We start from the raw sequence: 112,591 nt of genomic DNA, 5'->3' as shown, positions 1-112,591 counted from the left end.
GCATGTTCGCCTGGCAGTTCGCGAAGATGCAGACCGCCGCCGTGGTCAACGGCTGGACGCCGTTCTCGACCATGCAGGACCAGTACAACCTGCTGAAGCGCGAGGAGGAACGCGAGATGATCCCTCTCTGCGCCGACCTCGGCGTCGGGCTCGTGCCCTACTCGCCGCAGGGCAAGGGGCGGCTGACGCGACCGCGTGGTGCGACCACCGAGCGGTCCGCCGTCGACGAGGTCGCGAAGGCCTTCGACGCCGACGAGGACGGCCCGATCATCGACGCCGTCGAGCAGGTCGCCGCCGAGCACGGGGTGTCGATGGCCCAGGTCGCCGTGGCGTGGGTGCTGCGGAACCCCGTCGTCTCGGCGCCGATCGTCGGCGCGACGAAGCCGCACCACCTCGCCGACGCCGTCGCCGCCCTGGACGTCGAGCTCACCGACGACGACGTCCGCCGCCTCGAGGAGCCCTACCGGCCGCAGTCACCGTTCTGGTGGTGAGGCGCCCCCCTCACGACTGCAGCGCCTCCGTCGGCGGGGTGCGTGCCGCTCGCACGGCCGGCCAGAGCCCGGCCAGAGCCCCGATCACGAGCGTCGCGACGAGCCCGGCGACCAGCACAACGGGCGGTATCGCCGTCGGCCACCCCCGCAGCGCGGCGAACGCCGCGGTCACCGCCGCCCCGAGCAGCACCCCGGCGACCCCGCCGAGCAGCGACAGGACGAGCGCCTCGGCCAGGAACTGCCGACGGATGTGCGACCTCGTCGCCCCGAGCGCCCGCCGCAGCCCGATCTCGCGTCGACGTTCGAGCACCGAGATCACCATCGTGTTCGCCACCCCGATGCCGCCGACCAGCAACGCCACCCCGCCGAGGCCGACCAGCAACCCGGTGAACGCCTGGTCCGCGGCCTGCTGTGCCGCCAGCGCGTCGGACGGCCGCGTCACCTCGACGTCGGACGGGCTCCGCGGCTGGATGGACCGGGCGAGCAGGTCGCGCACCTCCTGCACGTGGGCGGGGTCGGCCCGGACGTGGATCGCCGTCGGGTGGACGGGCGCACCGGCCAGCGCCTCCGCGGCCCGTTCACCGATGAGCGCCGACGAGTCGATCTCGGCCGCCAACGGCACGGGTTCGAGGATGCCCGCCACCACGTACTCGGTGCTGCCGACGATCACGTGGCGCCCCGGCACGGTGATGCCCAACCGGGCCGCCGCCTCGGCCCCGAGGACGACCACGGGGTACCGCGCCATGCCGTCGGTGAGCCAGACGCCCGACGCCACGCGGGCCTCGAGCACCTCCAGCAGCGTCGGCGACGCCGACCGCACCGTGATGCCGTTCGTGTTGCCCGCGGGCACCGCGCTGCTGCGGTAGACGCCGACGTCGGCCACCGTGCCGGTCGTGGCTGCCGACCGGACCCCCTGGGTGTGCCCGGCCGACGCCCCCGCGGTCAGTGGCAGGTCGACCGCCTCGCCGAAGAAGTCCTTCCCCTGGGACGCCGAGAGAAGGTTCGTGCCGAGCTCGTCCAGGGTCGCCGCGAGCTTCGCCTGGCTCGACGTCGAGATGCCGACCACGGCGATCATGGCGGCGATGCCGATCGCGATGCCGAGCGCCGACAGCACGGCCCTGGTGGGTCGGGACGCCAGCCCGGACACGCCCAGTCGCACGACGTCCGACCCGAGGAGGCGCGAGGGCGTCTCCGAGGCGCTCATGCGGTCACCCCCGCGAGGGTCGCGCTGTCGTGCACCAGGTGCCCGTCGCGGATCGTCACCCGCCGGGGCAACCGCTCGGCGAGCTCGACGTCGTGGGTGATGACGACGATCGTGGTGCCCTCGGCGTGCAGCTCGCCGAGCAGCGACACGATGCCCTCGCCGGCCTTCGTGTCGAGGTTGCCGGTGGGTTCGTCGGCCAGCAGCAGCGACGGGCGGTGCACGACGGCCCGCGCGATGGCGACGCGTTGCCGTTCACCGCCCGAGAGCTGGTTCGGTCGGTGGGTCAGGCGGTGCCCCAGTCCGACCCGCTCGAGGGCCTCCCGCGCTCGTGCTCGGCGCTGCCGGAGCGGCACGCCCGCGTAGAGCAGGCCGTTCGCGACGTTGTCGGTCGCGCTGACGCCCTCGCTCAGGTGGAACTGCTGGAAGACGAACCCGATGCGGTGCGCCCGCAGGGCCGACAGCTCACGGTCGTTCTGCTCGGCCACGTCGACGCCGTCGACGAGCACGGTGCCCGAGGTGGGGCGGTCGAGCGTGCCGAGGACGTTCAGCAGGGTCGACTTGCCCGATCCGGACGGGCCGACGATCGCGACGAGCTCGCCGCGGTCGATCCGCAGCGACACCGACGACAACGCGGTCGTCGGGGGGCGGCCGTACTCGCGCGTGACGTCGTGCAGCTCGATCACGGCGCTCATGCGGGCACCACGACCTCGTCGCCGGCCCGGACGTCGCCGGTCACCTCGACCCGGTCGCCGGCGAACAGGCCGGCCTCGACCGGCACGGCCGTCGTCGTGCCGTCCGGCTGGAGCACCTCGACGACGAAGCCGTCGTCGACGGCCGCGCCCAGGGCGAGGACCGGCACGTGCAGCACGTCCTCCTTCACCTCCGAGACGAAGTCGACCTGCACCGACGCGTCGGTCAGGTCGCCGGCCGCCACCGGATCGTCGAGCGACACCGTGACGGGGACCGTCGTCGTGCCCGCGGTCTCGTCGGCCACGGCCGCCCCCACGTCGGACACCCGCCCGGGAACGGTGCCGTGACCGGGCAGTGCGACCGAGACGACCCCGTCGACGGCGGCCAGCGGCGACCCGACGGGCAGGTCGACCGACACGACCTTGTCGTCGCGGGCCGTGTCGTACAGGTCGCCGCCCGAGGCGTCGCCGACGGCCGCCGTCAGGGTGCTGACCGTGAACGACCCCGTGACGAACTGCAGGGCACCCCGGGCGATCGACCCGGTGCGCTCCTGGCCGGTGTCCTTCTGCCAGGCCGAGACGGCGGTCGCGGTGCGCCGGTCGAACCGGTCGTCCGGTGTGCCCGTGAAGTACCCCCAGGCCTTGAGGTTCTCCTCGACCTGCCGGACGTCCGGGCCCTTCGCCATGCCCTGCTCGAACGCCCGCCACTGCGGCAGGGCGCCCTCGAACGCGGTGACCGGTTCGTCGTCGACCCGGAAGAGCTCGCTGCGTGCCGAGAGGGCGTCGCCGACCTTCGGCAGCGAGGTGATGGTGCCGGGTGCGGACCCTGTGACCGTGGGCCCGTCGAGGCGGCTGAGCCTGCCCGCCCTGGTCGTCGTGCCGGTCAGCGTGCCCTGTTCGACCACGGCCGTGGTGGGCCTCGTCGTCGTGCCCGCCGCGACCTGCGCGTCGGCGGCACGGGACGCCCCGGGCGGTCCGACCAGGAACACGGCCGTGACGGCGGCCCCGACCACGGCCACGCCGGCGACGGACGACCAGGCGACGGCTCGGCGCGACGGGCTCACCGGGTCACCGTCGTGGGCATGCTGCCGAACGCGCCGCACTCCTCGAGCACGCCCTCGGGGACGTCGTCCATCGTGTCCGTGCCGCCGGCTCCGTCGAGCTGGTCGGTCACGTCGTATCCCGCGTCACGGACGCACTCGGCGGACTCGCGCAGCCTCGCGTCGAACTCGTCCTGGCTCTCCTTCTCGGACGCGGTCACGGGGCGCTCGCCGAGTTCGTCGGTCGTCGACTCCCGGCACTTCTCCGAGGCGGCCAACAGGGCATCCATGTCCATGTCGTCGCCGCGCGAGATCGCCATGCCTCCGCCGTCGCCCGAGGGGTCGCCGATGTCGACGCCGGCCTCGCGCATGCAGCTCGCGTTCGCGAGATCCCACGCCTGGGCGTCGGCGGCGATCTGCGACTCGGATCCGGCGGGGTCGTCGGCGGCCGTCGAGCAGCCGGCGAGGGCGACGACGAGCAGGGGGAGGGCGGCGAACAGGGCGCTGCGGGTTCTGGGCATGGAAGGACTCCTGGTCTCTTACGGTCACGGGCCGCGACCGGTGGTCACGGCGTCGCCCTCGTCGGGCGACGGGGTCCAGACCACCGCACGGCTCGTTGCCGGCCCGTAAACGGCGGGCTTTACGTTTCGGTGACATCCGACATGTCACTCTGGAGGAGGGCGTCCGCGTCCCGTCCGTCCCGACCCGAACAGGAGCCACCATGCGCGTACTCGTCGCCGAGGACGAGGTCTACCTCGCCGAGGCCGTCCAGAGCGTCCTCGAGCGCCATGCGATGGCCGTCGACGTCGTGCACGACGGCGACGCCGCCCTCGAGGCGATCGCGCTGAACGACTACGACGTCGTGCTGCTCGACCGCGACCTGCCGGGCACGCACGGCGACGACGTCTGCGCCGCGGTGGCGGCGGCCGGCGACGGCCCGGGCATCGTGATGCTGACCGCGGCTGGGCGCACCCGTGACAAGGTCGACGGCTTCGAGCTCGGTGCCGACGACTACCTCGCCAAGCCGTTCGAGTTCCCCGAGCTGATCGCCCGGATGCGCTCGCTCGCCCGGCGCCCGCGTCGGTCGCGCCCGCCGGTCACGGTCCGCGGCGACCTGCGGTACGACGCGTTCCGCCGCGAGGTCTACCGTGACGGCCGATACGTCAAGCTCACCCGGAAGGAGTTCGCGGTGCTCGGCGTGCTGCTCGAGGCCGACGGGGGCGTGGTCAGTGCCGAGCGCCTGCTCGAGAAGGCCTGGGACGAGAACGCCGACCCGTTCACCAACTCGGTGCGGGTCACGATCTCGAACCTCCGGCGACGCCTCGGCGAGCCCTGGGTGATCCACACCGTCCCCGGCAGCGGCTACCGCATCGCCGCCGAGGACGCCGAGGACGCCGAGGTCGTCGCCGACGGGGTCGACCGGTGACCGTCGAGACCCGGTCCTCGGCCGCAGAGCCCAGGAGGCGCGGGCTGCGTCACCGGGGCAGCGCCCGTCTCCGGCTCACCGCCACCGTCAGCGCGGTGCTGACGGTCGTGGGCCTGTCGATCGTGGCGTCCGTGTTCCTGGTGATGCGCTTCGTCCCGGACTACCGGATCACCGCCCTGCACGCGCCGGGCGTCGGCGCGGGCGACCCGGCGTCGCCGACGGCGACGTGGGCGCCCGCGGGCGACGGCGGCGTCGCCACCGCCGGGCCGTCGCCCGTCGCCGAGACCGCCGAGCTGCGCGCGGCGGTCACGATCTCGGGCGAGAACGACCTCCTGCGCGTGCTGCTCACGACCTCGTCGATCGTGTTCGTCGTCGCGCTGGTCGTCGGCGTCTGGTTGAGCTGGGTCGTCGCCGGGCGCCTCCTCCGCCCGGTCGAGCACCTCGCGAGCGCGGCGCGCGAGGCCGAACACGGCGCCGCGGGGTCGTTCCGGCAGCGGCTCGCCGCGCTCGCACCCGGGCGCCCCGACGACGAGTTCGGCCGTCTCGCGACGACGTTCGACGACATGCTCGACCGGCTCGACCGCTCGTACGAGGCCCAACGTCGCTTCGCCGCCAACGCCTCGCACGAGCTCCGCACGCCCCTCGCGACGACGCAGGCGATGCTCGACGCGGCCCTCGCGGCCGGCTCGCCGCCGTCCCTGACGATCCGACGCCTGCGCGAGATGAACACCCGCAGCATCGAGACGGTCGAGGCCTTGCTGACGCTGTCCGACGTGCAGTCCGGTGACGGCGTCGCCGCCGACGCGGTCGACCTCGTCGCCGTGGTCGACGAGGTGGTGGCCGCCTCGGCGTCCGCCGCCGCCCGGGCGCGGGTCGAGGTGCACTGCGTCGCCCGCCCCGCGCAGGTCACGGGCGACCGGGCCCTGCTCTCGGTGCTCGTCGGCAACCTCGTCCGCAACGGCATCGGCCACAACGAACCCGGCGGCCGGCTCGACGTGACGGTCGGCACCGACGGCTCGGGGGCGCCGACCCTGATCGTGTCCAACGGCGGGGCCGTGCTCGACCCGGCCGAGGTCGGGCGACTGACCGAGCCGTTCCACCGGCCGGCGGGTCGGGTCGCCGGCTCCCACGGACTCGGCCTGGCCCTGGTCGCGGCCGTCGCCGAGACGCACGGGGCGACGCTGACCCTCGACGCGCCTCCTTCGGGCGGTCTGGTCGTGCGCGTGGTGTTCGCCGCGCCCGCGACCGGCCGGTGAACCGGCCCGGCGGGCACGCCGTCGCGTCGGTCCGGCCCCTGCGGGGGACACCGCGGTCGGCCAGCCAGCCGACTGTGCGACCGGCTCGTCGCTCCTAGGCTCGGAACGTGCCCGCGAGGCGGGCCGACCGGCCAGGGGCGCCGGCGCCGCGACCGGGGGTGGGACGTTGACCGAGCAGGGTGGCGTCCCCGCGGACCGCCCGACGACGGGCGGCTCCGCGACGGGCCGCCCGACGACGATCATGCGTCCGGGTCAGCCCCTGGGGTTGCGGCTCGACGCCCGGCACGACGAGTTCAGCGACCTGCTGCTCGACTGCTCGCTCGAGGACGTCGGCGCGACCGGTCGGTCGTGGCTGCGCGACCGGTACGCCGAGATCGTGCCGATCGTGCTCGGTCCGGCCCTCGCCGCGGTGGAGCACGGCCGTCCGGTGTCGGCCTCGTGCCTCGACGAGCTGCGTGCCGTCGCCCGCCGCAGTGCGGCCTGCCCCGACGTCGACCTGGCCGTCGTCCTGCGGGGCGCCCTGCCCGCGCTGCGCATCTTCTCGCTCGTCATGCACTCGGCGTCGGGCGGGCAGGCCGGCGCGCTCGTCCTCGCGATGGCGCGCGCCTCGCAGGTCGCCCACGAGCTCGGGACCTGCTGGGCCGAGGAGTGGGCGCGGCACCGGCCCCGTCTCGTCGCCGCCCCGCCGGGCGGGGGACCAGGAGGCGCGGGCGGCCCCCAGCCACCCCCTGCGGCCCCGGGGCCCGACGTCGTGCTCGACCTCGTGGCCGACGCCCCCGACCTCGACGACGTCGAGCGGCAGATGCTCACGCTCACCGCCTACGGCCTCTCGAACGCCGAGATCGCCCGCGAGACGGCCTACAGCCGCCAGGCCGTGGCCTGGCACCTGGCCCGTCTGATGCGGACGTGGAGCGCCCCGAACCGGACGGCGCTCGTCTCGGTCGCGTTCGTCAAGGGCGTCATCCGGTCGCGCATCGTGCGGCGGGGGCGCCGTCGGGACGGCCAGGCGGCGGTCGAGGCGCCGAACCGACCCGCGCCTCCTGCCCTACCGCCGGCCTGACGTCGCACGCGGAACCGCCCCGGCGTCCGGTGAGGACGTCGGGGCGGTTCCGCGGTGCCGCGGCGGGGTCAGCCGCCGTTGATGCTGATGACGTTGTCGGTCTTGACGTTGTTGCCGAGCACGCCCCAGTTCAGGTAGCCGCCGTCACCGTTGTTGGTGACCTTGCCGGGGCCGTCGAACCAGTAGATGACGTAGCTTCCACCCTTGATGTCGATCGGCTGGGCGTCGGCGATCGAGCCCTCGACGGTGATGTCCTGGTTCTTGTTCACGACCGCGACCGTGAGCCGGTCGGGGTTGCCGGCGTTGTAGTAGCCGACGTCCAGGGCGGCCAGCACGGCGCCCGACCGGTCGCCCTGGTCGTTGACGGCGGCGCTGATCGCGCTGACGATGGCCAGCGGGTCGAGGGTGACGCTGCCCGTGATCGGGCTGCCGGTGCTGGACTCCGGCGAGGCGGGGGCGGTGGTCGCCGCCTGTGCGGGTGCGGCGGCGAATCCGCTCAGCCCCGTGACGGCGACGCCGCTCACGGCGACGGCGGCGATGATCGTGGCGGTCTTCGACTTCAGCTTGCTCATTGTTCGTCCTCTTTCGTTGTCGTAGGAGTTCGAGTTGCGGTGCTTCGTGTTGTCGAGTGGAACTGCCTTGCGAGAACGATCCTGTGGCCACCGGCGGCGCGATGCACGCGTTCACGGTCGACGTTGGTCGGGTGACCAACGATGGGCCCCGGTGGCGCGTCACCGGAGTACGACGCCGGCTCGTCGGGCCCGCGCGACCTGCTCAGAGGCTGCCCTCGGCCACCACCCACTGCTGCCGGAGGCGACGGAGGCGTCCCTCCACAGGCGGACGCCTTCCGGCACGCTCGGCGCCCCTCTGTGGAGGAGGCGATGGACGGGCGGTGACGCGTCAGTCCGACCGCGCCGCGACGCCGTCGAACAGCAGGTCCACCGTGGCCTGGAGCGCGGCCGGCCCGGGATCGCGGCGCGTCACGACGTGCAGCAGCACGGTGCCGATCAGCGACTCGACGAGGGCCTCGAGGGGGGCGCCGTCCCGGATCTGCCGCGCGCGCCTCCCGGACTCGAGGCGGGCCAGCAGTGCCGCCCGCGTGACCGAGGTGACCCGCTCCTCGTAGTGCTCGGCGACGGCGGCGTCCTCGGCGGTCGCCGCGATGGACGCGCGGATCAGCCCGCCCGCCGCAGGCGAGGCGAAGGTCGAGAAGGAGGCGCGGAGCCAGTCGAGCACGTCCCGACGGACGTCGCCCGTGTCGGCCACCTCGAGGTGGGGCAGCAGGTGTCCCGTGAGCATGCCCTCGGCCACCAGTGCCGCCTTCGCCGGGTACCAGCGGTAGATCGTCGCCTTGCCGACCCCCGCCGCCGCGGCGATGCGGTCGAGCGAGAGCTTGTCGTAGCCACGCTCGGCCAGCTCGTCGCGGGTCGCGTCGAGGATCGCGAGGCGGGCGGCCTCGCTGCGGGCGCGGCCGGGGCGTGCGGTGGTCACCGGTCCATCCTCCCGCACGCCCGCCGCGGCCCCACCCCTCCTACTGGACCGACCAGCCGCCGTCGCTCGCGAGGATCGCGCCGTTGACGTTCACCGCGTCGTCGCTCAGCAGGAACGTGATCGACGCCGCGAGCTCCTCGGCCGTCGCGATCGTCGGGATCGCCGCCTGGAACGGACGGAGCCGCGCCGACCCCGCCTCGGACACGTTCGCCGGGAACGGGATGCCGGTCGCCACGCCGCCGGGTGCCACCGCGTTGACCCGGATGCCCTGCTTCGCGTACATGAAGGCCGCCGACTTGGTCAGGCCGACGACGCCGTGCTTCGACACCGTGTACGCGTTGCCCGACGCGTTGCCGCGCAGTCCCGCCTCCGAGGCCACGTTGACGACCGAGCCGCGCCCGGCCCCGAGCATCACGGGGATCACGGCGCGCGACAGCTTGAACCCGCCGGTGAGGTTGACGCCGATCACGCGGTCCCACATGGCGTCGCTCGTCTCGTGCAGGGGCGAGAAGTCGTCGTTGATGCCGGCGATGTTGGCCAGGGCGTCGATGCGGTCGCCGGCCGCCGCGACGATCGCGTCGATGTCGTCCTGCTTCGTGATGTCGCCGGCCACGGTGACCACGTCGGCGTCGGGCAGGGAGGCGACCAGTGCCTCCAGCTTGTCGGCGAAGAGGTCGACGGCGACGACTCGACCGCCCTCGCGCGCCACCCGCGACGCCGTCGCCCGGCCGATGCCGGACGCCGCTCCCGTGACGATCACGGTCTTGCCGGCGAAGCGAGCGGGGGTGACGGTCTCGCGCCACGGACCGTCGGCCTCGGCCGCCTCGTCGGGCACGACGCCGCCGTTGACCTGCAGCACCAGGCCGTCGACCAGCTCCTGCGGCACCTGCCCCTGGCTCATCGCGACCAGCTGCTGCAGCGGCAGGCCGCGGACCGGGGCCAGCGCGCCCTCGTCGAACGCGCCTCCCTGCCCGAGGGCGGCACGGAGCGCCGGCCCGCCCTCGGGGTGGTCGAGCCAGGTGCCGATGGTGCGGGAGCCGGTCAGGGGGGCGGTGGCGTCGGACATGTCGTCTCTTCTCTGAGGAGGGGCGGGTCGAGGCGCGGAGACCACGCCCTGAATCGAGACACTTCGTCTCGTAATGCGACGCTACCGCGGCAGGAGGCTCGCGCGGCTGTACGCCTGCCGAGAGAACGCCGACCGCCGACCCGGCCCCGGCGCATCCCGCCTAGCGTCCCCTGCATGACCGTCACCCTGCCTCCCGCCGCCCGCCTCGACGACCGGACCGTGGTCGTCACCGGAGCCAGCTCGGGCATCGGCCGCGCCGCCGCCCGCGAGCTCGCCCGCCTCGGGGCCACCGTCGCCGTCGTCGGCCGCAACCCCGACCGCACCCGCACCGTCGCGCACGAGATCGGCGGCACCGCCTACCTCGCCGACTTCTCCGACCTGTCGACCGTCCGCGACCTGGCCGAGCAGCTGCTCGCCGAGAACCCCCGCATCCACGTGCTCGCCAACAACGCCGGCGCCACGATCCCCGAGCGCTCGCTCACGGTCGACGGCCACGAGACGACGTTCCAGGGCAACCACCTCGCTCCGTTCCTCCTGACCGCGTTGCTGACGCCGCGCCTCCTCGAGACGGCGAAGGAGGCGCCGGCCGGGTCGGTCCGCATCGTCCAGACCTCGAGTGCCGGCAACCTCTTCGGCAAGGTCGACCTGGACGACCTCGACAACGCACGGGGTGCGTGGGCCGGCGGCTTCCGCGCCTACGGCACCTCGAAGCTGCTCAACGTGCTGTTCACCCGTGAGCTGGCCCGACGCCTGCCCCGTGCCGGCGGCGGGGTCGACGCGTTCGCGTTCCACCCCGGGTTCGTCGCCTCGGGCTTCGGTGGCGACGGCGCGTTCATGACCGCGGCCAAGCGCCTGGCCGTCTCGACCGAGGACGGAGCCGAGCCGCTGATCCGCCTCGCGGGGGCGGCGACCGTGCCGGCGCCGAGCGGCAACTACTTCGACCGCCTCAAGGCCCCCGGTCGCGTGGCCCGTCAGGCGGCCGACGCCGACCTCGCCCGACGCCTGTGGGACGAGAGCGCCCGGCTGCTCGACCTCGACGAGACGATCTAGCCCGGCCCGGCCGGGGGTGGCTGTCCGGGCGCCCCGACCCCGACAGGCCCGTCGAGTGGGCAGAAGACGTCCTTCCGCCGCGGGGGACGAACATCTTCTGCCCACTCGATCGAATCGACGAGAAAGTACTTGCTTATCGAGAAAGTACTTTCTAGAGTGGGAGTCCTACGAGAGGACGACCACCATGACCGCTGACCTCACCGGCACGACCGGCACCCCCGACTCCGCCGAGGCCCGGCGCCTGCTCGACCGGGCGGACGCCGTGGGCCGCAGCGCGACGTCGGCGGCGAGCTGGCCCGCCGTCGCCTTCCTGCTCGGCCTGGGCGCCGCCGCGTCGATGGGCACCCTCGCCATGGGGCTCACGACGGGCACCGCCTACTTCGTCGCGATGGGCGGCCTGCTCGTCTGGATCGCCGTCCTGGTCGTGGCGTTCGTCCTGCTGAGGAGGTCGGCCCGCGTCGGCTTCGGTCGACGCTGGATGGCCTACCTGGCCGCGTTCTTCGCCTGCTACGTCGGAGCCATGCTCGTCGTCGGCTTCTCGCAGGGCCAGGACGTCGTCGGCAGTGCCGTCATGGCGACGGTCCTGCTCGCGGTGTCGGTCGCCTGCGCGGCCGTCGAGGTGCGCGAGGCGCGACGATGACCGCCCGACCGCACCCGCGCCTCCGGCTGTCCGAGCTGCTGCACCAGCCCGTCCGCTTCTCGATGATGGCGGCGCTCGCCGCGGCCGAGGGTCTCGACTTCCGTGACCTGCGCGACGCCGTGCAGGTGACCGACTCGACGCTGAGCAAGCAGGTCAGCGCCCTCGAGGCCGCGGGCTACGTCGCGGTGACGAAGGGGTTCGTCGGCAAGCGCCCCCGGACGAGCCTGAAGCTGACCCCGTCCGGTCGCGAGGCCTGGGCCGAGCACCTCGCCACCCTCCGCGAGATCGCCGCGGACTAGCCGCCGGGGCAGGGGGCGTCCCGTGGCCGAGCGCCGGGGGCGCCCCTCCTCGTCCGGTCGGCCGGACGAGGAGGCGCGGGGCGGCGGGGTACGGAGGCCGCGTCCCGGCCGCGCAAGTCCCAGCGACTCCCCAGCCGCTGTGGGTGCACCGAGTGCGTCGCTGCACTTAGTGTAGGCAAGTGACCGTCAAGACCCTGGTGCCCGACCGCCGTGCCGCCCTCAAGGCGAAGCATCGCCAGGCGATCCTCGACGCCGCCGACGCGCTCATCGCCGAGCGCGGGGCGCCCCGCTTCAGCGTCGACGAGCTCGCGGAGCGTGCCGACGTCTCGCGCCGCACGGTCTTCAACCACTTCTCGTCGCTCGACGAGGTCGTCATGACGGCCTGCACCCGCGTGCTCACCGGTGCCGTCGACGAGTTCCGGGCCGCGACCGCCGCGACGCCCGTCGGCGACGGCAGCCGCGCCTCCTTGTTCGCCGAGATCATCCAGGCCATGCAGGGCATCGACCTGCCGGCCGTCGTCTCGTACCTCTGGGGCGTCCTCGGCGACGACGGCGGCGATCCGCGGTCGCACAGCCTGATCCAGGACGTCTTCACCCGCGTCACCGAGCAGCTCTCGATCGAGATGGCCGAGCGCAGCCCGGCCACCGACCCGCTCGAGGCCGAGGTGCTCGTCAGCTCGCTGATGAACGGCATCGCCGTCGTCGCGCGCCACTGGATCACGCGGACCGGCGCCGTGGTCGACGCGGACAGCCGCGACGTCTGGGCCGATCTGCTCGACCGGGTGACGACGAGCATCCGCGCCGGCTACGGGCCGCCGCCGGCGGGTGCCCAGACGCCCGCGGTCGATGCGGCGCCCGCGGCCGCCGAGACCCCCGCGGCCGGCCCGACGGAGCCCGACCCGACCGCCCCCTGACCCGTCGGCCGGCACGCCCGGCCGACCCGCACCTCCTTCTCGACGACGCGACGTGAGGCCCACCCCCGCAACCCGCATCACCCCGCACCACCCCTGGAGGAACAGACACCCATGGCATCCCTGCTCTATCGACTCGGCCGGTTCTCGGCCCGGCGGGCCTGGCTCGTCATCGTGGCCTGGCTGGTCGTGCTCGGCCTCGCCGGCGGCGCCTTCGCGCTGTTCGGCGGCACGCTGACCACCGCCGTCAGCATCCCCGGCACGGCGACCCAGAAGGTCAGCGACGAACTCGCCGAGAAGTTCCCCCAGGCGAGCGGCGGCACCGGAACGGTCGTCTTCACGACCGCCGACGACGCGGCCTTCACCGACCAGCAGAAGTCCGACATCGCGGCCCTGCTGACCGACGCGAAGGAGCTGGACGACGTCAAGGGCACGACCGATCCCTTCGCGACCCAGCAGCAGATCGACGACCAGGGGCAGAAGATCACCGACGGTCGGGCCCAGGTCGCCGCCGGCGAGGCCCAGATCACCTCGGGCCAGGCGCAGATCGACGCCGCGAAGGCCCAGATCACCGCCGGCCAGCAGCAGCTCGACGCCGCGAAGGCCCAGGCGCAGGCCGCCGGCGGGGCCGCACTCGCCGCCGCCACGCCGCAGCTCGAGGCCCAGCAGGCGCAGCTCGACGCGGGGACGCAGCAGATCGCCACGCAGCAGTCCACCCTCGACGCGGGCAAGGCCGAACTCGAGACGCAGAGCACCACGCTCGAGCAGGGTGCGTCGTTGCTCGAATTGACCGACGGCATCCGTCAGGTGTCGACCGACGGCACCACGGCCGTGGCCAGCATCCAGTTCGACAAGGCGCTCAACCTCGTCACGAGCGAGAACAAAGAGGCCGTCGTCGAGGCGATGAACGACGCCGACATCGACGGCGTCCAGGTCGAGGTGTCGAACGACATCGCGGCCAGCATCCCCGAGATCCTCGGCCCGGGCGAGGTGGCCGGCGTGGTCATCGCGGCCATCGTGCTGTTCGTCATGCTGGGCACGCTCATCGGTGCCGGCCTGCCCCTCGTCAACGCCCTGATCGGCGTCGGGGTCGGCGTGCTCGCCTCGCTGTCGCTCTCGGGCGCCGTCGAGATGCTGTCGGTCACGCCCGTGCTGGGCGTGATGCTCGGCCTCGCGGTCGGCATCGACTACTCGCTGTTCATCCTCAACCGGCACCGCACCCAGCTGAAAGAAGGGGTGCCGCTGCACGAGTCGATCGGCCTGGCCAACGGCACGTCCGGCAACGCCGTCGTCTTCGCCGGCTCGACCGTGCTGATCGCCCTGCTCGCGCTCAACCTGACCGGCATCCCCTTCCTCGGTCTGATGGGCACCGTCGGCGCCGTCTGCGTGTTCGTGGCGATCCTGATCGCCATCACGCTCACCCCGGCGCTGCTGCGCCTCGTCGGCCTGCGCATCCTCACCAAGAAGGCCCGGAAGAACGTCGGCAACACGGGTGCCGTCCGCGTGCCGACCAAGCCGATGAGCACCACCCGTGCCGTGCTGACCCTCGTGGCCGGCGTCGCCGTGCTGCTGATCGTCGCCATCCCCGCGCTCTCGATGCGCCTCGGCCTGCCCGCCGGGTCGTCCGAGCCGGTCGACTCGAGCGCCTACAAGGCCTACAAGCTGATCGACGAGAAGTTCGGCGCCGGCGTCAACGGCCCCCTGGTCGTCGTGGCCGACCTGCCGACCGCGATCTCGGACGACGACCTCGTCTCGGAGCAGGTGCGCATCGGCACGATCCTCAAGGACCAGGACGACGTCGCCGCGGTCGCCCCCATCGGCGCCTCGGACGACGACACCCTGCTGGCGTTCCAGGTCGTGCCGAAGGGCGGTCCGACCGCCGAGTCGACCGAGCAGCTCGTCCGCGACCTGCGTGGCCTCGACATCGACGACGTCTCGTCGCTCGGCGTGGCCGGCAACGCCTCGGGCAACATCGACGTCAGCGAGAAGCTGGCCGGTGCCCTGCCGCTCTACCTGCTCGTCGTGGTCGGGCTGTCGTTGATCATCCTGATCTTCGTGTTCCGCTCGATCCTCGTGCCGATCACCGCCACCATCGGCTTCGTGCTGTCGCTGTTCGCCGCGTTCGGCGGCGTCACCGCGGTGTTCCAGTGGGGCTGGCTCGGCCCGGTCTTCGGCGTGCACGACCCGGGGCCGATCCTGAGCTTCCTGCCGATCCTGATGGTCGGCGTGCTGTTCGGGCTCGCGATGGACTACCAGCTGTTCCTGGTCAGCGGCATGCGCGAGGCGTACGCCCACGGCTCGCCGGCCCGCCTGGCCGTGCAGCGCGGCGTCCACGCCGGTCGCACGGTGGTCACGGCCGCGGCGCTGATCATGACGGCGGTCTTCTCGGGCTTCGTGTTCTCGAACTCGGTGATGATCCAGTCGATCGGCCTGGGCCTCGCCCTCGGCGTGTTGGTCGACGCGTTCGTCGTGCGCCTGCTGCTGATCCCGGCCGTGATGCACCTGCTCGGCGACGCCGCGTGGTGGCTGCCGAAGTGGCTCGACCGCATCCTGCCCGACGTCGACGTCGAGGGCGCCTCCCTCGAGCGGTCGAGGCCGCACGCCTCGGCCGGCGACGCGTCGGGCTCGGCCGCGGGCGCGGCCGCGGGCTCGGGTTCGGGTTCGGGTTCGGGTTCCGGTGACGGGCACGTCTCGCACGTCGACCCGACCGCCCCCGTGGACGCCGTCCCCGACGGCAGCGACCCCGACCACCACGGGCGCCACGCGGGCTGACCCCGCACGTCGCACCACCGACTGGACGTCGCACCGCCGAACTCGGCGGTGCGACGTCCCTTTCGTGGTNGTGGTGCGACCCGGCCAGGACGAGGAGGCGCGGGCGCCGTTGCCGAGGAGCGCTCACGGTCGTAGGGTGGCCGGGTGAAGATCCCGTCCGCACCTGCGACGCCCACCGGGCGTGAGGGGGTCGTCGGCGCCGCGTGCGCCGGCTGCAGGTAGTCGCGTCCCCGCCGCGGATCGACCGTCGAGGTCCGACCGCGCACCCGTGCCGCGTGGGCTGGAGCCCCGGCACGATCCCACGAGAACACCCGGGTCGGCCGACGCGTCGACGGCGGGCACCCGCGCGGTCGCCGGTCGCGCGGGTGTGCGCGTCGACGTCACCGTGCCCCGGGCCCGACGACCGGAGAACCACATGATCCCCCTGACAGAGAAGACCGTCCGCGCCTCGTTCGTCAACGCGAGCCGCCGAGAAGCAGCCGACCTGAACCTGCCGCCCGAGTTCGCCGACCTCGACTGGACCGACCTGGAGTACCTCGGTTGGCGAGACCCCAGGCTCGCCCGCCGGGCCTACGTCGTCGTGCCGACGCTCGACGCGGACGGCGAGCCGGGCCCCGCGGTCGCCGGCGTCGTGCTGCGGCAGGCCGAGGCCTCGCCCCGGCAGCGTGCGCAGTGCACCTGGTGCCAGGACGTCCGCCTGCCGGCCGACGTGCTGTTCTACGGCGCCAAGCGTGCCGGCGCGGCCGGACGCAACGGCGACACCGTGGGCACGCTCGTCTGCGGCGGGTTCGAGTGCTCGGCCAACGTGCACGTGCTGCCGCCCGAGGCCTACCTCGGGTTCGACGCCGAGGCGGCCCGACTCGAACGCATCGCGAGCCTGCGCGCGCGGGCCGCGGGCTTCGTCGAGAACGTGCGCCGCGCCTCCTGACGTGCGCCGCGCCTCCTGACCGCCGCCGCGCCTCCTGGTCCGACGAGAACCGGGTGGCACCACGCCCGCGTCGTCGAACCACCCTCGTGCGTGGTTGGACGACGCGGGCGTGGTGCGACCTCGACCGGGCGGGCGCGGAGGCGGCCCGGTCGCCTGACCGCAGGAGGGCGGGTCGCACCGCCGACTGAACGCCGCACCGCCGAAACACGCGGTGCGACGCTCAGTTGGCGGTGCGCTCCGCCCCGAGAGCGCAGGAGTCCCGCCCCGAGAGCGCAGGAGGCGCGGGCCGGCACCGTGGGACCCGCGGGTGGGTGACGGCCCGGCCCGCTCCCCGGGGCTCGGCGGTACCCTGGTGGGCATGTCGTCACCCGCCTGCCCGTCCCGCGCCCCGCGCCGGGCGCGCACGGCGCAGCAGGCGTTCCCGAAGCGGCTCGTGCTGACGAAGCGCACCTGCGGCACGAACGGCTGGATGAGCCTGTGGGGCAGCAACGCCCACGGCGAGATCGCCGGGTGCCCGCCGCCCGTGGCGTAGCACCGCTCCTCGTCGTCGACGGGTCGAGCGGACGCCCCGCCCTGCCCGCCGACGCTCCCGAAGGACGACGACCATGACCGACCGCACGCCCGCCGACCGCACGCCCGCCGACCCCACTCCGGCCGCCCCCGACCCCACGCTCCCCGCCCCCGCCACCGACCCGACCGCCGCCCCTCCTGCCCCCGCCCACGCGCCCCGTGCCGAGGGCCAGGGCGCACGGCTCTCGCGGTTCCTCAGCCGTGACACGACCGGCGGACTGCTGCTGCTCGCGGCGACCGTGCTCGCGCTCGTCCTGGCGAACAGCCCGGCCGGCTCGTTCTACTCGGCCGTGCGCGACGTGTCGTTCGGCCCCGAGGCGCTGCACCTGAACCTCAGCATGGGCAGCTGGGCGGCCGACGGGCTCCTCGCGATCTTCTTCTTCGTGGTCGGCCTCGAGCTGAAGCAGGAGTTCGTCGCCGGCTCGCTGCGCGACCCCCGGGTCGCCGTGCTGCCCATCACCGCGGCGGTCGGCGGGGTCGCCCTGCCGGCGCTGCTCTTCACGCTGATCAACCTCGGAGCCGGCCCCGACGCGCTCCAGGGGTGGGCGATCCCGGCCGCGACCGACATCGCGTTCGCCGTCGCCGTGATCGCCGTCGTCGGCAAGCGGCTGCCCCCGGCCCTGCGCACGTTTCTGTTGACCCTCGCCGTCGTCGACGACCTGATCGCGATCACGATCATCGCGGTGTTCTACACGGCGGGCATCGCCTTCGTCCCCCTGCTGCTGGCGCTGCTGCCGCTCGCCGCGTTCGCCGTGCTCGTCCGTCGTGGCGTGCGGGCGTGGTGGCTGCTGATCCCGCTGGGCGTCCTCGCCTGGGCCCTCGTGCACGCCTCGGGGGTGCACGCCACGATCGCGGGCGTGCTGCTCGGCCTGCTCGTGCCCGCGGTGGCGACGGCCCGGGCCGGCGTCACGCACGTCGGACCCGACGGCCACGAGGTGCGGCACCCGCTGACCCACCACTTCGCCGAGCGCTGGAGCCCGGTCTCGTCGGGCGTGGCAGTGCCCGTCTTCGCGTTCTTCTCGGCAGGCGTGACGGTCGGCGGGTTCGACGGGCTGGTCGAGTCGCTGAGCGACAGCGTCGCGATCGGCATCGTCGTGGCGCTCGTGCTCGGCAAGTCGATCGGCATCACCGGGGCGTCCCTGCTCGTGACGCGACTGCCCGGCATCCGGCTCGATCCGAGCCTGCGCTGGGGCGACGTGCTCGGGCTGTCGTTCGTGGCCGGCATCGGGTTCACCGTGTCGCTCCTGGTCGGCGAACTCGCCTACGGGGCCGGCAGCGAGCAGGACGACGTGGTCAAGGTCGGCGTCCTCGTCGGCTCGCTTCTTTCGGCCCTGGTCGGCGGGGCGATCCTGGCCGTGCGCGGCCGGGCCCGGGACCGCCTCGACGCCTGACGGTCCGCCGACCCGCGCCTCCTGCGGTCGCGTGCCTCGGTCACGGCGGCGCAGGAGGCGCGGGTCAGCTCGCGGGACGCGTCGCGACGATCGCCTCCGCGGCCGCGACCAGCAGGCCCTTCAGGCTGTCCTCATATGTGTTGCTGGTCCTGACCTGCAGCCACGAGCCGTCGGTCAGCACGTTGACGTAGCAACCGCTGCCCTCGTCGTGGATGCAGACGTACTCGGCCTTCTCGGCACCTGCCACGGTGACCGGTGACCGCTCGAGATGCGACATCGAATCCACCGCATCGACGGCCCAGCCGCTACCCGCGGAGAGCGTCACCGTGATGTCGCCGACCTCCGAGATCGGTGCGTCCTCGACGTACGGAAGGGTCCAACGGCATTGCACGGTGCGATCGGAGGCCCGGACGATGCCGCTCGGGTACTCGTTCTGTGGCTCCTCCGGGCCCTCGAGGCGAGGGGAACCCATGATCTGGCCCAGAGGAACGGCCGGGCTCAGCGCTGCACAATCGCCGACCCGGGCCCACGACGAGTCCGGTCGGGTCCACGAGGGGGCCGGTGAGAGACCGTCGAGCCGCGACACCAGGCTCGTCAGAGCCGCGGTGGTGTTCGCGGCGCGCGTCTCGACCGACACGGTCCCGGACGTGGCGTCGACGTCCGACGTCCTGAACTCGACCCACCAGATGCCCGACACGACGGTCGCCTGGCAACCCTGCTCGGTGCAGGTCATGGCCGAGGCGTCACCGGCTTCGGTGCGCTGGGCGCCACCGGCCACGAGGTCGTCGACGGCAGTGAGTCCGGCCTCGCGTCCACTCGCCACCGAGAGGTCCACGCGGGAGTACGGCTGCTCGGTGGAACCCCACTCGCAGCCCAGCACGCCGTACTCGGACAGGCTCGCGTCCGTCGGCAGCAGCAGGTCGGCCCGTCCCTGCAGGGGCGACGGGATGAACAGGTCCATCCGCACGCCGCTCGCGAGCGTCGCGCAGTCGATGGGCAGGGCGGGCACCGGTGCGACCACCGGCGCCACCGTCGGCGTCGGCCGCGGCGTCGCCGTCGGCCGGACCGTCGGCGTCGGGGTGGGCGTGCTCGCCGGCGTGGACGGTGCCGACGCCTGGAACGGCGAGGGCAGCATGCCGAGCGCCAGCGCTCCCGAGCCGCCGCCGATCGCCAGCAGGGCGGCCAGGCCCAGGCCGAGGCCGAGGTTCCGGTTGCGCTTTCGGCGCGGGGACTCCGTGGTGCGTTCGAGGACGTTCTGCTTCATCGTGACGAGCATGCGGTTCAGCTCGTCTCCGGTGGGGGGCTCAGAGTTCATCGTTCATCACCGCCTTCTTCTTCAGTCGCGATCGGGTGCGCGACACGCGTTGGGTGACGGCGCCGATGCTCAGGCCGACCTGGGCGGCGGCCTCGCCGTAGGGGCGCCCCTCGATGAGGCAGAGCTCGACGATCTGCCGGTCGACCGGGCCGAGGGCGTCGATCTCGTCGCGGACCCAGCGCAGCCGGTCGCGCGCCTCCTCGCCGTGGTCCGGGGCGACGAGGTCGTCGGGCAGTTCGTCGGTGGCGGCGCGGGCCTGCTTGCGGCGCAGGTTGGCGGCGTGGTTGCGGCAGACGACCAGCAACCAGGGCAGCAGCGAGTCCTCGGGAAGGTCGATCTGGTCGACCTTCTTCCAGAGGGTCACGAACGTGTCCTGCACGATCTCCTCGACGTCCATCCGGGTGGCGGCCAGCGCCCACGCGTAGCGGGTCACCGTCGCGGCGTGCCGGTCGAACAAGGCCGACAGTGCCCGTTGATCACCCCCGACCGTGCGTCTGACGAGCTCGTCGTCGCCTTCCGTGTCGTGATCCACGTCCACCCCCTTCACTAGAGGAGTGTCGCGGAACCGGCGAACCTGACACGGGACCCCCGACGGATCGGCGGGCGGCGCGTCCCGACGGCACGGGACCCGGCCACCCGGGGTCGGTACGGTGTCCGCATGACCCCGACCCGCGCCTCCGTCCTGTTCGTCTGCCAGAAGAACGGGGGCAAGTCGCAGATGGCCGCCGGGCTGATGCGCGACCTCGCCGGCGACGAGGTCACGGTCGTGTCGGCCGGCACGACGCCCGGCACCGACCTCAACGCGCAGTCGGTCGAGTCGCTCGCCGAGCTCGGCATCGACCTCGGCGACGAGCACCCCAAGGCCCTCACCGAGCAGATGGTGCGCGACGCCGACGTGGTCGTCGTCCTCGGTCGGGAGGCGCGGGTCGACGAGGTCCCCGGCACCCGCTTCGAGACCTGGATCACCGACGAGCCGTCCGAGCGGGGCGTCGAGGGCATGGAGCGCATGCGCCTCGTCCGAGACGACATCCGTTCCCGCGTCGCCGACCTGCACGCCCGCCTCTGACGCCGGGACGAACGAACGGAGGCGGTGGTGACCTCTCAACGTCACCACCGCCTCCCAGGCCGCCGCTGCCACGGCCACGGCCCACCCGCTCCGACCTCCACCGTGAACCGGGGGCCGGGGCGGGAGTCGGACCGGCTACCCCTTGACGCCGCCGGCGCTCAGGCCGGACTGCCAGAAGCGCTGGAGGAACAGGAACGCCACGACCAGCGGCAGGATCGACACGAACGACCCGGTCAGCACGGTCGAGAACAGCACCTGGGCGCCGCCGCCGCCGGTGGCCGCCTGCTGCCACTGCGCCAGGCCGACCGTCGCCGGGAACAGCGACGGGTCGTTCAGCATGATCAGCGGCAGGAAGTAGTTGTTCCAGGTCGAGACCAGGGCGAACAGCAACACCGTGACGATGCCCGGTGCGAGCAGCCGGGACGCGATCGTCAGGAAGATCCGCAGTTCGCCGGCCCCGTCGATGCGGGCCGCCTCGAGCAGGCTGTCGTCGACCGCCTCGCTCGCGTAGACGCGCATCAGGTAGACGCCGAACGGGCTGACCAGCGACGGCAGGATGATCGCCCACGGGGTGTCGACGAGGTTCGCCGCGCTGAACAGCAGGTAGGTCGGGATCGCCAGCGCCGTCAGCGGCACCATGACCGCCCCGAGGATCAGCCCGAAGACGAACGACCTGCCCTTGAAGACGTACTTGGCCAGCGAGTAGCCGCACATCGTGGCGAGCACCGCCGCACCGACCGAGCTGACCACGGCGTAGAGCACCGTGTTGCCCATCCACTGCACGAAGATGCCGTCCTGGAACGTGAACAGCTGCGCCAGGTTGTCGCCCAGCGCGAAGGTGCGGCCGAAGGCCAGGCCGAACGTCGAGAAGATGTCGCCGTTGGTCTTCGTCGCCTGGATCGCCAACCACACCAGCGGCAGCAGGAAGTACGCCAGCGTGATCCAGAGGATCACGGTGAGGATCGGCGTCTTGCGCTTGGACCGCTCGACGCGACGTCGCGGACGGCGATTGCCCGCGCCTCCCGAGCCCTCGAGGCGGCGGACGGGACGGTCGACGGACGTGGCCCCGGCGGTGTCGACGGGGGCGGGTGCGATCGTCACGACAGTCGCTCCTTGCGTGAGGTGGCGAGCTGCACCACGTAGCTGATGATCATGATGAGGAACCCGAGCAGGAACGCGATGGCCGCGGCGTAGTTGACGTCCTGGTTCTTGAACGCGACGTTGTAGGCGTAGAGGTTCGGGGTGAAGTCCGACCCGATCGCGTTGGGCGCGATGCTGTAGAGCAGGTTGGGCTCGTTGAAGAGCTGGAACGACCCGATCACCGAGAAGATCACGGTCAGCAGGATCGCCGAGCGGATCGCCGGGATCTTGATGCTCCACGCCACCCGCCAGGGCCCGGCGCCGTCGATCTCGGCGGCCTCGTACATCTCGGTCGGCACGCTGCGCAGGGCGGCGTACAGCACGATCATGTTGTAGCCGATGAACTCCCAGCTGACGATGTTCATCGTGCTGCCGAGCACGTTCTGCGGCGACAGCAGGTCGGGCGGCGTGAGGCCGACTCCGCTGATCACCTGGGCGATCAGGCCGGACTCGCGGCCGTAGAGGTAGCCCCACATCAGCGTCGCGACGACGCCGGGCACGGCGTACGGCACGAAGATCGCGAGGCGGACGAACTTGCTGCCGGCCACCCGGCCGGTGTCGAGGGCGAGGGCGACGAACAGGGCGATCACGAGCATGATCGGCACCTGCACGAAGAGGAACAGCGCGACCCGCCCGAGGCCGGCCCAGAAGCTCGGGTCGTTCAGTGCGCGGCTGTAGTTGGCGAGGCCCGAGAAGACCTGCCCGCCGACGAGCTGCGAGGTGAAGGTGCTCAGGTAGCCCGCGTAGCCGAGCGGCACGAGGAACATCGCCGCGAAGACGAGCAGGAACGGGATCGCCAGGGCCCAGGCCGCGACGAGCTGCGGTCGGTGCAGCGAGCTCGTGCGCCGCGGGGTGGCGGGCTGACGGGACGAGGAGGCGCGGGTCGCGTCTCGACGAGGGGTGACGGAGGTGGACATGGGGCTCCTTGCCGGGCCGAGGGGGTGCCGCCCGAGGGCGGGCGGCACCCCGTGAGCGCTACTTGACGGTGAAGCCCTGCTGCTTCGCGTAGGCGGTGACGTCGTCCTGCCACGCCGTGAGGGCGGCGGAGAGGTCGGAGTGGTCGGCGATCGCCTTGCCGAGCGTGTCGTTGAAGCTCGAGTAGACGTAGTCCATGAACGGCAGCCACTGGAAGTCGGTGCTGACCGTGTCCGAGACGCCGGCGAAGAGCTCGTTGACCTTCTGGCCGCCGTAGAAGTCCGAGGCGGTGTCGGTGAAGTCGCTGCTCGAGAGGGTGTCGGTCGTCGTCGGGAACAGGAACTGCTCGTTCGCGAAGGCGAGGGTCGACTCGGGGTCGCTGTTCAGGAACTTGCTGAACTCGGCCGCGGCGATCGGGTTCTGCGTGCCCGTGATGACGGCGTCGCTCGATCCGCCCCAGTTGCCCGAGACGTCCTCACCGGCCTTCCACTGCGGGATCTTCGCGGCGGTCCACTTGCCGCTCGTGTTCGCGGCCGTGCCCTGCAGGAAGACGGGGCCCCAGGCGGCGGTCTGCCAGCTGGCGTACTTGCCCGACGAGAAGCCCTGGTACCAGGCGTCGTTGAAGTCGGCGTCGGTCGAGACGAGGTCCTTGTCGATCAGGTCCTGCCAGAACGTGACGACCTTCTGCGTCTCGGTCGAGTCGAGGTCGATGCCGACGGTCTTGTCGCCGTCGTACGAGAACGGCTTGGCGCCGGCCTGCCAGAACAGCCCGACGATCTGGCCGGGGTCGTTGCCGGGCAGGTTCGAGATGTACGAGTCCGTCTTGTCCTTGATCGTCTGCGCGTCGGTCGCGAAGTCGGCCCAGGTCTCGGGCGCCTCCGTCAGCCCCGCCTGCTCGTAGATGTCCGAGCGGTAGAGGTTGCCGAGCGGGCCCGAGTCCTGCGGCACCGACCAGACGCCGGTGTCGTCCGCGACCTGGTTCCAGACCCACGGGACGTACTTCGACTCGAGGTCCGCGCCTCCGTAGGGGGTCAGGTCGACGAGGCTGCCGGTCTGGCGGAAGGACGGGATGTACTGGTACTCGATCTGGGCGACGTCGGGTGCGCCCTTGCCGGCCTTCAGGGCCGTCCGCAGCTTCGGGTACTGCGCGGTGCCGGTGCCCACGTTGACGACGTCGACCTTGATCTTCGGGTACTTGGCCTCGAACAGGTCGACCTCCTTCTGGACGTCGGGCACCCAGGTCCAGAAGGTGAGGGTCGTGTCGGTGTCCATGGCCTTGTCGATGTCGGCCTGCGAGACGGGCGCGGTGTCGCCACCACCACCCGCGCCTCCGCCGGACGGGGCGCAGCCGGTCAGCACGAACGCCGACACGACGGCGAGTGACACGAGCGCCTTTGCTGTGGTCTTTCTCTTCATGGTGGTTCTTCCTCGAGGGGGTGGGGGAGTGGTGCGGGGGATCGGGTGGTGCAGGGGGGACGTGGTGCGGGTCGGTGGGGTGGGGTGGTGCGGGCCGGGTGCTGCGGGGGACGTCGTGCGGGTCGGGCGGCCGGGTCGGGGAGGCCGGGTCGGGCCCCCTACGAGGCGTCGGCGTCGACGAGCTCGTACACGTGGGCCGCGCGCGGGGCGAGGGTCACGGTGGTGCCGGCGGCGACGACCTCCCGGGTCTCGAGGTCGCGCACCGCGGAGGGCGTGGTGACCGTTCCCTCGTGGGCCGACCAGTTCGACACGAACGCGAGCCCGGGGGCTCCGGCCCGTGAACCGGTGGTGACCGTGACCGTCTCGGTCGCCGCCCACGTGCCCGCCGCCGTGGCGGGCACGAGCCACCGGGCGATCGAGCGCGAGAGCTCGGGGTTGGGCACGGTCGCGACGTAGCTGACGCGGCCGGCTCCGGAGGCGCGGGTCGTCAGCATCGCGTCGGCCCCGATCTCGGTCGGCGCGGCCCGCAGCACGACGGTGGCGTCCTCGACGTGCAGGACGTCGGCCCAGCGGGTGCCGGCGGAGCCCGGCTCGAGGACGAAGGGTGCGTCGGCGGGGGCGGCCGGGGCGGTGACGTCCTCGGTGGCCGCGGCCGCGCCTCCTGCGGTCGTGCCGTCGGTGCGCCCGGCGGTGCCGGCGTCCGCGACGTGGACGGCGAGGGGGTGGTCGAGGTTGGTGTACTCCTCGTACCAGACCCCCGCGGGGCCCGAGAGCCGGGCGGGTGCCGGGTCGCGGCGGGCCCGGGCGAGCTCGTCGCCGTAGGCGGTGCGGATGCCGACGACCAGGTGGCCGCCCGCCTCGGCGTACGCGGTGAGCGCGGTGAGCGTCGCGTCGTCGACGACGTACAGCGCCGGCACGACGAGCACGGGGTGCGTCGCGGCCAGCTCGGCCGGGTCTGCGGCGAGGAACTGCGCCACGTGCTGGATGCGCACCTGCACGCCCGCCTCGGCGAGCCCGCGGTAGTGCGCGTCGAACAGGTGGAGGTACGACTCCGGGTCGGGGGTGCCGTCGGGCAGGGCCAGCGGCGGGTACGTCTCGAACGACCACTTGGTCTCGGTCGACCAGAGCATCAGCACGTCGGCGTCGGGCTCGAGGCCGTCGACCGCGCCGCCGACCGCCTTGAGCGTGGCGCCCAGGGCCGAGACCTCGCGGTGGATGCGACCGGGACGCTGGCTGTGCGGCAGCACGCCGCCCCAGTACGTCTCGACGCCGAAGTGCAGCGTGTGCCAGTGCCAGTACTCGACCATGCGGGCACCGCGGGAGACGAGCGCGAGCGCGGCCTGCTTGATCTGCCCGTCGAACGGCGGGTGGTTCTGCCAGGGGCCGCCGATCGACTGCGCGTTGGTCTCGGTGACGAGGAAGGGCGCCTGCGCCGACGAGAACGCCCGGTCGCCCCACTGCTGCAGGGCCCAGACGCCGGTGTGCCACCAGCCGGCCTCGCGGGGCACCTCGACGCCGAGCGTCAGGCCGTCCTGCATCTTGTAGTACGGGTTCCCGGCGGTGACGTCGAGGCTCTCGACGAGCCGCTCGTCGGCGACCTGAGGGCGCGAGTACGAGATGCAGGTGGTGACGAACTGGTCGTCGCGGGCGTACTCGCGGACGACGTCGGCCTGCCAGGCGATCAGCTCGTCGGCCAGCTCGCCCTGGAAGCGCCGCCACTCGAGGTCGTACTGCGGCTGCACGTTGCCGTCGGGACGCCAGAGCTGCGACCACTCGGTCAGCCGGTGCGACCAGTAGACCAGGCCCCACTCCTCGTTGAGGCGCTCGACGGTGCCGTACTTGCGCTGCAGCCAGGCCACGAAGCGGTCGAAGACCTGGTCGTTGCGCGGGCGCTCGTTGCCGGGCTCGTTGTCGACCTGCCAACCGATCACGGCGGGGTGCTGCGCGTAGCGCTCGACGACCTTGCGGACGACGCGCTCGGCGTAGAAGCGGTAGGCGGGGTGGCTCTGGTCCATCTCCTGGCGGGCGCCCCAGCCGGCGCGGACGCCGGTGGTCCGCTCGGCGGCGATCTCAGGGTGGCGCACCTGCAGCCACGGCGGCACCGCGTAGGTCGGGGTGCCGAGCACCACCGCGATGCCGCGGGCGTGGGCGCCGTCGAGCACGGGCTGGAGCCAGTCGAGGTCGAACTCGCCCTCGCGCGGCTCCCACGTCGACCAGACCGACTCGCCCACGCGGATCACCGTGAAGCCCGCCTCGACCATCAGGTCGAGGTCGCGGTCGAGGGTGCCCGCCTGCTGGTACTCGGCGTAGTAGGCGGCTCCGAAGAGGACCCCGGAGTGGCGTGGAGCAGAAGTCATCGTTGACCCGTTCGTGTGTGTCGGCTGCGGTGGCGACCGCCGACGTCGTCCCGCGCGTGCTCGGGACGTCGATCGATGTTCGTTGGATGTTGTCGATAACATCGGCGTCTGCGGAGAACGTAACCCACGAGCCGCCACCCGCGCAAGACCCCGTCGTCGACGGGTCACCGATGGGGGAGGCGCGGGTCGGCCCGCACGGCTCGGCCTGCGCCGGTGGGCCTGCGCCGATGGGCCCGCGCCCGGGGGCGTCAGCCGCGCGCGGGTGCGGTCGAGGCGCGCGCGACGAGGGACGGCACCGGCAGGCGGCTGGCCGTGTCGGGGCTGCGTCCCTCGATGTGGGCGATCAGCGACGTCATCACGTGTGCCCCCTCGAAGCCGAAGTCGAGTGCCACGGTGGAGAGCGACGGCACCATGAACCGCGCCTCGGGAGTGTCGTCGTTGCCGACCACGCTGACCTCGTGCGGCACCGAGACGCCTTCGGCGGCAAGGGCGGCGAGCAGCCCCATCGCCATGGCGTCGTTCGCGACGGCGATGGCGGTGAAGTCGTCCGTCCGGGCGGCCAGTCGCAGCCCGATGTCGTAGCCGGCCGCCGCGGACCAGTCGCCGACGTCGGTGACCGTCACCGCGCCTCCGGACCCGGTCACCGCCTGGCGGAACCCGTCGGCGCGCTCGCGGGCGGCCAGCCACTGGTCCGGCCCGGCGACGTAGGCCACACGGCGGTGGCCGAGGCCCACGAGGTGCTCGGCCGCGACCCGGCCGGCGTGCTCGTTGATCGACTCGGTGGTGCCCTCGACCATCAGCCCGAAGTCACGCGCCACGGGCACCGAGATCGCCCGGCGTTCGAGCGCCGACCGGGCGACGGCGGTCTGCGCGGTCACGACGATGCCGGCGATCTGCTGCCCGAGCATCAGGTCGAGGGCGTCGTCGACCGAGCGCTCGTCGCCGCCGTCCATCGAGACGATGTCGGTGACGTAGCCGAGTGAACGCGCGGCCTCCGTGGCCCCGGCGATCGTGCGGGCGGGCCCCGACTGGTGCATGTTGTCGGCGAGCAGCCCGATGCGGTTCGTCCGCTGCAGGCGCAGGTACCGGGCCGCCGAGTTGGGGCGGTACTCGAGCTCGGCGAGGGCCTGCTCGACCTTCTCGCGGGTGGCGGGACGGATGCCCTCGAACCCCCGCAGGAACCTGCTGACGGTCTGGTGCGAGACGCCCGCGCGCTTCGCCACGTCGTAGATCGTGGCGTCCTTCATGCCCCGAGGGTAGCGGTGCCCGGAGGCCCGTGCCCCGCCCGGGGGCGAGCCCGGGGCGTGGGCGAGCCCGGGGCGTGGACGAGCCCGGGACGTGGACGAGCCCGGGTGTGGACGCGCCCGGCTAGGCGGTGCGCTCGATCTCGCGGGTGATGCCGACGAGCACGCGGCGCATGTACGGCGCCCAGGCGAAGCGCACGATCCCGCGCACGATCGCCCCGCGCCCCGGTCGGGCGAAGAACGAGTAGGTCCAGTCGACCCGCGTGCGCCCGCTCGGGGTCGCCCGGTAGCTCCAGTCCGCGCGGCCGCCCGTCACCAGCCGCCCGAGCAGCCCGGTGAACTCGCTGAGCTCGTAGACGAAGACCCCGTCGGGCTCCACGCGCACGAGGCTCTCGACGACGCTGCTGCCGTCCGACAGCTCGAGCCGACGGGTGCGCCCCACGGCGTCCCACGGGCCGGTCTGGTCGTGGACGGCCACGACGGCCGGGATCACCCCCGCCCGCGGATAGAACCCGACGGGGGTCAGCGGCGTCGCGATGCTCCACGCCCGGTCGAGCGGAGCGGCGGCGACGCGCGCGGTGCTCGCGCTCGCGGTGACGGTCATGCCGGGGGGTTCGGAACGGAGGGCGCGAACGACGGGACGGGTCCTCCCCAGGCGCCCCGCGCCTCCTGACCGTCCCCCCAGGAGGCGCGGGTCGGCTCCCGGGGACGCCGGACGAGAGCAGACTGGCCGCGTGAAGACGACGACGTTACCCACCACCGACCGCCCCGCCTCGACCATCGTCCTCGGGCTCATGCGCATCTCGGGCATGACCGACGACGCGATCCGTGAACTCGTGGCCGAGGCCCGAGACCTCGGCATCGACTTCTTCGACCACGCCGATGTGTACGGCGACCACCCCCACCACTGCGAGCAGCGCTTCGGCGACGCCGTCACCATGACCTCGTCCGAGCGCGACGCGATCCAGCTGCAGAGCAAGGTCGGCATCCGTGACGGCTTCTGGGACTTCTCGACCGAGCACATCCTCGAGTCGGTCGACGCCTCGCTCGCCGCCCTGCACACCGACCGCCTCGACGTGCTGCTGCTGCACCGCCCCGACGCCCTCGTCGAGCCCGACGAGGTGGCCGCCGCCTTCGACCAGCTGCACGCCGCCGGCAAGGTGCGCCACTTCGGCGTCTCGAACCACACGCCCGCCCAGGTCGAGCTGCTCAAGCGCAGCGTGACGCAGCCGCTGATCGTCAACCAGGTGCAGCTCAGCATCACCCACGCCCCGCTGATCGCGGCGGGCGTCGCGGCCAACATGGCGGGGCTCGACCAGTCCGTCGACCGCGACAACGGCATCCTCGACCACAGCCGCCTGAACGACATGACCCTGCAGGCCTGGTCGCCGTTCCAGAAGGGGTTCTTCGACGGCGTGTTCCTCGGCGACCGTGACGGCTACCCCGAGCTCAACGACGTCATCGACGAGCTCGCTGCCAAGTACGACGTCCCGCCGTCGGCGATCCCCGTGGCCTGGATCACCCGGCACCCGGCCCGGATGCAGGTCGTGCTCGGCACCACGAGCGTCGCGCACCTCCGCGACAGCGCCGCGGGGTCGGACGTGCCCCTGACCCGGCCCGAGTGGTACCGGCTCTTCACGGCCGCCGGGCACACGCTGCCGTAGCGAGCTGCGCTGCGCTGCGCTGCGCTGCGCCCGCCGGTCCGCCCCCCATCCCTTTCCTCCCGCTCGCCGCCACGAAGTAAACACACCGCCACCTTTTTGCGTGGCGGGTTGTTTACTTCGTGGCGGGGTGGCGGGGTGGCGGGGTGGCGAGCCGAGCGGGATGAGCGGCGGGGTGGCGGGGTGGCGGGCCGAGCGGCCGAGCGGCGGAGCGGCGGGGCAGCGGGCCGCATGCGGGGTCACACTCCGACCGGCGCGGAGGGAATGTCCTAGGGTCGACAGGGCGTTGGGACGCAGAGATCGGTGCAGAGACCGAGGTGCCTCCCGCGCCCCGTCCGCACCCCGAAGGGACCATCGTGACCCAGCCCAAGATGAACGTCGAGTCGTTCAACCTCGACCACCGCACCGTCGCCGCGCCCTACGTGCGCGTCGCCGACCAGAAGACGTTGCCGCACGGCGACGTCATCACCAAGTTCGACGTCCGGTTCACGCAACCGAACGAGGCTCACCTCGACATGGCGTCGGTCCACTCGCTCGAGCACCTCTTCGCCGAGCACTCCCGCAACCGCTCCGGCGACGTCATCGACTTCTCGCCGATGGGCTGCCAGACCGGCTTCTACCTGATCCTGCAGGGCGACCCCGCGATGGACGACGTCCTGTCGCTGATCGAGGGCACCCTCACCGACATCACCACCGCGACCGAGGTCCCCGCGGCCAACGAGGTCCAGTGCGGCTGGGGTGCCAACCACACGCTCGAGGGTGCCCAGGGCGTCGCCCGCGACTTCCTCGCGGCCCGCGACGAGTGGTCGACCGTCACCCGATGAGCGGAACGCACGCCGCGCCTCCTGCCGACGGGGTCGCGGCGGTCGCCGTCCCCCCGATCATCGTCGTCGTGGCGATGGCCGACGAGGCGGCCCCGTTCGTCTCCCGGGCGTCGCGCGTCGACGAGCCGGTCGCCGTCGGCGGGTCGCTGCAGCGGGTCGTCGAGATCGACGGGGTCGAGCTGCTGCTCGTGCAGAGCGGCATCGGGTTCGTCAACGCGGCCGGAGCGGCCACGTCGGCCATCGTGCGGGCCGGCTCGCTCGAGGGTGTCGTGCCGACCGTGATCAGCGCCGGCACCGCTGCGGGCATGGGCGCCGGCATCGAGATCGGCGACGTCGTCGCGGGCTCTGAGTACGTCAACCTCGACGCCGACGCGCGCGTGTTCGGCTACCGGCTGGGGCAGGTCCCCGGGATGCCGGCCAGCTTCCACGCCGACGAGTCCCTGATGGAGGCGGCGGTCGCGTACGACACGTCCGTCCCGTCCGACACGTCGGCCGGCTCGGGCGAGCCGTCGGCCGGGTCGGACGGCACGTCGGGTGGTCCGTGGGCCGTGCGCCCGGGGTTGATCGCGTCGAGCGACGCGTTCATGACCGCCGAACGCGTGATCGGCGTGCGCAGCGCCTTCGCCGACGTCGTCGACGTGGACGCCGTCGACATGGAGTCGATGGCGATCGCGCAGACCTGCCACGTCCACCACGTGCCGTTCGTCTCGGTGCGCGGCATCAGCGACCTCGCCGGTCCGGACGCCCACGACGTGCACGACGAGAACCTCGCCCTGACGGCGGGGCGATCGGCGGACGTCACGATGCACCTCGTGCGGGCGATCACCGCGCGCTGATCGACGGGCTGCGCTGGCCGCGCTGCGCGGTGCGGCGCCGCGCCGCGCCCGCGTCGCCTGGTGACGGCGCCGGATGCCGCCGCGCTCGTCGGCCGCCAGCCCGCGCCTCCTTCTCGAGGCACCTGGTGTCGAACGATGCACCCCCGTGCTCGTGGATGCATCGTTCGACAGCGGGTGCATCGGCACGAGCGGCACCGAGCGCATCGACCCCGCCGACGACACGAGCCTGAAACACGCGTGCCGTCGCGACGAAACGCGCGTTTCGTACGCTGGCGGCGACCACCCGACATCCCCACGATCAGGAGTCCCGATGTCACAGTCCTCGCCCGAGTCACCCGAGCCGCCCGCTTCCCCGGTCGCGACCGCCGGGCCGCCCGAGACGACACACCCCGTCGACCGCGTCCCCCCGCTGCGGAGGCTCTTCCCACTCGGCCTGCAGCACGTGCTCGCGATGTACGCCGGGGCGGTCGCCGTGCCCCTCATCGTCGGCGGAGCGCTGGTCGGCATGGGCCAGCTCGAGCCCGGCGACATCGCCTACCTGATCAGCGCCGACCTGTTCGTGGCCGGCATCGCGACGATCGTGCAGTCCGTCGGGTTCTGGCGATTCGGGGTGCGGCTGCCCCTGATGCAGGGCTGCACCTTCGCCGCCGTCGGACCGATGATCGTGATCGGTGGCGAGTACGGCATCACGGCCATCTACGGCTCGGTCATCGCGAGCGGCGTCTTCATGATGCTGCTCGCCCCGTTCTTCTCGAAGCTGGTGCGGTTCTTCCCGCCGATCGTCACGGGCACGGTCATCCTGATCATCGGCGTCTCGCTCATGGACGTCGCCGCCGGCTGGGTCGGAGGAGGCGCGGGTTCCGACGACTTCGGACGCCCGCTCGACGTCGCATTCGCCGCGGGCACCCTGCTGCTGATCATCCTGATCGAGCGGTTCGCGCCTCCTGCGCTCCGCCGCCTGTCGATCCTGCTGGGGCTCGTCGTCGGCACCCTCGTCGCCTGGCCGTTCGGGCTGACCGACTGGAGCGGAGTGGGCGAGAGCGCCTGGTTCGGGCTCGCCCTGCCGTTCCACTTCGGGCTGCCGACCTTCCCGGTGAGCGCGATCGTGTCGATGTGCATCGTCGGCCTGGTCATCATGACCGAGACCACCGGCGACATCATCGCGGTGGGCGAGATCGTCGACCGCCCGGTGACGCCGCGACGACTGGCCGACGGGCTGCGGGCCGACGGCCTGTCGACCGTCATCGGCGGCGTCTTCAACACGTTCCCGTACACCGCGTTCGCACAGAACGTCGGCCTGGTCAGCATCACCGGCGTGAAGTCGCGGTACGTGGCGACGCTGGCGGGGGGCATCCTCGTGGTGCTCGGGTTGGTGCCCGCGCTCGGGGCCGTCGTCGAGGGCGTGCCCGTGGCGGTGCTCGGCGGGGCGGGCGTCGCGCTGTTCGGCATGGTCGCGGCGAGCGGCATCCGGACGCTGTCGAAGGTGCGGTTCACGAACTCGAACATCCTGATCGTGGCGGTCGCGCTGGGCTTGAGCCTGCTGCCGACGGTCAGCCCCGAGATCTACGCGCAGTTCCCGACCTGGTTCACGATCGTCTTCGACTCGGGCATCAGCGCCGGCGCGATCGTCGCCGTGCTGCTGAACCTGCTGCTCAACTCGCCGCGGATGCAGGCGCGCGACGAGGGTGCGGACCGTGACGTGTCGGCGCACGACGCCGTGCGCGGGCCCGCGGCACCGGCCGGAGCGACCGAGCGCGAGGGCTGAGCCCCGTCCCGGTCCAGCCCGCGCTCGCGTCGCACCGTCGACTGAACGTCGCACCGCGCATGTCGGCGGTGCGACGTTCGCTCGGTGGTGCGACGCGTGGTCCGGCCCCGGCCCCGGCCCGGCCCGCCCTGCCCGGCTCAGCGACCGCCGGCGAGGCGCCAGAGGCGGTCGCGCGACATCGGCAGTTCGTGGGGCCGCACGCCGAGGGCGTCGCGGATCGCGTTGGCCAGGGCGGGTGCCACCGGGTTGTACGGCGCCTCGCTCATCGACTTGGCGCCGAGCGGACCGAGGTCGTCGTGCGTGGTCGCGAAGTGCACCTCGGTCTGGGGCACGTCCCCGAACTTGGGCATCCGGTAGTTGCGGAACGCCGTCGTCAGCACGCGACCCTCGTCGTCGAGCATCATCTCTTCGTAGAGGGCCGTGCCGATCGCCTGCGCCGTGCCGCCCTCGACCTGCCCCCGCAACTGCTCGGGGTTGAGTACGACCCCGGCGTCCGCCGCCTGCACCGAGCGCAGCAGGCGCACCTCGCCGCTCGCCCGGTCGACGGCGACCTCGAAGCCGTGCACGTTGAACGCCACCGAGCGTGGGGTGCCGTCGTGGGAACCGTCGGCGGTGAGCGGACCGTCGGCCAGCAGCCGTTCGCCGGACACCAGGACGGTCGCGTCGACACCGGGGCCGACCCGCACCACGACGCCGCCCGCGACCACCTCGGGGGCGGTGCCGGTGTCGACGGCGTGACCTGCGCCTCCGGCGATCGCAAGCGCGCGGTCGACCATCGCCGCGCGCAGCTTGTGGGCGGCGGCGAGCAGGGCCTTGCCGGCGACGACGACGCCGGCCGACCCGTACGCACCCGTGTCGTAGCGGGCCACGTCGGTGTCGGACTGCCGGACGACGACCCGGTCGGGCGTGGTGCCGAGCGCCGAGGCGACGAGCTGGGTGTGCACGGTCGTCGTCCCGTTGCCGAACTCGGCCGTGCCGACGCCGATGTCGTAGCGGCCGTCGGGCAGCAGCTCGATCGAGGTGTCGGCGAAGTGACCGCGTGGCGGGATCGTCGCGATCATGGCGAGCGCCATGCCGCGCCCGGTGACCCAGGTCGGGCCGACGGGGGCAGGAGGCGCGCCCTCGGGGGCAGGGGACTCCAGCGCCTGCTCGACCAGGTCGAGGCACTGGTCGAGACCGTAGCTGCCGATCAGCAGATCGCTCTCTTCGTCGGGGTCGGTGACCACCATCGGGTCGCCGGGGACGATCACGTTGCGGCGGCGCAGCTCGAACGGGTCGATGCCGAGCTCGCGGGCCAGTTCGTCCATCGCGGACTCGACGGCGAAGACGACCTGCCCCAGCCCGTACCCGCGGAACGCCCCCGAGGGCAGGTTGTTCGTGTAGACCGACTCGGCGTCCACGCGCTTGTTCGGACAGCGGTAGACGCTCGTCGACTCGTGCACCGAGTGGTACATGACGCCGACGCCGTGGTTGCCGTAGGCGCCCGTGTCCATCAGCTGGTCGACGTGCAGCGCGGTCAGCACCCCGTCGCTCGTCGCTCCCACGCGCACGCGGACGCGCATCGGGTGGCGGGTCGGCGCGATCGTGAACTCGTCCTCGCGGGTGAACTCGTACTGCACGGGTCGACCGGTGCGCAGCACGGCGAGGGCGACGAGGTCTTCGGTGATGAGCTCTTGCTTGCCCCCGAAACCGCCGCCCACGCGGGCGGCGAAGACCCGGACCTGCTCCTGCGGCAGCCCGAAGACGTGGGCCAGCTCGTCCCGCACGAGGAACGGCACCTGGCTCGCCGTGCGGACGACGAGGCGCCCGCCGTCGTCGAGCCAGCCGCGTGAGGCGTGCGTCTCGAGGGCGCCGTGCGAGACGCGCTGTGTGCGCCATGTGCCCTCGACCACCGCGTCCGCCGCCGCCAGACCGGCCTCGACGTCGCCCGTCTCGTCGTGCATGGCGGCCACGGTGTTGCGCTCGGGGAACGCGATCCGCGACGCCTCGACGGTCTTCTCGCCGTGCAGCAGCGGGGCCCCGGGGGAGCGCGCCGTCTCGGGGTCGAACACGGCGGGCAACGGTTCGTACTCGACCACGATCGCGGCCAGGGCGTTCGTCGCCGTGCGGACGTCGTCCGCGACGACCGCGGCGACGCGCTGCCCTCGGAACCGCAGCACGGGGTCGAGGACCAGGCCGTCGTCCGGGTCGTCCTCGCGGTCTTCGTGGCGACCGGTCGAGAACAACGTCGCGGGGGAGTCGCGGTGGGTCAACACCAGGTGCACGCCGGGCAGCGCCTCGGCGGCACTCGTGTCGATCGAGGTGATGCGGGCGTGGGGGTGCGGGCTGCCGAGCACGGCGAGGTGCAGCAGCTTCGTCGTGCTGCGGAAGTCGAGCGTGTACGGCTCGCTGCCGGACGCCACGCGCAGGGCCGCCGGGGCCTTCACCGACCGACCGGCCGCCTCGCCGTCGGCCGGGGCCACCGTGTTCGAGACGCCGCAGATCGCGTCGCCGATCGCCCGGTACCCCGTGCACCGGCACAGGTTGCCCTTCAGGAGGCGCGGGAGGTCGTCCGCGTCGGCCTCGGTGAACATCGAGGCCGTCACCACCATGCCGGCCGTGCAGAAGCCGCACTGGAACCCGGCCGCGTCGGCGAACGCCTGCTGCACGGGGTGGGGGTGCTCGGGGGTGCCGAGACCGGCCGCCGTCGTCACCGCCCGGCCCTCGAGCCGGTGCGCGGGATAGATGCACGAGTGCACGGGTTCGCCGTCGACCAGCACCGAGCACGCGCCGCAGTCGCCCGCGTCGCAGCCCTTCTTGACCGAGTGGACGCCGTGCTCGCGCAGCACCGTCCGCAGCACCTGGCCGGGGTCGACGTCGGCGTCGAGCGGGAGGCCGTCGACCTCGAACGTGACGTGTCTCGGGGTCATCGCGCGCCTCCGGGGGTCGTGGTGGTGGGCGGCGTCCGCCTCGCGCGGGCGGCCGCGCTGCGCGGGTCGTGGGTCGACTCGCGCACGGGTCGCACCGGTGCGTCGGTGGCGGGCCGTCCGAGCTCGACCCGCAGCTCGTCGGCGAAGCGGGCGCTCATCGCGCGGCGCCAGTCGGGGTCGCCGTGGGGGTCGGAGTACCAGCAGTCGATGCGGCCGAGAGCGTCCGCCAGGGCCCGCTCGCCGGGCACCTCGTCGAAGCGCAGCTGGACGGGACGGGTCGTCCCCGCCGTGATCGTGACCACGAACTCGCCGTCGAGGCCGAGCCGGGCCGTGACCAGCGTGCCCGAGCGGCCCAGGGGGCTCAGCGAGATGCGCCGGAACCCGGTGCGGGAGCGCAGGGACCCGAGTGGCACCTCGAGGGCGCGCAGCACCTCACCCGGCTCGAGGGTGTTCTGCACCACTCCGGTGACGAAGGCGGACACGGGCTGGCGGCGTTCGCCGCCGTCGGTCGTCCAGACGACGGCCGTGGCGTCGAGCGTGGCCATGAGCGACGTCATGGCCCCGGCAGGCAGCCCGAGGGCGACGTTGCCGCCGACCGTCGCGACGTTCCAGATCTTGAACGAGGCGAGCAGCGAGTTCGCGCACTGGTCGACGAGCGGGTGGGCGACCCAGTCGGCGTCGGCGGGCAGCCGCAGCAGCTCGGCGATGGTGCAGGTGGCGGCGACGCTGACGACGTCGCGGCCGTCGGCGGCGATGCCGCGCTCGACCGGCGTCCACCCGAGCGAGGTCAGATCGACCAGGCCGGTCAGCCCGGGCTGCCGCTCCGAGAACAGCCACGTGCCGCCGCCGAGGGGCCGCTCGCCGGGCGCGAAGACGATCTCGTCGCGGCGTGACGGGGTGCGGATCTCGCGAACGGTGGTCAGGTCCATGGGAGACCCCACTCTGCACGACGGGCGTTTCGAGCATGTGTCGGCTCGCTCGGCGTCGAACGACCGGCCCCGGCGCGGAGCCGCCGACACCGCAGCCGCGTCGGGGGGAGGGCCGGGACGAGAGCCGGAGCCGCGGCGAGGGCCGGGGACGGGGTCGCACCACCGTCGTGTGGTCGAACCACGCTCGCGGGTGGTTCCACGACGCGCACGTGGTGCGAGCGGCTGCGGACGTGGTGCGAGCGGCTGCGGACGTGGTGCGAGCGGCCGCGGACGTGGTGCGAGCGGCCACCCGCCGGGGCGCGCCTGGGTGCCGCGTCGCCCGACGCCCGGGAGGCGCGGGTCGGCCAGCCGTGCCCGTCGCCTCGGGGCACCGTCGCTAGGGTGTGCGTCATGATCGAGCTCGACGACGCCACCCTGCGTTCGCACCTGCTGGCCGCCCTCGCCGTCGAGCGGTGGGTGGACGACGTCGCGGCGCAGGCGCCGTTCGCCGACTCCGACGCCCTGATCACGGTCGCGGCCGCCGCCGCCACGCCGCTCAGCGCCGCCGAGATCGACGAGGCGATGGCGCACCACCCGCGCATCGGTGAGAAGCCGGTCGGCGACGGTGCCGCCCAGGCGTTCAGCCGGCGCGAGCAGGGTTCGGCGGTCGACGCCGACGACGAGACGCTCGCGCAGCTGCTGGTCGAGGGCAACGCCGCGTACGAGCAGCGCTTCGACCGGGTGTTCCTGATCCGTGCCGCCGGTCGGAGCCGGGCCGAGATCGTGGGTGAGCTGCACCGCCGGCTCGGGCTCGACGACGACACCGAGCTGCGCATCGTCGGAGCCGAGCTGCGCGACATCGCCCTGCTGCGGTTGCAGTCGACCTTCGCCGAGCCGGCACCCTCCGGGTCGGCACCTGCCGGGTCGGCACCCGCCGGCCACGACGAGGCCCGAGCATGAGCCACGTCACGACGCACGTCCTCGACGCCGCACTGGGCCGCCCGGCCGCCGACGTCCCCGTCGCCCTCTACGACGCGCGGGGCACCGAACTCGCCACCGGCGTCACGAACGCCGACGGGCGCGTGCCCGAACTCGGCCCGGACGCCCTGCCCGCCGCCGACTACCGACTGGTCTTCGAGACCGCCGCCTACTTCGCGGCGGCCGGGCGTGACACGTTCTACCCGCGGGTGACCATCGACTTCACCCTCGCCGACGAGTCGAGCCACTACCACGTGCCGGTGCTGCTCAGCCCGTTCGCGTACTCGACCTACCGCGGCAGCTGACCCCCCTCGCACGACGACTCAGTAGTCGGTGCGGTGGTCGTGGCTCGCCCACGCCTCGAACGGCGCCGGCGCGTTCGCCGGGCGCACCTCGTCGACGGGGAGGTCCCAGGTCGACCGGTCGCGCGCGAACAGTTCGTAGAACTCGAGGTCGTCGAAACCGCCTCGCGCGGCGTCGTGCCGGTCCGCGGCGTACACGACCCGGTCGACCCTGGCCCAGAGCGACGCCGAGAGGCACAGCGGGCACGGTTCGCACGAGGTGTAGAGGGTCGTGCCGGCGAGGGAGAAGTCGCCGACCGCCCGGCACGCCGCCCGGATCGCGGTCACCTCGGCGTGTGCCGTGGGGTCGAGGTCGGCCGTCACGCGGTTCCGACCCTCGGCCACGAGTTCGTCGCCCCGCACGATGACGGCCCCGAACGGTCCGCCCCCGTTCATGACGTTCTCGACGGCCAGTTCGATGGTGCGGGCCAGCCAGCGGGCGTCGTCGGCGTCGGTCACGGTGTCTCCTCGGGGTGGGGCGGGGGTGGGGCGGCTGGGCTCGACGAGGCTCATGCGAGACCCGCGGAGGCGCGCCACGCGTCGTGGGCCGGCGGGGCGTCGTCGCGCAGCACGGTCGCCTCGATCAGACCGTACGGGCGATCGGCGGCCCAGAAGACCTCGCCCGGGTTCTCGAGGCCGAAGGGCGACAGGTCGTAGGCGAAGTGGTGCTTGTTCGGTGCCTTCAGGCGCACCTCGACGATCGAGGGGATCGCCTCGAGGACGGCCGTGCCCATGTGCCACAGGGTCTGCTGCAGGGCGAGCGACTGCAGGGTGGCGAACTCGCGGACCATCAGGCGCTTGACCTCGGCGTACGTGGCCTCCCAGTCGACGTCGGTCGTGCCGAAGCGCCACTTCGCGTCGAGCGCCGTCGCCATGACCCGGTCGTGCGTCTCGGGCAGGGTCGTGAACTCGTCGGTCAGGAAGCCGGCGAACTCGGAGCCGGTCGACTTGAGCAGGACCAGGTCTTTCAGCCCGCCCACGACGTACTCGCCGGTGCCGTCGACCGTGACGGCGGCGGTGCGCACCTCTTGACCCGAACGCAGCCAGGTGTGGTCGTGCTCGCTGCCGTCGACCACGGCCCGCTGCCAGTCGTACTGCTCGATCTCGATGCGGGCACCCGTCACGGGTTCGACGTCGTGCACGAAGTGGCGGGCGAGCTCGAGCCCGAAGCGCTCGACGGCTTCGACGCCCTTCGACTTCGCGAACGCGAACGCGGTGTTCTTCTGGGTGTCGGTCGGCAGGACGGCACTCTGGTCGCCGCGGAGGTACGCCGCGTCGAAGGGGCCCCGCAGTGCCGTCGTGACGTTGACGTCGCGGATCTCGTGTCGGGGCCCGTCGCGGTAGAAGCGCACGAGCCGCGACTCCGCCTTGCCGTACTGGTTGTCGCCGAGGATGATCGCCATGCGGCGATGATCACACAACCGTGTGAACGACTTGTTTCACGATCGGCGATTTGTGAACAACTCGTTTCAGAGGGCTTATCGGGACGAGGCGTCCACTCGCTACTGTGCTGGGCATGGCGATCTCCGAGGCGACCCCCGCACCCTCGTCGGGCCCCGTTCCCGCGACCCCGATCCTGCAACCCCTGTCGCCCGGCGACCGTGGCGATGCCCTCCCCTACGTGCCGGCGACACTCGCCACGACCCTGTGGGGGCGCCTGCCCTGCGCCTCCGACGAGCCCGTGCTCACCATCGACCCGGGCACGGCCGTCCTCATCGACACCCTCAGCCACGAGGGCGTGCTCGACGACCAGGGCCGTGATCCTCAGGCCTTCTTCGCCCGCTACGGGGTGCCCCCCGAGCACGTGCTCGACGACGCGGTCGCCCTGGCCGCCGCGAGCGACGACCAGCACGGTCGCGATCCGGGTGCCGACGGCCCGCACGTCGTGACGGGCCCCATCGCGATCCGCGGCGCCCAGCCCGGCGACGTCGTCACGATGACCCTGCTCGACGCGACACCTCGCGTGCCGTACGGCGTCATCTCCAACCGCCACGGTCGCGGGGCCCTCGCCGGCGAGTTCCCGCTCGGCGCCGATCCGGTCAGCGTCTTCGCGGCCGTCGACCACGAACCCGACGGCTCCCTGGTCGGCACGTTGCCGCTCGTGCCCGGTGCCGGCCATACGGTGCGGTTCCCGCTGCACCCGTTCCTCGGCATCATGGGGGTCGCCGTCGCGGGCGACGAGCGACCGCACTCGGTGCCGCCGGGTCCGCACGGGGGCAACGTCGACATCGCCCTGCTGACCGAGGGCGCGTCCCTGCACCTGCCGGTCCAGGTGCCCGGGGCGCTCGCCTACGTGGGTGACCCGCACTTCGCCCAGGGCGACGGCGAGGTCGCGCTCACCGCGATGGAGGCCAGCCTGCGCGTGACCGTCCGGTTCGACCTGGTGCCGCGCGCCGAGGCCGTGGCGCTGTTCGGCGAGATCTCCGGGCCGCTGGCCGAGACCGCCGAGTCGCTGGTGCCGACCGGTCTCGACGAAGACCTCGACGAGGCGGTCCGCGCCTGCGTCCGAGCGGCGATCGACCTGCTCGAGGCCCGCTACGGCATGGACCGCAGCCTCGCCTACGCCTACCTCTCGGCGGCGACCGACTTCGACATCTCGCAGGTCGTCGACCTCGTCAAGGGCGTCCACGCCCGCATCCGCAAGGCGGACTTCGGTGGTTGACGCGACCGGTACACCGCCGGGCCACCCCGAGGAGGCACGGGTCGGCTCGGGCACCGTCCCCACCTCGGTCGACGGCGAGCTGCCCGACGGCCTGCTCGAGGCGTTCGACGCCTACGAGCGCGCACTCGCCGCCGACGACCAGGCCGCGCTCGCCGCGGCCTTCGAACCGACCGCCACCGTCATGCGCGCCGACGCCGGTGGGCTGCTGGTGGGGCACGACGCGATCACGGCCTTCCGGGGGAGGCGCGGGTCCGGCCCTGTGCGACGGGTGGTCGAGTGCCACGTTCGGGTCGTCACCGCCGACGTGGCGACCGTCGTGTCGGTCAACGCCCCGGCCGCCGGGGGTCGTGGTGTCGTCACGCAGCTCTGGCGCCGCGATCCGGATGCGGGCCCGGGGGGTGCCCGCTCCTGGCGGATCGCCTCGGCCCAGGTGCAGGCGTCGCCGCCGGCGATCGACCGCCGGGTCTGGCGGGTCGTGGGCGAGCCGCTCGTCTCGGGAAGCCGAGGGGACGACCCGACCGGCACGGCGCCTCCTGCCCTCTCGGGCGAGACGGTCGCCGTGAAGGACTTGTTAGCGGTCGCAGGCCACGCGATCGGGGCCGGCGTGCCTGCCCGGCTCGCGGGTGCGGCCCCCGAGTCCCGGCACGCGGCCGCGGTGCAGCACCTGCTCGACGCCGGGGCCGACCTGCGCGGCATCGCGCAGACCGACGAGTTCGCGTACAGCATCGCCGGACGCAACTCGGCCTACGGCACCCCTCCCAACCCGGCCGTGCCGGGTGCGATCCCCGGCGGCTCGACCAGTGGCCCGGCGGCGGCCGTGGCCCTCGGGCAGGTGAGCATCGCCCTGGGCACCGACACCGGCGGATCGCTCCGCGTGCCCGCGTCCTACCAGGGGCTCTGGGGCATCCGCACCACCCACGGGGCGGTCGATCGCGCCGGGCTGCTCCCGCTCGCGCCGAGCTTCGACACGGTCGGCTGGCTGACCCGCGAGGTCGACACCCTCCGTCGGGCGGCCCGGGCGTCGCTGCCCCTGGCCGACCAGATGTCGGTCGAGCCGTCGTACGTCGTCGATCCGCGGGTGCTCGCGTCGGTCGAGCCCGGCGTGCGCGCCGAGTTCGTGAGGGCTCTCGACGAGGCGACCGCCGCGGGGCGGGTCGAGCGTCCCGAGGAAGTCGTGCTGGGCGACGTCGCCCACCTCTTCGAGCTGTTCCGCGTGCTGCAGGCCTTCGAGGCCTGGCAGTCCGACGGCGACTGGATCACCGAGCACCCGGGCGAACTCGCCGCCGACGTGTCGGCCCGCTTCGCGTTCGGCGCGACGGTCTCGCCTGGGCAGGCCGAGGAGGCGCGGGTCGCCCTCGGCCACGAACGTCGTCGTCTCGAGGCCCTGCTCGACGGCCGGGTGCTGCTCCTGCCCAGCGCGTCCTCGGCCGCGCCCGCGCTCGGTGCGACCGCTGCCGAGGTGGACGCAGTGCGCTCGGCGACCCTCGGGCTGACCTGCATCGCCGGCGTGCTCGGCGCCCCCGCCGTGTCGGCGCCGGTCCTCGAGGTGCCGCTCGCCTCCGGGCGGAGCGCGCCCGTCGGGCTGTGCCTCGTGGGCCCCCGCGGGGCGGACCTGTCCCTGCTCGATCTCGCAGCGACCTGGGCGACCTGATGCCCGCCTCGGACGGTGCCCGCCGAGTTCACCTGGTTGAAACACGGGTTGCGTAGGGTGGGACGGGTGAAACGCGTCTTCCAGCCGATCGACCCGCCCGCCCGCCTCCTGATGGGCCCCGGCCCGATCAACGCCGATCCCCGGGTGCTCCGCGCGATGTCGGCGCAGCTCGTGGGGCAGTACGACCCGGCCATGACCGCTTACATGGACGAGACCCAGGCGCTCTACCGCGAGGTGTTCCAGACCTCGAACGAGCAGACCCTGCTCGTCGACGGAACCTCGCGCGCCGGCATCGAGGCCTCGCTCGTGTCGCTGATCGAACCGGGCGACAAGGTGCTCGTGCCCGTCTTCGGTCGCTTCGGCCACCTCCTGCGCGAGATCGCGGAGCGCTGCGGGGCCGAGGTCCACGTCATCGAGGTGCCCTGGGGCCAGGTCTTCCCGCTCGAGACCATCGTCGAGGCGATCGAGCGCGTCCAGCCGAAGCTGCTCGCGGTCGTGCACGGCGACACCTCGACGACGGTCGCCCAGCCCCTCGAGGGGCTCGGCGAGGTCTGCGCCCGTCACGGCGTGCTGTTCTACACCGACGTCACGGCGTCGATCGTCGGCAACGCCTTCCGCACCGACGAGCTCGGCCTCGACGCCGTCAGCGCCGGCCTGCAGAAGTGCCTCGGCGGCCCCTCGGGCTCGTCTCCCGTCACCTACGGCGAACGGGCGGTCGAGGTCATCCGGGCCCGCACGTCGATCGAGGCGGGCATCCGCACCGACGGCGACACGACCAGCAGCCGACGCATCGCGTCGAACTACTTCGACCTCGCGATGATCTTCGACTACTGGGGTCCTCAGCGCCTCAACCACCACACCGAGGCGACCACCATGCTCTGGGGCGCCCGCGAGTGCGCCCGCCTCGTCGTCGACGAGGGCGTCGACGCCGTGGTGGCACGACACGAGCTGCACGGCCGCGCGATGCTCGCCGGGGTGCAGGGGCTCGGCCTCGAGACGTTCGGCGACCTCGCGCACAAGATGAACAACGTGGTCGCCGTGGTCATCCCCGACGGGGTCGACGGCGACCGGGTGCGCGGTGCCCTGCTCACCGACTTCGGCATCGAGATCGGCACCTCGTTCGGCCCGCTGCACGGTAAGGTCTGGCGCATCGGCACGATGGGCTACAACGCCCGTCGCGACACCGTGCTCACGACGCTCGCCGCGCTCGAGGCCGTGCTCCGCCGCGAGGGCGCACCGATCACGAGCGGGGGCGGCGTCGGGGCCGCGTACGACGTCTACCTCGACGCCGACCGGGCAGGAGGCGCGGCGTGAGCGACGAGGCCCGCCTCGTCCTCGAACGCTGCGACGCGCTGGCCGCGGTCTCGAGCAGCCCCACCGGCGTCGAGCGCGTGTACCTCTCGCCCGAGCACGCCCGGGTGAACGCGATGGCCGGCGAGTGGATGCGACGGGCCGGCATGACCACCTGGCAGGACGCGGCCGGCAACCAGCGCGGCCGCTACGAGGGCACCGAGCCCGGCCTGCCCGCCCTGCTGCTCGGCTCGCACCTCGACACGGTGCCCGACGCCGGCCGCTACGACGGCATCCTCGGCGTGCTGCTCGGCATCGCCCTCGTCGCGCGGCTCGAGGCGTCCGGCACCCGTCTGCCGTTCGCGATCGAGGTCCTCGCCTTCGGCGACGAAGAGGGCACCCGTTTCGGCACCGCCCTGCTCGGTTCCCGTGCAGTCGCCGGCACCTGGCTGCCCGAGTGGTGGTCCCTGGCCGACGCGTCCGGCACGACGCTGCACGAGGCATTCGTGGCGTTCGGCCTCGACCCGGACCGGGTCGGCGACGCCGCCTACGAACCGGCCGACGTGATCGGCTACCTCGAGACCCACATCGAGCAGGGCCCCTACCTCGAGGAGGCCGACTTGGCGCTCGCCGTCGTCTCGTCGATCGCCGGGGCACGACGTTTCGAACTGACGCTGACCGGGGTCGCCGGTCACGCGGGGGGCGTCCCGTTCCACCGTCGGCACGACGCGCTCGCCGGGGCCAGCGAGATCGTCCTCGCGGTCGAGCGACTGGCCCGAGAGGCCGACTGCATCGCCACGGTGGGTCGCCTCCAGGCGTTCCCCGGCGGCGTCAACGTCATCCCCGGTCTCGTCGAGTTCAGCCTCGACCTCCGCGGCGAACACGACGACCGACGCGACGAGGTCTGGGCCGGCATCCAGGCCGTCGCGGCCGAGGTCGGCGAGCGTCGAGGGCTGACCCTCGCGGTGGACGAGACCCACCGTGCGCCGGCCGTCGTGGCCTCACCGCGCCTCCGGGGGTTCGTCCGCGAGGGCATCGCCGCCACCGGCGACGCCGACCCGATGGTGCTGTTCTCGAAGGCCGGGCACGACGCCATGGCCGTCGCCGAGCTGACCGAGTGGGCCATGCTCTTCGTCCGCTGCGGCAACGGCGGCATCAGCCACCACCCCGACGAGATCGTCACGATCGACGACGTGGCCGTCGCGCTCGACGCCTTCGAGGCCGCCGTGCACGCGGTCGCCGCGGCGCACCCGGTCGCGGCGCGGGCGTCCGCGTGAGCGGCCGCCGCGGAGACGGTGCTCACGGCGACGACACGCACGGCGATGTCGCCGCTGCCACCGCTGCCGCCGGCGCGGACGCGGCCGAGGGTGAAGGAGGCGCGGGCCCGGTCGAGGGGGCGGGCATCCGTGACCGCATCGACTCGGGCTACGGCCGCCTCTCGCCGCAGGAACAGCGAGCGGCCGACTTCATCCTCGACCACCTGGACGATCTCGCCGTCTACACCGCCACCGAGATCGCCGAGCAGAGCGGCGTCTCGAAGGCGACGGTGTCGCGGCTGTTCCGGCGGCTCGGCTTCACCGACGCGCAAGAGGTGCGCGACCAGGCGAGGGCGTCGCGCAGCCGTGGCGTCCCGGTCGGGCCGACCCGCGCCTCCGGTGGGCTCGCCGAGCACGCCGAGGCCGAACGTCACAACCTCGACGTGATGCTCTCGGGGCTCTCCGACGGCCGACTCGAGCGTGCCGCGGCGTTGGTCGCCGGGGCCGAGCGGGTCGTTGTGGCCGGGTTCCGCAACAGCTACCCGGTGGCGCTCCACCTGCGGCAGCAGCTGGTCCAGGCGCGGGACGACGTGCGCGTGGCGCCGCAGCCGGGCCAGTCCATCGGCGAAGAGCTGGTCGGGCTCGGGGCGCGCGACGTCGTCGTCCTGGTGGGGTTCCGTCGTCGGCCGGCCGGGTTCGCCGGCGTGCTGTCGTCCCTGGCTGCGCGCGGCGTGCCCGTGGTGCTCGTGGCCGATCCGTCGCTGCGTGGCGTCGACGTGACGGTGAGGCTCGACTGCCCGGTCGAGACCCCTGCCCCGTTCGACAGCTACGCGAGCGCGATGAGCCTGGCCGCCCTGCTGGCCGGGGCGGTGCTGACCGAGACCGTGCGCGCCGGCCGGCCCGAGGGTGGCCGCAGCCGCGTCGCCGAGATCACCGAGCTGTACGCCGAGCTGTCCGAGCTCGAATGAGCCTGACGTCAGCTCACGGGGCTGACCTCACGACCTCGGCTCGCGTCCAGAGTGGCCTGGGCCGGGTGGGTGGCACGCCGGGCGGCCGGGCGGCGGGGCGGCCTGCTCGGTGCCTCGCGGGTTCGCCCGGGCGCTATGTTGTCGGACGGAAACACCGGTCTCGGCTCGAGCGGTGGGGGTGACGAGAGGCGACGAGATGAACGAGATCGTGACGACGCGGCGGACGATCGGGGCATTGGTGGCCACGGCGGCGCTGACCGCCGTGTTCTGCACGTCGATCCCCGTATCCGCCCGGGCTGCGGAAAGCGACGCGGTCGTCGTCCGTGTCGCCGGCGACGACCGTTTCTCGACGGCCGTCCGCATCAGTCAGAGCGTCTTCTCGGACGACGAGACGCCCGTCGAGCCCGTCGGGCCTGCGATCGACAGGACCCGGGAGGCGCGGGTCGTCTACCTCGCCTCGGGACGCGGTTTCGCGGACGCCCTGAGTGCCGCCCCCGCGGCCGCACACCTCGGCGGGCCGTTGCTCTTGTCCGACACGACTGAGGTGCCGGCGGTCGTCCTCGCCGAGATCGCGCGGCTCGACCCCGAACGCGTCGTCGTGGTCGGTGGCGAGACGTCGCTCTCGCCCCGGGTCGTCGACCAGGTCGAGCGCGTCGTTCCCGGCGCCACCGTCGACCGTGTGTTCGGAGCGGACCGCTTCGCCACGTCGCGCGCCATCTCGATCGACGCGTTCGTGGACGACACCTGGCAGGCGCCGGCCGTCGGGAGGCCGCGAGACGTCATCTCCCTCTACGACCCCGCCGACCACACCGGCTACGACGTCAGCTTCGACGACGGAGCGCTCTTCGTCGCCACGGGTCGATCGTTCCCCGACGCCCTCGCGGCCTCGGCCGCTGCCGGCGCCCACGACATGCCACTCATCCTCGTACCCGGAGAAGCACCGTCACTCGACGAGCCGACCCGAGACCTCATCGCCGCCGTCGATCCGGGCTACCTGTATCCGGTCGGCGGTCCCGCGGTCATGAGCCAGGGCATCGTCGACGACCTGAGACGCGTCGCGCCCGTCGACGGCACGGCCCATGAAGTGGAGAGGCTGTCGGGTGGCGACCGCTACGAGACCTCGCACTGGACAGGGTCGACCGCTTTCTCGACGCACTGGGGACTGCCCTACGGCGTCGACCACTTCACCGAGACGAGCGTCTTCGTGGCGAACGGGGAGAACTTCCCCGACGCCCTGGCCGGTGCTGCCGCTGCGGGGTACCTGCGCCAACCCCTCTTCACGTCGCGCGCCGCGTGCATGCCCAGCGCGACGTACCATGCCGTGGACTTCCAGCAACCCGACGAGGTCGTGCTGCTCGGCGGTCCGTCCGCCCTCGCAGATCGGGTCGCGGACCTCAGCCGGCTCTGCTGACCGGGATCGCGCGCGTCGCCATGACCGGGGCCGGCGGCCGGCACGAGCCGGACGGCCCCGTGCTGTGTCGTCAGCGGCGCAGCACCGGCCCGTGACCCGGCAGCACCACCCGTGCCCCTCGGTCGACCAGCCGCCCGTAGGTGCGGCCCGCCTCGGCGAGGTCGGAGTGGAAGATCGGGTGCAGCATCTGCACGCCGTCGAGCCGTGAGGTCGGGTGGCCGGTGACAAGGGCGTCGCCCGTGATCAGGACGTCGTCGTCGGGTAGCGCGAAGACGGTGTGCCCGGGGGTGTGACCGACCGCGGCCGTCGGCACGACACGGTGACCGCTGAACGTGCGCGACGCCCCGAGGTCGAGCGGCACGACGTCGGTCACCTCCACGTCGCCCAGGCCTCCGGCGCGCACCGCGTGCAGCACCCAGCGGGCGAACCGCGGCTTGTACAGGTGCGGCAGGACGTCGCCGACGGTGACCTGGTGCAGCTGCTCGCGGGTCACGTTCGGCACCTCGGCGTGCGCCGCGAAGACCTCGAAGCCGTGCCGCCGACGCAGGGCCGAGACGGTGCCGATGTGGTCGCTGTGCCCGTGCGTCACGAGCACCGACGTGAGCCGGGCGTCACCGGCGCCCGTCGCCGACGCCACGGCCCGGAGCGACGACTCCACCAGCTCGAGGTCGGCCGGGTAGCCGGCGTCGACCAGCGTCAGGGTGCCGTCGCCCGCGAGGATCGTCCAGTTCGACGCGGGACCCTCGACGAAGTGCACGCCCGGTGCGACCTCGACGGGAGCCGCCGCCTTCGTCGGACTCACGCCGCGACCTCGGCGAAGGCGTCGGTGCCGCCCCTCACGAGGCGACCCCGGTGTCGGGGCGGACGAGCAACCGTGCAGGAGGCGCACTCGGCCCCGCCAATCGGCCGCCCACCCACGTCGCCGCGACCTCGCCGAGCAGGCGTGCGTCGTCGTACGCGGTCACGGGGTTGCGGTGCGAGAGGTCGTCGACGTCGATCGTCACGGGCGTCTCGGGGGCGAAGGCGACGAGGTCGGCGTCGGCGCCGACCGAGATCCGCCCCTTCGTCGGCAGGCCGACGAGCGCCGCCGTGCCCCGGGACATCCATCCGACGACGGCCTCGAGGGGGATGCCGCGCTGCCGTGCCCCGGTCCACACGGCGCGGAAGCTCAGCTCGAGGCCCGAGATGCCGCCCCACGCCACGTCGAAGTCGCCGTGTGCGGCGTCGGGGCCGCCGGCGAACTTGAGCTCGCGGGTCGACGGCGAGTGGTCGCTCGCGACGACGTCGATCGTGCCGTCGACCAGCGCCTGCCAGAGCAGTTCGCGGTTGGCCTCGCCGCGGATCGGCGGGCAGCACTTGAACTGCGTCGCCCCGTCGCCGATGTGCTCGGCGTCGAAGGTCAGGTAGTGCGGGCAGGTCTCGACCGTGAGCCGCAGCCCCTCGGCCTTGGCCGCCCGGATGGTGTCGAGCGCCGTCGCCGACGAGAGGTGCAGCACGTGGGCGCGTCCACCCGTGGCGCGCAGGGCGTCGACCACGTGCTCGATCGCCGTGCGCTCGACCACGTCGGGACGCGAGCGGACGAACGCGTCGTAGGCCGCGCCTCCTGCGGGCGCCCCGGGCGCTGCGGCCGCCTCGGGCGGCGAGGCGGCGGCGGCGTCGAGGCCGTCGGGGTCCTCGGCGTGCACGATCAGCAGACCGTCGAAGACCGCCAGTTCGGCCATCGCCTGGTGCAGCTGCTCGGTCGACAGGTGCGGGAACTCGTCGACCCCCGACGGCGAGAGGAAGGCCTTGAACCCGAAGACGCCGGCCTCGTGCAGCGCCCGCAGGTCGCCCGTGCCGAGGTTCGCCGGGATCGCCCCGCCCCAGAACCCGACGTCGACGACCGACTGGGGGCCCGCGGCGCCGCGCTTCTGCTCGAGGGCCCCGACGGTCGTCGTCGGCGGGATGCTGTTGAGGGGCATGTCGACGATCGTCGTGACGCCCCCGGCGGCGGCGGCACGGGTCGCCGTCGCGAAGCCCTCCCACTCGGTGCGTCCGGGCTCGTTGACGTGAACGTGGCTGTCGACGATGCCGGGCAGCAGCACCTGGTCGTCGGGGAGGGTCACGTCGACGGTGGCGCCGACCTCGTCGGTGAGGCCGCCGATCGCGACGACGCGGCCGTCACGGACGGAGACGCTCGCCTCGCGCCAGACGCCCTCGACCCAGGCGCGACGGGCCCGGACGACCAGGTCGTGCCGCACGGCGTCAGCCACGGGTCGCCCCGGCCGCCGCCGCGGCCGCCTCGGCCTCGCGCGCCTCGAGCTCCCTGCGTCGCTCGCGCAGGAGGTGCCCGGTCAGTGCGACCAGCAGCGTCAGCCCGCCGGCGACGCCCATGCCCACGCCGATGTGCACCTGCAGCAGCAGGGCCCCGACGCCCGCACCGGCGAGGATGAGCACCACGGCGAGCACGCGCCGGGGGAAGTTCTTGCCCGTGCCGCCGGCGAGCTTCGACTCGGACGCGAGCCCGACGATGGTCGACGTGACCACCACGGTCGTGACGTCGGCCACGGCGATCTTGCGCGCGGCGGCGGCCTGCAGCCCCATCGCGGCGCCCAGCAGGCCGGTGATCGTGAAGGCCCACGGCGTGTTCTCTTCGGGCACGACGAAGAAGGTCGAGATGCCGAGGCCGAGCAGCACGCCGCCGGTCACGCCGAACGAGGTCGTGCTGCGGCCCGACCACCCGGCACGGCCGCCGCGCAGCACCCGGCCGCCGATCGCCGCTCCGAGCAGGAACGCGGCGAGGGCCACGATCGGGCCCACGATCGGCAGACCGTCGGCCTGGGCGATGGCCATGCCGAGGATGACCACGTTGCCGGTCATGTTCGCGGTGAACACCCGGTCGAGGCCGAGGTAGCCGACGGCGTCGATGATGCCGGTGGTGAGCGTCAGCGTCAGCATCATGACGAGGTGCATGCGCGCCTGGTTGCGGCGGAACTTCTTCACGGGGGTCCTCAGGTGCTCGGCGCCGGGGCACGGCGGGGCGGGCGACTACGGCGACGTCGGCGCATCGGTTCTGCCGTCGATCGTATTGTCGCGGCTCGCTCGCACGCGAACCCCGGGCCGTGCCCGTGGACGAGCGGCGGCTGGCCTGTGGACGAGAGGGGCCGTGCCCGGGGACGAGAGGAGCCGTTCCTGTGGACGAGAGAGAGGCGCGGGCGAGGGCCCCCAGGAAGGACCGGCTCAGCCGCGGTGGACGACCAGGGTGTCGGCGAGGCCGGCCGTCGCGTCGGCGGCCACCGTGCCGGTGCGGGCGAAGTCGGCCCAGACCTGGCGCACCTTGCGGCCGCGGCGGTCGACGTCCTCCCAGTCGGTGGTGCCGACCAGGCGGGTGTGCGCCCAGGCCTCGCGGCCGCCGAGCAGCAGCGGCAGCTCGGTGATGTGGGCGGCGCCGAACGCCGTGCCCTCGGGCTCCCAGGTGAACTCGAACGTCGAGACGCGTCCGCCCGCGGCGCGGTGCCGCTCGGCGAAGGCCCGACCGGCCCGGTGGTAGACGGCCCTCGTCGTGGCGTCAATCATCAGGCGTCGGATCGCCCGGCCGACCACGGGCAGGCCGAACATCCGCTGCAGCAGGGGGGAGAACTCGGCGAACACCGCGGTCTCGTCGGCCGTCGCGCCGATCAGCAGGTCGATCTCGGGCGCGACCTCGCGCCACGCGGCGTCGGCGGCGGACTCGGTCGGCAGCGGTGCCCGCCCGTACTGCAGCCCGAAGGCCATGCCGCCGCGCAGGCCGAAGCGCTTCGCCGCCCGCTCGGCCACGGACTGCCCGGCGAGCAGCTCGTCGAGCGGAGCGTCCTTGCGGGGCGTGCCCACCGCCTCCGTCATCGCCTTCACCATGCGACTGCGGCCGCGCACGATGCCGAGCGGGGCGCTCTGCACGATGGCCCGGGCGAAGAGCCCCCGGGCGCCCTCGCTGATCATCAGGTGCGCGATCGCGTCGCCGCCGGCGGACTGGCCGAACAGGGTGATGCGGCTCGAGTCGCCCCCGAACGCCTCGATCGTCTCGTGCACCCAGCGGACGGCCGCGAGCTGGTCGAGCAGCCCGAGGTTGGCGGGCACCTCGTCGCCGACGCCGAAGAAACCGAGCATGCCCAGCCGGTAGGTCACGGTGACGACGATCACGCGCTGCTCGGCGACGAGGGCGCGCGGGTCGTAGACGCGCAGGTCGCCCGCCCCCGAGACGTACGAGCCGCCGTGGATCCACACCATGACCGGCACGCGCTCGTCGGCGAGCAGGTCGGCGGGCAGGGTGATCGAGAGGCGCTGGCAGTGCTCGTCGTCGACCATGCCGACGGCGGCGCCCTCGATCAGCGCGTCGAGTCCGGGCGACGCGACCTGCGGTGAGGCGGGGGCGCGGTCGAAGGCGAGCAGCGGGGAGGGCCAGGGTGCGACCGGGCGCGGCGGCTCGAAGCGGTCGGCCTCGGCGTAGGGCACGCCGAGCACCCGCACGACCTCTCCGTCGACCCGACCCACGATGCGGCCCGACGGGGTGTCGAACTCGCGGCGGGCGGCGCGGTCGTCGGTGTCGACGACCGGTTCGCCGGGGGCGGTCGGCGTGCTGGCGGTGGGGCGGGGGGCGTCCTGGGTCACCCGACCATGGTGCCCCTCACCGCCCGGCTAGGCTCGCGGGATGACCGCCGACACCCCTCCCGCCCCCGGGTTCTACCGCCACTTCAAGGGCGGCCGTTACGAGGTGCTCGGCACCGCCCGCCACAGCGAGACCGACGAGCCGCTCGTCGTCTACCGCGCGCTCTACGGCGAGCAGGGCCTCTGGGTGCGGCCCCTCGCGGCCTGGTCCGAGCACGTGCGACGTGACGGGCACGACGGCCCGAGGTTCGCGCCCGAGGGCTGACCGGCCCACCCGGTGGCCGGTGCGCCCACCGTGCGGCCGTCGAGGGCGAGCCGAGGAGGCGCGGGGCGGGCCAGCGAAGTCACAGCCGGTTGATAGCCCCGCGGCCGGACACTCGGCTCATGAAGTTCTCACGTCGCTCCCAGCACCCCCAGGGTGCAGCCACAGACGGGGGCGTCGCGGACGACGCGACCCGCACCGCCGACCCGGCCGCGGCCGCGACGCCCTCGACCGCGCCGCCCTCGGCCGTGCCGCCCGTGGCCACGATGCCCCCGGCCACGCTGCCCCCGGGCATGCTGATCGCGGGGGCCTGGGCCTGGCGCCTGCTCGCGGTCGCCGCCGCGCTGGCCGTGCTCTTCTGGCTGATCGCCACGCTCGAGGAGATCGTCGTGCCGCTGCTGATCGCGATCCTCGTGTCGGCGTTCCTGGTGCCGGTCGCGGGGTTCCTGCACCGGCACCGGTGGCCGCGGTGGCTCGCCATCGTGGCCGCGTTGCTGGCCGGGGTGGTCGTCGTCGGGGGCCTCGTGCTGCTCGCCGTGACGCAGATCCGGGCCGGACTGCCGCAGATCGAGAAGCAGTCCGTGGCGCAGTACGACCAGCTGACGACCCTGCTCCAGGGGCCGCCGTTGAGCCTGACGAACGCCGACGTGACCGGCTACCTCAAGGACGCGCAGAACGCGCTGCAGACCGAGAGCAAGGCGATCCTCAGCGGCGTGCTGTCGATCGGCACCGCGGCCGGGCACCTGCTGGCCGGGGGACTGCTGACCCTGTTCGCCACGATCTTCCTGATGATCGACGGTCGCGGGGTCTGGGCCTGGACCGTCCGCCTCTTCCCGAAGGCGGCGCGCCCCGCCGTCGACGGGGCCGGCCAGGCCGGCTGGCACACGCTGACCTCGTTCGTCCGCGTGCAGATCGTCGTCGCCGCGGTCAACGCCGTCGGCATCGGCCTCATCGCGTTCTTCCTCGGGCTGCCGCTCGCCGTGCCGATCGCGATCCTCGTCTTCCTGGCGTCGTTCATCCCGGTCGTCGGGGCCATCGTGACCGGCGCGCTCGCCGTGATCGTCGCCCTCGTCTTCGCGGGGCCGGTCCAGGCCGTGGTCATGCTGGCCGGAGTGCTCGTCGTGCACCTGCTCGAAGCCCACGTGCTGCAGCCGCTGGTCATGGGCTCGGCCGTCCGCGTGCACCCGCTCGCGGTGGTCTTCGCCGTGGCGGGAGGGTCGTACGTGGCCGGCATCCCGGGCGCGCTCTTCGCCGTGCCGACGGTCGCCGTGCTCAACGTGATGGTCAAGTACGTGGCGACGGGGGCCTGGCGTCGGACCCGCGTCGCGGACGACCTCGTGGCGGCACCCGAGGCGTCGTGATCGGGAGCCGCTGACCTGCCCGGCCCGCGCCTCCTTCGCTCGGATGAGGGAGGCGCGAGCCGATGTCATCCGCTGGGATGATGCGCCGGACTGCCCGGTTCGACAGTGCATTGTGTGGTTCTACTCAGGAAGTCTCTGCATACTCGTCACTTCGCCCGGGCGCGTGCGCCCCTCCCGATCGAGTCCCGACTCGGCAGGGCAGCTGCGGCGGACGAGTCGAGGCCCCACGGCCTCGCGAGACCGACACCGACCTGTCACGGCTTCCCCCGCCTCTGCCGCGGGGTCCCGCCGCCCCGAGCGCCCCGCGCCCGTGCGGCATCGCCGTGTGCGCCCTGCCCGAACGGAGGCGCGGGTCGGCCGAGCACGAGGACCACATGACCCCCGAGAACACCCCTGCCTCCGGCGCGGACGCCGCGACCGCCGCCGAGGCTCCCGCCACGCGCCGCTCGCTCTCCGCCGGACGCCGTCGCACCGCCCGTCGTCGCCTCTCGCTGATCGGTGGCGTCGCCGCGGTCGCCCTCGTCACGGGCACCGGCTTCGCGGTCACCTCGATGTCGGCCGCCGGTGCCGACACCATCTCGGCCGAGCAGCACGCCGCCGACGTCAAGCAGCAGAAGGCGGACATCGCCACCTCGTTGGCCCAGGCCAAGGCGCGCTCGACGATCCAGATCGCGAACCAGGTCGTGGCCTCGACCTCGAGCCGGACCGACGCCAGCGACTTGCAGACCCAGGTCGCCTCCCTGGCCGACTACGAGAAGCTCGACGCCTCGACGCTGAACGACCGCGTCGAGAAGACCGCGCTCTCGGCGCAGACCGTCCAGTCCGCCGCCGCCGAGGCCGACCGACAGGCCGCTGCCGCCGCCGCTGCCGCGCAGGCCGCCGCAGAGGCCCAGGCCGCCGCCGAGGCGAAGGCCGCCGCCGACGCCGCGGCCGCCGCCGAGGCCGCCCGCGCCGCCGCCGACAACTCGGTCGACGGGGCCAAGGCCACGGCCCAGTCCCTCGCGTCGTCCCAGTACGGCTGGGGCAGCGACCAGTTCTCGTGCCTCGTCTCGCTCTGGACGAAGGAGTCGGGCTGGAACTACAAGGCCTACAACCCCAGCGGCGCGACCGGCATCCCGCAGGCGCTGCCCGGCAGCAAGATGGCCTCGGCCGGGAGCGACTGGGCCACGAGCGCCAAGACCCAGATCACCTGGGGGCTCGGCTACATCAAGTCGGTCTACGGCACCCCCTGCGGCGCCTGGTCGCACTCGCAGTCCGTCAACTGGTACTGNGCACCGCGGAGATCCGCGGTGCGACGTTCAGTTCGTGGTGCGATGCGACGCCACGGGGGCGCACTGCCGCGCCACGGGCCTGCACTGCCGCGACACGGGGGCGCACCGCCGCGCCACGGGGGCGCGACCGCTAGTTCTGCGGGGGGATCGTCTGCCGGTCGGTGGGCTTGTCGGTGGTGACCGGTGTGGGACGCGGGCTCGGGCTGGTCGGGCCCGGCGACGGCGTCACGATGCCGTCGGTGGGAGGCGCGGGTGCCGGTGTCGGGCTCTCGGGCGTCGCCGACGGGCTGACGCTCGGGCTGACGGTCACCACGGGGTCGCCGTCGTCGTCGCTGCAGGCCGTCAGCAGCCCCGAGACGAGCAGGACCGTCGCCGCGGCCACCCCCGTGCGAGCAGTGGTCGTGAGCAGCGTCCGCGTCGTCGTCCCCATGTCGGGAGCCTACGCGCGGCGGGTCCCACGCATCGAGGGATGCCGGCCCGACGTCACCCGGGTCAGACCGCGCCCACCAGCGTCCACGCCCCGCCGTCGCGGCGCGTCACGCGTCCCTGGACCACGTCGGCCAGCTCGCCCACGGTCGCCTCGACGACGGCCCCGATGCGGTGTGCGGGCTCGTCGGCGGCACATTCGTAGCGCACCACCAACCGTGGCTCACCGCGCACGAGCGTGACGTCGCTGGCCTCGACGGTCGTCAACCCGGCCGCACTCGCAGCGGCCGCGGGCAGCACCGAATCGGGCCGCACCCCGGGGCGCAGGGTGCCGACGGTGAGCGTGACGCGGTACGAGGGCATGCGCTCATCCAACCCGCCACCACCGACATCGAGCGACGGTCCCAGCAGGGTCGCAGCCGCTTCACGGCGGACCCCGAAACACGTTCGACTCACGACCGTGCCACCCTCTGGTCATGAAGCGCACCGCGTCCGCCCGGCTCGAGTTCGACGTCGACGGCCCCGCCGAGTTCGTCCTGTCGATCGCCGCCTCCCGCGCCTACGCCGCGCCCGACGCGGTGGCGCAGGCAGGCACCGCCCGCATCACCGAGGAGGCGCTGGCCGTCACCCAGCACGGCGCACCCCTCGAGGTCCGCGAGCTGCACGACCACCACGGCACCCTCCTCCACCTGTGCGAGGTCGGGGCCGGCCGGGTCACCGTCGACTACCGGGTCGTCGTCGACGGACGACTCGACGAACCCGCCGTCGACGACCTCGACCTCGTGCGCTACCGGCGCCCCAGCCGCTACTGCGAGTCGGACACGCTCAGCCCGACCGCCCGCGCCGAGTTCGGCGGGCTCGAGGGGCGCGAGCTGCTCGCCGCGGTCGCGACGTGGGTCGGCTCGCACCTCGCCTACGTGCCCGGGGCCAGCGCGCCGACCGACGGCGCGGTGCAGACCCTGCTCGACCGGCAGGGCGTCTGCCGCGACTACGCGCACCTCGTCATCGCCCTGCTGCGGGGGCTCGACGTTCCCGCGCGCCTCGTCAGCGTCTACGCCCCGGGCCTGTCCCCGATGGACTTCCACGCCGTGGCCGAGGCCTTCGTCGACGGTGCCTGGCACGTGGTCGACGCGACCGGGCTGGCCCCGCGTCAGACGCTCCTGCGCATCGCGACCGGACGGGACGCCTCCGACACGGCGTTCCTCTCGAGCCACGGCGGCCGCGTCACGGTCGCGGGCATGCAGGTGGGAGCCGTCGCCGACGAGCTGCCGCGCGACGACGTGAGCACCTTCGTCAGCCTCGGGTGACCGCCCGCCGGCACCGCGCCTCCTGCGCCCGCGCCGCCCCTGCCTGCCGCCCCGCCCTGGGCCCGACCCACCCCGCCACGAAGTAAACACGCCGCCACACAATCGCGTGGCGGATCGTTTACCTCGTGGCGGTGTGCGCGAGGCGGCGTGCGCCTGCCGGGTCCGGCTCAGTCCTCGCGGTGCGCCAGCTTCGCGCCCTCGCGGGCGCGGACGGCGGGCTCGTTCTGGTGGACGCCCGCCGGCCAGGACGTCGGTCCGGCCGACCCCGCCGGGTACTCGTCGATCGCGACCTCGCCGGACTTCCAGGCCTTCACGACGGGGGCGACGATGCGCCACCCCTCCTCCGCCGAGTCGCCGCGCACCGAGAGCGTCGGGTCGTCGTCGAGGATGCCCTCGAGCACCTCGCCGTACGCCGTCAGGTCGGCCGCGCCGAAGTCGGCGTGCAGGGAGGCGCGCGACAGGTCGTACGAGTCGCCCGGCCCGTTGACGTTCAGCTCGAGCGACATCTCGTCGGGTGAGATCGCGATGCGCAGGCGGTCGGGGGTCCCTCCGCCGACGAACTCCTTCGGGACGTGGGTGGGCGGCCGGAACGTGATGACGATCTCGCGGCGACGCGAGGCCAGGGCCTTGCCGGAGCGCAGCAGGATCGGCACGCCGGCCCACCGCCAGTTCGCCACCTCGACGACGACCTCGGCCAGCGTCTCGGTCTCGAGCGACGCGTCCACGCCGTCCTCGTCGACGTAGGCGGGCAGGGTGCGGCCGTCCACCTCGCCCTCGCCGTAGCGGGCACGGCGGGAGTTCGCGACGGCGTCGTCGTCCCAGACGTGGGTCGCGCGCAGCACCAACTCCTTCTCGTCGCGCAGGTCCGCCGCGCCGAGCGTGGCGGGAGCGTTCATCGTCAGCACGGCCATCACCTGCAGCAGGTGGCTCTGGATCATGTCGACCATGGCGCCGGCGTGGTCGTAGTAGCGCGCGCGGTTCTCGAGGCCGAGTTCTTCGTCGTAGACGATCTCGATGCTCTCGACGTGCTGGTTGTTGAGCATGGGCTCGATCAGGCGGTTCGCGAACCGCAGGCCGAGCAGGTTGAGCACGGTCGAGCGGCCCAGGAAGTGGTCGACGCGGTGCACCTGGTCCTCGTGCACGAGCTTCAGCACCTCGCGGTTGAGCTTCTTCGCACTGGCGAGGTCGGTGCCGAACGGCTTCTCGAGGGCGAGCGCCGTACCCTCGGGCAGGTCGACCTCGCGGAGGGCGGCACAGGCCTTCTCGGTGATGGCCGGCGGCAGCGCGAAGTAGATGGACGGAGGCGCGTCACAGGCCTCGAGGAGGCCGCGGAGGCCGTCGGCCCCGGTCACGTCGGCCGTGACGTACGTGGTCGACTCGAGCAACGCGTCGACGGCGGGGCCGCTCGCGTGGACGCTGTCGAACGACGTCTTCACGCGTGCCTTCCACTCGGCATCGGTGTACTCCTCGACGCCGGCGCCGATCAGCTGCACGCGCCGGGGAGGCTCGATCGACAACAGGCCGCCGAGGCCGGGCATCAGGAGGCGCGCGGCGAGGTCCCCGCTCGCGCCCAGGATCAACAGGGTCGCCGGCTCGGGGGCCTTCTTCTCGCTCATGCCGTGAACGGTAGTGGGCCCCGCCCGGCCGCGCCCGGGAGGGGGTGCCACGGACCGCCTCGGAGCACCCGGCGTACCGTCCACGCCATGAGCGACCAGACCTACACCGCCCGCTTCGTCGGCCACGACGAGACCACCACCGAAGAACTCACCCTCATCGACGGACTGCCGCAGAAGAGCGTCACGCGTCCCGGGGCCTCCGACGGCGAGGACCTGATGTGGGAGCTCGACGACGACGCCAGCGAGGGCGGCGAGTACGTCTACCGCTCCCTCGGCGTCTCGGGCCACGACTACAGCTGACCCACCCGCGGTCGGCACCACCCGCGGTCCGCACCACCGGATGGACGTCGCACCGCCGAAGTGGGCGGTGCGATGCTCGTTCGGCGGTGCGACATCCGTCCGGCCCTGCTGCTCGACCCGCGCCTCCTGACCCGGCCGGCGCCGCCAGCGCGCCCGGCGCGGGCCGGGCCGCGGCCGCTCGGGCCCCGGCGGGTCAGGCGCGGCGGGTGGGGCGCACCGAGACGACCTCGGCGGTCGCCCCGTGCGGTAGGTCGACCACGAGCCGCACGGCGTCCGCGACGGACTGCGGTTCGAGGTAGAGCGACGTGTCGTACGTGCCGCCCTCGGCCGTGACCAACTCGTGCTGCATGTCGGTGTCGACGCGGCCCGGGTGCACCGAGCTGACCCGGACGCCGTGCGGACGTTCCTCTTCGCGCAGGGCGTCGGTCAGCGCGCGCAGGGCGAACTTGCTCGCCGCGTAGGTGCTGCCGTCGGGCACTGCCGTGAACCCCGAGCCGCTGTTGATCGACACGACCGTGCCCTGCGCCGCCCGCAGCGCCGGCAGCAGCTGCCGCGTCACCTCGGCGACGGCGAACACGTTCACCTCGAAGACGCGCCGCCAGTCGTCGCGCTCCGTGTCGGCGACGGCGCGCCCGCCGATGACGCCGGCCGCGTGCACCAGCACGTCGAGCCCGTCGAGCGGCGGCACCGTGAGGGCCGGGCCCGAGAGGTCCGCGGCCCACGCCGTCGCGGACGGGAGGTCGGCGGTGATCGCCCGCAGCGCCTCCTCGTCCCGTCCGTGGACGATCACGTGGTGGGTGCGGGCGAGGTCCCGGACGACGGCGAGGCCGATGCCCCGCGAGCCCCCGGTGACGAGTGCGGTCTTCATCGGACCAGTCTGCCGGTCCCGCGGGCCGCCGGTCGGCCCGGTCGGGCCGGTCGCCGGTCAGGCCAGCGGGTCGTGCCCCCAGTTCATGAGCGACCAGCGCCACTTCGTGTCGGTGACGTCGCCCGAGGGGCGCTGCTTCGAGTGGCGCGCGACGTAGCCGTGGACCTTCTCCATGTGCTTCCAGTCGGCGTCGGTCAGGTCGGCCTTCTTCTTCTCGAGGATGCGCACGATGTGCCGGCCGCTCTCGTGCCCGACGGACTCGCCGCCGTCCTTCTGCCCCACCTCGCGCGACTCGTCGGTGTCGAGCCACTCGCGAAGCGTCGAGGCCGTCATGTTCACGTCGTCGTGGAACTCGTCCCAGGTCTGCTGTCGTCCGCCGTCTGCCATGCGACGAGCCAAGCACGCCCCGGACGGCACCGCCCCGCGCCGCACCGCTCCGCCGGATCGACGAAGATGGCACGGTGCGCACCCTGACCGCCGGCACCGCCGCCCTGCTGCTCGCCGCCTCGCTCGCGGTCACGATGTCGTCGTGCTCGGCCGACGGGAACAACCCGACGGTCGCGCCGCAGGCGAAGATCCCGGCAGGGCTCGCGGTCGAGGGCTACGCCATCGCCTCACCTGACGCGACGACGGCCGCCGTCGAGGCGCTCGACCGCAGCGGGTCGGCCATCGACACGGTCGGCGTCTCGGGCGTCGCGATCACGACCGGCGGGGCCGGGGTCGCACCGAGCGACGAGTCCGCCAACTCCCTCCGCGAGGCCGCCCAGTCGGCGGGCGGGAAGGCCGAGCTGCTCGTCGTCAACGCGGGCCAGGACGGCTTCAGCGGTGAGCTCGCGTCGCAACTGCTGTCGAGCCGGGCCAACCGCGAGTTCGTCGTGTCGGGCCTCACGGGAGAAGTCGTCAACGGCGGCTGGGACGGCGTCCAGATCGACTTCGAGTCGCTCTCCGCGGCGGACGCCCCGGGACTGGTGGACTTCGCCGCCGAGCTCCGCGACGCCCTGCCCGACGACGCGAGCATCTCGATGGCCCTGCAGCCCAGCGCCGACCCGGCGGGATACGCGGACCTCGGCTACGACCTCGCCGCCCTGTCCGACTCCGTCGACCGGTTCGTGCTCATGGCCTACGACCAGCACGGCGCCGGGTTCAGCGAACCGGGGCCCGTCGGCGGCCTGCCCTGGGTCGGTGAGGTCCTCGACGCCGCACTCGAGTCCGTCCCGGCCGACCGCCTCGACCTCGGCGTCGCGGGGTACGGCTACCGGTGGACGGGCGACGGCACCGCAGGAGGCGCGCTGACGGTCGCCGAGGCCCGCACCGCTGCGCAGTCCACGGGTTCGTGGGACGCCGACCAGGCCGAGTACACCGCCTCGCCCGGTGACGGCTCGACCCTCTGGTGGTCGGATGGTCGCTCGATCACCGCGCGCGCCGATCTGGCCGAGTCGAAGGGGCTCCACGGCGTCGCGATCTGGCAGCTGACGACGGGGGACCCGATCCGCCGCGGCTGACGTCCGGGCGACGGGCCGCCCTGCGGCCACGGATGCGGCTCGTGCCGGATCGCCGCCGGAGGTGCCGCCTACGGCGTGACGACGCCGATCGGGCCGGTCAGCTGGGGGATGTCCCGGTCGCTCAGCAGCCAGTGTTCGCCGCGGCCGGTGATCAGCAACGCGAGCGGACCCGGACGGCAGACGACGAGCGCGCCGCCTTCTTGGTGCAGCACGCCGTCGAGGGCGCCGCCGAGGTCGCGGTCGTCTTCGGAACCCGACGCCGACAGGACGGCGCAGCGGCCCTCTGCTCCCATCGCCTGCAGCAGTCGGCGCATGCCCTCGGGGTCGCTGCGGTCGGGACCGAGCGGGTGGGCGACGGCCATGTCGACCCACTCGACCGACCCGGTCAGGTCGGCGAGGGCCTGCTCTTCGGGGCCGGCAGGGTCGACGGCGAGGTCGTGCACGGATTGTTTGCGATCGGGCGCGGCGAAGGCCTCGAGTGCGGTGATGACGGAAAGGGGGAGCGACGCCACGGGTGATCTCCTGTCGAGGGGTTCCCACCATCCTCCCACCCGAGCTGCCCTCACAGGTCCGTCCACAGGCGGAAACCGGAGCGGGCGCCGAGTCGAGCCGCCGCACTACGCTGCCGGAGAGCGGCCCGACGCGCGACGACGACCCGACCTGCCCACCCACGACGACGACGGAGACACCGTGAGCGACGCCCCCGGCCAGCAGCCCTGGCAGAACCCCCAGAACCAGCAGAACTCCCAGAACCAGCAGGACCCCCGGTACTCCCCGCCGTACCAGGGCCAGCACCCCCAGGCGCAGCAGCCGGGGCAGCAGCCCTACCCCGGGCCCGGTGGGTACGCCGACCCGCTCAAGGGCACCAACCCCGGCGTCAGCACCTCGACGCCGTTCGTCTGGGTGCTCGTCCTGCTGCCGCTGGTGCAACTGATCGGGCTCGCCTTCTGGGACGTCGGCGACTACCTCGAGCGCACCGCCACGATCACCCCGGGCGTCTACCAGTCGCCCTTCACGCCGGGCTACCTCGCCTACATGGGCATCGGCCTGCTCGTCTACGCACTGACGGTCGTCTTCGCCTGGCTCGACCACCGGGCGTTGACGGCCCGGGGCATCGTGAAGCCGTTCCCGTGGCCGTGGGCGTTCCTCACGGTCGTCTACGTCGTCGGTCGCTCGGTCGTCGTGAAGCGTCGCACCGGTGGCGGGCTCGCGCCGCTGTGGCTCTTCATCGCCGTGTACCTGATCACGATCGTCGTCGCGTTCTCGGTGTTCATCGTGGCCTTCGCCGAGTTCGTGCGGACGATGCCGTCCCTGCCGACCGCCCCGTAGCCGGACCTGCTGCGAGGATGGTCCCGTGACCTCCTCCAGCGCACCCCGCCTCGGCCTGCTCCTCGACGTCGACGGCCCGATCGCCAGCCCCGTGACCCGCAGCATCGCGCTGCCCGCGATCACGCGCGACCTCGTGGCGCTCGCCGCCCTCGGCGTGCCCATCGTCTTCAACACGGGGCGCTCGGACGCGTTCATCCGTGAGGAGGTCGTCGGTCCGCTGCTCGCCGCCGGCCTGCCCGAGGGGGCGCGGGTGCACGGCGTCTGCGAGAAGGGTGCCGTCTGGTTCACGATCGGCCCCGAGCACGGTGTCGACGGCATCGGCCCGATCGAGGTCGACTCGTCGCTCGCCATGCCCGCCGACTTCGGCGCCGAGATGCAGGCGTTGGTGGCGGACGAGTTCGCCGACCTGGTGTTCTACGACACGACCAAGCACGCGATGGTCTCGATCGAGCAGCTCACGAGCGTCGAGTCGTCGACCTACCTGGGCCGGCAACGCGACCTCGACGAGAAGGCGATGCAGGCGCTGGTCCGCCGGGGCTTCGGCGTGCGCCGACTCGACGACGTGCGGCCCGACGCCTCCGGGGCCGTGCAGTGGCGCGTCGACCCGACGATCATCTCGACCGACATCGAGTCGGTGCGGCTCGGCAAGGACCTCGGGGCCGAGCGGGCGCTCGAGCTGCTGGCGGCCGACGGCGAGCCCCCGCTCGCCTGGCGCACGGTCGGCGACTCGCGCAGCGACTACGCCATGGCCGACTGGCTGCACGCGCAGGGTCACGCGGTCGCGCACGTCGACGTCCGCCCGGCCGACGGCGTGCCGGCGACGCCGTACCCGGTGCTGACGAGCTCGACGGGCGCGATCCACGACGAGGCCGGGGCCGAGTTCCTGGCCGGCTGGCTGGCCGACCTCACCGTCTGACGCCCGGCCGCGACGCGTCCGGGCCTGCGACGGGCCCGGCCCCCGACGGCACCGGCCCGCGACACGCCCGGGCGTGGCCGTCCTCGAGGACACCACCCGCGCCTCCTCGGCCCGCTCGCCGGGGTCGGTGCCACCCGCCCTGCGGCGTGCCCCCCGGACGGGTGAGACGGGTGAGCCTCGGGCCGGGACGGGTGTCACCTCCCCGCTGTCCATGCGGCCTGTGACCCCTTCGAGGGGGCGTACCCCCCGAACGGGTGTCGCGAATCGGCGGGAACGACCCTGTACTGTTTCGACACGTCCCCGGAACGGTCCCCCGAAAGGCCCACACCGGAGGCGAGCCCGTCGATCGAGTGGCCCGAACCGCTCGCAGTCGACGGACCCGAAACGGGAGCCCCTGGCTCCCACCCGACCGCCGCCCACCCCGGCGCGTCACCTCGAGTCGCCGCCGTCGCCGACGCCCCTCCGGACGTCCGACGGCGGTCACCCACCGCCGCCGGCGTCCGGTCGTCTCTCAGACCCGAACCCGGAGAGAACACGCATGTCCCGAACCATGCGCGTCCGCGACAGCGACGCCGAAAACCGACCCGACACCGGTGCACCCGACACCGGCCCCGCCCTCGACGTGGCTCCTCGCTCGCGCAGCGAACTGAGGCGCCTGGCACACCACGACGAGGAGCGGGGATCGCGGGCACGCCCCACGACGCGCATCACGAGCGACCACCACGCGTCGGTCGTCTCGCGCACCGAGGGGCGTGCCCACTCACCCTTCATGGTGCTGCTCGTGCTCGCCTGCACCATGGGCATCCTGCTCTACGGGCAGTTCCTGCTGAACCCCGCCAACCGCGGTGACCTGCTGCCCTACGTCGCGGTGATCATCGCCGAGGCCGTCCTGGTGCTGCAGGCCCTCCTGGCCATGTGGACGATCCTCTCGGGCGGTCAGAACCCCCGGGACTTCGACTTCCACTCGACGCAGGACACGCTCTACGACGAGGACGCGATCGACCGGCTCGGCGTCCGCGACCAGCCGCACCTGTGGCCGATCGTCGTCGACGGGAAGACCGTCGTCGTCGACGTCTTCGTCACGGTCTACGGCGAAGAACTGTCGAAGATCGCGATGACGGTCCAGGCCGCCGTCGCGATGCAGGGCGCGCACCGCACCTGGGTGCTGGACGACGGTCGGAGCGACGAGGTCAAGGACCTCACCGCGAGGCTCGGCGCCCGGTACATCCGCCGGCTGACCAGCCACGGCGCCAAGGCGGGCAACGTCAACTACGCCCTGTCGGTGGCCAAGGGCGACTACTTCGCCATCTTCGACGCGGACTTCGTGCCCAAGCCGATGTTCCTGCACGAGACCGTGCCGTTCTTCATCGACGAGAAGGTCGCCTTCGTCCAGACCCCGCAGTCGTACGGCAACCTCGTGAGCATCGTCAGCCGCGGCGCCGGCTACATGCAGGCCGTCTTCTACCGGTACATCCAGCCCGGCCGCAACCGGTTCAACGCCGCGTTCTGCGTCGGCACCAACGTCATCTTCCGCCGTGCGGCGATCGACGAGGTCGGTGGCATCGACACCGACTCGAAGTCCGAGGACGTCTGGACGAGCCTGTTCCTGCACGAGGCCGGGTGGCGCTCGATCTACATCCCGATGACGCTCGCGATCGGCGACGCCCCCGAGACCATCGAGGCGTACAGCAAGCAGCAGCTGCGCTGGGCGACCGGCGGGTTCGAGATCCTCTTCCGGCACAACCCGCTGAGCCCCCGCCGCACCCTGACGATGGACCAGCGCTTCCAGTACACGCTGACGGCGACCCACTACCTGACGGGCATCGCCCCGCTGCTGCTGATCATGGTGCCGCCGATGGAGATCTTCTTCGACCTGCGCCCGATGAACCTGCACATCTCGGTGCTGCAGTGGCTGCTCTTCTACTCGGGCTTCTACCTGCTGCAGATCGCGCTCGCCTTCTTCACGCTCGGGTCGTTCCGCTGGGAGGTGCTGATGCTCGCGTCGGTGTCGTTCCCGATCTACGTCAAGGCGTTGTGGAACGTGCTGAGCGGCAAGGACACGGCCTGGCACGTGACCGGCGGAGGCAAGGCGTCGAGTCCGTTCAACGTGCTCGTGCCCCAGGTGCTGTTCTGGCTCTTCCTGTCGCTGACCTCGCTCGTCGCGATCTGGCGGGACTGGGACAACCGGGTGCTCACGCTCGCCACGGTCTGGAACCTGATCAACACCGCCGTGCTCTCGGCCTTCCTGCTCGCGGCCCTGCGTGAGGCCGGAGCCATCAAGCGTGCCGCCCGCTCGGGGTCGAGCGCTCGCACGACCGTCGCCGGTCCGATCACGACCGGGCCCGTGGCTACCCAGACCCTCCGCACCCAGGTCGCCCGGCCCCTGCCCCGGAGCCACGACGAGTTCCTCGAGCTGTCGTCCGAGCAGCGACTCGAGCAGCGCCGACGCGACGACGAGCGGCGTCACCTGCTCGAGGCCCGACTGGCCGTGGCCGACGACCAGCACGCCCACGAGGCGCAGCACGGCGACGAGGCGTCGCACACACAGCACGCGGGACCGGTGTCCGGACCCGACCGACACGACACGAACGACCGAGAGAAGGTGGTCTCATGACCTGGGGCAACAGGATCAAGATGACCGTCGGCATCCTGGTGGTGCTCGCCCTCGTGGCCGTCTTCACCGTCATCTTCACGCAGCGGCAGGCCCAGGTCATCAGCACCAGTGCCGCCATCGCGAGCCAGGACTTCTCCGTCGGCACCGACTACAGCGGCACGGTCACCTCGACCGACGCCGAGGTCGGCGACCGGGTGAAGAAGGGCGACGTGCTCTTCTCGCTGCAGAGCCCCTCGCTGCAGAAGGACCTCGCGGACGACGTCGTCGTCCCCGACACGGACGCCTACACGGTGGACGACGACGGCACCATCACCTTCATGGCCACCGTCGACGGCACGCTGTCGCAGCTCGACGTCCGCGAGGGCGGGTTCCTCGGCTCGGGAACGTCCGTCGCGACCATCGAGAAGGCCGGCACGCTCTTCGTGGACGCCGACTTCACGCTCACGCCTCGCGACTACGAGCGCATCCAGGACGGCGCGACCGTCGACGTGATGCTGCCCAACCAGCAGGTCGTCGAGGGCAGCGTCGACCTGGTCAGCGTGCAGACCAAGGACGGCGCGGCCGCGGCCACCGTCCGCGTGGTCAGCGACCAGCTGAGCGAAGGGGCCTACAACGGCCTCGTCGCGAGCGGCACGCCGGTCGAGGCGACCATGCACCTCCGCGACGACGGCATCCTCGCCGGGCCCGTGGACACCATGCAGGACTTCCTGCGCCAGATCGGGGTCTGACGATCCCCGGCGCACGGAGAAAGACGACGGGTCGGTCCGGCCGACGGGATCGTTCGGGATCACCGATCGGTTCCGGGCCGGCCCGTCACCCCCGGGAGGCGCGGGTCGAGATCCGACCCGCCCCGCGCCTCCCGACCCTCCGCCGGGTCCTCGCCGGCGTCGCCCTCGGCACGGCCGGCGTGCTCGTGCTGGCCGGCTGCACCGGCGGCTCGGACACGGACGGCGACACCACGGGCCGCCCCGACGCCGGAGGCGACGTGTTCCCCTCCTCGCAGGTCGACCCCCTGGTCGCCGCCCTGCCCCACGAGTCGGTCGGCACCGTCCCGACCATGCGCCTCGCCGACGGCCTCGTCCCGCCCACCAACACCTGGTTCTCGGGGCTGGTCTTCGGTGACGAGCCGACGCCCGTGTTCCCGTTCCCGATCTCGTTCCAGCTGACACAGGCCGGCTTCGCCGCGGGACTCCCGGTGCCGGTGGCCTCCGAGAAGGCGATCGTGTCGCCCGCCCTGCCCGACGTCACCCTCGACGTCCAGGCCTCGGCGACCGAGATCAGTGCCTACGACGACGTCTCGGTGACGATCGCCCACCTCGACGGCGACGCGGTGCTCGGTCACACGACCGTCGCCGAGGGCTCGCCGGTCGTCTCGTACACCGCCGCGACCGCGCAGACCGACACCCTCGGGACTGCCGTCACGACCGTCGGCGACGGTCGCGGCACGTTCACCGTCGGCAGCACGACGTGGGGCGTCGCCGTGACAGACGGCAGCCTCGACGGCACGGCGGTCCGGCTCGACGAGGGCGGCTCGGTCGTCCTCGTGCCGCTGACCGACGGGGCCACCGACGAGCAGGTGCGGACGGTGCTCGACGCGGCCGCCTCGCCGCTGACGTCGGTGACCACCGGGCACCGCGCCTCCGGGTCCGGGTCGTCGGCGGTGTCGACCACCGAGCTCGGCTACGAGACGGCGGCCGGGGGAGACACCCTGCTCGTCCCGGCCCCGCACATGGGCGACGCGGCGACGGGTGGCGGCACCGGGCTGGGCTACGACACGATCTACGGCACCGTCCCGTTGTCGATCGGCTCGACGCTGGCGTTCGACGCACCGGTCACCACGGCCTCGACCGGGCTCGACCTCTCGGGGCTGAGCGACGACCAGAGGACGCAGCTCGAGGACCAGGTCGAGGTCGACGTCGCCCGCACGGCGGAGACGCCGGTCGACACCTACTACGGCGGCAAGGCGCTCTACCGGTCGGCGATGCTCCTGCAGCTCGCCCGGCAGCTCGGGGACGACGCGTCGGCCGAGACCCTCCGCACGTCGGTCGTCGACCGACTCGACCGGTGGACCGACCCCTCGGGCTGCGAGACGCGCGAGCAGGAGTGCTTCGTCTACGACCCCGCCGTGAAGGGCGTCGTCGGCAAGGCGGCGTCGTTCGGCTCGGACGAGTTCAACGACCACTACTTCCACTACGGCTACTTCCTCTACGCCGCCGGCGTCGTCGCGGCCGACGACCCCGAACTGGCCGAGCGCTGGCGTCCGGTCATGGACCTGCTCGCCGCCGACATCGCCTCGGGCGCCGACAACGGGTCGTTCCCCGACCGGCGCGCCTTCGACCCCTACTGGTCGCACAGCTGGGCCTCGGGCTACTCGCCGTTCGCCGACGGGAACAACCAGGAGTCGTCGTCCGAGGCGGTCAACGCCTACGCGGGCCTGTCGCTCTGGGCCGCGGCCACGGGTGACGACGCGCTCGGCGACGAGGCGTCGTGGATGCTCAGCGGCGAGGCCTCGTCGGCGCTGGCCTACTGGCTCGCCCCCGACCTGACCGGCCCGACGTCCGCCGGCTACGGACACGCGATCGTGTCGCTGACCTGGGGTGGCAAGCGCGACTACGGCACCTGGTTCTCGGCCGAGCCGTCGGCGATCGCGGGCATCCAGTTGATCCCGCTGAGCCCGACCTCGGTGTCGTACCTGACGTCGTCGGCGGGCGGAGGCGCCCGGCAGATCGCGCGCGTGGTCGACGAGGCGAGCGCCTCGGGCTTCGACCGGCCGCTCGGCGACTACGTGCTGATGTACTCGGCCCTCGAGGGGCCCGACCAGGCCGCGGCGGCCCTGACGGCACTCGCCGACCTGCCCGAGACGGGCATCGACGACGGCAACTCGCGGGCCTACGCGATGGCCTACGTGATGACCGCCGGGGCGCGGTAGGGCCGAGCGCAGGAGGCGCGGGTCGGCGAGGGCGGGCCCGGCTCAGCCGACGAGGCGCACCGGGTCGACGAGGCGCTGCACGCTGCCGTCGGGGTGGTTCGCGACGAGGGTGCCGCCCCAGAAGCCGAGCTGGTCGCGCTCGGTGTCGAGCTGCCAGAGGCGGCGTCCGTCGGACAGGTCGAAGGCGGTGACCGTCGAGGTGCGACCGCTCGAGGCGGTCGTGGCGTAGCCGGTCGTGCGGCCGACGAGCGCGATCTGGGACTCGCCCGGCACCACCGCCCGGGCCACCTCGTGGCCCGACGCCGCGTCGAGCAGGCGGACGGTGCGCTGGGCCGCCTCGTCCGACGTGAGGTCGCCGGACACCGCCGCCGCGCCTCCTGGTTCGAGGGTCTGGGCGAAGACGATCGACCCCCGGTCGCCGGCCGGGTCGGTGGTCACCCGCGCGAGCCCGTGGCGGCGGTCGCGGGGCGGGGTCGTCCAGAGCTCGGCGCCCGTGCGGCGGTCGACGCAGACGACCCCCGGCGTGGTCGAGAAGACGAGGCAGTCGCCGGTCGCCTGCACCCCGCGGTCCTGGCGGAAGCCGTGCCGCCAGAGTTCGCGCCCGTCGAGCGAGAGCGCCACCACCGTGCCGTCCGTGTCGTCGGTCGAGGTGGGGATCGCCGGGTCGAGGCCCACCACGACGAGGTCGCCGTCGACGACGAGGGTCGTGGCGGTCGGCAGGTCGGGCCCCCAGTCGTGCGTCTCGCCGGTGCGTCCGTCGACCGCGGTGATGGTCCCGCCGTCGAGGACGAGCAGGCCTTCGGGGGTCAGGGCCTCGTCCTGGCTGCCGGTGGTCTCGCCCGTCCACACGGGGGTGTCGAGGTCGTCGGCGGCGTAGAGCGAGAACTCGCCCGTGCCGGGCTCCGCGTCGTAGTAGACGCGCGAGTCCTGGTACGAGAACTGCGGGTCGCTCGAGACGAGGGCCCAGGAGGCGGTGGCGTCGGTCAGGCGCGCGCGCCCGTTCGGCGAGGTGGTCACGTCGGTCAGTTCGCCGGTCCCGAGGTCGAGGCGGGCGTACGACGAGGCGAACCCGTCCCCGCCGAAGCCCAACGTCGAGACGAGGGCGGTGTCGGTGGCGCCGTCGGCTGGCCAGACCTGGACGAAGCCGCTGCCGGCGTCGAGCTCGGTGCCGAGGTCGACCCACCAGCGGACGGTGCCGTCGACGGGGTCGACCCGTGCGAGCCGGCTGACGGCCTGCGCGGTGCTGCCGAAGCCGCCGTCGAAGCGGCAGTCGGCGCCGACGTCCGTGGCGGCGCTCGTGCCTCTGCCGTCGTCGCCCGCGGCACCGCCGGCGCTGACGAGGACGTCGCCGTCGAGCCGGTCGGGGCCCACCGCGGGCTCCGCCTGCCAGAGCAGGCACCGACCCTGGTCCGCCGGCACGCCGACGTCGGCGGGCGTCAGCGTCCACGACCCGGGGACGGGCTCGTGCCGCAGGTCGTCGCCGACGACGCCGTCGAGCGCGGCGGCCGACGAGTACCGCGGTGCCTCGACCAGGCCGGCGGTGGTCACGAGCGCCGCGGCGGCGACCACCGCGGCGGCCACGAGGGCGAGACGGCGGGGGCGGGAGGCGCGGTGCCAGACGGCGGCCCCGCGGCGGCGGGCGCGCGCGAACGGCTGGTCGCTCGGTCGGGCGTCGTCCGTCACCCGGCCATGGTACGAGGCGGGCGCGCGGGCGGGCCGTGAGCGGTCCCGAGGTCGCGACCCGCGCCTCCTGGGCTCCCGGGGTCGGCCGTTAGGCTGGTGCGGGCCGTCCGGTCCCGCCCGCCGGTGCACGAGCGGCTCCGCCCGTTCGCCCTCTCGTCGCCCGTCCGTCCGTCTCTCGCCCGCCCCGCCCGCCGCTCACCCGCCTCCCGAAGGAGCCGTGCCATCGAAGCCGTCGTCATCTCGATCCTCGCCCTGGCGATCGTCGTGCTCGTGGTCATCCAGGTGATCTACCGTCGCCGCGTGTTGCAGCGCCGCGAGGCCTCCGGTCAGCGGGTCGTCGGCCGCGGCACCTACGTCGTGTTCGGCGTCATGGCGGCGTTCTTCCTCTTCGCGGTGTTCGTGTTCCCGCTGCTGGTGCGGGGGTAGCCCGTGTCGAACCGGGTCGTGTGGCACCGGGTCGTGTGGCACCGCACCGCGTCTCGTGCATCCCACCGTGTCTAGTCACGGTGCCGTGCACGAACTGCGGTGTGCTGTGCCGGCCGACGTCGAGGCGTGCCTGGCCGTCTGGGTCGCGGCGTGTGCTGCACGCGACGGGCAGGCGTTCGAGGGGGTCGCCGAACGGGCCCGACCGAAGTTCGACGCGGGCGTCGTCTGGCTGGTCGCGGACGCGCCCGTCGTGGACGGGCCCGACGGGGACGGGCCTCGTGGCGTCGACGGGTTCGTGCTCGCGACGCGGCCCGGCAGCGGTTTGCCGGGCGACCCCGAGGACGCCCCCGTCATCGGCCTGCTGGCGACCGGGCCCGGTGCCCAGGCGCGCGGGCTGGGGCGTGCCCTCTTGAGGGAGGCGACCCGCCGGCTCGGCGCGCTCGGCCACCGACGCGTCGTCTTGCACGCGCTCCTCGACAACGTGACGGCCGTCGGACTGTACGAGAGCGAGGGATGGGTGGCCGCGGGCGACCCGTTCGAGCACTCGCTGCTGAAGCGGCCCACGCAGCGGTTCGACCGGCTGCTCTGAGCCGAGCTCGTCGGCGCCGCAGCCGTGTCGTCAGCGGTCGGCCACCGCCGTCGGATCGGCCAGGCGTCGGACGACGCCGTCCTGGGTCACGACGACCAGGTGCTGCCCCCAGAACTCGTACGTCAGCACGTCGTCACGCGACGTCCGCCAGAGCTCGCGGCCGCTCGACCGGTCGAGGGCGACGATCGCCAGACGCCCGTCGACCCCGAAGGTCTGCTGGTAGACGGTCGTGCGGCCCTGGGCGAGGGGTGCCGAGTACCCCGGCAGGGTCGCCTCGAAGACCACGCGCCCGTCGTGGGCGTCGAACGTCGTCACGGTCGAGGTCTCGTCGCCGAAGTCGCTGGACGGTGAGACGGTGACCTGCACGTCGTCGAAGGCGGAGCTCGGCGAGGGGTTCCACCCCGACTGCACCGTCTGTCCGCGGGCGACCGGGACCGTGGTCGACCACACGGTCTCGCCGGTCGAGGGCGACAGGCAGGTGACCGCGCTCCGACCCACGGGTCCGTCCGCGTCGGCGGTGTCGCCCGCGTCGTCGGTGTCGCCCGAGTCGTCGGAGCCCCTCGGCCCGGCGACCACCGGGTCGCCGCTCACGACGGGGGCCGTGACCGTGACGCACCGGTCCGACACGATCAACGAGGCGTCGCCCGACAGGTCGGCGGACCAGTCCACGGTGCCCGGCCGGTCCTGCGAGAAGGCGACGAGCTGCTGCCCGGAGGGGGCGGCGAGCGTCACGACGACGTGGTCGCCGGCCGCCTCCGGCCAGCCGTAGGTGTCGTCGTCGATCGGCAGGCGGTGCACGTCACCGGTGGCGGCGTCGATCACCCGTGATCCGTCGCCGGCCGTCGTCAGCACGTAGAACTCGTCGTCGACGAGCCTCACGGTGGCCTGCGACGGTTCGTCGGCCCGCCACGACACGGCGTCGGGGGCGTCGAGGGCACGGAGCTCGTACCCCGTCACGTCGCCCTCGTCGGTGGTCGGCCCCGAGCCGTCGGGCCCGAACCTCGTCCGGGGCTGGTGCGAGACGAGGACGGTCGTCGACGAGACCTCCTCGATGCGCGTCACCTGGTCGGGATCGGACGACTCGACCGCCGCCGACCAGTCGGTGACCTCGCCCGTCCGCAGGTCCAGCCGGGCCAGGGTCGAACCCGCGTCGACCTCGACGACCAGGGTGGCGGTGCGTCCGTCGGCGTCCGGCGTCACCCGGACCGACCGCACCGCCCGCCCCAGGGCCGTGGCCACGTTCGCGCTCCACACCACGTCGCCGGTGTCGCCGTCGACCCGGGCCAGGCGTCCTCCGGCACCCCCGCAGCGGTCGGACTGCTCGGCCGACTGGGCGGTGACGAGCGCGTCGTCGCCGACCATCCCGGCGAACGCGTAGTAGGCGCACCCCGAGGGCATGCCCGGCGTGGCCGCACCAGCCAGGTCGGTCCGCCAGACGGTCGCCGTGGGCTCGGACCGCAGGTCGTCGACGAGCATCGCGGGGCGCACCGGCTCGTCGTACCGCGGTTGCATCGCGAGGCCCGCGCCGGCGACGAGCGCGGTCACCACGGCGACGGCGCCGACCGTCAGCCCGAGGCGGCGAGCCCGGGAGGCGCGGCTCCACCCCCGGCGCAGCGCACGACCCGTCCGGCGTCCGACCGCCTGCAGCGCGGGTCGCCCCGCGCGCCGTCCTGCTCCGGTGGCCTCCACCCCGTCGTACCCGTCGCGAGCATCGACGTCGGCTGCGTGCTCGTCGGGGTGACCGGTCGCGGAGGCGGGCGTCGCCGGGGAGCCGGCCCGCGCCTCCCGGGCTGCCGCCGGGCGCTCGGGACGCGTCGGCTGCCACGGTCGTCCGTCCACGATGCCCCCCTCGCCCGCCATGCTACGAGACGCGGCCGGTCCGCCGGTATGCTGGCGCGTCGTCCCCCGAGACGGGGCGACCCCATCGCCCGCACCACCCAGGAGGCAGCATGAGCACCGTCCCCAAGGCCCGGGGTCTCAGCACCCTGTGGCGCACGAAGTCGGTCGAGTCGTCGCTCGCCGACTCGACGGGACCCGAGAACGGGCTGAAGCGCTCGCTCGGCGTCACCGACCTGACCCTCATGGGCATCGCCGTCGCGGTCGGGGCCGGCATCTTCTCGGTGGGCGCCAACGCCGCCGCGAACTTCGCGGGCCCGGGCGTGACGCTGTCGTTCATCCTCGCGGCCGTCACCTGCGGCCTGGCGATCATGTGCTACGCCGAGTTCGCCTCGACCATCCCCGTCGCGGGCAGCGCGTACACCTTCACCTACGCCACCCTCGGCGAGTTCCTGGCCTGGATCATCGGGTGGGACCTCATCCTCGAGACCCTCACCGGGGCGGCCGTGCTGGCCAAGTACTGGGGCATCTACCTCAGCACCGTGTTCTCCGGCTTCGGTCTCGACGTGCCCGACACCCTGTCGATCGGGCCGCTCGAGCTGAGCTGGGCGCCGTTCGTCATCGTCGCGTTCTTCACCGTGCTGCTCGTCCTGGGCACGCAGCTCAGCTCGCGCGTGGGCAGCGTCTTCACCGTGATCAAGGTCGCGATCGTGCTGTTCGTCATCGTCGTCGGCTTCTTCTTCGTCAAGTCGTCGAACTACACGCCCTTCGTCCCGGCGTCGCAGCCCCGCCCGGCCGGCGAGGGAGACGTCTGGACGCAGTCCCTCTTCTCGTTCGTCTCGGGTGCCGAGCCCGCGCAGTACGGCGTCTTCGGCCTGCTCGCCGGCGCCTCGCTCGTCTTCTTCGCCTTCATCGGGTTCGACGTCGTCGCGACCAGCGCCGAAGAGGTCAAGAACCCGCAGAAGACCATGCCCCGCGGCATCTTCCTGGGCCTGGCCATCGTCACCGTGCTCTACGTCATGGTGTCCATCGTGCTCACCGGCATGGTGTCGTACCGCGACCTCGCCGCCGTCGAGGCCCCGACCCTGGCCACGGCCTTCGACCTGGTCGGCGTCGGCTGGGCCGCCCAGGTCATCGCCATCGGAGCCCTCATCGGCCTGACGACGGTCATCATGGTGCTGCTGCTCGGCCTCGCCCGCATCGTCTTCTCGATGGCACGCGACGGCCTGCTGCCCCGCTGGCTCGCGAAGACCTCGGCCGTCCGCAAGACGCCCGTGCGCGTCCAGGTCATCGCCGGTGTGCTCGTCGCCCTGATCGCCGGGTTCACCGACGTCGGCGTCCTGGAGGAGATGATCAACATCGGCACGCTGTCGGCCTTCGTGCTGGTCAGCATCGGCGTCATCGTGCTGCGGCGCACCCGGCCCGACCTGCCGCGGGCGTTCCGGGTGCCGCTGTCGCCCGTGCTGCCGATCCTGTCGGCGGTGCTCTGCGTCTGGCTGATGTTCAACCTGACCACGCTCACCTGGGCACGGTTCGCCGTCTGGCTCGTGATCGGCGTCGTCGTGTACTTCGCCTACGGGCGTCGGCACTCGCGGGTCGGTCTCGGCGAGGACGCCGCCGCCCCGGCACCCGCCGTCGACGCTGGTGGCCGTCCGAACTGAGCGGCACCGCCGACCGACGGAGGACCCCGTCCCGGACGATGCATCCCGATCCTTCGGGGGCCGTCGTCGGGGACGGGGTCCTTGCGCTGTGCCTTGGGGACTGGCCGGCGGGGCGTGACCGGCGGGGCCGGGCCGGGCGCGCCTCCTCGGCCTCAGGAGGCGCGGTGCGGCGCAAGAGGCGCGGTGCCGGTCAGGAGGCGCGGTGCGACGCAGGAGGCGCGGTGCCGGTCAGGAGGCCGGGGGCGTGTCGAGCGCGTCGACGGCGGCGACGACCTCGTCGACCTCGGTGCGGGTCGTGTAGTCGACGTGGACGTCGGCGAAGACGACCTTGCCGTCGCGGTCGACGACGAGGACGGTCGGGAACGGAACGTCGGCGGTCGCGTCGGCGTTGCTGTCGGCGACGTCGAATCCGAGGTCGGAGTGCACCGCACGGGCGGCCGCGACCGGCTCGGTCTGGATGCCCAGGGCCCGGACGAACACGTTGCCCGGGTCGGACAGCACCGGGAACTCGAGGCCGCCGTTCGCGACGGACCGTTCGCTGCCCTCGGGCGTCTGGGGGCTGATCGCGACCAGGGCGACGCCGCGCTCCCGCAGTTCGGGCAGCAGGTCGGCCTGGTAGGTCTTGAGCGTCAGGTTGCAGTACGGGCACCAGGCGCCGCGGTAGAAGACCAGGACGGCCGGGCCCTCACCGACGGTCTCCGACAGCGAGACCTCGTCGCCGGCGGTCGTGACGAGCGTCGCGTCCACGATCGTGTCGCCCACCCGGACGGCGGCCGCGGGGACCCCCGAGTCGCGCAGTCCCGACTGCTCGTCGTCGAAGACCCTCGTGGCGTCCGCGCCGATCTCGGCGTTGAAGCCCTCGTTGAACTCGGTCACCTTGTCGGCGATGCGGGTGGGGATGGGGGAGTCGGCGTTCGACATGGGGTCCTCTCGACCGTGACGGGGTGCACCGGGTTCGGGCCGGTCACCTCGATCGAGGGTAGGCGGATGCGCGCCCGGGGGACCGCACGGGGCGGGGTGGTGTTCGCAATCGTCCGGCCGCGGCCCGGCTCGGGACCGGCCGCGCGCTCGTCCTCGGCGGCCGCACGGCGCCCCGCACGGGCGTGTTGGCTGGTGCGGTGCAGACCTTCCTCCCCTACGCCGACTTCCGTGCCAGCGCCGAGGTGCTCGACGACAAGCGGCTCGGCAAGCAGCGGGTCGAGACGCTCCAGGTCATGCGGGCGCTCGTCGTGCCCGGCTACGGCTGGCAGAGCCATCCGGTCACCGCGATGTGGCGGGGGTACCGGCCGGCGCTGATGGCCTACCAGGTCGAGACCTGCGCGGCGTGGGTCGCTCGGGGCTTCGCCGACACCTGCCTGGACAAGACGCTGGCCACCCTCGACGAGGTCCCCGCCGACGCGGCGGCGTTCCGCGCGGACGAGTTCGAGCTGCCTCCGTGGTTCGGTCGGGAGGACGTCCACCGCTCGCACCGGTCGAAGCTGCTGGCGAAGGCACCCGAGGCCTACGCCGCGGAGTTCGGCGACGAACCCGCCGACCTGGACTACGTCTGGCCCGTGCCGACCTCGGGCGACGCGTCGCGGTGACCGCGCGGGGTGACCGGGCGGGGTGACCCGCGGGGTCAGGCCGCGCGGGGTGACCGGGCGGGGTGACCGGGCGGGGTCAGGCGGCGCGCGCCTCCAGCAGGTCGAGGGCGGCGACGATCTCGTCGACCTCGGTCCGCGTCGTGTAGTCGGTGTGGACGTCGGCGAAGACGACGACCCCGTCGTGGTCGATGACGAGCACGGTGGGGAAGGGGATGTCGCCCGTCGCGTCCGCGTTGCTGTCGGCGACGTCGAACCCGAGCTGGGTGTGGACGGTGCGGGCGTCGGCACTCGGTTCGGTGCGGATGCCGAGCGCGCCGCTCAGCACGTTGCCCGGGTCGGACAGCACGGGGAACTCCAGGCTGCCGTTCGTCACCGACGCCTCGGAGCCCTCGGGGGTCTGCGGGCTGATCGCGACGAGCGCGACGCCGCGCTCCCGCAGGTGCGGCAGCAGTTCGGTCTGGTAGGTCTTGAGCGTCAGGTTGCAGTACGGGCACCAGGCGCCGCGGTAGAAGACGAGCACGGCGGGCCCCTCGCCGACGGTCTCGGCGAGCGAGACCTCGGTGCCCTGCGGCGTCAACAGCGTCGCCTCGACGACGGTGTCGCCGGGTCGCACGGCGTCGTCGGGCACGCCGGCCTCGCGCAGGGTGCTCTGCTCGTCGTCGAAGACCTTCGAGAAGTCGGGGCCGATCTGCGCGGTGAACCCCTCGTTGAACTCGGTCACCTGCTCGGCGATGGTGGTGGGGGTGCTGGCGGTGCTGCGGGTGTCGGTGGGGTTGCTGTTCGACATGGTCGTCCTCTCGCGCTGACGGGCTCGCCGGGTACGGCCGTCGGGTGTCGCTGATCGTAGGCACGTCACCTCGGACCGACGCCGATCCGCGTCACGGGGCGTCACACGCGGCCGGACGGCCGGGCGCTCGGGCTCTCGGGCGCTCGGACCCTGCCCTGCCGATCGCCCCTGCATCCCGGCGCTGCTCGGTCGCCGACCCATGCCGCCACGATGTAAACATCCCGCCACACGATTGCGTGGCGGGATGTTTACATCGTGGTGGCGTGGTGGCGTGGTGGCGTGGTGGCGTGGCGGTCGGGCAGGCGACCGTCAGCTCTGGCAGTGAGGGCACCAGTACGTGTCGCGCAGCTCGAGTTCGCTCTCGCCGAGCTCGCCCCTCTTGATCTTGGTGCCGCAGCGCAGGCACGGTTTGCCCGCCCGGCCGTAGACCCAGTCGGTCGTGCCGCGGAGGTTGCCGGTCGTCGTGCGGTCGACGCGGTCTTTGTTGGCCTGGATCAGCCGGTGAGCGAGGTCGATCATCTTGGGTCGGTTCTCGACCTCGCCGACGGGACGGGTCGGGAGCACGCCCCTCAGGAAGCAGAGCTCGTTGCGGTACACGTTGCCGACACCCGCCAGCACCCGTTGGTCGAGCAGCGCGAGCCCCACCTCGCGGGACGGGTCGGCCTCGAGGTTGGCGAGGGCGCGCGCCGCGTCCCAGTCGGGGCCGAGGAGGTCGGGGCCGAGGTACGAGACCACGCTGTCGTCGTCGTCGCGGGCCACGAGCTCGACGATGCCGAGGTCGAACCCGACGGCGACCCAGTCGGCGGTCTCGAGCACGACGCGCGCCTGGTAGGCCGGACGTCTCCACTTCGTGCCGTGCCGGTAGACGTGCCACGAGCCCTCCATCTTGAGGTGCGTGTGCAGCGTCAGGTCGCCGATGTGGTGCAGCAGGTGCTTGCCACGGGCGATCACGTCGTCGATCACCTCACCGCTGAGGTCGACGGTCGCGAACGCCGGCACCCGGAAGTCGCTGGCGGTGAGCGTCTGGCCGTGCAGGACCGCGTCGAGGTTCTTGGCGGCGCGGTAGACGGTGTCTCCTTCGGGCATCGGTCAGGCCCTCAGCCGGATGCCGCTCGGCGTCGGTGCGAACCCCGCGTCGCGCAGGGCGTCGCCGAGGGCGGTACCCAACACGAACTCGCCGTCGACCCGTTCGACCGCGAGCTTGCCGATGCGGTTGCGCACGGTGGCGGCCAGCGAACCCGCGGCCAGGGCGAGCTCGCGCTCGTCCGGCTCACCGAAGGTCAGCACCGTCTTGCCGCCGCGCTCCACGTAGACGACGAGCCGCCCGTCGACGAGCACCACGAGCGAACCGGCCTTGCGCCCCGGGCGGTGACCGGACTTCTTCTTGCCGCCCGCGCCTCCTGGGGTGTCGCTCGTCGCCCGGTCGTCGCCCCCCGAGGAGGCGCGGGTCGAGCCGGCGGCGGAGCCCGCCTCGGCGCGCTCCCCGGCTCCGGTCGCCGTGGTCGCCGTCGCCGCGGTGGCGGCTCGTGCCGCCGCGCTCGCGACGGCCGCGGCCTCGTCGGCGGAGACGCCGTCGAGCGTCTGCCCGGGCCACGGCAGGGCGGCGCCGTAGGGGTTCGCCGGGTCGGTGGCGGCCAGGGTCACCACGGGCACGTCGCGCTGACGACCCGCGGCGACGAGGGTGTCGTCGTCGCGGCGGTCGCCCTCGTCACGGACGAACGAGCGCAGGCGGTCGACCGTCGGCCCGGTCGCGAACTGCGCCGCTCCGAGGCCCTCGACGAAGTAGCCGCGGCGGGCGCGACCCGTCTCTTCGAAGCCGCTGAGCACCTTGTAGGCCGTCGAGAAGCCCCCGCGGACGCCCTCGTTGACGACGGCGCCCCGGGTGACGACGCCGTGTCGCTCGAGCAGGATCTCGGCCGTCGCGGCGGCACGCACGGTGCCGTCGGGTTCGGCCAGGGGCAGCAGCGACCAGCGGCCGCCGACGGTGGGCGGGCCCGCCTGTCGGGGCATGGCGACCCGTCCGCGGCTGCGGTACGACGAGCGTGACCGCGTCGGGGTGCGCGGCCGCGGCGTGCGTCCGCCGCCGACCTGGGTGCGCAGGGGAGCAAAAGTGTCGTTGGTGATCTGCCCCGCCCAGACGAGCTGCCAGATGGCGGTGACGAGCGAGTCGTCGTCGGTGCTGCCGACGGCGTCGGAGAGCTGCCGGAAGAAGTACGCCCCGCCGCCGGCCAGGGCGGCCAGCACCTCGCGTTGCAGGTCGTCGGTCTCGGCCCCGGACGGTTCGGGCAGGGTGACCTGGGCGCCGTCGGCGAGGTGCAGGCTGACCCAGCCGTCGTTGCCGGGCAGGGTGCCGGTGCCCGACCAGATGACGTCGCCGGTGGCGGTGAGCTCGTCGAGCATGGACGGGTTGTAGTCGGTCACGCGGGCCGGCAGGATCAGGGACTCCCACGCCGAGGCGGGCAGCGAGACCCCGCTGAGCTGGTCGACGACCTGGACCACGCCGTCGAGGCCGCGCAGCCCCGAACCCTTGAGCCCGGTGGCGACGTGCTGCCAGGCGGGCAGGAAGCGTCCGAGCGTCTCGGGGGCGACCGGTTCGACCTCGTGACGCAGGGCGGCCAGCGACTTGCCGCGCAGTCGACGCAGCACCTCGGAGTCGCACCACTCGCTGCCCTGCTGCCGGGGCCGGAACTCGCCCTCGACGACGCGACGCTGGGTGGCGAGCTTGCGCAGGGTGTCCATCACGACGGCGGTGCCGAGGCCGAGACGGTCGGCCACCATGGCGGGGGTGAAGGGGCCGTGGGTGCGGGCGAACCGGCCGATGAGGTCGCCCAGCGGGTCGTCGACCGGTTCGACGAACGCGGTCGGCACGCCGATCGGCAGGGCGACGCCGAGGGCGTCCCGGAGGCGCGAGGCGTCCTCGATGCCGGCCCAGCGGACCGTGCCGGCGTGGGTGAAGCGGAGGACGCGGTTCGACCAGGCGAGGTCGGTCAGGGCGGTCTCGAGCGCGCGGTGGGCGTCGTCGCGGGCGGCGACGTCGCCGGCGACGAGGGTCGCGGCGAGCCAGCTGCGGTCGATGATCTCGTCGGTCGTCAGCGGGCCGAGCAGGCGCAACAGGTCGACGACGCCCTCGATGTCGCGGGCCCGACGGTCGGCAGCGAGGCGCTGCAGTTCGAGCTCGTGCTGGTCGATGACGTCGGCGTCGAGCAGCTCGCGCAGCTCGGCCCGGCCGAGCAGCTCTTGCAGCAGGCTCGAGTCGAGCGACAGGGCGGCCGCACGCCGCTCGGCGAGCGGTGAGTCGCCTTCGTACATGAAGGCGGCGACGTAGCCGAAGAGCAGCGACCGGGCGAAGGGCGAGGGCACCTCGGTCTCGGTCTCGACGATGCGCACGGTGCGGCTGGCGAGGTCGCGGGTGAGGCTCATCAGGGCCGGCAGGTCGTAGACGTCCTGCAGGACCTCGCGGACGGCCTCGAGCACGATCGGGAACTGCGGGTACTTGCGCGCGACGTCGAGCAGCTGCGACGACCGCTGGCGTTGCTGCCAGAGCGGCGACCGCTTGCCGGGGTTGTACCGGGGCAGCAACAGCGCCCGGGCGGCGCACTCGCGGAAGCGCGACGAGAACAGGGCGGAGCCGCCGACCTCTTCGGTGACGATCTCGTCGAGGTCGTCGAGCTCGAACGAGAACAACTCGGCCCCGGGAGGCTCGGCGTCGGTGTCGGGGATGCGCACGACGATGCCGTCGTCGGCGGCCATGGCCCCGCCGTCGACCCCGAGCTGGTCGCGGATGCGGGCCGAGACCGCCAGTGCCCACGGGGCGTGGACCTGCATGCCGTAGGGCGAGTGCAGGATGAGGCGCCAGTCGCCGAGCTCGTCGCGGAAGCGCTCGACCACGAGGGTGGTGTCGGTCGGCACGTACGACGTGGCGGCTTTCTGCTCGCCGAGGAACGCGATGAGGTTGCGAGCCGCACGCTCGTCGAGGCCGCCGGCGGCGACGCGGGTGGTGGCGTCGGCCTCGCTCGAGTTCGACAGTTCGCGGACGTAGCCGCCGATGGCCTTGCCGAGCTCGGCGGGGCGCCCGATGCCGTCGCCCTTCCAGAAGGGGACGCGGCCGGGCTGGCCGTAGGCGGGCGAGACGAGCACACGGTCGTGGGTGATGTCCTCGATGCGCCAGCTCGTGGCCCCGAGGGCGAACACGTCGCCGACCCGGGACTCGTAGACCATCTCTTCGTCGAGCTCGCCGACGCGGGCGGCCTTCTCGCCGACCATGAAGACGCCGAAGAGGCCCCGGTCGGGGATGGTGCCGCCGCTCGTCACCGCGAGGCGTTGGGCGCCCGGGCGGCCGGTCAGGGTGCCGTGCACGCGGTCCCAGACGATGCGCGGCCGCAGTTCGGCGAACTCGTCGGAGGGGTACTTGCCGCTGAGCAGGTCGAGTGTGGCGTCGAAGGCGGAGCGCGGCAGGGTGGTGAACGGGGCGCTGCGGCGCACCGTGTCGAACCAGGCGTCGGCGTCGAGTTCGTCGAGGGCGACGGCCGCGACGGTCTGCTGGGCCAGCACGTCGAGGGGGTTGGTCGGCACGCGCAGCTCTTCGATGAGCCCGGCGACCATGCGCTCGGCGGCGACGGCGGAGTGGATCAGGTCGGCCCGGTGCTTGGGGAACAGCACGCCCCGCGAGGTCTCGCCGACCTGGTGCCCGGCACGGCCGACGCGCTGCAGGCCGCTGGCGACCGACGGCGGCGACTCGACCTGGATGACCAGGTCGACCGCACCCATGTCGATGCCGAGCTCGAGCGAGCTGGTGGCGACGACGCAGCGCAGCCGGCCGCTCTTCAGGTCGTCCTCGATCAGGGCGCGTTGGTCTTTCGACACCGACCCGTGGTGGGCCCGGGCGAGCAGGGGATCGCTGCCGGCGGTCTGCCCCGACCCGCCCATGAGCTGGGCCGGTGCCCCGCCGCCGACGGCCGGGTTGCGCTGTGCGGCGGGCGCCGGGGCGAAGGGATCGACGGTGTCGGAGGCCGGGTCGTCGCCGACGCCACCGGCCGTGACCAGCTGGCCCCGTGCCTCCTCGGTGGCACGCACGGCGGCCTCGAGGTCGCCGCCCTGGCGTTCGATCCAGATGTCGTTGAGGCGGGCCGTGAGGCGTTCGGCCAGGCGGCGTGAGTTCGAGAAGACGATGGTCGAGCGGTGCGCGGCGATCAGGTCGACGATGCCCTCTTCGACGTGCGGCCAGATCGAGCCCTGCGGTGCGGCGCCGGCGGCCGACCCTTCGAGCGGGGCGGCGGTGCCGAGCTCGGTCATGTCGTCGACGGGCACGACGACGCGCAGGTCGAACTTCTTGTCGGCGCGGGGATTGACGATGGTGACGGGTGCCGGCCCGGCCAGGAAGCGGGCGACCTCTTCGGGCGGTCGGACGGTCGCGCTGAGCCCGATGCGCTGCGCGGGCTTCTCGAGCAGGGCGTCGAGGCGCTCGAGCGAGAGGGCGAGGTGGGCGCCGCGCTTCGTCGAGGCGACGGCGTGGACCTCGTCGATGATGACGGTCTGCACGCCCTTGAGGGTCTCGCGCGCCTGCGAGGTGAGCATCAGGTAGAGCGACTCGGGCGTCGTGATGAGGATGTCGGTCGGGGTGCGGGCGAGCCGGCCGCGATCGCTCGAGCTCGTGTCGCCCGAGCGCACGCCCACCGTGATGTCGGGAGCCTCGGTGCCCAGACGTCGAGCGGTCTGGGTGATGCCCACGAGCGGCGAGCGGAGGTTGCGCTCGACGTCGACGCCGAGCGCCTTGAGCGGAGAGATGTAGAGCACGCGGGTGCGGTGCAGCTTCTCGTCGGGCGGCGGCGACGAGGCCAGCGAGTCGATCGACCAGAGGAACGAGGCGAGCGTCTTGCCCGAGCCGGTCGGTGCGATGACGAGGGCGTGGTCGCCCTGGCTGATGGCCGTCCAGGCGCCCTCTTGCGCCCGGGTCGGCGCGGCGAAGGCCCCCCGGAACCACTCGCGGGTCGCGGGGGAGAAGCGGTCGAGCACGTCGGTCATCGCTGCCATCCTGCTCTGCACCACCGACATTCCGCCGAGGGGTCAGCCCAGCACGGTGGCCTCGCCCCGACGTCCTGAGCGCGTGGCGAACGCATCCAGCGCCTCGAGGACCTCGTCCGCCCGCCAGATCGTGCCCATCTTGTACTCGGCCTTCCATCGATGCCAGAAGGCAATCGAAGCAAATTATGACTTAGGAACCGAAGTCATAATCGACGGCACGGCTGGCAGGTCGCCGAACTCTTCTCACTCTTTGAGGGTCTCGAGTTCCATGCGCTGAAGCATCTGCAGAAAGAACTGTGAACCGCTGTCGCTTCGCGTTTGGACTAAGCGACTTAGCGACTCAATCTTGTCCAACGTCTAGTCCCAGGGATTTAACCGCGATGCACGTTCGCCGCAGCCGCCAAGCGGCTACGCAAGGTGCGAGTCTCCGCTGTAGTACTAAGTTTTGATGCTGATGCGGCTCGCTTGACGGCTTCCAAGGCCTGAGGCGTCGACTGACGGACTTCCTCAATGGCCCAAAGAGAAGTTGCAACGGCCACCATGTCAGTTTGGCCCTCCTTTTTTAATCCTTCGATCGCAGACTCATAACTCTTACGCCCTGCAGCAACGAGACCCCTGCGAAAGTCAATAAGTCCTTGAGTAGCTTCATAAACATGAGTCTCCGCGATTGACTCGTGTTGGACTGCGATACGAAGGTGCGCCTGTGCTTCCTCCGGCTTGCCCATATGCGCTAAAGCAAATGCGGCATTGTTATTAAGAAGAGCATCCTTGGGATGCGTCTGCAGGCCATCTCTGGCCAAGGCTAACCCCGTAACATAATCCGCCTCACCTAGCGACGCAGTATAAGATCCGAAGGTTATTGGCTCGATAGCAAAGGGTTGATCTCGGTGCCAATTCACCGCCTCGGCCGTGGCCTCGTGCCAACTCCCGGCTCGAGAATGGCTAATGGCCCTGGCTTCGTAGCCGCCTTTGACGTCAAGAAGCTTCGGGTCAAATCGAAGGTCCCCTTTTTCTGACATCGATGCAGCTTGAGCCACCGCATTCTCGGTAGGACTAATGAGCGATTGTGCAAAAAGATTTCGCGCCCTTCGATCCCTACCGGACATTATTTCGCCACTTGCAAGTTCGCTTGCTAGTTCACTTAGTGCGAACGGGGAAAATTGCGCGCTTGTTAGCAGCTCCCTTGCTGCACGCGCATGTTGAAATCTGCCGTAGGCCAACTGGGCTGTAGACAACTCCGCGGATAGTAGCCACGGATCGTATTTAAGTCGCGCCGAGCGGGCTAGAACGCGGTTAGCGCGTTCTGGATCTTCCAGGTGCACGAACAAGCGGGCTGCGGCCCGAAGAACAAACCTCGAGTCCAGGCTTAACCCGAGGGCCGTTTCCATCGCCCGTATTGACTTCTTTGAGTTGCCGAGAGTGGCAAAGGCTAGAGATAAGTCGACCCACAGCACGGCGTTCCTTGGTCGTTCCTTCAGCCGATACCGCAGCGTCGAAATTTCAGTCTTCCGTGCTTGCGAGGTGCTGCCTTCAAGGGTTTCATCCTGCGGGCTCCGGTGCCTAAATGCGGCCCACATGCTAAAGCCCCTTAAAGGCTCCGGTGTGCCTGGATCAAGCGCCAGCTCATCTGCAAGTGACCGCGTCTCGTCGTCATCAATGTTGGCCGAAATGAGAGCGTTCAATAAATCGGCACGTGTAAATGGACCAGGCGCATCTGTTACAGACTGTCGTAGTGTTGCAATCTCAGAACTAATGTCCTCGGGTTCAGGCCGATGCAGTGCACCTAACTCGCCTGCGACCACTGTTCGACGAAAGCTTCTCCATCGGGGAATCACTTGTCGATCATCTTCGCGGCTTGCTTTAGCGCTCATTATGCGGCTGCCACCCTAACTGCCAGGCGCCGGCCGAGGAGATCGAGTTGCGCCACAACACGTTCCAAGGAAAACGGCGATTGGCCGCGTTTGCGCGCCTGCGGGTGGCCCCGGAGAGTCGCGTCTGGGGCGCACAGATAGCCGATGATGTCGGTCAGATCGTCGGCAATAAGAGGCGAGAGTGTCGAGCGCAGATATTCGAGAGAACCTTCGAACGCCTCGGTCACGTAGGGCAAGGCCTCAGGATAGGAGTCTCCAAAAGTATCCCAATGATGGTCGTCACTGAGGCGTAAGGACATAAGACCGTTTAGAGTTACGCCGCCAAATATGAACGCAATGAGATTCCCAAGTTGATATAGGTCTGCAGCATATCGACGGACTGCCCTGTCAGGATACTCGTGTCGGTAGAGCTGCTCCGGCGGTGCGTAACTCTTGTCTCCCGGACGTACCATCGCATCGTGCGCAGTCGGCGCACCTGGTCGAAATGCGCGTCCGAGGTCGGCTATTTTGCCCTCCGAGCCTGCTTCGCCCCGCTCGAAAACAAGAAAGTTGGAGGGCTTAAGGTCTTGGTGAGCTACTTCAAACCGGTGTAACTGTCGGAGACCGGTTGCGAGTTGGTGAACCATCTCCACCTTGATGAGCACATTAATTTGCTCGCCTTGGCTCAGGGCGATGCGCACATCACTTGTTGCAAGCTCGAAAATAATATAATTTATACTTCCTAGTATGAACCCGGGAAGCGTGAACTGGCCGTGGTCTATAGCGGTAACCACTTTGGACAGTCTGCGCTCACCGCACAAAATTAGGAGGTCCCGTTCGGCGATGTATTCGTTGATTGTCAGCTGGAGTAGGTTGATATCACCGAATACCCGGACTAGGTCCACGACCTTCAGAAAGCCCTGCCGACCATTGGTATGAGACACCGTGTAGGAGACACTGAACATTCCCCCGGTGGCTTCCGCAGCTCGTTTATGGAGAGCGCCGACAACCCAGCCGCCATCCAAGACTTGACCCTCTAAATGCAGAGCCGCATTGTGTTCATCAAAAGACGTCATGAGCCCCCTCCTAAAGGCGATAGTAGTTGCTGTAGCAGAGACAATGTCTGCTAGGTCTCACCGGGACCGTGTCGGCCGCCCGGCTACGGTGGGCGCATGCCGAACCTGCTCCACCTCGACTCGTCAGCCGACCTCACGACGAGCCGCTCACGCGCGATCACCGCGGCGTTCGCGGACGCCTGGCGCGACCTCGGCGCCGACCACACGGTCACCCGCCGCGACCTGCACGTCGACCCGCTGCCGCACCTGAGCGACAGCGCGCTGCACTGGCCGCCGCGGCTCCGGCAGCCGGGCGACGCCCCCGACCCCGCCCACGAGGCCCTGCAGCAGGCCCTCATCGCCGAACTCGTCGCCGCCGACGTCGTGGTGATCGGTGCCCCGCTCTACAACTACTCGCTGCCCTCGACGCTCAAGGCCTGGGTCGACAACATCCACCTGCCCGGCGTCACGGCGCCCTTCGACGGCGACGACCAGCAGCCGATGCTCGGACGACCCGCGGTCGTCGTGACCAGCCGCGGCGGCGTCTACGACGAGGGCACGCCGACGGCCGGCCGGGACCACGCCACCCCGGTCCTCGACATCGTCCTGGGGTCGACGCTCGGCATGCACGTCGAGACGATCGCCACGAACCTCACGCTCAGCGACCGGCTGCCGATGCCCGAGGCCGCCCGCGAGCGAGCGACGCGTGAACTGCGAGAGGCGAAGGAGGCGGCGGTCGCCTCGGCCCGCCGCCTCGGCTGACCGTGTCGTCGCGTCGACGAGGCGGCCGTCGGGCCGGGGCCGCACGTCGGCTGAAGTCGATCGTCGCCCGCGTCTTCGGCATGCTGGCCGCGGCGCTCGCCATCGTCGGGCTCGTGCGGTTGCTGCAGGGGCAGGCCGGGTTCGGTGCCGCCTTCCTCTTCGCGGCGTTCGTCTCGGTCGTCGTGGCCTACGCGCTCGTCCGCAGCGTGAACGCGTCCCGCCGCTGACCGCAGCGGCGCCGGGAGCCGTGCCTGCGCCCGCACCGGCACCTGTGCCTGGGCGAGCCGTCGTGCGGCGTGGCTAGGCTCGACGGCATGCAGAGCCGCACCCTCGGAACCCGTTCACCCTTCCTCGCCGACCGTCCCGTCTCGGTCATCGGTCTCGGCACCTGGCAGCTCGGTGCCGACTGGGGCGACGTCAGCGAGAGCGACGCGCTCGACGTGCTGGGCGCCTCCGTCGAGTCCGGGGTGACCTTCTTCGACACCGCCGACGTGTACGGCGACGGGCGCAGCGAGCAGATCATCGGGCGCTTCCGTGCGTCGAACCCCGACGTGCCCCTCACGGTCGCGACGAAGATGGGCCGTCGGCTCGACCAGGTGCCGTCGAACTACGTCCGCGACAACTTCGTGGCGTGGACCGATCGTTCGCGCCGCAACCTCGGCGTCGACACGCTCGACCTGGTGCAGCTGCACTGCCCGCCCACCCCCGTCTTCGAGAGCGATGCGGTCTACGACGCCCTCGACGAGCTGGTCGAGAACGGTGCGATCCGTGCCTACGGCGTCAGCGTCGAGGAGACCGCCCAGGCCCTGACCGCCATCGCCCGACCGAACCTCGCGACCGTGCAGATCATCTTCAACGCGTTCCGTCTCAAGCCCCTCGACGAGGTGCTGCCGGCCGCGCGACGGGCCGGCGTCGGCATCATCGCGCGCGTCCCCCTCGCCAGCGGGTTGCTGTCGGGCAAGTACACGACCGAGACGACCTTCGCCGAGAACGACCACCGCACGTACAACCGTCACGGCGAGGCCTTCGACCAGGGTGAGACCTTCAGCGGTGTCGACTTCGAGCAGGGCGTCGCCGCCGCGCAGGAGTTCGCCGCGGCCGTCCCCGACGGCGTCACCGTGCCGCAGGCCGCCCTCGCGTGGATCGTCGAGCAGCCGGGCGTCAGCACGGTCATCCCCGGAGCGCGCAACGTGGCGCAGGCCACGGCGAACGCCGCGGCCGGCAGCGTCGGCGAGCTCGACGACGGGCTCGACAGCGAGGTCGTCCGCATCTACGACCAGTACTTCCGCGAGGCCGTCCACCCCCGCTGGTAGACCGGGTGCCGGCGGGCCGGCCCGGGGTCAGCGCCCGCGCGGTGCCGACACGAGTCGGCCCAGCAGTGCGACGCCCGACCCGATGAGCAGCCCGCCGACGACGTCGGACGTCCAGTGCGCCCCCACGTGGAGGCGCGACCACGAGACCGCACCGGCCAGCGGCAACAAGGCTGCCGCGGCTCCCGGCGACTCGATCGCGACGCCCGTCACGAAGCCGGCGGCACAGGCCGCGTGGCCGGACGGGAACGACGCGGACAGCGGCTGGCTGCGCAGACGTCGCTCGATCGGGACGTCGTCGATCAGGGGCCGGTTGCCGCCGAAGATGCGCTTGCCGACGATGTTCGCCATGGCGCTGGCGAAACCGAGCGACAGGGTGCCCCGCACCGCGGCACGACGCTGGCCGACGAGGGCGAGTCCTGCGGCGACCGCGGCCCACAAGAGTCCGTGGTCGGCGAAGTGGCTGAGGCGGCTGAGGTTGCGGTCGACGACCGGCACTCCTCGGACCGAGTTGATGCGTTTCGCGGCCCGTCGGTCGGCGCGCAGCACCCAGGCGGGCAGGACCTGACGGGGAGTCTCGGAAGGCAGTGGCAGCAGGGGCACGCGACCACCGTATCTTTCCCCGGGGGTGGTGCCGCGCCTCCTCGGTTACTGTCGTCGCTCCGCGCCGTCGACGTCACCCCCGACCGGGGTACAAGCTGGGCCGGCGCGCCCACTCCGCCGCGTACACCGGGGGCATGGCAGACAACATGTACACCCCGCAGAACCCCGTCACCCAGTACCCCCAGCCTCCGTTCGAGCACCAGCAGCAGAGCGCTCCCGGCGACGTCCACGCCATGAAGCCCGAGCCCGACCACGGCGAGACCAGCTACGTCGGCAGCGGTCGCCTCGCCGGTCGCAAGGCCCTCGTCACCGGTGCCGACAGCGGCATCGGCCGCGCGACGGCCATCGCCTTCGCCCGCGAGGGTGCCGACGTCGCGCTGAGCTACCTCGCCGAGGAGCAGTCGCAGGCCGAGGAGGTCGCTGCACTCGTCCGCGAGGCCGGTCGCACCGCCGTCCTGTTGCCCGGCGACCTGCAGGTCGAGCAGACCAACGTCGACGTCGTCGAGAAGACGGTCGCCGAGCTCGGCGGCCTCGACATCCTGGCGATCATCGCCGGCGTCATGCCGACCGTCAGCAGCATCGACGACTTCGAGACCGAGACGCTCGACCACGTCCTCAAGGCCAACATCTACCCGCTGTTCTGGTTGACCAAGGCCGCCTCGACGCACCTGAAGCCGGGGGCCTCGATCATCACGACCTCGTCGATCCAGGGCTTCCAGCCCTCGCCCGACCTCGCCGAGTACGCCGTGTCGAAGGCCGGCATCGCCAACTGGACCCGCGCCATGGCCCAGCAGCTGGCCGAACGCGGCATCCGCGTCAACGGCGTCGCGCCCGGCCCCGTCTGGACGCCGCTGCAGCCCGCCTTCGTGCCGAACGAGAAGATCGAGAGCTTCGGCTCGGAGGCCGCCTACGGCCGCCCGGGCCAGGCCGTCGAGCTCGCCCCGTCGTTCGTCTTCCTGGCGAGCCAGGAGTCGAGCTACATCAGCGGCGAGACCATCGCCGTGACGGGTGGCACGCCGATCCACTGATCACCCTCCGCCCTCGAGGACGCCGTCGAGTGGACGGGACCCGCGACGCCACGCGGTGCCCCATTCGCTGGGCGGCGTCCTCGCGCGCGAGGCGAGCGAGGCGGGCGACGTGACCCCCCAGTCCGGACCGGCGGGCGTGGGCCCACCCGGCCCGTACCGGCGGGCGTGGTCCACACGGCCCGCACCTGCGGGGCAGGTCCGACAGGCCCGCACCGCCTGGCCCGAGCCGGGCTGGGCCCGGCTCAGGGGTGCCGCAAGCCCTGGCCCGCGATCACGGCCCGGTACCCCTCGCGGAAGGTCGGGTACTCGAAGGTGAATCCCGTGCCGCGTAGTCGTGCGTTCGACAACCGCTTGTCGCCGCCCGCCTGACGACCCCGAGGAGGCGCGCTCGGCGGCACGGGCGACCCCAGTTCGTCGGCCACGAACGCCAGCACGTCGTCGAGCCTCGACGGCTCGTCGTCGACCCCCACGTACAGGACGTCGGTCGGCGCCGAGGTGGTGGTGAGGTGCACGATCGCGGCCGCCGCGTCGTCACGGTGGATGCGGTTCGTGTGGGGCGAGCTGCCGGCCGGCTCGGCCAGTCGCGCGTCACCGTCGCGCACCTGGGTGATCAGTCGCTCACGGCCCGGGCCGTAGATGCCGCCGAGGCGCAGGACGATGCCGTCGGGACGACGTGCGTGCAGCAGGGCCTCGGCCTCGAGGATGACCTCGGCCGTGGGGGAGGCGCCGGTCGCCGGCGTGGTCTCGTCGACGACGCTGCCGTCGTCGACGTCGTACACGGCGGTCGACGAGACGAACAGCACCTGGGCGTCGACCGCCCCGGCCTCGTCGAGTGCGTCGAGGACGTTCCTCAGGCCGTCGACGTAGGACGCCCGGTAGGTGTCGACGTCGCGGGACCCGGCCGAGAGGGCGACGACGACGATCTCGGTGTCGGCGGGGAGCGTGGGGCGGGTGTTGCTCAGGTCGATCGAGACTCCCTCGATCGAGGTCGGCAGCTTGCCCGCCGAGCGACGGAGGCCGAGGACGCGCTGCCCGAGGGCGACGAACCGCAGGGCGGCCTCGGTGCCGAGGTCGCCGCAGCCGGCGAGGACGACGGTCACCGGCTCGCCTCGTCACGCGAGGGCGTCGACTCGGACGCGAAGCGATCGGTCGCCGTGATGAGCGCGTCGAGGATGCCCGGCTCGTCGAACGCGTGGCCGGCGTCGTCGACCAGGACGAACTCGGCGTCGGGCAGGGCGGCGTGCAGGTCGAAGGCCGTCGTCGCCGGTGTGCACAGGTCGTAGCGGCCCTGCACGATGACCGTCGGGATGTGCGAGACGAGGTGTGCGTCGCGGATCAGCTGGCCCTCGTCGAGGAAGCCACGATGGACGAAGTAGTGGTTCTCGATGCGGGCGAAGGCCAGCGCGAACGCCGGGTCGGAGTACCGCTCGACCAGGTCGGGGCGGGGCAGCAGGGTGATCGCCGAGGCCTCCCACGACGACCAGGCCACGGCCGCGGGGCCGTGGACGGCGGGGTCGGGATCGGCGAGGAGTCGCGCATAGGCCTCGATCAGCCCGCCGGGGCGCCGCTGGTCGGGGGGCACCGGGGCGAGGTAGCCCTGCCACCGGTCGGGCAGGACGTTCGACGCCGCGCCCTCGTAGAACCAGTCGAGCTCGCTCTGTCGCAGGGTGAAGATGCCGCGCAGCACGAGCTCGGTGACGCGGTCGGGGTGGGTCTCGGCGTAGGCGAGCGCGAGGGTCGAGCCCCACGAGCCGCCGAACACCTGCCAGCGGTCGATGCCCAGGTGCTCGCGCAGGGTCTCGAGGTCGGCCACGAGGTGGCGGGTCGTGTTCGTCGAGAGGTCGGTGCCGAACGTGCCGGCGTGGGGCGTGCTGCGACCCGCCCCGCGTTGGTCGAGCAGCACGATGCGGTACCGGTCGGGGTCGAACAGGCGGCGGTGCGCGGATGACGACCCACTGCCGGGCCCGCCGTGCAGGAAGACCACCGGCTTGCCGTCGGGGTCGCCGCATTCTTCCCACCAGACCTGCTGGCCGTCGCCGACGTCGAGCAGGCCGGAGTCGTGGGGTTCGATCTCGGGGTAGAGCTGGCGCATGCGGACGAGCGTAGCCGGGGGAGCCGACACCGGCAGGGGAGGCGCGGCGCCTGGGGGCGACGACCCGCGCCTCCTCGTCCGGGGAGGAACCGTCGCCGACGGACGGTCGCGGACGGGCTCAGAGGCGGGCGACGGTCAGGTCGTCCTCGACGCCGTCGAACCATCGATCGAGCACGGCCCGGAACTCGGGTTCGGCCGGGTCGGCCCGCGCGAACAGGGTCATCGACGAGCGCAGCTTGAGGGCGTCGATCCCGCCCATCAGCTCGCCGGCGCTCGCGGCGTCCGCCCGGGCCGCGACGCCCGCCGCCTCGCGCAGGCGCGGGCCGAGCAGGGGATGGGCGAGGTAGGCCCGCGCCTCGTCGAGCGATCGGATCGCGTAGGTGCGGTCCATGCCGCTGCGGCCGAGGCCGGCGATCTGCGGGAAGACGAACCACATCCAGTGCGAGGTCTTCCGCCCGCGGCGCAGCTCGGCCAGGGCCTGGTCGTGGGTGCCGCCGGCGTCCTGCGCGTCGACGTACCGTCCGAGGTCGAAGGGATCGCTCATCGCCCCGTTCTACGCGCCGCGGGTCGAGCCGTCTCCCCCCTGGCGCGGAGGCCGAGGACGGCGCTACCCTGGTCGGCTGCCCTGCCGGGCGGCGGACCACGTCCCCGCCTCGACCCCGGAGCCCCCGTGACCGACATCGTGATCGACGAGATCGTCGTGCCCGACACCCTCGAGCCCCGTTCCGACGCCGGAGCCGACGCCGATGCCGGCCACGACGCCGATGCCAACCGCGCCGACCGCGCTGACCACGCCGCACGCGTCGCCGCCTACGTCGAGGCCATCGGCCTCGAGAACGCCGTCCAGGCCGAGGTGCTCGGCTTCGGCGACCTCGACTTCGGCCCGGCCGAACAGCTGCCGCAGTGGCACGACCGGTTCACGCCGCGGCGGCTGTTCGTGGTGCGGTCCGGTGGTCGCATCGTCGGCCAGGCCACCTACGAGACGCTCGCCGACCCGACCGTCACGACCTGCTGGCTCTGGGTCGCCGTCGCCCCCGAGCACCGCCGCCGGGGGCTCGGCACGGCCCTGCTCGACCACGTCGAGGCCGTCGCCCGCGCGGCGGGCAGGACCGACGCGATCTCCTTCGTCGCGTCCGGCCAGGGCTCGCGCCCCGCCCCGGGCGACCGCCTCGAGGCCTCGACCGGTCACGGATGGGTGCCCCGCGCCTCCTCGGAGGTCCGGTTCGCGCTCTCGCGCGGCTATGCGCTCGGCCAGGTCGAGCGCATCAGCCGCCTGCCCCTGCCGGTCGACGAGGAGGCGCTGGCCGCGATCCGCTCCGAGGCGCTCGCCGCGGCGGGGGACGAGTACCGCGTCCACACCTGGTCCGGCCCCACGCCTCCGCGCTGGCGGTCCGACGTCGCGGCGATGGCGACCGCGTTGAGCACCGACGCACCGATGGGTGACGTGCCGGAGCCCGAGGACGTCTGGACCGTCGACCGCCTGGTCGAGGCCGAGCAGCGACGCGCCGCGAGCGGGCGGGCCTCGCTGACCGCGGCGGCCGAGCACGTGCCGACCGGCCGACTCGTCGCGTGCTCCGACCTCGCGGTTCCCGACGACGCGTCGCGGCCCGCGATGCAGCAGATGACCCTCGTGCGGCGTGAGCACCGCGGGCACCGGCTGGGCTGGCTCGTCAAGGTCGCCAACCTCGACCGACTGATCGCGGAGAAGCCGGGACGCCCGTCCGTGCTGACCTTCAACGCCGAGGAGAACCGGCCCATGCTCGCGGTCAACGAGGCCGTCGGGTTCGTGCCGATCGGCGTCGAGGGGGTGTGGCACCGGCTGCTGTGAGGCGGGAGGCGGGCCTGCCGGTCGGTCGGGCCCGGAGACGGGTCAGGCGACGAAGTCGGCGCTGACCTCGGCGGTGACCTCGATGTCGTCCGGGTGCAGGTCGAACGCCACGGGGCCGCCCGACGAGAACGTCGCGACGGCACGGGCCAGGCCGAACGGGCTGCCTCCACCGGGAGCGCCGGGCCGCAACCCCGGCTCGAAGACCGACTGCAGCGTCGGCCGACCGAGCCCGAGCGCCTCGGCGTAGTCGCCGGCCCGGGTGACCGCGTCGGCGATCGCGGCGACCCGCACGGCCTTCTCGACCTCGGGCCGGCGGTCGTGGCTGAGCGACCACTCGATCCACTCGACGGTGACGCCCGGTTCGACGGCGACGTCGCCCACCCACGACGCCAACGCGTCGAAGTCGCTGAACCGCACGTCGACGGCGGCCCGGGTGCGGAACCGCACCACCGAGGAGGCGCGGGTCGCGTCGGCCCCGTCGCCCCGGTCGGTCGTCGCCTCGGTCTCGACCGCGACCGTGACGCTCTGTGCGCTCCACCAGGTGGCGGCCTCCTGGCGGCGCCAGGCCGTCGCCTGCTCGGTGAGGCGGGAGTGCACGGCGGCGGTGTCGCGGACGACCCTCTCACGGTCGTCACCGTCGAAGCCCACGGTGAGGTGGACGACACCGCGCTCGGCACGGTGGCGGTGGGTGGCGGAACCGGACACCGAGAGTGTCGCCATCGCGCGCCTCCTTCGTTCGTCGGGGGTGAGGGGCCGGGGCGGGCCCCGGATCAGTCGGTGGAGTCGGCGCCGGCGACCGACACGGGTGCGTCGGCGTCGACGGCCGGAACGGCGGTCACACGGCCGATGAACGCGTTGAGGTCGTCGAGCTCTTCTTGCGAGATGCCGTGGGCCAGGCCCGGGTAGACGGTCTGTTCGGCGTCGGCGTGCGCCTCGAGCCAGGCCGAGGTGCGCTCGACGGCGTCGGCGGGGATGATCTGGTCGACGTCGCCGCGACCGTAGAAGACCGACGGGCGGACGGCCGCCACGGCGTCGTCCCGTGCGGCTGCGCGCTCGAGCGTGGCGTCGTCACCTGCGGCGGGGACCACGAACCCGGCGAGCACGGCGGCGAACGCGAACCGCTCGGGCGCATGCCGGATCAGCTGGAGCGAGAGCGAACCGCCCTGCGAGAAGCCGAGCAGGCTGACGCTCGGGTGAGCGGTCGCGAGGGAGTCGAGCCAGGCGAGCACGGCCTCGGCCGCGTCGTCGACGGCGCCCGGGTCGGGCGCACCGGGCGTCGAGAGCGGGTACCACGAGAACCCGTCGCCGTGGGGCAGTGGTGCCCGCAGCGACGCGACCACGAACTGCTGCGGCAGGTAGGGGGCGAGCGCGATCAGGTCGCCCTCGTGCGAGCCCACGCCGTGCAGCAACACGAGCAGGGGACGCCCGTCACGCTCGGCCTCGACGGCGGACCACTGGACGAGGGACGGGTCGATCTGCACCATGGACCGAGCCTAGCGACGGGCGCCGACATCGGGGCCGGTGCTGTTCGCCCGTAGCGTCACGTCACGCGATCGGGCCCCCGAGCCGGTAAGAATGGCCCATGAGCTCCGTGCGGACACCCGACCCCGACCCCAATCCCGGCTGGCTCTCGGAGGACGAGCTCTTCCAGGCGCGTCAGCACCTGCCGATCCTCTACGTCGAGGCCGTGCCCGTGCGGACCGACGGCCTGGGGGTCGTGACCGAGGTCGGGGTGCTGCTCCGCGCCTCCGACGAGGGGTCGATCTCGCGCATGCTCGTGTCGGGCCGGGTGATGTACGGCGAGAGCCTGCGCACCGCGCTGTTCCGCCACCTCGAGAAAGACCTGGGGCCGATGGCCTTCCCCCAGCTGCCGCCGTCTCCGGTGCCGTTCCAGGTCGCCGAGTACTTCCCGCTGCCCGGTTCGTCGGTCTACACCGACCCGCGTCAGCACGCGGTGTCGCTCGCGTACGTGGTGCCCGTCACGGGCACGTGCGACCCGCGGCAGGACGCCCTCGAGCTCACCTGGCTGACGCCGCACCAGGCCGCCTCCGACGAGGTCGCCGCCGAGATGGAGGGCGGGCGCGGCACCCTGCTGCGCAGCGCCCTCGCCTCCGTCGGCGCCCTGCACTAGCGCCCCTCGCAACACCCCGGACGCGGCGTGACACCCTCGGATCTCGGGGTGTCTCGCCGGTTCGGGGGTGTCGCCAGGCGCCTCTCCACAGGCGAGGAGGCGCGGGCCGCGTCCCTGACGGCGCTCGGCCAGGCTGGACCGATGCGCGACACGTCAGGCCTGCTCATCCGTCGTTCCCGGCTCGTCGACGACGGCGTGGATGCCTCGTCCATCGAGCGGGACGCGCGACGTGGCCTCGCGGTGAGGCTCGCCGCCGGCGTGTACGTCCGGACGGACGACTGGCGGTCGCTCGGCCCGGCGTCGCAGCACACCGCCCGCGTGCACGCGGTGCTGCCCCGGCTCGGACCGGACGCCGTCGTCTCCCACGAGTCCGCCCTCGCCGTCCGGGGGTTTCCGCTGCTGGGCGAGTGGCCTCGGAGGGTGCACGTCGTGGCCCGTCAGCGCGTTCGCGACAAGGTGACCGGGTCCGTCCACCAGCACGCGGCGCCCCTCGGCGACGGCGAGATCGACACGGTCGACGGGCTGCCCGTGGTGGGTGCCGCCCGAGCGGCCGTCGACAGCGTGCGCCGGCGCGACCTGCGCGGGGCGACCGTCGTGCTCGACCACGGGCTGCACGCGGGTGCGTACGACCGGTCCGCACTCGAGGCCGCCCTGGCCGCACGGCCCGGGGTGCCCGGGCGTCGTCGGGCGGCGGTCGCCGTCGCGTTCGCCGATGGGCGGTCCGAGTCGCCGGGTGAGTCGCTGAGCCGGGCGGGCATGAGGGCCGCCGGGCTCACGGGGCCCGTGTTGCAGGCCCGGTTCCCGGTGACGGGCCCCCTGATCGGCTTCGTGGACTTCTGGTGGCCGCAGTTCGGCGTCATCGGCGAGTTCGACGGCGAGGTGAAGTACCGCGACGAACGGATGCGGGCCGGGCGCAGCCCCGAGCAGGTCGTGATCGACGAGAAGCGGCGCGAGGACGATCTGCGGGCGCTGCCCGGCGTGCGCACGGTCGTCCGATGGACCTGGGGCGACGCCCTGCGCGCCGAGCCCATGGTGCGGGCCCTCGCGCGCGCCGGGGTGCGCTGAAGGTGCTGGCAGCGCAACACCCCCGAACCGGCGTGACACCCTCGGATCAGAGGGTGTCACGCCGGTTCGGGGGTGTGGCAGCGGGTCGGGTCAGCGACCGCCGCGCTGGCCGCCGCCGGTGCGGGCCTTGCCGCCCACGAGGCCGCCGACCTTGAGCGAGCCGGGACGGCCGCCCTCGGACGAGGCGCGTCGTCCGCCGCTGCGCTGGCCGTCACGCTGGCCGCCCTCGCGCGAGCCGCCGAGCGACGCGGCGAACTCGGCCTGGTCGTTGCGGACGGCGTTGGTGCGGCTCTGGCCGCCGTCGCTCTGGGTGCCGCTGCTCTGGGCGCGGCGACCGGTCTGGCGGGTGCCACGGGTCTCGTCGCGAGCACCGTCGCGCGTGCCACGGGCGTCGTCGCGGACGGGCGTGGACGAACCGCGGCCCGACTCGGTCGAGTAGAAGGTCGAGGCGCCACCGCGGGGAGCGGCGTCGCGGCGTGCGCCGTCGCGGCCACCCTGGCGGCCGCCGTCACGCGAGCCACCCGAGCGACCGGCACCGGCACCGGCGCGACCGGCGTCGGAACCGCGACCCGCGCCTCCTTGGCTGGGGCGACCCGAACGGTCCTGGCGGGCGATGGGGTTGCCCTGCGAGTCCTGACGGGCGGCGCGCTTGCGCTGGGCGTTCGCGCCCTGCGAGCGTCCGCCGCCACCCTGCTGCTGCTGGACGGCAGCCTTGGGCGAGGGCTTGACGTAGGCGGCGACCTGGCCGACGAGGGCGTCGACCTCGGGCGAGTTCGGCGTCACGGCGGTGATGGTCGGGCGGATGTCCGCCTTCTTCATCAGCTGGGCGACGTCGCGCTTCTGGCTGGGGATGACGAGGGTGACGACGTCGCCCTCGGCTCCGGCGCGGGCGGTGCGGCCCGAGCGGTGCAGGTACGCCTTGTGCTCGGTCGGCGGGTCGACGTGGATGACCAGCTCGATGTCGTCGACGTGCACGCCACGGGCGGCGACGTCGGTGGCGACGAGCACGCGGGCCGAACCGTCCTGGAAGGCGGCGAGGTTGCGGTCGCGCTGCGGCTGCGACAGGTTGCCGTGCAGGTCGACCGAGGGGATGCCCGACTCGGTGAGCTTCTTGGCGAGCTTCTTCGCGTGGTGCTTGGTGCGCATGAAGAGGATGCGACGACCCTGGCCGCTCGCGAGCTTCTGGATGAGCGCGTTCTTGCTGTCGACGTCGGGCGTCTCGAAGACGTGGTGGGTCATCTTGGCGACGGGCGAGTTGGCCTCGTCGACCGAGTGCAGCACCTCGTTGTGGAGGAACTGCTTGACCAGCTTGTCCACGCCGTTGTCGAGGGTGGCGCTGAAGAGGAGGCGCTGGCCGTCGTTCGGGGTGGCCTTCAGGATGCGCGTGACGCCGGGCAGGAAGCCCAGATCGGCCATGTGGTCGGCCTCGTCGAGCACGGTGATCTCGATCGCGTCGAGCTTGACGAAGCCCTGCTTCATGAGGTCTTCGAGGCGGCCGGGGCAGGCGATGATGATGTCGACGCCGGCCTTGAGGGCCTGCACCTGACGGTTCTGCGAGACGCCGCCGAAGATCGTGGTGGTGCGCATGCCGTAGGCCTCGGCGAGCGGGGCGAGGACGGCGTCGATCTGCGTGGCGAGCTCGCGGGTGGGGGCGAGGACGAGGCCGAGGGGGCGTCCGGCGCGGCGGTTGCCGCCGGCCAGCTTGCCGCCGAGGCGTGCGGCCATGGGGATCGAGAAGGCGAGGGTCTTGCCCGAGCCGGTCTTGCCGCGGCCGAGGACGTCGCGGCCGCCGAGGGTGTCGGGCAGCGTGTCGACCTGGATCGGGAACGCGGTGGTCTTGCCTTCGGCGGCGAGCGACTTCACGATCGGGGCGGGCACGCCCAGCGAGCTGAAGGTGACGGCGTCGGCCGTCTCGTCGACGCTCGTGGCGCCGGTGGTGTTCTCGGTGTCGAGGGTGTTCGTTGACATGTGGTGCACCTTTCGGGGCATCGGTGTCGAGCCGGGCCGAGGCTGCCTGGCCGCCTGCTGGTGAGGGGGCACGTCGGGGACGTGCTCGCACGAGGGCGGGGCAGTGCCGGGAGGACGGCTGTCGTAGCCGGGCTCGAGGTGTGGCGACGGTGCAGGTGTGCACGATCGTTTCGCCGCAGAGTGAGCTTCGCGCGCCTGCTGGTCTGCCTGGGTGTGTGCCAGGACGGAGAGGCGGTGAGGGGCGTGCTACGACGCAGGGAGCCGATCGGGCCGGCTCGCAAGTGACCCCAGCCTAGCGGCTGGCGCCGGAAAACGCGACGGGTGTGGTGTGCACGGCCGTGCGGGGCGCCGCGTGGCGGTGCCGGGGACGAGCCGAGGAGGCGCGGGTCGTCCCCTCGGGACGCCTCGCCCCCACCGCGCCTCCTGACGTCCGACCTGCCTCCGCTACGAGAACAGGCGCCGGATGGCCTTGCCCAGCGCCGTGCGTCGGCGGTGCCAGCCGTGGGCCTCGAGGGTGCGCTTGACCGGGCCGACGACCTTCGCCGAGTTGAACGTGTACGAGCCGCTGGCCGAGCCGCGCTGCCGCTCGACGCCGATCTCGGACCTCTTGTACTCGGAGGTCTCGGGGATCAGCGTGATGCGCAGCCGGTACGACTGCTCCCGGCTGCCGAACGGCCCCGACGCCTTGTCGTAGACCCAGGTGAAGACGATGCGTCCGCCCTCGATGCTCGTGGTGAAGGGATGCTCGGGTCGCGAGCCGAGGTCGAGCAGCGCCTGCGTCACGACCTGTGGGCGCGACGGGGTGGTGGGCGGCGTCGTCGGGGTCATGATCCGACGCTAGTCGACGTGTCCGCGAGGATCGACCTGTCGTTCTACCGGCCGGACGACGTGGTTGGCTACACGTCGGGGGCGCGAGGGCCGCGGCTCCGGGGGCACGCACCGCGGTCCCCTCCTCGTCCGGAAGGTCTGCAGCCATGCGCACATCGACAGTCGTCTCGAGCGTGATCACCGCCTCCGTCCTGGCGACGGCCCTGGCCGGCTGCACCGCTTCGGCCTCGATCGACCGGACCGTGTCGTCCAGCGCCTTCGCCACCACGGTCGCCGACGCCCTCGAGAAGGAGGTCGGCACCCGCCCCGACGTCGACTGCGGCGACGACGCGGTCTCCGTCGTCGACCAGGCGGAGGTGCACTGCGACGTCAGGACCCCGGGCTCCGACGTCGTCTACGACTCGGTCTCTGTGATCCGCACGGACGGCGGTGACGACTACGGCGTCGCGGTGGAGGTCGACTCCGAGCCGAAGGGCTAGGCGCGCGTCCGCCCGCGGGGTTCGAGCGGTGCGCGCGTCCGCCCGCGGGGATCGAGCGGTGCGCGCATCCCCCGCGGGGTTCGAGCGGTGCGAGCGACCGCCCGCGGGCCCCGATCAGTGCGCGCGCCCGTACCGTTCGCCGACGGGGATCTCGACCGCGACCGTGTTGCCGGGCTGGGCGAGCGGGCAGGCCCAGGCGGGGTCGTAGGCGCAGCTGGGGTTGTACGCGAAGTTGAAGTCGAGCACGATCGTGCCGGGTTCGCCGCCGGCGCCGAGGTCGGCGCCCTTGACCGAGTCGATCAGGTAGCGCCCTCCGCCGTAGGTGCCGCCGGGCTTGCCCGCCAGCGCGTCCTTGACCGGGATGAACAGGCCGCCGGCGTACTGCGCCAGCTTCCACACGTCGAGGCTGCCGACGCCGGGCACGTCGGCCACGCCGACGAGGTCGAAGAGCACGTCGCCGTCGGTGCCGGTCTCGACCACCATGCGTCGCGGTTCGGCCGGCTCGACCGACACCTCGAAGCGCCAGGCCGGGTCGTACGGCTTCGTCGGCAGGCCGGTGAAGTCGGGGCGGTCCTCGGGCAGCAGCGGGGTCGAGGGGTGCGTCGAGAACAGCTCGTCGCGGGTGCGTCGCCACAGGTCGTGCGCCGCCGCCAGGTCGGTCGCCTCGCGCACGTCGCGGTAGAGCCCGTGGATCGTCCGCCGCCACGAGGCGATGTCGAGCGCTCCCTGGGCGGGCGTCGGGGCGGAGCTGTCGGCGGCGTCGGCCGTGGCCTCGGCAGAGGCGTCGACGCCGGTGTCGGCGGTGGTCTCACCGGTGGACGAGGAGGTGCGGGTCGGGTCGGTCACCTCTGCCACCGTACGCAGGCGGTCGCCCCGCCGCCCGTGGCTCGCTCACAGGCAGGTCGCCCGTCCACAGCTCGCCGTCCCGGCCGCGGCGGACGGCGCTCCCTGGCTACGCTCGCCCCATGACGACCGACACCACGACTCCCGACCCCACCGTCACCCCGGCCGACCTGGCGCGGTTGCACCGCGCCATCGAGGTCGCGCAGCAGGCTCGCGACCACGGCAACCATCCCTTCGGTTCCCTGGTGCTCACGGCCGACGGAGACGTGGTCGAGGCCGAGAACACGGTCGTCACCGAGGGCGACCCGACGGGCCACGCCGAGACGAACCTCGTCCGGCTCGTCGCGCAGCGCTTCGACAAGCCGACGCTCAAGGCCGCGACCCTCTACACGAGCACCGAACCGTGCGCGATGTGTTCCGGAGCGATCCACTGGGCCGGCATCGGCCGGGTCGTCTACGCGCTCGCCGAGCAACAGCTGCTCGGCATGGTCACCGAGCAGGAGGGCGAGGCGACGCTCGACCTGCCCTGCCGCGAGGTCTTCGCGCGTGGGGGAGGCGCGGTGTCGGTGTCGGGGCCGGCCCTCCTCGACGAGGCCTCGGCCGTGCACGCCGGCTTCTGGGGCTGACGCGGAGCGCTCGACCTGCGACGGCCGACCCGCGACGGCCAGCCCGGCACGGTCGACCTGCCACGGCTGAGTGCTGCTGCGGACCGCGGCGCGGGTCAGACGTGCTTCGGGTGGGTCGACGCCCCGCGCCAGGTCGGGGCGAGGGCCTTCATCCGCAGGGCGCGCCACTGCCAGGTCGCCCAGAGCCCGGGCCAGAGCACGAGGCCCAACGGTCCGGCGTGGAACTCGAGCCGGTCGCGCAGCAGCGTGTGGCCCGGACCGTCCGGCACGACGGCCATCCGGTGGTTGATGCGCATCCGGGCGAACTGGCCGCTCGTGCCCCGTCCGGTGTCGCGCTGGATCCACGCACCGTCGCGCTCGTGCCAGTCGAGGTCGACGTGCGTGCTGCCGAGCGGCAGGACGCCGAGGATGCTCGCCGACACCGGGTGCGCCTCCTCGGTCCAGCGGTCGGGGAAGCCCGACGGCGACTCGGACCGGTAGACCACCAGCGGCTTCGTCACGGCGACCATGACCCGAGGGTCGCGCAGGGCGTCGGTCGCGACATCGACGGGGCAGGCGAGGCGGAGCTTGAGCTGCACGTGCATGCTCCGATCCAACTCCCGCCGCCTGATCACACGTCACGTCGCGTCACGCACGGGCGGCGTCCGAGTGCGGCTGCCTACGCTGGTCGGATGAGTCCGCACGGCCAGCAGAAGTACCAGGTGAGGTTCGACCACGGCGTGGCCGGAGCCGCCCGCATCGCCCCGGGCGCGCACGTCCTCGTCGTGGTCGACGTGCTCGACGGGCACGGCACGCTGACGCGGGACGAGACCGTGCGCGTCGTCGCCGGTCTGCCCGAGGTCGCGAGCGGGGCCGACGTCCTGGTCGTCACCGGCGCCGGGGCGGCACCCGAGGTGGCCCGGCACGTGGTCGAGCGTCAGGCCCGACGAGGCGACCGTGCCCTCGTGGCGATCGTCGCCGCGGGGGCGGTCGACGCGGACGGGTTCCGGCCCGCCGTCGAGGACCAGCTCGCCGCCGGAGCGGTGGTCGACGCGCTCGCCGCGGTCGGCATCGACTTCTCGTCGCCCGAGGCCGCCGTCGCCTGCGCCGCCTCCGGGGCGCTCGCCCGGGCCTCGTCGCACCTGCTGACGGCCTCGGCCTCGGCGGCCGAGCTGGTCGCCACCGACCGAGGCGACGTGGTCGACGCGGCCCGCGCCTCCTCGTCCTCTGCCGCCCTCGCCGTCGTGGCCCCGTCGGGCTCCCGAGGGGAATTCACCCCCTCGGCGTAGCGTTGCGGCCAGAGCGACCCGAACGTCGCCCCGACCGCAGGAGGAACCATGAAGGCAGTGCTCACCGACGGAACCGTCGTCGCCGAGGCCCCGAGGGACGAGCTGATCTCGATCGAGGGCAACTGGTACTTCCCGCCCGCGAGCGTCAACTCCGACCTGCTGACCGAGAGCCCCACCCAGTACCACTGCCCGTGGAAGGGCGACACGCAGTACTTCAGCGTCACGTCGGGCGACGACCTGCTACAGGACCGTGCCTGGAGCTACCCGACCCCGATCCCGACCTCGTTCGACCGCGTCGGCAAGGACTACTCGGGCTACGTCGCCTTCTGGAAGGACGTCTCGGTCGTCGACTGACCGACCGTCGCCCGTCGCCCGTCGACCCCGCACCTGTTACGCCGCCACGAAGTAAACAGCCCGCCACGCGATTACTTGGCGGGTTGTTTACTTCGTGGCGGGGAGAGCGTGGCGGGGAGAGCGTGGCGGGGAGAGCGTGCGGGGTGCCGGGTGGCACGCCGGGTTGGGTGCCTGCGCGGAGGCTGAGCGGGTCAGCGGGCTCGGGCGGTGGCCGAGCGGGCCGGACAGGGTGGCCGAGCGGAGCGGCCGAACACCGTGCGCGACTCCGACCTCGGCCGTGGGAGGCTCAGCCCCTCGCGACCCGGGCCCGGTGCGCCCGCACCTTGGCCCGGTTGCCGCACCGCTGCATCGAGCACCAGCGGCGGCTGCCCGCGCGCGACTCGTCGAAGAAGACGAGCCCGCACGCCTCGTTCGTGCACCGACGGAGGCGCGAGTCCGGTCCGCCGACGAAGCCCACGGCCGTGAAGAGGGTCACCGCGTCGCGTGCGACCGACGCCATCGCCTGCCCGAGCCGCAGGCGCCCGGCCCCGGCCTGGCGTCGTCCGCCCTCGAGCGACGGTGGGACGTCGGGCAGGGCCGCGAACAGGTTGAGGGTGTCGACGTCGTCGGGGTCGGTCGAGGTGCCGTCGGCCGCGGCGACCGCGAGCCGGGCGACCGCGTCGCGCAGGCCCCGGGCGTCGGCGAGCTCGCGGTCGCCGGCCGAGCCCGCGATGCCGTCGAAGCGCTCGCCGATCCAGTCGTCGAGGTCGGCGGGCAGCAGGAGGCCGTCCCAGGGGGTCGACCCGTCGGCGGGCAGGTCGAGGCCCGACTCCGGGCCGAACCGCGACCCGGCACGGAACCCGCCGAGGTACGCGAAGTCGAGGCTGAGCGCGCCCGAGTCGAAGAACCACCGGGTGTCGGTGTCGGATCTGAGCCACTGTCCGGTCTGCACCTGACCACCCTAACCGGTTACGCGCCTCTCGACGGCCCTCGTTCCGCCCGGACCCGCCCCGGGAGGCGCGGTGTCAGACCGCGCGCTTCGTCCAGGTGATGAGGTGGGCCGGGTCGTACCGCCGCGAGCACTTCCCGCAGGCGAGGGGTCGCGCCGGTTGACGGTAGCGGTAGTGCTCGTGCCCCGCCGGACAGACCCCGACCCACGGGGCGAGCTCGCTGGCGATGGCTCCGTCGTGCAGGCGTGAGCCGACGTAGCCCAGGTCGGTGGCGACGGCCTTCCACCGGGGACCGTGACCGGCGCGGGAGCCGGCGAGAGCGTGGGCGACCTCGTGGAGCAGCACCTGGTGGATCTCGTCGTCGTCGTAGCGGCCGGCGAGGTGCCGCGAGACCGTGATGCGCTTGGTCGTGTAGTTGCACAGGCCCGCGCGCGTCTTGGCGTTGTCGAAGCCGAAGGTCCACACGGCGGGGTCGAGGTGCAGGTCGATGAGCGCGGCGGCCCAGCGCCGCACCCGGTCGAGGTCGGCCACGTCGAGGTCAGGAGGCGCGGGTCAGCGCCGCGGGAACGGCCAGGTGGTGGGCTCGTCGTCGCGCGGGAGGCCGTCCACCACGCCGGTCACGCCGGTGCCGCCCGTGCGGGGTCGCTCCCCGGTACGGCCCTCGTCGGCGCCGCGACGCTCGGCGTCGCCCCGCCGCTCGGCGTCGAACTCGTCGGAGTCGCGGTCGCGGTGACCCGCGGCACGCTCGGCGAGGTGGCTGATCTTGCCCCAGAGCCCACCGTCGCGTGGTGCGGCCGGAGCCGTCGCGGCGACCTTCTCGGCGCGGGCGGCGGCGGCCTCGGCCACCGGCGACGCGGCGGCCTCGTCGGGCATGGACTCGGGGTCGAAGCTGATCGCGGCGGTGCGCGCGGCGTCCATGGGCTGGCGGGCGGGGACGGCCTCGGCCCCCGCGCCGTCGCCGGCGGCCGCGGCCGCGGTGCCCGCGGGCACCTCCGGAGCAGAAGCCGGGGCGGGAGCGGACGCCGGCGTCGACGTGGGCGCACCACCGTAGAGCGAGGCGATGCCGTCGAAGCGGGGCACCTGGGTCCGGCCCTGGGATCGGGCCGGGGCAGGGGCCGACGTCGGCGACGCGGTCAGGGGCTGGAGCGGCACCGGGTTCGTGTCACCCACGGCCGGGGCCTCGAGTCGTGGCTGCGGGCCGGTGTCGCTGAGGTAGGCGCGCATGACGCCCTCGATCGCGACGCGCAGGCCGTTCGTCCGGTCGCGCGGGGCACCGGACGCCTCGTACGCCTCGAGCGCCTTGGCCAGGGTCTCGCGCGCCTCTTCGTTGCGGCCCAGGTCGTAGAGCGTGTAGCCCTCGAGCTCGGCGGCGGCGGCCTCGAGCTCGCGCCATTCTTCGGTGGCGGCCGTGATGCGGCTGGTGTGCAGGTCGTTCAGTGCACGGTCGAGCTTGCCCTGCTCGCGGAAGATGTGGGCCCGTCGGATGCGGGCCGCCGTCGAGTCGGCCCGGTCGCCGGTGAAGTGCGCCAGACGGAACGCCTCTTCGGCGATGGCCAGGGCTTCGTCGAGGCGGCCGAGCAGGCGCAGCAGGTCGGCGCGCTCGCCGAGGGCGGCGGTGCTGCGGCTCTGGCCCAGGGCGGCGAGGCGGGCCTCGGCGACGGGCACGTCGACGGCCGTGCGCAGGCTGACGGGGTCGAAGCCGCCGGCACCACCGGTCCCGCGCACGACGGGCGCGGCGAAGCCCGGCGGCACGGTCTGGGGGCGGGCGCTGCCGGGTGCTGTCGTGTCGGGTCGGTCGTGCTGGCTCATCGAGTACGAGGGTAACCGCCCGGCCCCCGAACAGGCCGCGCGGCGCGCAGCGTGTGAGCGAGTGTCGGGGCCGGTGTGCGGAACCCGGCCCGCGCCTCCTGGGGTCGGTGCGCGGAACCCGGCCCGCGCCTCCTCCGGTGGCGCCCGCCGGGTCAGGGGGCCGGGGTGAGGGGGACGCTGACGATGCGGTCGTCGCCGGCGCTCGGCGTGCCGCGCCCGTCCGTGTTGTTCGTCACGAGCCAGAGGGTGCCGTCGGGACCGGGCAGGACGTCGCGGATGCGGCCGAGCGACCGGTCGCCGGCGAAGAGTTCGGTCGGCACGGCCTCGGAGCCGGGCGCCACCTGGATCTCGAACAGCTTCTCGCCGCCGAGCCCGGCCAGGTAGAGCGTCGTGCCGACCGCCGTGAGGCCGCTCGGGCTGGCGTCGTCGGTCGACCACTGCAGCACCGGGTCCGCGAAGCCCGCGACGTCGCCGCGCCCCTCGACGTCCGGCCAGCCGTAGTTCGCCCCGGGCTCGAGGGCGTTGAGCTCGTCGTAGGTGTTCTGCCCGAACTCGGCCGCCCAGGCGGCGCCGGTGGCGTCCCAGGCGATGCCCTGCGGGTTGCGGTGGCCGAGCGAGTAGACGAGCGACCCGGGTTCGGGGTTGTCGTCGGGCACGCCGCCGATCGCGGTCGCACGCAGCACCTTTCCGCCGAGCGAGCCGGGGTCCTGGGCGTTCGGCCGCTGGTTCGCGTCGCCCGTCGTCACGTACAGGGCCCCGTCCGGGCCGAACGCGATGCGGCCGCCGTCGTGGTTGCTCGCCCTGGGGATGCCCGTGATCACCGTCTCCTGCTCGCCCAGGCCGTACGAGCCGACCTCACCCGTGATCGGCGCGCGCACCACGCGGTTGTCGTCGGCGGTGGTGGCGTAGGCGTAGAGGTACGACGGCGACCCCGCGAGCACGGCCAGGCCGAGCAACCCGCCCTCGCCCTCGTGCACGACCCCGCCGATGGTGCCGGCCTCGCGCGTGCTGCCGTCGGCGAGCAGTTCGAGCACGGTGCCGGTGTCGCGCAGGCTGACGAACGACGACCCGGTGTCGAGTCGCACGACCGACCAGGGGGCGGCCAGGTCCGTGGCGACGTCGGTCGTCACGGCGTCGGCCGCGACGGTGACGGCGGTCGCGTCGGTGGTCGGCGCGACCGGGCCGGGTCCGGCGGCGGCCGTCGGGTCGGTCGGGGTCTCGGACGCCGGACGCGTGGCGGCCGGGCCGCCCGAGCCCGGGGCGTCGTCCCCGGTGGTGCAGCCGACGAGCAGGACGGCGGTGACCGCCGCCATCGTGCCGACGGCGAACCGGTGCCGTGTGGTGCGGGGTGTCGGGATCATGATCGCGCCTCCTGCGTCCCAGGCAAGCCGATGGGCGCGACGGCCGCATCGGTCGTCACCACACCGTGACCGCCTTCGCAGCCCGTGCCCAGCCGAGGGGCGAGCCGGTGCCCAGCCGAGAGGCGAGTCGGTGCCCGGCCGACGGGCGACCCCGTGCCCAGCCGACGGGCGACCCCGTGTCCTACCGTCGGCGGGTGGCTACGCGCGGGGGCTCAGCTCGGCGCGCAGCGGCCAGTCCTGGCCCTCGAGGATCAACTGGGCGCCCGCTCCGGTGCGCACGTTGACCACGATCGGCGCGAGCAGGTTGACCGTCATGCCGGTCGACGCGGGCGTCGCGACGACGAGCAGCAGGGCGTCGGCGGCGTCCTGCAGGTCGAGGGTGGCGGACTGGTCGTCCGACACGACGGGCGAGTAGTCGGGCAGGTGCACCGACGCGTCGAGCACGAACAGTCGCACCTCGGACCCGCTCGCCCGCAGGGCGAAGAGCCCGTGGGCGCCGTCGATGCGCTCGAGCGAGAAGTCGGTGAGCGGCTCGAGACCGAACGGAGGCGCGACGAACGTGACGACGGAGCCCGCGACCTCGCGGGCGGCGTTCGCGCTCATCGGAGGAAGTCCATCAGCGTGGGCTGCAGCACCTTGGCGGTGACCGCGAGGGCCGCCTGGTACGAGGTGTTCTGCATCTGCAGGTCGAGCACGGCCTCGCCGAGATCGAGGTCCATGATGCCGGCGCGCTGCGCCTCCAGCGTGGTCTTGGTGTCCAAGAGGATGTCCTCGGCTCTCAGGATCTGGGACTGTCGTGCCCCGATGTCGGACTGTACGCCGCGCACGGCCGTCAACCGGGCGTCGACCTCGGTGAGCCGCGTGCCGACGTTGACGCCGGCCCGCAGGTCGGTGGCGATGCGGTCGAGCATGCTGAAGACCGAGTCGGCGCCGGTGCCGAAGGCGGCGGCTCCGTCGGCGTCGACGCGCACGTCGGTCTCGACGCCGATCTGGCGGGTGACCGACGAGCCCGGGGTGCCCGTGTAGCTAAAGTCGGGGCGGAAGGCGACGCCCGCGTCCGACGTGCCGGCGAAGACGCTGCGGCCGTTGTACGAGGTGTTCGCCACGGCGAGCAGGTCGGCCTTGAGGCCGTCGATCTCGGTCGCGATGGCGTCGAGGGCGGGTTGCGACAGCGCGCCGGTGTTGGCGCCCTGCACCGTGAGGTCGCGCACCTTCTTGAGCACGTCGTCGGTGGACGACAGCGCCGAGTCTGCCAGCGAGAGCCACCCGTTGCCGTCGCCGACGTTGCGGGAGAACTGCACGTTGGCCGCCTGCTCGGCCTTGACCCGCAGGGCGTCCGCCGTGCCGGCCGGATCGTCCGACGGCTTCGAGATGCGGTCGAGGCTCGCGGCCCGCTGCTGGGCCTGGTCGACCCGGTACGAGCTGGTCTGCAGGTTGCGCTGCGCGGTGAGCATGGCCATCTGGTTCGTGGTGCGGGTGATCATCGGTTACCTCCCGACCCGTCCCATGCCGTTGATCAACGTGTCGAGCATCTCGTCGATCGCGGTCATGACGCGGGCCGCGCCCTGGTAGGCGTGCTGATAGGTGAGCAGGTTGACGTTCTCCTCGTCGAGGCTGACCCCGGCGGTCGAGAGCTGGCGACCCTTGGCGGACGTCGCCGCGAGGTCGGTGAGGGTCGAGCGGTCGGCCTCGGTGCGGGCCGTGGCCCCGATCGTGCTGACGATCGAGCCCCAGGCGCGGTCGGGCGATCCGGTCGAGAGTCCGATCCGGCCGACGGCGCGGGCGATCGACCCGTCGAGGGCGCCTCCCGTGCCGTTGCCCGACGCGATGGTCGAGGCGCCGGTCGGCAGCACGGTGAGGCCGCGCGCCGCGGGCACCCCGGCGGTGAGGGCGAAGAAGTCGTGGCCCGTGGTGCCGTCGGCGGTCGTGCCCGTCGCGTGCACGGCGTTCACCTGGGTGGCGAGCTGGGTCGCGAGGGCGTCGTAGCTCGCGGCGGCCTCGGCCAGCACCCCGCCGGTGCCGCCGGGCGCGGCCGGGGCGAGCACCGACAGCGAACCGGCGATGCTGCCGCCGTCGAGCGAGATCGGGTCGCCGGCGCGGTGGGTCCACTCGAGCGAGACCCCCGAGGAGGCGGTGGCCAGCGTGTAGTCGCCGGTCACCTTCACCTGGCGGGCCGAGTCGCCCGACACGAGGGCGTTGCCGCCGACCAGGACGTCGACCGTGCCGTCCGCGTTGTCGCGCACCGTGCCTCCGGCGAGCGTCGCGATCTTCTCGGTCAGTGCCGAACGGGCGTCCACCAGTTCGTTGGTGCTGACGCCCTGCTGGGTCGCGGTGCGGATGCGCACGTTGAGGTCGGCCACCTGGGTCGCGGCCGAGTTGAGCTGCGAGGCGAGGCCGTCGAGCTGCTGACGCTGCGAGGTCCACTGGTCGTCGACGGCCTTGTAGCCGGTCGAGAGGGTCTGGGCGATCGTGTTCGCCTGGCCGAGCAGGACGGCCGCGGGGGCCGCAGCCGAGGGGTCGTTCGACACGTCCTGCCAGGCGGACCAGAACTTCGTCAGCTGCGAGGCGATGCCGGTGGTGCTGGGCTCGTTCAGGGACGACTCGAGGGCGGCCGTGACCGACGCCCGCACGCCCTGGTAGCCGGCTGCCCCGGCGGCGCCGCGGACCTGGGCGTCGGCGAACCGGTCGCCGATGCGGGCGATGCCGTCGACCGACACGCCCTGTCCGGGCTGGACGCCGTTCGAGAACACGCCCACGCGGGCGGCCGCCTCGATCGAGGACTGCGTGACCCGTTGCCGCGTGTAGCCCTCGGTGTTGACGTTGGCGATGTTCTGGCCGACCACGTCGAGCCCGGTGCGGGCCGCGGTCAGCCCGCGGTAGGCGGTGGCCAGGCTGCCGAAGGTGCTCACCACGTCAGAGCCGCCCGTCGAAGAGGTGACCGCCGGAGGCGCTGGCCGAGCTCGCGTGACCGGTCTGGCCCGTCGCGTCGTACGTCGCGGTCGCGGGGCCCGTGGACGCGGTGGCCAGGGTCTCCTGCGTGGCGCGGGCGGCGGCCCGCAGGAAGCGTTCGTTCTCGTCGCGCAGCTGGGCGATGCGCCCGGTCAGCTCGGTCATGGCGCGGAGGTGGGCGGTGAAGATCTCGCCCCACGGGCCGGACGGTGCCGCGGAGATGATCTCGCGCAGGGGGGCCTCCTCGTCGGTGCCCCACTCGCGGGCGACGGCCGACACCTCGACGCTGCGCTCGAGCCCCGCGGAACGGAGGCGACCGAGCACCTGCTCGACCTCGCGCGTGGCGTGGTCGACCCAGCGGCTACGGCCCGCGGTGAGCAGCAGTTGCTCCTCCTCGAGCTTGAAGGTCAGCAGCTCGAGCAGCTCGCGCTCTCGCCAGAGCAGCGCGGAGAGTTCGTTCGCGCCCATGGGGGCCTCCTCGGTCGGTCGCATCGGGGTGTCGGGTTCGTCGTCCGTCGGCGAGGAGTGCCCGGCGTCCTCTGCACCGGTGACTATCGGCGGAGGCGCGGGGCCCGTTAGTCATCGGCCCGAACCCTGCACCTAGCCTTAAAGCACCGCTCGGAGGAAGGGGCGTTCCGACCCAGTACGGGGGTGGGGGCACGAGGTGTGTCCCCCGAAGAGATGACGGTCGTTCCCCCGCACTGGGGGCAGTCCCGGCCTGCCGCCGCCCCCCTCCGGCTCGGTAGCGTTGCAGAGCAGCGACGGGCCCCCGACGGGTCGGTCGCCACGCATCATCTGCGGTCCGGACGACGTCTCGTCCGGTGCACCGCGCCTCCTCGGCGAACCCTGTCGACGTGCCCTGATCAGAGGGCCGTTCGTCGCGCCCGGAGTCACGATCACCGGACCACGAGGTCCCCTATCGCACTGGGAGTCGCGATGAACCGCACCGAACGGAACGCCATGGTGGTGGAGAACCTGCCACTGGTCGGCTACCTCGTCTCGGAGGTGTGCGCCCGCGCCACCCACCTGTCGCGTGACGACCTCGCCTCGGTCGGTGCCGTCGCCCTCGTCCAGGCCGCCGACGCCTTCGACCCCACCCTCGGCATCCCGTTCGGCGCCTACGCCCGCACCCGCATCGTCGGCGCGTTCGCCGACGACATGCGCTCGGGGGACTGGGCCAGCCGCGGCACCCGCAAGCGCATCAAGGAGACCCTGGCCGTCCAGGAGGCGCTCACCGCGACCCTGGGACGCGCCCCGAGCGTCGACGAGATCGCCGGTGCCCTCGGCGTCGACCGCCAGACGGCGGCCGGTGCCCTGACCGACGCGGCCCGGACCGTCTCGGCCCTCGACGACACCGTCGCCGACCACCTCGCGGCCGACCTGCCGCTGCCCGAGGAGAACCTGCTCGTCTCGGAGCGCAGCCGCTACGTCGCCGCCGCGGTCGAGGCCCTGCCCGAGCGCATGCGCCTGATCGTCGAGGGCGTCTACTTCGGCGACCGCACGGTCACCGAGATCGCCGACGAGCTCGGCATCACCCACAGCGCCGTCTCGCAGCAGCGCACCGAGGCGGTCCGCCTGCTGCGCGACGCCCTCGAGTCGCACTACGCCGACGACCCCGACGCCGAGTTCACGCCGGTCTCGAAGACCGCGCCGGCCCGCCGCAGCGCGTACCTGTCGCGCGTCGCGACGAACGCCGCCGTCGGCATCGCCCGCGCCATGCGCGAGCCCGACGCCGCCGGCATCAGCACGGCGGTCTGAGATCGCCTGAAAAAACTTCTGCGGCTGACTTACAGCCGCGGTCGACCGGCCGACAGTAGCCGGTGTCAGCCCACGGATGGGCCGACGAACACCACCCAGTCACGGAGGAGAACACCATGGGTATGCAGATCAACACCAACCTCGCGGCCAACAACACCTACCGCAACCTCAACAGCACGCAGAACGACCTGTCGAAGAGCCTCGAGAAGCTCTCCAGCGGTCTTCGCATCAACCGTGCCGCTGACGACGCGGCGGGTCTCGCGATCTCCGAGGGCCTGCGCTCGCAGGTCGGCGGACTCACGGTGGCCGCACGTAACGCCCAGGACGGCATCTCGGTCGTCCAGACCGCGGAAGGCGGCCTGACGGAGGTCCACTCGATCCTCCAGCGTGTCCGCGACCTCGCTGTCCAGTCGGGCAACGACTCGAACAACGCCGACGCTCGTACGGCGATCCAGACCGAGGTCACGGCCCTCGGCGACGAACTGACCCGCATCGGCAACTCGACCAACTTCAACGGAATCGACCTGCTCAACAGTGCCGGCTCGCTGACGTTCCAGGTCGGAGCCGGCTCGACGGCTGCGAACGACC

107 protein-coding genes and 1 pseudogene (2 of these 108 cut by a window edge) are annotated in these 112,591 nt (G+C 72.8%); 53 read left to right on the top strand and 55 right to left on the bottom strand.

What is annotated here, in order from left to right:
• Nucleotides 1-491, top strand: partial view of an aldo/keto reductase gene (locus IFT79_RS05040; RefSeq protein ID WP_192123048.1) — the 3' portion only. The gene continues 478 nt to the left of window position 1, outside the view; the window shows 491 of its 969 coding nt (coding positions 479-969); its start codon lies off the left edge, out of view; it ends in the stop codon at nt 489-491.
• A 10-nt stretch (nt 492-501) separates the two neighbouring features.
• Here the strand turns inward: IFT79_RS05040 and IFT79_RS05035 are convergent, their stop codons facing one another.
• Genes IFT79_RS05035 through IFT79_RS05020 form a run of 4 tightly spaced genes read right to left on the bottom strand, consistent with a single transcriptional unit; the run spans nt 502 to nt 3,945 of the window.
• The gene (locus IFT79_RS05035) at nt 502-1,695 is read right to left on the bottom strand and encodes an ABC transporter permease (protein WP_192123047.1); all 1,194 of its coding nucleotides are present in this window, start codon (nt 1,693-1,695) and stop codon (nt 502-504) included.
• Nucleotides 1,692-2,387, bottom strand: coding sequence for an ABC transporter ATP-binding protein (locus IFT79_RS05030; RefSeq protein WP_043594658.1), 696 nt, complete (start codon nt 2,385-2,387; stop codon nt 1,692-1,694). Before IFT79_RS05030 ends, IFT79_RS05035 begins: the two co-directional genes overlap by 4 nt.
• Entirely contained in the window at nt 2,384-3,448 is a 1,065-nt protein-coding gene (locus IFT79_RS16850) for a peptidoglycan-binding protein (protein WP_192123046.1), read from the bottom strand. The genes IFT79_RS05030 and IFT79_RS16850 overlap by 4 nt, the downstream gene beginning before the upstream one ends.
• Nucleotides 3,445-3,945, bottom strand: a complete 501-nt coding sequence (locus IFT79_RS05020) for a hypothetical protein (protein ID WP_192123045.1) — start codon at nt 3,943-3,945, stop codon at nt 3,445-3,447. The genes IFT79_RS16850 and IFT79_RS05020 overlap by 4 nt, the downstream gene beginning before the upstream one ends.
• Before the next feature lie 200 nt (nt 3,946-4,145).
• Here IFT79_RS05020 and IFT79_RS05015 point away from each other — a divergent pair, with 200 nt between their 5' ends.
• The 3 genes from IFT79_RS05015 (at nt 4,146) to IFT79_RS05005 (ending at nt 7,166) form a co-directional block, all read left to right on the top strand.
• Complete coding sequence (locus IFT79_RS05015) at nt 4,146-4,850, top strand: response regulator transcription factor (RefSeq protein ID WP_192123044.1); 705 nt, start codon at nt 4,146-4,148, stop codon at nt 4,848-4,850.
• Nucleotides 4,847-6,106: an ATP-binding protein gene (locus IFT79_RS05010; protein WP_192123043.1), complete on the top strand. Its 1,260-nt coding sequence runs from the start codon at nt 4,847-4,849 to the stop codon at nt 6,104-6,106. The genes IFT79_RS05015 and IFT79_RS05010 overlap by 4 nt, the downstream gene beginning before the upstream one ends.
• Nucleotides 6,107-6,272: 166 nt before the next feature.
• Entirely contained in the window at nt 6,273-7,166 is an 894-nt protein-coding gene (locus IFT79_RS05005) for a helix-turn-helix transcriptional regulator (protein WP_192123042.1), read from the top strand.
• Between the two features lie 68 nt (nt 7,167-7,234).
• Here IFT79_RS05005 and IFT79_RS05000 read toward each other — a convergent pair whose 3' ends face one another.
• From IFT79_RS05000 to IFT79_RS04990, 3 genes are all read right to left on the bottom strand, one after another.
• A complete protein-coding gene (locus tag IFT79_RS05000) occupies nt 7,235-7,738 on the bottom strand; it encodes a hypothetical protein (protein WP_056043909.1) in 504 nt (167 codons plus the stop codon).
• Nucleotides 7,739-8,066: 328 nt separating this feature from the next.
• A complete protein-coding gene (locus IFT79_RS04995; protein WP_123571386.1) occupies nt 8,067-8,657 on the bottom strand; it encodes a TetR/AcrR family transcriptional regulator in 591 nt (196 codons plus the stop codon).
• Nucleotides 8,658-8,697: 40 nt separating this feature from the next.
• A complete protein-coding gene (locus IFT79_RS04990; protein WP_192123041.1) occupies nt 8,698-9,723 on the bottom strand; it encodes an SDR family NAD(P)-dependent oxidoreductase in 1,026 nt (341 codons plus the stop codon).
• A gap of 174 nt (nt 9,724-9,897) precedes the next feature.
• Here IFT79_RS04990 and IFT79_RS04985 point away from each other — a divergent pair, with 174 nt between their 5' ends.
• The 8 genes from IFT79_RS04985 (at nt 9,898) to nhaA (ending at nt 18,284) form a co-directional block, all read left to right on the top strand.
• Nucleotides 9,898-10,773 (top strand): SDR family NAD(P)-dependent oxidoreductase, encoded by an 876-nt coding sequence (locus IFT79_RS04985; protein ID WP_192123040.1) that lies wholly within the window; start codon nt 9,898-9,900, stop codon nt 10,771-10,773.
• Between the two features lie 184 nt (nt 10,774-10,957).
• A complete protein-coding gene (locus IFT79_RS04980) occupies nt 10,958-11,413 on the top strand; it encodes a chemotaxis protein CheY (protein ID WP_192123039.1) in 456 nt (151 codons plus the stop codon).
• Entirely contained in the window at nt 11,410-11,712 is a 303-nt protein-coding gene (locus IFT79_RS04975; RefSeq protein ID WP_192123038.1) for a winged helix-turn-helix domain-containing protein, read from the top strand. Before IFT79_RS04980 ends, IFT79_RS04975 begins: the two co-directional genes overlap by 4 nt.
• Before the next feature lie 179 nt (nt 11,713-11,891).
• Complete coding sequence (locus IFT79_RS04970; RefSeq protein WP_192123037.1) at nt 11,892-12,626, top strand: TetR family transcriptional regulator; 735 nt, start codon at nt 11,892-11,894, stop codon at nt 12,624-12,626.
• 111 nt (nt 12,627-12,737) lie between these two features.
• Entirely contained in the window at nt 12,738-15,395 is a 2,658-nt protein-coding gene (locus IFT79_RS04965; protein ID WP_192123036.1) for an MMPL family transporter, read from the top strand.
• A 415-nt stretch (nt 15,396-15,810) separates the two neighbouring features.
• Entirely contained in the window at nt 15,811-16,323 is a 513-nt protein-coding gene (locus IFT79_RS04960) for an FBP domain-containing protein (protein ID WP_192123035.1), read from the top strand.
• A 358-nt stretch (nt 16,324-16,681) separates the two neighbouring features.
• Nucleotides 16,682-16,855, top strand: coding sequence for a hypothetical protein (locus IFT79_RS04955; RefSeq protein WP_157485188.1), 174 nt, complete (start codon nt 16,682-16,684; stop codon nt 16,853-16,855).
• Nucleotides 16,856-16,928: 73 nt separating this feature from the next.
• The gene (gene nhaA / locus IFT79_RS04950) at nt 16,929-18,284 is read left to right on the top strand and encodes a Na+/H+ antiporter NhaA (protein ID WP_192123034.1); all 1,356 of its coding nucleotides are present in this window, start codon (nt 16,929-16,931) and stop codon (nt 18,282-18,284) included.
• 64 nt (nt 18,285-18,348) lie between these two features.
• On the opposite strand, the gene IFT79_RS16625 is transcribed toward nhaA, so the two are convergent.
• Complete coding sequence (locus IFT79_RS16625) at nt 18,349-19,599, bottom strand: hypothetical protein (RefSeq protein ID WP_192123033.1); 1,251 nt, start codon at nt 19,597-19,599, stop codon at nt 18,349-18,351.
• Nucleotides 19,589-20,131: an RNA polymerase sigma factor gene (locus IFT79_RS04940; protein ID WP_082460151.1), complete on the bottom strand. Its 543-nt coding sequence runs from the start codon at nt 20,129-20,131 to the stop codon at nt 19,589-19,591. The genes IFT79_RS16625 and IFT79_RS04940 overlap by 11 nt, the downstream gene beginning before the upstream one ends.
• Nucleotides 20,132-20,257: 126 nt before the next feature.
• On the opposite strand from IFT79_RS04940, the gene IFT79_RS04935 reads away from it, so the two are divergent.
• A complete protein-coding gene (locus IFT79_RS04935) occupies nt 20,258-20,665 on the top strand; it encodes an arsenate-mycothiol transferase ArsC (protein ID WP_192123032.1) in 408 nt (135 codons plus the stop codon).
• Nucleotides 20,666-20,800: 135 nt separating this feature from the next.
• On the opposite strand, the gene IFT79_RS04930 is transcribed toward IFT79_RS04935, so the two are convergent.
• The 6 genes from IFT79_RS04930 to IFT79_RS04905 form a co-directional block, all read right to left on the bottom strand.
• Nucleotides 20,801-21,766, bottom strand: coding sequence for a carbohydrate ABC transporter permease (locus IFT79_RS04930; protein WP_082460077.1), 966 nt, complete (start codon nt 21,764-21,766; stop codon nt 20,801-20,803).
• Entirely contained in the window at nt 21,763-22,722 is a 960-nt protein-coding gene (locus IFT79_RS04925) for a carbohydrate ABC transporter permease (protein ID WP_056043881.1), read from the bottom strand. The genes IFT79_RS04930 and IFT79_RS04925 overlap by 4 nt, the downstream gene beginning before the upstream one ends.
• A gap of 58 nt (nt 22,723-22,780) precedes the next feature.
• Complete coding sequence (locus tag IFT79_RS04920) at nt 22,781-24,136, bottom strand: ABC transporter substrate-binding protein (protein ID WP_056043877.1); 1,356 nt, start codon at nt 24,134-24,136, stop codon at nt 22,781-22,783.
• Nucleotides 24,137-24,294: 158 nt separating this feature from the next.
• Complete coding sequence (locus IFT79_RS04915) at nt 24,295-26,493, bottom strand: beta-galactosidase (protein ID WP_192123031.1); 2,199 nt, start codon at nt 26,491-26,493, stop codon at nt 24,295-24,297.
• A 248-nt stretch (nt 26,494-26,741) separates the two neighbouring features.
• The gene (locus tag IFT79_RS04910; protein WP_056043874.1) at nt 26,742-27,740 is read right to left on the bottom strand and encodes a LacI family DNA-binding transcriptional regulator; all 999 of its coding nucleotides are present in this window, start codon (nt 27,738-27,740) and stop codon (nt 26,742-26,744) included.
• Between the two features lie 121 nt (nt 27,741-27,861).
• Nucleotides 27,862-28,341 (bottom strand): SRPBCC family protein, encoded by a 480-nt coding sequence (locus IFT79_RS04905; protein WP_056043870.1) that lies wholly within the window; start codon nt 28,339-28,341, stop codon nt 27,862-27,864.
• A 130-nt stretch (nt 28,342-28,471) separates the two neighbouring features.
• On the opposite strand from IFT79_RS04905, the gene IFT79_RS04900 reads away from it, so the two are divergent.
• The 4 genes from IFT79_RS04900 (at nt 28,472) to IFT79_RS04885 (ending at nt 32,823) form a co-directional block, all read left to right on the top strand.
• On the top strand, nt 28,472-29,401 hold the full coding sequence (locus IFT79_RS04900; protein ID WP_056043866.1) for an aldo/keto reductase: 930 nt from the start codon (nt 28,472-28,474) through the stop codon (nt 29,399-29,401).
• A gap of 368 nt (nt 29,402-29,769) precedes the next feature.
• Entirely contained in the window at nt 29,770-30,222 is a 453-nt protein-coding gene (locus IFT79_RS04895) for an S-ribosylhomocysteine lyase (RefSeq protein ID WP_043597358.1), read from the top strand.
• Nucleotides 30,219-31,058 carry a 5'-methylthioadenosine/S-adenosylhomocysteine nucleosidase gene (locus tag IFT79_RS04890; RefSeq protein ID WP_192123030.1) on the top strand — a complete coding sequence of 280 codons (840 nt, stop codon included), beginning with the start codon at nt 30,219-30,221 and terminating at the stop codon, nt 31,056-31,058. The genes IFT79_RS04895 and IFT79_RS04890 overlap by 4 nt, the downstream gene beginning before the upstream one ends.
• Before the next feature lie 310 nt (nt 31,059-31,368).
• On the top strand, nt 31,369-32,823 hold the full coding sequence (locus tag IFT79_RS04885; RefSeq protein ID WP_192123029.1) for a nucleobase:cation symporter-2 family protein: 1,455 nt from the start codon (nt 31,369-31,371) through the stop codon (nt 32,821-32,823).
• Between the two features lie 137 nt (nt 32,824-32,960).
• Here IFT79_RS04885 and IFT79_RS04880 read toward each other — a convergent pair whose 3' ends face one another.
• Both IFT79_RS04880 and IFT79_RS04875 read right to left on the bottom strand, forming a co-directional pair.
• The gene (locus IFT79_RS04880; RefSeq protein ID WP_192123028.1) at nt 32,961-35,732 is read right to left on the bottom strand and encodes a molybdopterin-dependent oxidoreductase; all 2,772 of its coding nucleotides are present in this window, start codon (nt 35,730-35,732) and stop codon (nt 32,961-32,963) included.
• Nucleotides 35,729-36,661, bottom strand: a complete 933-nt coding sequence (locus IFT79_RS04875) for an FAD binding domain-containing protein (protein ID WP_192123027.1) — start codon at nt 36,659-36,661, stop codon at nt 35,729-35,731. Before IFT79_RS04875 ends, IFT79_RS04880 begins: the two co-directional genes overlap by 4 nt.
• Before the next feature lie 390 nt (nt 36,662-37,051).
• On the opposite strand from IFT79_RS04875, the gene uraD reads away from it, so the two are divergent.
• Together uraD and uraH are read left to right on the top strand one after the other, a co-directional pair.
• Nucleotides 37,052-37,600, top strand: coding sequence for a 2-oxo-4-hydroxy-4-carboxy-5-ureidoimidazoline decarboxylase (uraD, locus tag IFT79_RS04870; protein WP_192123026.1), 549 nt, complete (start codon nt 37,052-37,054; stop codon nt 37,598-37,600).
• Nucleotides 37,597-37,923, top strand: a complete 327-nt coding sequence (uraH, locus tag IFT79_RS04865) for a hydroxyisourate hydrolase (RefSeq protein ID WP_159827984.1) — start codon at nt 37,597-37,599, stop codon at nt 37,921-37,923. Before uraD ends, uraH begins: the two co-directional genes overlap by 4 nt.
• 18 nt (nt 37,924-37,941) lie before the next feature.
• Here uraH and IFT79_RS04860 read toward each other — a convergent pair whose 3' ends face one another.
• Both IFT79_RS04860 and pucL read right to left on the bottom strand, forming a co-directional pair.
• Nucleotides 37,942-38,418 carry a nucleoside deaminase gene (locus tag IFT79_RS04860; protein ID WP_342211766.1) on the bottom strand — a complete coding sequence of 159 codons (477 nt, stop codon included), beginning with the start codon at nt 38,416-38,418 and terminating at the stop codon, nt 37,942-37,944.
• Nucleotides 38,419-38,468: 50 nt separating this feature from the next.
• Nucleotides 38,469-39,362 (bottom strand): factor-independent urate hydroxylase, encoded by an 894-nt coding sequence (gene pucL, locus IFT79_RS04855; protein ID WP_056043854.1) that lies wholly within the window; start codon nt 39,360-39,362, stop codon nt 38,469-38,471.
• 113 nt (nt 39,363-39,475) lie between these two features.
• Between pucL and IFT79_RS04850 the strand changes: the two genes are divergently transcribed.
• From IFT79_RS04850 to IFT79_RS04825, 6 genes are all read left to right on the top strand, one after another.
• Nucleotides 39,476-40,621, top strand: coding sequence for an acetamidase/formamidase family protein (locus tag IFT79_RS04850; RefSeq protein WP_159827978.1), 1,146 nt, complete (start codon nt 39,476-39,478; stop codon nt 40,619-40,621).
• Nucleotides 40,614-42,272, top strand: coding sequence for an AtzH-like domain-containing protein (locus IFT79_RS04845; RefSeq protein WP_342211765.1), 1,659 nt, complete (start codon nt 40,614-40,616; stop codon nt 42,270-42,272). Before IFT79_RS04850 ends, IFT79_RS04845 begins: the two co-directional genes overlap by 8 nt.
• A 111-nt stretch (nt 42,273-42,383) precedes the next feature.
• Nucleotides 42,384-43,586, top strand: a complete 1,203-nt coding sequence (locus IFT79_RS04840; RefSeq protein ID WP_123571496.1) for a pyridoxal-phosphate-dependent aminotransferase family protein — start codon at nt 42,384-42,386, stop codon at nt 43,584-43,586.
• Nucleotides 43,583-44,839 carry an allantoate amidohydrolase gene (locus IFT79_RS04835; RefSeq protein ID WP_192123024.1) on the top strand — a complete coding sequence of 419 codons (1,257 nt, stop codon included), beginning with the start codon at nt 43,583-43,585 and terminating at the stop codon, nt 44,837-44,839. Before IFT79_RS04840 ends, IFT79_RS04835 begins: the two co-directional genes overlap by 4 nt.
• Nucleotides 44,836-45,786 carry a MurR/RpiR family transcriptional regulator gene (locus IFT79_RS04830; RefSeq protein WP_233568466.1) on the top strand — a complete coding sequence of 317 codons (951 nt, stop codon included), beginning with the start codon at nt 44,836-44,838 and terminating at the stop codon, nt 45,784-45,786. Before IFT79_RS04835 ends, IFT79_RS04830 begins: the two co-directional genes overlap by 4 nt.
• Before the next feature lie 196 nt (nt 45,787-45,982).
• Complete coding sequence (locus tag IFT79_RS04825) at nt 45,983-47,197, top strand: cell wall-binding repeat-containing protein (protein ID WP_157485186.1); 1,215 nt, start codon at nt 45,983-45,985, stop codon at nt 47,195-47,197.
• A 70-nt stretch (nt 47,198-47,267) separates the two neighbouring features.
• Here the strand turns inward: IFT79_RS04825 and IFT79_RS04820 are convergent, their stop codons facing one another.
• From IFT79_RS04820 to IFT79_RS04805, 4 genes are all read right to left on the bottom strand, one after another.
• Nucleotides 47,268-47,999 carry an MBL fold metallo-hydrolase gene (locus tag IFT79_RS04820; RefSeq protein WP_192123023.1) on the bottom strand — a complete coding sequence of 244 codons (732 nt, stop codon included), beginning with the start codon at nt 47,997-47,999 and terminating at the stop codon, nt 47,268-47,270.
• 34 nt (nt 48,000-48,033) lie between these two features.
• On the bottom strand, nt 48,034-49,449 hold the full coding sequence (gene allB / locus IFT79_RS04815) for an allantoinase AllB (RefSeq protein WP_342211764.1): 1,416 nt from the start codon (nt 49,447-49,449) through the stop codon (nt 48,034-48,036).
• Nucleotides 49,442-50,179: a DUF1275 family protein gene (locus IFT79_RS04810; protein ID WP_342211763.1), complete on the bottom strand. Its 738-nt coding sequence runs from the start codon at nt 50,177-50,179 to the stop codon at nt 49,442-49,444. The genes allB and IFT79_RS04810 overlap by 8 nt, the downstream gene beginning before the upstream one ends.
• Nucleotides 50,180-50,416: 237 nt before the next feature.
• Entirely contained in the window at nt 50,417-51,823 is a 1,407-nt protein-coding gene (locus IFT79_RS04805; RefSeq protein WP_192123022.1) for a carboxylesterase family protein, read from the bottom strand.
• A 40-nt stretch (nt 51,824-51,863) separates the two neighbouring features.
• On the opposite strand from IFT79_RS04805, the gene IFT79_RS04800 reads away from it, so the two are divergent.
• The 3 genes and pseudogenes from IFT79_RS04800 to IFT79_RS17050 form a co-directional block, all read left to right on the top strand.
• A complete protein-coding gene (locus IFT79_RS04800) occupies nt 51,864-52,085 on the top strand; it encodes a DUF1653 domain-containing protein (RefSeq protein ID WP_159827969.1) in 222 nt (73 codons plus the stop codon).
• 119 nt (nt 52,086-52,204) lie between these two features.
• Nucleotides 52,205-53,443 carry an AI-2E family transporter gene (locus IFT79_RS04795; RefSeq protein ID WP_249407728.1) on the top strand — a complete coding sequence of 413 codons (1,239 nt, stop codon included), beginning with the start codon at nt 52,205-52,207 and terminating at the stop codon, nt 53,441-53,443.
• Between the two features lie 62 nt (nt 53,444-53,505).
• Nucleotides 53,506-54,713, top strand: a pseudogene (locus tag IFT79_RS17050) (aggregation-promoting factor C-terminal-like domain-containing protein); the annotation flags it as partial.
• Nucleotides 54,714-54,844: 131 nt separating this feature from the next.
• Here the strand turns inward: IFT79_RS17050 and IFT79_RS04785 are convergent.
• Nucleotides 54,845-55,144 (bottom strand): hypothetical protein, encoded by a 300-nt coding sequence (locus IFT79_RS04785; RefSeq protein ID WP_192123020.1) that lies wholly within the window; start codon nt 55,142-55,144, stop codon nt 54,845-54,847.
• A 62-nt stretch (nt 55,145-55,206) separates the two neighbouring features.
• Entirely contained in the window at nt 55,207-55,503 is a 297-nt protein-coding gene (locus IFT79_RS04780; protein ID WP_043596776.1) for a hypothetical protein, read from the bottom strand.
• Between the two features lie 113 nt (nt 55,504-55,616).
• On the opposite strand from IFT79_RS04780, the gene IFT79_RS04775 reads away from it, so the two are divergent.
• Nucleotides 55,617-56,447: a transglutaminase-like domain-containing protein gene (locus tag IFT79_RS04775; RefSeq protein ID WP_056043838.1), complete on the top strand. Its 831-nt coding sequence runs from the start codon at nt 55,617-55,619 to the stop codon at nt 56,445-56,447.
• A gap of 167 nt (nt 56,448-56,614) precedes the next feature.
• On the opposite strand, the gene IFT79_RS04770 is transcribed toward IFT79_RS04775, so the two are convergent.
• Complete coding sequence (locus IFT79_RS04770; RefSeq protein ID WP_192123019.1) at nt 56,615-58,063, bottom strand: glucose-6-phosphate dehydrogenase; 1,449 nt, start codon at nt 58,061-58,063, stop codon at nt 56,615-56,617.
• An 87-nt stretch (nt 58,064-58,150) separates the two neighbouring features.
• Between IFT79_RS04770 and IFT79_RS04765 the strand changes: the two genes are divergently transcribed.
• Nucleotides 58,151-58,363: a hypothetical protein gene (locus IFT79_RS04765; protein ID WP_043596779.1), complete on the top strand. Its 213-nt coding sequence runs from the start codon at nt 58,151-58,153 to the stop codon at nt 58,361-58,363.
• Nucleotides 58,364-58,556: 193 nt separating this feature from the next.
• On the opposite strand, the gene IFT79_RS04760 is transcribed toward IFT79_RS04765, so the two are convergent.
• Both IFT79_RS04760 and IFT79_RS04755 read right to left on the bottom strand, forming a co-directional pair.
• Nucleotides 58,557-59,231 carry an SDR family oxidoreductase gene (locus tag IFT79_RS04760; protein ID WP_192123018.1) on the bottom strand — a complete coding sequence of 225 codons (675 nt, stop codon included), beginning with the start codon at nt 59,229-59,231 and terminating at the stop codon, nt 58,557-58,559.
• 57 nt (nt 59,232-59,288) lie between these two features.
• Nucleotides 59,289-59,618, bottom strand: coding sequence for a DUF3140 domain-containing protein (locus IFT79_RS04755; protein WP_192123017.1), 330 nt, complete (start codon nt 59,616-59,618; stop codon nt 59,289-59,291).
• A gap of 74 nt (nt 59,619-59,692) precedes the next feature.
• On the opposite strand from IFT79_RS04755, the gene IFT79_RS04750 reads away from it, so the two are divergent.
• Entirely contained in the window at nt 59,693-60,733 is a 1,041-nt protein-coding gene (locus IFT79_RS04750) for a glycosyl hydrolase family 18 protein (protein WP_056043825.1), read from the top strand.
• Between the two features lie 68 nt (nt 60,734-60,801).
• Here the strand turns inward: IFT79_RS04750 and IFT79_RS04745 are convergent, their stop codons facing one another.
• Entirely contained in the window at nt 60,802-61,245 is a 444-nt protein-coding gene (locus tag IFT79_RS04745) for a hypothetical protein (RefSeq protein ID WP_043596785.1), read from the bottom strand.
• A 178-nt stretch (nt 61,246-61,423) separates the two neighbouring features.
• On the opposite strand from IFT79_RS04745, the gene IFT79_RS04740 reads away from it, so the two are divergent.
• From IFT79_RS04740 to IFT79_RS04720, 5 genes are all read left to right on the top strand, one after another.
• A complete protein-coding gene (locus IFT79_RS04740; protein WP_192123016.1) occupies nt 61,424-62,062 on the top strand; it encodes a hypothetical protein in 639 nt (212 codons plus the stop codon).
• Between the two features lie 25 nt (nt 62,063-62,087).
• A complete protein-coding gene (locus tag IFT79_RS04735) occupies nt 62,088-62,978 on the top strand; it encodes a hypothetical protein (RefSeq protein WP_123571355.1) in 891 nt (296 codons plus the stop codon).
• Between the two features lie 538 nt (nt 62,979-63,516).
• Nucleotides 63,517-65,592: a glycosyltransferase family 2 protein gene (locus IFT79_RS04730; protein WP_235452281.1), complete on the top strand. Its 2,076-nt coding sequence runs from the start codon at nt 63,517-63,519 to the stop codon at nt 65,590-65,592.
• Nucleotides 65,589-66,320 (top strand): efflux RND transporter periplasmic adaptor subunit, encoded by a 732-nt coding sequence (locus IFT79_RS04725; RefSeq protein ID WP_056043811.1) that lies wholly within the window; start codon nt 65,589-65,591, stop codon nt 66,318-66,320. The genes IFT79_RS04730 and IFT79_RS04725 overlap by 4 nt, the downstream gene beginning before the upstream one ends.
• 179 nt (nt 66,321-66,499) lie before the next feature.
• Nucleotides 66,500-68,521: a glycosyl hydrolase gene (locus IFT79_RS04720; RefSeq protein ID WP_192123015.1), complete on the top strand. Its 2,022-nt coding sequence runs from the start codon at nt 66,500-66,502 to the stop codon at nt 68,519-68,521.
• Nucleotides 68,522-68,563: 42 nt separating this feature from the next.
• Here IFT79_RS04720 and IFT79_RS16845 read toward each other — a convergent pair whose 3' ends face one another.
• Nucleotides 68,564-70,204, bottom strand: coding sequence for an outer membrane protein assembly factor BamB family protein (locus IFT79_RS16845; RefSeq protein ID WP_192123014.1), 1,641 nt, complete (start codon nt 70,202-70,204; stop codon nt 68,564-68,566).
• 123 nt (nt 70,205-70,327) lie between these two features.
• On the opposite strand from IFT79_RS16845, the gene IFT79_RS04710 reads away from it, so the two are divergent.
• A complete protein-coding gene (locus tag IFT79_RS04710; protein ID WP_207116408.1) occupies nt 70,328-70,630 on the top strand; it encodes a hypothetical protein in 303 nt (100 codons plus the stop codon).
• Between the two features lie 67 nt (nt 70,631-70,697).
• The gene (locus tag IFT79_RS16840) at nt 70,698-71,219 is read left to right on the top strand and encodes a GNAT family N-acetyltransferase (RefSeq protein WP_207116407.1); all 522 of its coding nucleotides are present in this window, start codon (nt 70,698-70,700) and stop codon (nt 71,217-71,219) included.
• A gap of 30 nt (nt 71,220-71,249) precedes the next feature.
• On the opposite strand, the gene IFT79_RS04700 is transcribed toward IFT79_RS16840, so the two are convergent.
• Nucleotides 71,250-73,058, bottom strand: a complete 1,809-nt coding sequence (locus IFT79_RS04700; protein ID WP_192123011.1) for an outer membrane protein assembly factor BamB family protein — start codon at nt 73,056-73,058, stop codon at nt 71,250-71,252.
• Between the two features lie 110 nt (nt 73,059-73,168).
• Here IFT79_RS04700 and IFT79_RS04695 point away from each other — a divergent pair, with 110 nt between their 5' ends.
• Nucleotides 73,169-74,716, top strand: a complete 1,548-nt coding sequence (locus tag IFT79_RS04695) for an APC family permease (protein WP_056043796.1) — start codon at nt 73,169-73,171, stop codon at nt 74,714-74,716.
• 228 nt (nt 74,717-74,944) lie between these two features.
• On the opposite strand, the gene IFT79_RS04690 is transcribed toward IFT79_RS04695, so the two are convergent.
• Entirely contained in the window at nt 74,945-75,637 is a 693-nt protein-coding gene (locus tag IFT79_RS04690) for a peroxiredoxin-like family protein (RefSeq protein WP_123571349.1), read from the bottom strand.
• 197 nt (nt 75,638-75,834) lie between these two features.
• Between IFT79_RS04690 and IFT79_RS04685 the strand changes: the two genes are divergently transcribed.
• Nucleotides 75,835-76,299: an MSMEG_6728 family protein gene (locus tag IFT79_RS04685; protein WP_192123010.1), complete on the top strand. Its 465-nt coding sequence runs from the start codon at nt 75,835-75,837 to the stop codon at nt 76,297-76,299.
• Nucleotides 76,300-76,375: 76 nt separating this feature from the next.
• On the opposite strand, the gene IFT79_RS04680 is transcribed toward IFT79_RS04685, so the two are convergent.
• From IFT79_RS04680 to IFT79_RS04660, 5 genes are all read right to left on the bottom strand, one after another.
• Nucleotides 76,376-77,086, bottom strand: a complete 711-nt coding sequence (locus tag IFT79_RS04680) for a peroxiredoxin-like family protein (protein ID WP_192123009.1) — start codon at nt 77,084-77,086, stop codon at nt 76,376-76,378.
• Nucleotides 77,087-77,395: 309 nt separating this feature from the next.
• On the bottom strand, nt 77,396-78,172 hold the full coding sequence (locus IFT79_RS04675) for an Fpg/Nei family DNA glycosylase (protein WP_123571347.1): 777 nt from the start codon (nt 78,170-78,172) through the stop codon (nt 77,396-77,398).
• A 3-nt stretch (nt 78,173-78,175) separates the two neighbouring features.
• Nucleotides 78,176-83,107: an Lhr family ATP-dependent helicase gene (locus IFT79_RS04670; RefSeq protein WP_192123008.1), complete on the bottom strand. Its 4,932-nt coding sequence runs from the start codon at nt 83,105-83,107 to the stop codon at nt 78,176-78,178.
• A gap of 371 nt (nt 83,108-83,478) precedes the next feature.
• The gene (locus IFT79_RS04665; protein WP_192123007.1) at nt 83,479-84,978 is read right to left on the bottom strand and encodes a tetratricopeptide repeat protein; all 1,500 of its coding nucleotides are present in this window, start codon (nt 84,976-84,978) and stop codon (nt 83,479-83,481) included.
• On the bottom strand, nt 84,978-86,033 hold the full coding sequence (locus IFT79_RS04660) for a protein kinase domain-containing protein (RefSeq protein WP_192123006.1): 1,056 nt from the start codon (nt 86,031-86,033) through the stop codon (nt 84,978-84,980). Before IFT79_RS04660 ends, IFT79_RS04665 begins: the two co-directional genes overlap by 1 nt.
• A 96-nt stretch (nt 86,034-86,129) precedes the next feature.
• Here IFT79_RS04660 and IFT79_RS04655 point away from each other — a divergent pair, with 96 nt between their 5' ends.
• From IFT79_RS04655 to IFT79_RS04645, 3 genes are all read left to right on the top strand, one after another.
• Nucleotides 86,130-86,774 (top strand): FMN-dependent NADH-azoreductase, encoded by a 645-nt coding sequence (locus tag IFT79_RS04655; protein WP_043595916.1) that lies wholly within the window; start codon nt 86,130-86,132, stop codon nt 86,772-86,774.
• 2 nt (nt 86,775-86,776) lie between these two features.
• Nucleotides 86,777-87,001 carry a hypothetical protein gene (locus IFT79_RS04650; protein WP_043595914.1) on the top strand — a complete coding sequence of 75 codons (225 nt, stop codon included), beginning with the start codon at nt 86,777-86,779 and terminating at the stop codon, nt 86,999-87,001.
• A gap of 87 nt (nt 87,002-87,088) precedes the next feature.
• A complete protein-coding gene (locus IFT79_RS04645) occupies nt 87,089-88,087 on the top strand; it encodes an aldo/keto reductase (RefSeq protein ID WP_056043777.1) in 999 nt (332 codons plus the stop codon).
• Nucleotides 88,088-88,114: 27 nt separating this feature from the next.
• Here the strand turns inward: IFT79_RS04645 and IFT79_RS04640 are convergent, their stop codons facing one another.
• A complete protein-coding gene (locus IFT79_RS04640) occupies nt 88,115-88,687 on the bottom strand; it encodes a phosphatase PAP2 family protein (RefSeq protein ID WP_056043774.1) in 573 nt (190 codons plus the stop codon).
• 134 nt (nt 88,688-88,821) lie between these two features.
• Between IFT79_RS04640 and IFT79_RS04635 the strand changes: the two genes are divergently transcribed.
• Nucleotides 88,822-89,715, top strand: coding sequence for an SDR family oxidoreductase (locus tag IFT79_RS04635; protein WP_123571344.1), 894 nt, complete (start codon nt 88,822-88,824; stop codon nt 89,713-89,715).
• Nucleotides 89,716-89,957: 242 nt separating this feature from the next.
• On the opposite strand, the gene IFT79_RS04630 is transcribed toward IFT79_RS04635, so the two are convergent.
• From IFT79_RS04630 to IFT79_RS04620, 3 genes are all read right to left on the bottom strand, one after another.
• Nucleotides 89,958-90,815: an NAD-dependent epimerase/dehydratase family protein gene (locus IFT79_RS04630; RefSeq protein ID WP_192123005.1), complete on the bottom strand. Its 858-nt coding sequence runs from the start codon at nt 90,813-90,815 to the stop codon at nt 89,958-89,960.
• Nucleotides 90,812-91,807 (bottom strand): prolyl aminopeptidase, encoded by a 996-nt coding sequence (gene pip, locus IFT79_RS04625; RefSeq protein WP_192123004.1) that lies wholly within the window; start codon nt 91,805-91,807, stop codon nt 90,812-90,814. Before pip ends, IFT79_RS04630 begins: the two co-directional genes overlap by 4 nt.
• Before the next feature lie 118 nt (nt 91,808-91,925).
• A complete protein-coding gene (locus IFT79_RS04620; RefSeq protein ID WP_056043763.1) occupies nt 91,926-92,351 on the bottom strand; it encodes a DUF1810 domain-containing protein in 426 nt (141 codons plus the stop codon).
• A gap of 126 nt (nt 92,352-92,477) precedes the next feature.
• On the opposite strand from IFT79_RS04620, the gene IFT79_RS04615 reads away from it, so the two are divergent.
• A complete protein-coding gene (locus tag IFT79_RS04615; protein ID WP_192123003.1) occupies nt 92,478-93,635 on the top strand; it encodes a GNAT family N-acetyltransferase in 1,158 nt (385 codons plus the stop codon).
• A gap of 42 nt (nt 93,636-93,677) precedes the next feature.
• Here the strand turns inward: IFT79_RS04615 and IFT79_RS04610 are convergent, their stop codons facing one another.
• Nucleotides 93,678-94,355: an SIMPL domain-containing protein gene (locus IFT79_RS04610; protein ID WP_192123002.1), complete on the bottom strand. Its 678-nt coding sequence runs from the start codon at nt 94,353-94,355 to the stop codon at nt 93,678-93,680.
• Between the two features lie 50 nt (nt 94,356-94,405).
• Nucleotides 94,406-95,119, bottom strand: a complete 714-nt coding sequence (locus IFT79_RS04605; protein WP_192123001.1) for an alpha/beta hydrolase — start codon at nt 95,117-95,119, stop codon at nt 94,406-94,408.
• Nucleotides 95,120-95,217: 98 nt separating this feature from the next.
• Between IFT79_RS04605 and IFT79_RS04600 the strand changes: the two genes are divergently transcribed.
• On the top strand, nt 95,218-95,766 hold the full coding sequence (locus IFT79_RS04600) for an NUDIX hydrolase family protein (RefSeq protein ID WP_056043756.1): 549 nt from the start codon (nt 95,218-95,220) through the stop codon (nt 95,764-95,766).
• Nucleotides 95,767-95,907: 141 nt separating this feature from the next.
• On the top strand, nt 95,908-96,831 hold the full coding sequence (locus IFT79_RS04595) for a type IV toxin-antitoxin system AbiEi family antitoxin domain-containing protein (RefSeq protein WP_192123000.1): 924 nt from the start codon (nt 95,908-95,910) through the stop codon (nt 96,829-96,831).
• A gap of 90 nt (nt 96,832-96,921) precedes the next feature.
• Here the strand turns inward: IFT79_RS04595 and IFT79_RS04590 are convergent, their stop codons facing one another.
• Nucleotides 96,922-98,799 (bottom strand): DEAD/DEAH box helicase, encoded by a 1,878-nt coding sequence (locus tag IFT79_RS04590; RefSeq protein WP_199859387.1) that lies wholly within the window; start codon nt 98,797-98,799, stop codon nt 96,922-96,924.
• Between the two features lie 444 nt (nt 98,800-99,243).
• Entirely contained in the window at nt 99,244-99,627 is a 384-nt protein-coding gene (locus IFT79_RS04585) for a hypothetical protein (RefSeq protein ID WP_192122998.1), read from the bottom strand.
• Nucleotides 99,628-99,773: 146 nt separating this feature from the next.
• Here IFT79_RS04585 and IFT79_RS04580 point away from each other — a divergent pair, with 146 nt between their 5' ends.
• Nucleotides 99,774-100,106 (top strand): hypothetical protein, encoded by a 333-nt coding sequence (locus IFT79_RS04580; RefSeq protein ID WP_192122997.1) that lies wholly within the window; start codon nt 99,774-99,776, stop codon nt 100,104-100,106.
• A gap of 114 nt (nt 100,107-100,220) precedes the next feature.
• On the opposite strand, the gene IFT79_RS04575 is transcribed toward IFT79_RS04580, so the two are convergent.
• Complete coding sequence (locus IFT79_RS04575; protein ID WP_446718852.1) at nt 100,221-100,820, bottom strand: DUF1684 domain-containing protein; 600 nt, start codon at nt 100,818-100,820, stop codon at nt 100,221-100,223.
• A gap of 251 nt (nt 100,821-101,071) precedes the next feature.
• Between IFT79_RS04575 and IFT79_RS04570 the strand changes: the two genes are divergently transcribed.
• Nucleotides 101,072-101,575, top strand: a complete 504-nt coding sequence (locus IFT79_RS04570) for a nucleoside deaminase (protein ID WP_192122995.1) — start codon at nt 101,072-101,074, stop codon at nt 101,573-101,575.
• A gap of 95 nt (nt 101,576-101,670) precedes the next feature.
• On the opposite strand, the gene IFT79_RS04565 is transcribed toward IFT79_RS04570, so the two are convergent.
• Entirely contained in the window at nt 101,671-102,159 is a 489-nt protein-coding gene (locus IFT79_RS04565) for a hypothetical protein (RefSeq protein ID WP_173153562.1), read from the bottom strand.
• A gap of 87 nt (nt 102,160-102,246) precedes the next feature.
• Here IFT79_RS04565 and IFT79_RS04560 point away from each other — a divergent pair, with 87 nt between their 5' ends.
• Both IFT79_RS04560 and IFT79_RS04555 read left to right on the top strand, forming a co-directional pair.
• A complete protein-coding gene (locus IFT79_RS04560) occupies nt 102,247-102,843 on the top strand; it encodes a hypothetical protein (RefSeq protein WP_192122994.1) in 597 nt (198 codons plus the stop codon).
• A gap of 48 nt (nt 102,844-102,891) precedes the next feature.
• Nucleotides 102,892-103,197: a DUF427 domain-containing protein gene (locus IFT79_RS04555; protein WP_056043735.1), complete on the top strand. Its 306-nt coding sequence runs from the start codon at nt 102,892-102,894 to the stop codon at nt 103,195-103,197.
• A gap of 286 nt (nt 103,198-103,483) precedes the next feature.
• Here IFT79_RS04555 and IFT79_RS04550 read toward each other — a convergent pair whose 3' ends face one another.
• The 8 genes from IFT79_RS04550 to IFT79_RS04515 form a co-directional block, all read right to left on the bottom strand.
• Nucleotides 103,484-104,128, bottom strand: coding sequence for a CGNR zinc finger domain-containing protein (locus tag IFT79_RS04550; RefSeq protein ID WP_192122993.1), 645 nt, complete (start codon nt 104,126-104,128; stop codon nt 103,484-103,486).
• A gap of 73 nt (nt 104,129-104,201) precedes the next feature.
• On the bottom strand, nt 104,202-104,657 hold the full coding sequence (locus IFT79_RS04545; RefSeq protein WP_056043729.1) for a SprT-like domain-containing protein: 456 nt from the start codon (nt 104,655-104,657) through the stop codon (nt 104,202-104,204).
• Nucleotides 104,658-104,678: 21 nt separating this feature from the next.
• Nucleotides 104,679-105,935: a hypothetical protein gene (locus IFT79_RS04540; protein ID WP_192122992.1), complete on the bottom strand. Its 1,257-nt coding sequence runs from the start codon at nt 105,933-105,935 to the stop codon at nt 104,679-104,681.
• A gap of 152 nt (nt 105,936-106,087) precedes the next feature.
• Nucleotides 106,088-107,296: a PQQ-dependent sugar dehydrogenase gene (locus tag IFT79_RS04535; protein ID WP_249407727.1), complete on the bottom strand. Its 1,209-nt coding sequence runs from the start codon at nt 107,294-107,296 to the stop codon at nt 106,088-106,090.
• Between the two features lie 198 nt (nt 107,297-107,494).
• On the bottom strand, nt 107,495-107,899 hold the full coding sequence (locus IFT79_RS04530; RefSeq protein WP_123571326.1) for a flagellar assembly protein FliW: 405 nt from the start codon (nt 107,897-107,899) through the stop codon (nt 107,495-107,497).
• Nucleotides 107,896-108,780, bottom strand: coding sequence for a flagellar hook-associated protein FlgL (flgL, locus tag IFT79_RS04525; RefSeq protein ID WP_192122991.1), 885 nt, complete (start codon nt 108,778-108,780; stop codon nt 107,896-107,898). The genes IFT79_RS04530 and flgL overlap by 4 nt, the downstream gene beginning before the upstream one ends.
• Nucleotides 108,781-108,783: 3 nt before the next feature.
• On the bottom strand, nt 108,784-110,208 hold the full coding sequence (gene flgK, locus IFT79_RS04520; RefSeq protein WP_342211762.1) for a flagellar hook-associated protein FlgK: 1,425 nt from the start codon (nt 110,206-110,208) through the stop codon (nt 108,784-108,786).
• 1 nt (nt 110,209) lies between these two features.
• On the bottom strand, nt 110,210-110,713 hold the full coding sequence (locus IFT79_RS04515) for a flagellar protein FlgN (protein ID WP_056043714.1): 504 nt from the start codon (nt 110,711-110,713) through the stop codon (nt 110,210-110,212).
• Nucleotides 110,714-111,181: 468 nt separating this feature from the next.
• On the opposite strand from IFT79_RS04515, the gene IFT79_RS04510 reads away from it, so the two are divergent.
• Together IFT79_RS04510 and IFT79_RS04505 are read left to right on the top strand one after the other, a co-directional pair.
• Nucleotides 111,182-112,003 (top strand): sigma-70 family RNA polymerase sigma factor, encoded by an 822-nt coding sequence (locus IFT79_RS04510; protein WP_056043710.1) that lies wholly within the window; start codon nt 111,182-111,184, stop codon nt 112,001-112,003.
• A gap of 116 nt (nt 112,004-112,119) precedes the next feature.
• Nucleotides 112,120-112,591: the 5' portion of a flagellin N-terminal helical domain-containing protein gene (locus tag IFT79_RS04505; RefSeq protein WP_274598573.1), read on the top strand. 353 nt of this gene lie beyond the right edge of the window; the window shows 472 of its 825 coding nt (coding positions 1-472); it begins with the start codon at nt 112,120-112,122; its stop codon lies beyond the right edge, outside the window.

Source organism: Frigoribacterium sp. CFBP 8759, assembly GCF_014841655.1.
Classification (GTDB): Bacteria; Actinomycetota; Actinomycetes; order Actinomycetales; family Microbacteriaceae; genus Frigoribacterium.
This window is presented reverse-complemented; position numbering and strand designations above follow the sequence as displayed.

Excerpts from the sequence above, each read along its gene's own strand:
- IFT79_RS05035 (WP_192123047.1), bottom strand. The coding sequence starts at position 1,695 with ATGAGCGCCTCGGAGACGCCCTCGCGCCTCCTCGGGTCGGACGTCGTG.
- IFT79_RS05030 (WP_043594658.1), bottom strand. The coding sequence starts at position 2,387 with ATGAGCGCCGTGATCGAGCTGCACGACGTCACGCGCGAGTACGGCCGC.
- IFT79_RS05020 (WP_192123045.1), bottom strand. The coding sequence starts at position 3,945 with ATGCCCAGAACCCGCAGCGCCCTGTTCGCCGCCCTCCCCCTGCTCGTC.
- IFT79_RS05015 (WP_192123044.1), top strand. The coding sequence starts at position 4,146 with ATGCGCGTACTCGTCGCCGAGGACGAGGTCTACCTCGCCGAGGCCGTC.
- IFT79_RS05000 (WP_056043909.1), bottom strand. The coding sequence starts at position 7,738 with ATGAGCAAGCTGAAGTCGAAGACCGCCACGATCATCGCCGCCGTCGCC.
- IFT79_RS04990 (WP_192123041.1), bottom strand. The coding sequence starts at position 9,723 with ATGTCCGACGCCACCGCCCCCCTGACCGGCTCCCGCACCATCGGCACC.
- IFT79_RS04985 (WP_192123040.1), top strand. The coding sequence starts at position 9,898 with ATGACCGTCACCCTGCCTCCCGCCGCCCGCCTCGACGACCGGACCGTG.
- IFT79_RS04980 (WP_192123039.1), top strand. The coding sequence starts at position 10,958 with ATGACCGCTGACCTCACCGGCACGACCGGCACCCCCGACTCCGCCGAG.
- IFT79_RS04975 (WP_192123038.1), top strand. The coding sequence starts at position 11,410 with ATGACCGCCCGACCGCACCCGCGCCTCCGGCTGTCCGAGCTGCTGCAC.
- IFT79_RS04965 (WP_192123036.1), top strand. The coding sequence starts at position 12,738 with ATGGCATCCCTGCTCTATCGACTCGGCCGGTTCTCGGCCCGGCGGGCC.
- IFT79_RS04960 (WP_192123035.1), top strand. The coding sequence starts at position 15,811 with ATGATCCCCCTGACAGAGAAGACCGTCCGCGCCTCGTTCGTCAACGCG.
- IFT79_RS04955 (WP_157485188.1), top strand. The coding sequence starts at position 16,682 with ATGTCGTCACCCGCCTGCCCGTCCCGCGCCCCGCGCCGGGCGCGCACG.
- nhaA (WP_192123034.1), top strand. The coding sequence starts at position 16,929 with ATGACCGACCGCACGCCCGCCGACCGCACGCCCGCCGACCCCACTCCG.
- IFT79_RS16625 (WP_192123033.1), bottom strand. The coding sequence starts at position 19,599 with ATGAACTCTGAGCCCCCCACCGGAGACGAGCTGAACCGCATGCTCGTC.
- IFT79_RS04935 (WP_192123032.1), top strand. The coding sequence starts at position 20,258 with ATGACCCCGACCCGCGCCTCCGTCCTGTTCGTCTGCCAGAAGAACGGG.
- IFT79_RS04925 (WP_056043881.1), bottom strand. The coding sequence starts at position 22,722 with ATGTCCACCTCCGTCACCCCTCGTCGAGACGCGACCCGCGCCTCCTCG.
- IFT79_RS04920 (WP_056043877.1), bottom strand. The coding sequence starts at position 24,136 with ATGAAGAGAAAGACCACAGCAAAGGCGCTCGTGTCACTCGCCGTCGTG.
- IFT79_RS04915 (WP_192123031.1), bottom strand. The coding sequence starts at position 26,493 with ATGACTTCTGCTCCACGCCACTCCGGGGTCCTCTTCGGAGCCGCCTAC.
- IFT79_RS04910 (WP_056043874.1), bottom strand. The coding sequence starts at position 27,740 with ATGAAGGACGCCACGATCTACGACGTGGCGAAGCGCGCGGGCGTCTCG.
- IFT79_RS04905 (WP_056043870.1), bottom strand. The coding sequence starts at position 28,341 with ATGACCGTCACCGCGAGCGCGAGCACCGCGCGCGTCGCCGCCGCTCCG.
- IFT79_RS04895 (WP_043597358.1), top strand. The coding sequence starts at position 29,770 with ATGAACGTCGAGTCGTTCAACCTCGACCACCGCACCGTCGCCGCGCCC.
- IFT79_RS04890 (WP_192123030.1), top strand. The coding sequence starts at position 30,219 with ATGAGCGGAACGCACGCCGCGCCTCCTGCCGACGGGGTCGCGGCGGTC.
- IFT79_RS04885 (WP_192123029.1), top strand. The coding sequence starts at position 31,369 with ATGTCACAGTCCTCGCCCGAGTCACCCGAGCCGCCCGCTTCCCCGGTC.
- IFT79_RS04880 (WP_192123028.1), bottom strand. The coding sequence starts at position 35,732 with ATGACCCCGAGACACGTCACGTTCGAGGTCGACGGCCTCCCGCTCGAC.
- IFT79_RS04875 (WP_192123027.1), bottom strand. The coding sequence starts at position 36,661 with ATGGACCTGACCACCGTTCGCGAGATCCGCACCCCGTCACGCCGCGAC.
- uraD (WP_192123026.1), top strand. The coding sequence starts at position 37,052 with ATGATCGAGCTCGACGACGCCACCCTGCGTTCGCACCTGCTGGCCGCC.
- uraH (WP_159827984.1), top strand. The coding sequence starts at position 37,597 with ATGAGCCACGTCACGACGCACGTCCTCGACGCCGCACTGGGCCGCCCG.
- pucL (WP_056043854.1), bottom strand. The coding sequence starts at position 39,362 with ATGGCGATCATCCTCGGCGACAACCAGTACGGCAAGGCGGAGTCGCGG.
- IFT79_RS04850 (WP_159827978.1), top strand. The coding sequence starts at position 39,476 with ATGGCGATCTCCGAGGCGACCCCCGCACCCTCGTCGGGCCCCGTTCCC.
- IFT79_RS04840 (WP_123571496.1), top strand. The coding sequence starts at position 42,384 with ATGGGCCCCGGCCCGATCAACGCCGATCCCCGGGTGCTCCGCGCGATG.
- IFT79_RS04825 (WP_157485186.1), top strand. The coding sequence starts at position 45,983 with ATGAACGAGATCGTGACGACGCGGCGGACGATCGGGGCATTGGTGGCC.
- IFT79_RS04800 (WP_159827969.1), top strand. The coding sequence starts at position 51,864 with ATGACCGCCGACACCCCTCCCGCCCCCGGGTTCTACCGCCACTTCAAG.
- IFT79_RS04795 (WP_249407728.1), top strand. The coding sequence starts at position 52,205 with ATGAAGTTCTCACGTCGCTCCCAGCACCCCCAGGGTGCAGCCACAGAC.
- IFT79_RS04785 (WP_192123020.1), bottom strand. The coding sequence starts at position 55,144 with ATGGGGACGACGACGCGGACGCTGCTCACGACCACTGCTCGCACGGGG.
- IFT79_RS04780 (WP_043596776.1), bottom strand. The coding sequence starts at position 55,503 with ATGCCCTCGTACCGCGTCACGCTCACCGTCGGCACCCTGCGCCCCGGG.
- IFT79_RS04775 (WP_056043838.1), top strand. The coding sequence starts at position 55,617 with ATGAAGCGCACCGCGTCCGCCCGGCTCGAGTTCGACGTCGACGGCCCC.
- IFT79_RS04770 (WP_192123019.1), bottom strand. The coding sequence starts at position 58,063 with ATGAGCGAGAAGAAGGCCCCCGAGCCGGCGACCCTGTTGATCCTGGGC.
- IFT79_RS04765 (WP_043596779.1), top strand. The coding sequence starts at position 58,151 with ATGAGCGACCAGACCTACACCGCCCGCTTCGTCGGCCACGACGAGACC.
- IFT79_RS04760 (WP_192123018.1), bottom strand. The coding sequence starts at position 59,231 with ATGAAGACCGCACTCGTCACCGGGGGCTCGCGGGGCATCGGCCTCGCC.
- IFT79_RS04755 (WP_192123017.1), bottom strand. The coding sequence starts at position 59,618 with ATGGCAGACGGCGGACGACAGCAGACCTGGGACGAGTTCCACGACGAC.
- IFT79_RS04730 (WP_235452281.1), top strand. The coding sequence starts at position 63,517 with ATGTCCCGAACCATGCGCGTCCGCGACAGCGACGCCGAAAACCGACCC.
- IFT79_RS04725 (WP_056043811.1), top strand. The coding sequence starts at position 65,589 with ATGACCTGGGGCAACAGGATCAAGATGACCGTCGGCATCCTGGTGGTG.
- IFT79_RS04695 (WP_056043796.1), top strand. The coding sequence starts at position 73,169 with ATGAGCACCGTCCCCAAGGCCCGGGGTCTCAGCACCCTGTGGCGCACG.
- IFT79_RS04690 (WP_123571349.1), bottom strand. The coding sequence starts at position 75,637 with ATGTCGAACGCCGACTCCCCCATCCCCACCCGCATCGCCGACAAGGTG.
- IFT79_RS04680 (WP_192123009.1), bottom strand. The coding sequence starts at position 77,086 with ATGTCGAACAGCAACCCCACCGACACCCGCAGCACCGCCAGCACCCCC.
- IFT79_RS04675 (WP_123571347.1), bottom strand. The coding sequence starts at position 78,172 with ATGCCCGAAGGAGACACCGTCTACCGCGCCGCCAAGAACCTCGACGCG.
- IFT79_RS04670 (WP_192123008.1), bottom strand. The coding sequence starts at position 83,107 with ATGACCGACGTGCTCGACCGCTTCTCCCCCGCGACCCGCGAGTGGTTC.
- IFT79_RS04665 (WP_192123007.1), bottom strand. The coding sequence starts at position 84,978 with ATGAGCGCTAAAGCAAGCCGCGAAGATGATCGACAAGTGATTCCCCGA.
- IFT79_RS04660 (WP_192123006.1), bottom strand. The coding sequence starts at position 86,033 with ATGACGTCTTTTGATGAACACAATGCGGCTCTGCATTTAGAGGGTCAA.
- IFT79_RS04655 (WP_043595916.1), top strand. The coding sequence starts at position 86,130 with ATGCCGAACCTGCTCCACCTCGACTCGTCAGCCGACCTCACGACGAGC.
- IFT79_RS04645 (WP_056043777.1), top strand. The coding sequence starts at position 87,089 with ATGCAGAGCCGCACCCTCGGAACCCGTTCACCCTTCCTCGCCGACCGT.
- IFT79_RS04635 (WP_123571344.1), top strand. The coding sequence starts at position 88,822 with ATGGCAGACAACATGTACACCCCGCAGAACCCCGTCACCCAGTACCCC.
- pip (WP_192123004.1), bottom strand. The coding sequence starts at position 91,807 with ATGCGCCAGCTCTACCCCGAGATCGAACCCCACGACTCCGGCCTGCTC.
- IFT79_RS04620 (WP_056043763.1), bottom strand. The coding sequence starts at position 92,351 with ATGAGCGATCCCTTCGACCTCGGACGGTACGTCGACGCGCAGGACGCC.
- IFT79_RS04610 (WP_192123002.1), bottom strand. The coding sequence starts at position 94,355 with ATGGCGACACTCTCGGTGTCCGGTTCCGCCACCCACCGCCACCGTGCC.
- IFT79_RS04605 (WP_192123001.1), bottom strand. The coding sequence starts at position 95,119 with ATGGTGCAGATCGACCCGTCCCTCGTCCAGTGGTCCGCCGTCGAGGCC.
- IFT79_RS04600 (WP_056043756.1), top strand. The coding sequence starts at position 95,218 with ATGAGCTCCGTGCGGACACCCGACCCCGACCCCAATCCCGGCTGGCTC.
- IFT79_RS04595 (WP_192123000.1), top strand. The coding sequence starts at position 95,908 with ATGCGCGACACGTCAGGCCTGCTCATCCGTCGTTCCCGGCTCGTCGAC.
- IFT79_RS04590 (WP_199859387.1), bottom strand. The coding sequence starts at position 98,799 with ATGTCAACGAACACCCTCGACACCGAGAACACCACCGGCGCCACGAGC.
- IFT79_RS04585 (WP_192122998.1), bottom strand. The coding sequence starts at position 99,627 with ATGACCCCGACGACGCCGCCCACCACCCCGTCGCGCCCACAGGTCGTG.
- IFT79_RS04580 (WP_192122997.1), top strand. The coding sequence starts at position 99,774 with ATGCGCACATCGACAGTCGTCTCGAGCGTGATCACCGCCTCCGTCCTG.
- IFT79_RS04570 (WP_192122995.1), top strand. The coding sequence starts at position 101,072 with ATGACGACCGACACCACGACTCCCGACCCCACCGTCACCCCGGCCGAC.
- IFT79_RS04565 (WP_173153562.1), bottom strand. The coding sequence starts at position 102,159 with ATGCACGTGCAGCTCAAGCTCCGCCTCGCCTGCCCCGTCGATGTCGCG.
- IFT79_RS04560 (WP_192122994.1), top strand. The coding sequence starts at position 102,247 with ATGAGTCCGCACGGCCAGCAGAAGTACCAGGTGAGGTTCGACCACGGC.
- IFT79_RS04555 (WP_056043735.1), top strand. The coding sequence starts at position 102,892 with ATGAAGGCAGTGCTCACCGACGGAACCGTCGTCGCCGAGGCCCCGAGG.
- IFT79_RS04540 (WP_192122992.1), bottom strand. The coding sequence starts at position 105,935 with ATGAGCCAGCACGACCGACCCGACACGACAGCACCCGGCAGCGCCCGC.
- IFT79_RS04535 (WP_249407727.1), bottom strand. The coding sequence starts at position 107,296 with ATGATCCCGACACCCCGCACCACACGGCACCGGTTCGCCGTCGGCACG.
- IFT79_RS04530 (WP_123571326.1), bottom strand. The coding sequence starts at position 107,899 with ATGAGCGCGAACGCCGCCCGCGAGGTCGCGGGCTCCGTCGTCACGTTC.
- flgL (WP_192122991.1), bottom strand. The coding sequence starts at position 108,780 with ATGATCACCCGCACCACGAACCAGATGGCCATGCTCACCGCGCAGCGC.
- IFT79_RS04515 (WP_056043714.1), bottom strand. The coding sequence starts at position 110,713 with ATGGGCGCGAACGAACTCTCCGCGCTGCTCTGGCGAGAGCGCGAGCTG.
- IFT79_RS04510 (WP_056043710.1), top strand. The coding sequence starts at position 111,182 with ATGAACCGCACCGAACGGAACGCCATGGTGGTGGAGAACCTGCCACTG.